The organism is Brevundimonas sp. 1080 (assembly GCF_040545985.1).
Classification (GTDB): Bacteria; Pseudomonadota; Alphaproteobacteria; order Caulobacterales; family Caulobacteraceae; genus Brevundimonas.
In genome coordinates, this window is sequence record NZ_JBEPMW010000004.1 from 110,818 (window position 1) to 223,458 (window position 112,641).

107 protein-coding genes and 1 tRNA gene (2 of these 108 cut by a window edge) are annotated in these 112,641 nt (G+C 67.1%); 68 read left to right on the plus strand and 40 right to left on the minus strand.

All coding sequences use genetic code 11. From position 1 onward, the window contains the following. The 9 genes from ABIC32_RS14565 to ABIC32_RS14605 all read left to right on the plus strand — a co-directional run. Positions 1–1,919, plus strand: the 3' portion of a protein-coding gene (locus tag ABIC32_RS14565) for a glycoside hydrolase family protein (protein WP_354074662.1). 790 nt of this gene lie to the left of the window's left edge; the window shows 1,919 of its 2,709 coding nt (coding positions 791–2,709); the start codon falls outside the window, past its left edge; its stop codon occupies positions 1,917–1,919. 81 nt (positions 1,920–2,000) lie between these two features. Further along, complete coding sequence (locus ABIC32_RS14570) at positions 2,001–2,672, plus strand: hypothetical protein (RefSeq protein WP_354074663.1); 672 nt, start codon at positions 2,001–2,003, stop codon at positions 2,670–2,672. After that, the gene (locus ABIC32_RS14575; RefSeq protein WP_354074664.1) at positions 2,672–3,094 is read left to right on the plus strand and encodes a PDC sensor domain-containing protein; all 423 of its coding nucleotides are present in this window, start codon (positions 2,672–2,674) and stop codon (positions 3,092–3,094) included. Before ABIC32_RS14570 ends, ABIC32_RS14575 begins: the two co-directional genes overlap by 1 nt. A gap of 168 nt (positions 3,095–3,262) precedes the next feature. Continuing rightward, positions 3,263–3,760 carry a single-stranded DNA-binding protein gene (gene ssb / locus ABIC32_RS14580; protein WP_066626160.1) on the plus strand — a complete coding sequence of 166 codons (498 nt, stop codon included), beginning with the start codon at positions 3,263–3,265 and terminating at the stop codon, positions 3,758–3,760. A 10-nt stretch (positions 3,761–3,770) separates the two neighbouring features. Then, positions 3,771–4,226: a thiol-disulfide oxidoreductase DCC family protein gene (locus ABIC32_RS14585; RefSeq protein ID WP_354074665.1), complete on the plus strand. Its 456-nt coding sequence runs from the start codon at positions 3,771–3,773 to the stop codon at positions 4,224–4,226. Beyond that, the gene (locus ABIC32_RS14590; RefSeq protein ID WP_354074666.1) at positions 4,223–5,524 is read left to right on the plus strand and encodes an SDR family oxidoreductase; all 1,302 of its coding nucleotides are present in this window, start codon (positions 4,223–4,225) and stop codon (positions 5,522–5,524) included. Before ABIC32_RS14585 ends, ABIC32_RS14590 begins: the two co-directional genes overlap by 4 nt. Next, a complete protein-coding gene (locus ABIC32_RS14595; RefSeq protein WP_354074667.1) occupies positions 5,521–5,991 on the plus strand; it encodes a DUF2269 family protein in 471 nt (156 codons plus the stop codon). Before ABIC32_RS14590 ends, ABIC32_RS14595 begins: the two co-directional genes overlap by 4 nt. A 63-nt stretch (positions 5,992–6,054) precedes the next feature. After that, positions 6,055–6,993, plus strand: coding sequence for a DMT family transporter (locus ABIC32_RS14600; RefSeq protein ID WP_354074668.1), 939 nt, complete (start codon positions 6,055–6,057; stop codon positions 6,991–6,993). 29 nt (positions 6,994–7,022) lie between these two features. Further along, on the plus strand, positions 7,023–7,556 hold the full coding sequence (locus ABIC32_RS14605) for a DUF1003 domain-containing protein (RefSeq protein ID WP_165117429.1): 534 nt from the start codon (positions 7,023–7,025) through the stop codon (positions 7,554–7,556). Between the two features lie 39 nt (positions 7,557–7,595). Here the strand turns inward: ABIC32_RS14605 and ABIC32_RS14610 are convergent, their stop codons facing one another. Beyond that, complete coding sequence (locus ABIC32_RS14610) at positions 7,596–8,171, minus strand: superoxide dismutase family protein (protein ID WP_045810201.1); 576 nt, start codon at positions 8,169–8,171, stop codon at positions 7,596–7,598. A gap of 122 nt (positions 8,172–8,293) precedes the next feature. Here ABIC32_RS14610 and gyrA point away from each other — a divergent pair, with 122 nt between their 5' ends. The 5 genes from gyrA to ABIC32_RS14635 are packed head-to-tail and all read left to right on the plus strand — an operon-like array spanning position 8,294 to position 14,263. Further along, complete coding sequence (gene gyrA / locus ABIC32_RS14615; RefSeq protein WP_354074669.1) at positions 8,294–11,071, plus strand: DNA gyrase subunit A; 2,778 nt, start codon at positions 8,294–8,296, stop codon at positions 11,069–11,071. Between the two features lie 34 nt (positions 11,072–11,105). Next, a complete protein-coding gene (locus ABIC32_RS14620; RefSeq protein WP_354074670.1) occupies positions 11,106–11,945 on the plus strand; it encodes an aminotransferase class IV in 840 nt (279 codons plus the stop codon). Between the two features lie 53 nt (positions 11,946–11,998). After that, on the plus strand, positions 11,999–12,484 hold the full coding sequence (gene coaD / locus ABIC32_RS14625; RefSeq protein ID WP_017504115.1) for a pantetheine-phosphate adenylyltransferase: 486 nt from the start codon (positions 11,999–12,001) through the stop codon (positions 12,482–12,484). A 13-nt stretch (positions 12,485–12,497) separates the two neighbouring features. After that, positions 12,498–13,361: a peptidylprolyl isomerase gene (locus ABIC32_RS14630; protein WP_354074672.1), complete on the plus strand. Its 864-nt coding sequence runs from the start codon at positions 12,498–12,500 to the stop codon at positions 13,359–13,361. A 26-nt stretch (positions 13,362–13,387) separates the two neighbouring features. After that, on the plus strand, positions 13,388–14,263 hold the full coding sequence (locus ABIC32_RS14635; protein WP_354074673.1) for a peptidylprolyl isomerase: 876 nt from the start codon (positions 13,388–13,390) through the stop codon (positions 14,261–14,263). Here the strand turns inward: ABIC32_RS14635 and ABIC32_RS14640 are convergent, their stop codons facing one another. Continuing rightward, on the minus strand, positions 14,264–15,364 hold the full coding sequence (locus ABIC32_RS14640; protein WP_295215985.1) for a Ppx/GppA phosphatase family protein: 1,101 nt from the start codon (positions 15,362–15,364) through the stop codon (positions 14,264–14,266). It lies immediately after the preceding gene. A gap of 145 nt (positions 15,365–15,509) precedes the next feature. Here ABIC32_RS14640 and hspQ point away from each other — a divergent pair, with 145 nt between their 5' ends. Both hspQ and phhA read left to right on the plus strand, forming a co-directional pair. Then, positions 15,510–15,818 carry a heat shock protein HspQ gene (gene hspQ / locus ABIC32_RS14645; protein ID WP_017504111.1) on the plus strand — a complete coding sequence of 103 codons (309 nt, stop codon included), beginning with the start codon at positions 15,510–15,512 and terminating at the stop codon, positions 15,816–15,818. Between the two features lie 55 nt (positions 15,819–15,873). Continuing rightward, positions 15,874–16,749 (plus strand): phenylalanine 4-monooxygenase, encoded by an 876-nt coding sequence (phhA, locus tag ABIC32_RS14650; protein ID WP_354074674.1) that lies wholly within the window; start codon positions 15,874–15,876, stop codon positions 16,747–16,749. Between the two features lie 541 nt (positions 16,750–17,290). On the opposite strand, the gene astB is transcribed toward phhA, so the two are convergent. Genes astB through ABIC32_RS14670 form a run of 4 tightly spaced genes read right to left on the minus strand, consistent with a single transcriptional unit; the run spans position 17,291 to position 22,296 of the window. Beyond that, a complete protein-coding gene (gene astB / locus ABIC32_RS14655; protein ID WP_354074675.1) occupies positions 17,291–18,628 on the minus strand; it encodes an N-succinylarginine dihydrolase in 1,338 nt (445 codons plus the stop codon). After that, a complete protein-coding gene (gene astD, locus ABIC32_RS14660; RefSeq protein WP_354074676.1) occupies positions 18,625–20,040 on the minus strand; it encodes a succinylglutamate-semialdehyde dehydrogenase in 1,416 nt (471 codons plus the stop codon). The genes astB and astD overlap by 4 nt, the downstream gene beginning before the upstream one ends. Continuing rightward, positions 20,037–21,044, minus strand: a complete 1,008-nt coding sequence (locus tag ABIC32_RS14665) for an arginine N-succinyltransferase (protein ID WP_055808094.1) — start codon at positions 21,042–21,044, stop codon at positions 20,037–20,039. Before ABIC32_RS14665 ends, astD begins: the two co-directional genes overlap by 4 nt. Position 21,045: 1 nt before the next feature. Next, positions 21,046–22,296, minus strand: a complete 1,251-nt coding sequence (locus tag ABIC32_RS14670) for a hydrolase (protein ID WP_199060337.1) — start codon at positions 22,294–22,296, stop codon at positions 21,046–21,048. Between the two features lie 97 nt (positions 22,297–22,393). Between ABIC32_RS14670 and ABIC32_RS14675 the strand changes: the two genes are divergently transcribed. Beyond that, positions 22,394–22,936 (plus strand): hypothetical protein, encoded by a 543-nt coding sequence (locus ABIC32_RS14675; RefSeq protein ID WP_354074677.1) that lies wholly within the window; start codon positions 22,394–22,396, stop codon positions 22,934–22,936. Beyond that, positions 22,936–23,277: an arsenate reductase (glutaredoxin) gene (gene arsC / locus ABIC32_RS14680; RefSeq protein WP_354074679.1), complete on the plus strand. Its 342-nt coding sequence runs from the start codon at positions 22,936–22,938 to the stop codon at positions 23,275–23,277. The genes ABIC32_RS14675 and arsC overlap by 1 nt, the downstream gene beginning before the upstream one ends. A gap of 21 nt (positions 23,278–23,298) precedes the next feature. On the opposite strand, the gene ABIC32_RS14685 is transcribed toward arsC, so the two are convergent. The 4 genes from ABIC32_RS14685 to ABIC32_RS14700 form a co-directional block, all read right to left on the minus strand. Next, positions 23,299–27,537 (minus strand): translocation/assembly module TamB domain-containing protein, encoded by a 4,239-nt coding sequence (locus ABIC32_RS14685; RefSeq protein WP_354074680.1) that lies wholly within the window; start codon positions 27,535–27,537, stop codon positions 23,299–23,301. Further along, on the minus strand, positions 27,534–29,324 hold the full coding sequence (locus tag ABIC32_RS14690; RefSeq protein ID WP_354074681.1) for an autotransporter assembly complex protein TamA: 1,791 nt from the start codon (positions 29,322–29,324) through the stop codon (positions 27,534–27,536). Before ABIC32_RS14690 ends, ABIC32_RS14685 begins: the two co-directional genes overlap by 4 nt. Before the next feature lie 44 nt (positions 29,325–29,368). Continuing rightward, positions 29,369–29,611 (minus strand): hypothetical protein, encoded by a 243-nt coding sequence (locus ABIC32_RS14695; RefSeq protein ID WP_254607404.1) that lies wholly within the window; start codon positions 29,609–29,611, stop codon positions 29,369–29,371. Positions 29,612–29,705: 94 nt separating this feature from the next. Then, a complete protein-coding gene (locus ABIC32_RS14700; protein WP_502909350.1) occupies positions 29,706–30,794 on the minus strand; it encodes a CaiB/BaiF CoA transferase family protein in 1,089 nt (362 codons plus the stop codon). Between the two features lie 88 nt (positions 30,795–30,882). On the opposite strand from ABIC32_RS14700, the gene ABIC32_RS14705 reads away from it, so the two are divergent. After that, a tRNA-Lys gene (locus ABIC32_RS14705) sits at positions 30,883–30,959 on the plus strand. Between the two features lie 45 nt (positions 30,960–31,004). Here ABIC32_RS14705 and ABIC32_RS14710 read toward each other — a convergent pair. After that, entirely contained in the window at positions 31,005–33,434 is a 2,430-nt protein-coding gene (locus ABIC32_RS14710) for a PAS domain-containing protein (protein WP_354074683.1), read from the minus strand. Between the two features lie 112 nt (positions 33,435–33,546). Between ABIC32_RS14710 and ABIC32_RS14715 the strand changes: the two genes are divergently transcribed. Further along, positions 33,547–34,086, plus strand: a complete 540-nt coding sequence (locus ABIC32_RS14715) for a hypothetical protein (protein ID WP_091745976.1) — start codon at positions 33,547–33,549, stop codon at positions 34,084–34,086. A gap of 3 nt (positions 34,087–34,089) precedes the next feature. On the opposite strand, the gene tgt is transcribed toward ABIC32_RS14715, so the two are convergent. The 3 genes from tgt to ABIC32_RS14730 form a co-directional block, all read right to left on the minus strand. Continuing rightward, positions 34,090–35,202: a tRNA guanosine(34) transglycosylase Tgt gene (gene tgt, locus ABIC32_RS14720; protein ID WP_354074684.1), complete on the minus strand. Its 1,113-nt coding sequence runs from the start codon at positions 35,200–35,202 to the stop codon at positions 34,090–34,092. Continuing rightward, complete coding sequence (locus ABIC32_RS14725; RefSeq protein WP_055808117.1) at positions 35,203–35,676, minus strand: hypothetical protein; 474 nt, start codon at positions 35,674–35,676, stop codon at positions 35,203–35,205. Between the two features lie 63 nt (positions 35,677–35,739). Beyond that, a complete protein-coding gene (locus tag ABIC32_RS14730; RefSeq protein ID WP_354074685.1) occupies positions 35,740–36,498 on the minus strand; it encodes a tRNA1(Val) (adenine(37)-N6)-methyltransferase in 759 nt (252 codons plus the stop codon). 198 nt (positions 36,499–36,696) lie between these two features. On the opposite strand from ABIC32_RS14730, the gene ABIC32_RS14735 reads away from it, so the two are divergent. Both ABIC32_RS14735 and ABIC32_RS14740 read left to right on the plus strand, forming a co-directional pair. Continuing rightward, positions 36,697–37,638, plus strand: coding sequence for a polyprenyl synthetase family protein (locus ABIC32_RS14735; protein WP_354074751.1), 942 nt, complete (start codon positions 36,697–36,699; stop codon positions 37,636–37,638). Then, positions 37,635–38,270: a squalene/phytoene synthase family protein gene (locus ABIC32_RS14740; RefSeq protein WP_354074686.1), complete on the plus strand. Its 636-nt coding sequence runs from the start codon at positions 37,635–37,637 to the stop codon at positions 38,268–38,270. Before ABIC32_RS14735 ends, ABIC32_RS14740 begins: the two co-directional genes overlap by 4 nt. A gap of 1 nt (position 38,271) precedes the next feature. On the opposite strand, the gene ABIC32_RS14745 is transcribed toward ABIC32_RS14740, so the two are convergent. Next, positions 38,272–38,763, minus strand: coding sequence for a MarR family winged helix-turn-helix transcriptional regulator (locus ABIC32_RS14745; RefSeq protein WP_354074687.1), 492 nt, complete (start codon positions 38,761–38,763; stop codon positions 38,272–38,274). A 66-nt stretch (positions 38,764–38,829) separates the two neighbouring features. Between ABIC32_RS14745 and ABIC32_RS14750 the strand changes: the two genes are divergently transcribed. Then, complete coding sequence (locus ABIC32_RS14750) at positions 38,830–40,035, plus strand: MFS transporter (RefSeq protein ID WP_354074688.1); 1,206 nt, start codon at positions 38,830–38,832, stop codon at positions 40,033–40,035. Between the two features lie 19 nt (positions 40,036–40,054). On the opposite strand, the gene trmFO is transcribed toward ABIC32_RS14750, so the two are convergent. After that, entirely contained in the window at positions 40,055–41,449 is a 1,395-nt protein-coding gene (trmFO, locus tag ABIC32_RS14755; protein WP_354074689.1) for a methylenetetrahydrofolate--tRNA-(uracil(54)-C(5))-methyltransferase (FADH(2)-oxidizing) TrmFO, read from the minus strand. A 76-nt stretch (positions 41,450–41,525) separates the two neighbouring features. Here trmFO and ABIC32_RS14760 point away from each other — a divergent pair, with 76 nt between their 5' ends. Together ABIC32_RS14760 and ABIC32_RS14765 are read left to right on the plus strand one after the other, a co-directional pair. After that, positions 41,526–42,293, plus strand: coding sequence for a hypothetical protein (locus ABIC32_RS14760; protein WP_354074690.1), 768 nt, complete (start codon positions 41,526–41,528; stop codon positions 42,291–42,293). Positions 42,294–42,354: 61 nt separating this feature from the next. Continuing rightward, on the plus strand, positions 42,355–42,975 hold the full coding sequence (locus ABIC32_RS14765; protein ID WP_354074691.1) for a hypothetical protein: 621 nt from the start codon (positions 42,355–42,357) through the stop codon (positions 42,973–42,975). Here the strand turns inward: ABIC32_RS14765 and ABIC32_RS14770 are convergent. Together ABIC32_RS14770 and ABIC32_RS14775 are read right to left on the minus strand one after the other, a co-directional pair. Next, complete coding sequence (locus tag ABIC32_RS14770) at positions 42,962–43,618, minus strand: 3-oxoacid CoA-transferase subunit B (RefSeq protein ID WP_199061076.1); 657 nt, start codon at positions 43,616–43,618, stop codon at positions 42,962–42,964. The two genes, ABIC32_RS14765 and ABIC32_RS14770, sit on opposite strands and share 14 nt — an antisense overlap. A 2-nt stretch (positions 43,619–43,620) precedes the next feature. Continuing rightward, entirely contained in the window at positions 43,621–44,346 is a 726-nt protein-coding gene (locus tag ABIC32_RS14775) for a CoA transferase subunit A (RefSeq protein ID WP_354074692.1), read from the minus strand. A gap of 333 nt (positions 44,347–44,679) precedes the next feature. Here ABIC32_RS14775 and ABIC32_RS14780 point away from each other — a divergent pair, with 333 nt between their 5' ends. From ABIC32_RS14780 to ABIC32_RS14810, 7 genes are all read left to right on the plus strand, one after another. Next, positions 44,680–45,705: an SAM-dependent methyltransferase gene (locus tag ABIC32_RS14780; RefSeq protein ID WP_354074693.1), complete on the plus strand. Its 1,026-nt coding sequence runs from the start codon at positions 44,680–44,682 to the stop codon at positions 45,703–45,705. Between the two features lie 11 nt (positions 45,706–45,716). After that, positions 45,717–46,130 (plus strand): DUF2177 family protein, encoded by a 414-nt coding sequence (locus ABIC32_RS14785; RefSeq protein ID WP_039245498.1) that lies wholly within the window; start codon positions 45,717–45,719, stop codon positions 46,128–46,130. A 104-nt stretch (positions 46,131–46,234) separates the two neighbouring features. Next, positions 46,235–47,485, plus strand: coding sequence for an oligosaccharide flippase family protein (locus ABIC32_RS14790; protein WP_354074694.1), 1,251 nt, complete (start codon positions 46,235–46,237; stop codon positions 47,483–47,485). Then, positions 47,469–48,617, plus strand: a complete 1,149-nt coding sequence (glf, locus tag ABIC32_RS14795; protein WP_354074695.1) for a UDP-galactopyranose mutase — start codon at positions 47,469–47,471, stop codon at positions 48,615–48,617. The genes ABIC32_RS14790 and glf overlap by 17 nt, the downstream gene beginning before the upstream one ends. Beyond that, the gene (locus tag ABIC32_RS14800; RefSeq protein ID WP_354074696.1) at positions 48,614–49,528 is read left to right on the plus strand and encodes a glycosyltransferase; all 915 of its coding nucleotides are present in this window, start codon (positions 48,614–48,616) and stop codon (positions 49,526–49,528) included. The genes glf and ABIC32_RS14800 overlap by 4 nt, the downstream gene beginning before the upstream one ends. A 62-nt stretch (positions 49,529–49,590) precedes the next feature. Beyond that, positions 49,591–50,751 (plus strand): O-antigen ligase family protein, encoded by a 1,161-nt coding sequence (locus ABIC32_RS14805; RefSeq protein ID WP_354074697.1) that lies wholly within the window; start codon positions 49,591–49,593, stop codon positions 50,749–50,751. Continuing rightward, positions 50,727–51,959, plus strand: coding sequence for a glycosyltransferase (locus ABIC32_RS14810; protein ID WP_354074698.1), 1,233 nt, complete (start codon positions 50,727–50,729; stop codon positions 51,957–51,959). The genes ABIC32_RS14805 and ABIC32_RS14810 overlap by 25 nt, the downstream gene beginning before the upstream one ends. Here the strand turns inward: ABIC32_RS14810 and ABIC32_RS14815 are convergent. The 3 genes from ABIC32_RS14815 to ABIC32_RS14825 form a co-directional block, all read right to left on the minus strand. After that, complete coding sequence (locus ABIC32_RS14815; protein WP_354074699.1) at positions 51,905–52,960, minus strand: glycosyltransferase family 4 protein; 1,056 nt, start codon at positions 52,958–52,960, stop codon at positions 51,905–51,907. The genes ABIC32_RS14810 and ABIC32_RS14815 overlap by 55 nt on opposite strands. Further along, on the minus strand, positions 52,953–54,050 hold the full coding sequence (locus tag ABIC32_RS14820) for a glycosyltransferase family 4 protein (protein WP_354074700.1): 1,098 nt from the start codon (positions 54,048–54,050) through the stop codon (positions 52,953–52,955). Before ABIC32_RS14820 ends, ABIC32_RS14815 begins: the two co-directional genes overlap by 8 nt. Positions 54,051–54,119: 69 nt before the next feature. After that, positions 54,120–54,581, minus strand: coding sequence for a peptidylprolyl isomerase (locus ABIC32_RS14825; RefSeq protein WP_017504078.1), 462 nt, complete (start codon positions 54,579–54,581; stop codon positions 54,120–54,122). 72 nt (positions 54,582–54,653) lie between these two features. On the opposite strand from ABIC32_RS14825, the gene ABIC32_RS14830 reads away from it, so the two are divergent. Next, the gene (locus ABIC32_RS14830; RefSeq protein ID WP_039245491.1) at positions 54,654–55,364 is read left to right on the plus strand and encodes an RlmE family RNA methyltransferase; all 711 of its coding nucleotides are present in this window, start codon (positions 54,654–54,656) and stop codon (positions 55,362–55,364) included. A gap of 4 nt (positions 55,365–55,368) precedes the next feature. Here ABIC32_RS14830 and ABIC32_RS14835 read toward each other — a convergent pair whose 3' ends face one another. Further along, positions 55,369–55,914: a DUF2061 domain-containing protein gene (locus ABIC32_RS14835; protein WP_354074701.1), complete on the minus strand. Its 546-nt coding sequence runs from the start codon at positions 55,912–55,914 to the stop codon at positions 55,369–55,371. A gap of 127 nt (positions 55,915–56,041) precedes the next feature. Between ABIC32_RS14835 and guaB the strand changes: the two genes are divergently transcribed. From guaB to guaA, 5 genes are read left to right on the plus strand one after another with little or no spacing between them, the layout of a single operon-like run. Beyond that, positions 56,042–57,499 carry an IMP dehydrogenase gene (guaB, locus tag ABIC32_RS14840; RefSeq protein ID WP_354074702.1) on the plus strand — a complete coding sequence of 486 codons (1,458 nt, stop codon included), beginning with the start codon at positions 56,042–56,044 and terminating at the stop codon, positions 57,497–57,499. A gap of 6 nt (positions 57,500–57,505) precedes the next feature. Continuing rightward, positions 57,506–57,901: an MAPEG family protein gene (locus tag ABIC32_RS14845; protein ID WP_185224661.1), complete on the plus strand. Its 396-nt coding sequence runs from the start codon at positions 57,506–57,508 to the stop codon at positions 57,899–57,901. A 9-nt stretch (positions 57,902–57,910) separates the two neighbouring features. Further along, positions 57,911–59,212, plus strand: coding sequence for an RsmB/NOP family class I SAM-dependent RNA methyltransferase (locus tag ABIC32_RS14850; protein ID WP_307510691.1), 1,302 nt, complete (start codon positions 57,911–57,913; stop codon positions 59,210–59,212). After that, entirely contained in the window at positions 59,209–59,922 is a 714-nt protein-coding gene (locus tag ABIC32_RS14855; protein ID WP_199060438.1) for a 5'-methylthioadenosine/S-adenosylhomocysteine nucleosidase, read from the plus strand. The genes ABIC32_RS14850 and ABIC32_RS14855 overlap by 4 nt, the downstream gene beginning before the upstream one ends. Next, a complete protein-coding gene (gene guaA, locus ABIC32_RS14860) occupies positions 59,919–61,481 on the plus strand; it encodes a glutamine-hydrolyzing GMP synthase (protein WP_354074703.1) in 1,563 nt (520 codons plus the stop codon). The genes ABIC32_RS14855 and guaA overlap by 4 nt, the downstream gene beginning before the upstream one ends. A gap of 114 nt (positions 61,482–61,595) precedes the next feature. Here guaA and ABIC32_RS14865 read toward each other — a convergent pair whose 3' ends face one another. Genes ABIC32_RS14865 through ABIC32_RS14890 form a run of 6 tightly spaced genes read right to left on the minus strand, consistent with a single transcriptional unit; the run spans position 61,596 to position 66,447 of the window. Further along, positions 61,596–62,225 carry a methyltransferase family protein gene (locus ABIC32_RS14865; RefSeq protein WP_354074704.1) on the minus strand — a complete coding sequence of 210 codons (630 nt, stop codon included), beginning with the start codon at positions 62,223–62,225 and terminating at the stop codon, positions 61,596–61,598. Between the two features lie 11 nt (positions 62,226–62,236). After that, positions 62,237–62,884 carry a tetratricopeptide repeat protein gene (locus ABIC32_RS14870; RefSeq protein WP_354074705.1) on the minus strand — a complete coding sequence of 216 codons (648 nt, stop codon included), beginning with the start codon at positions 62,882–62,884 and terminating at the stop codon, positions 62,237–62,239. A 27-nt stretch (positions 62,885–62,911) separates the two neighbouring features. Next, entirely contained in the window at positions 62,912–63,664 is a 753-nt protein-coding gene (locus tag ABIC32_RS14875) for an SDR family NAD(P)-dependent oxidoreductase (RefSeq protein ID WP_354074706.1), read from the minus strand. After that, positions 63,654–64,331 (minus strand): iron-containing redox enzyme family protein, encoded by a 678-nt coding sequence (locus tag ABIC32_RS14880; protein WP_307510701.1) that lies wholly within the window; start codon positions 64,329–64,331, stop codon positions 63,654–63,656. The genes ABIC32_RS14875 and ABIC32_RS14880 overlap by 11 nt, the downstream gene beginning before the upstream one ends. Before the next feature lie 8 nt (positions 64,332–64,339). Next, a complete protein-coding gene (locus tag ABIC32_RS14885) occupies positions 64,340–65,764 on the minus strand; it encodes an AMP-binding protein (RefSeq protein WP_307510703.1) in 1,425 nt (474 codons plus the stop codon). Further along, positions 65,761–66,447 (minus strand): thermostable hemolysin, encoded by a 687-nt coding sequence (locus ABIC32_RS14890; protein WP_199060430.1) that lies wholly within the window; start codon positions 66,445–66,447, stop codon positions 65,761–65,763. The genes ABIC32_RS14885 and ABIC32_RS14890 overlap by 4 nt, the downstream gene beginning before the upstream one ends. 121 nt (positions 66,448–66,568) lie before the next feature. Between ABIC32_RS14890 and ABIC32_RS14895 the strand changes: the two genes are divergently transcribed. The 3 genes from ABIC32_RS14895 (at position 66,569) to ABIC32_RS14905 (ending at position 70,586) form a co-directional block, all read left to right on the plus strand. Next, a complete protein-coding gene (locus tag ABIC32_RS14895) occupies positions 66,569–67,132 on the plus strand; it encodes an RNA polymerase sigma factor (RefSeq protein WP_354074707.1) in 564 nt (187 codons plus the stop codon). An 85-nt stretch (positions 67,133–67,217) separates the two neighbouring features. Next, positions 67,218–68,189, plus strand: a complete 972-nt coding sequence (locus ABIC32_RS14900; RefSeq protein WP_271042771.1) for a FecR family protein — start codon at positions 67,218–67,220, stop codon at positions 68,187–68,189. Positions 68,190–68,252: 63 nt separating this feature from the next. Continuing rightward, positions 68,253–70,586, plus strand: a complete 2,334-nt coding sequence (locus tag ABIC32_RS14905; protein WP_354074708.1) for a TonB-dependent receptor — start codon at positions 68,253–68,255, stop codon at positions 70,584–70,586. On the opposite strand, the gene ABIC32_RS14910 is transcribed toward ABIC32_RS14905, so the two are convergent. The 3 genes from ABIC32_RS14910 to ABIC32_RS14920 all read right to left on the minus strand — a co-directional run bounded on the left by ABIC32_RS14910 (position 70,587) and on the right by ABIC32_RS14920 (position 72,698). Further along, complete coding sequence (locus ABIC32_RS14910) at positions 70,587–71,279, minus strand: VIT1/CCC1 transporter family protein (protein ID WP_354074709.1); 693 nt, start codon at positions 71,277–71,279, stop codon at positions 70,587–70,589. It abuts the gene before it with no gap. A 91-nt stretch (positions 71,280–71,370) separates the two neighbouring features. After that, positions 71,371–71,712, minus strand: coding sequence for a TonB family protein (locus ABIC32_RS14915; RefSeq protein ID WP_091746061.1), 342 nt, complete (start codon positions 71,710–71,712; stop codon positions 71,371–71,373). A 110-nt stretch (positions 71,713–71,822) separates the two neighbouring features. After that, positions 71,823–72,698, minus strand: a complete 876-nt coding sequence (locus tag ABIC32_RS14920) for a LysR family transcriptional regulator (RefSeq protein WP_174086341.1) — start codon at positions 72,696–72,698, stop codon at positions 71,823–71,825. A gap of 117 nt (positions 72,699–72,815) precedes the next feature. Between ABIC32_RS14920 and ABIC32_RS14925 the strand changes: the two genes are divergently transcribed. The 11 genes from ABIC32_RS14925 to ABIC32_RS14975 all read left to right on the plus strand — a co-directional run bounded on the left by ABIC32_RS14925 (position 72,816) and on the right by ABIC32_RS14975 (position 89,752). Continuing rightward, a complete protein-coding gene (locus ABIC32_RS14925; protein ID WP_284878417.1) occupies positions 72,816–74,318 on the plus strand; it encodes a CoA-acylating methylmalonate-semialdehyde dehydrogenase in 1,503 nt (500 codons plus the stop codon). A gap of 7 nt (positions 74,319–74,325) precedes the next feature. After that, complete coding sequence (locus ABIC32_RS14930) at positions 74,326–75,462, plus strand: isobutyryl-CoA dehydrogenase (protein WP_354074710.1); 1,137 nt, start codon at positions 74,326–74,328, stop codon at positions 75,460–75,462. Then, entirely contained in the window at positions 75,459–76,508 is a 1,050-nt protein-coding gene (locus ABIC32_RS14935) for an enoyl-CoA hydratase/isomerase family protein (RefSeq protein WP_354074711.1), read from the plus strand. Before ABIC32_RS14930 ends, ABIC32_RS14935 begins: the two co-directional genes overlap by 4 nt. Positions 76,509–76,560: 52 nt before the next feature. Continuing rightward, entirely contained in the window at positions 76,561–77,463 is a 903-nt protein-coding gene (gene mmsB / locus ABIC32_RS14940; protein ID WP_354074712.1) for a 3-hydroxyisobutyrate dehydrogenase, read from the plus strand. A 354-nt stretch (positions 77,464–77,817) separates the two neighbouring features. Then, a complete protein-coding gene (locus ABIC32_RS14945) occupies positions 77,818–78,888 on the plus strand; it encodes a LacI family DNA-binding transcriptional regulator (protein ID WP_354074713.1) in 1,071 nt (356 codons plus the stop codon). Positions 78,889–78,937: 49 nt separating this feature from the next. Next, on the plus strand, positions 78,938–81,958 hold the full coding sequence (locus ABIC32_RS14950) for a TonB-dependent receptor (protein ID WP_354074714.1): 3,021 nt from the start codon (positions 78,938–78,940) through the stop codon (positions 81,956–81,958). Positions 81,959–82,033: 75 nt separating this feature from the next. Next, a complete protein-coding gene (locus ABIC32_RS14955; RefSeq protein WP_354074715.1) occupies positions 82,034–83,500 on the plus strand; it encodes a glucoamylase family protein in 1,467 nt (488 codons plus the stop codon). Beyond that, positions 83,497–84,765, plus strand: coding sequence for a sugar ABC transporter substrate-binding protein (locus ABIC32_RS14960; RefSeq protein WP_354074716.1), 1,269 nt, complete (start codon positions 83,497–83,499; stop codon positions 84,763–84,765). The genes ABIC32_RS14955 and ABIC32_RS14960 overlap by 4 nt, the downstream gene beginning before the upstream one ends. Beyond that, positions 84,762–85,706: a carbohydrate ABC transporter permease gene (locus ABIC32_RS14965; protein WP_354074717.1), complete on the plus strand. Its 945-nt coding sequence runs from the start codon at positions 84,762–84,764 to the stop codon at positions 85,704–85,706. Before ABIC32_RS14960 ends, ABIC32_RS14965 begins: the two co-directional genes overlap by 4 nt. Beyond that, on the plus strand, positions 85,703–86,518 hold the full coding sequence (locus ABIC32_RS14970) for a carbohydrate ABC transporter permease (RefSeq protein WP_354074718.1): 816 nt from the start codon (positions 85,703–85,705) through the stop codon (positions 86,516–86,518). The genes ABIC32_RS14965 and ABIC32_RS14970 overlap by 4 nt, the downstream gene beginning before the upstream one ends. A gap of 18 nt (positions 86,519–86,536) precedes the next feature. After that, the gene (locus ABIC32_RS14975) at positions 86,537–89,752 is read left to right on the plus strand and encodes a discoidin domain-containing protein (RefSeq protein ID WP_354074719.1); all 3,216 of its coding nucleotides are present in this window, start codon (positions 86,537–86,539) and stop codon (positions 89,750–89,752) included. A gap of 155 nt (positions 89,753–89,907) precedes the next feature. Here the strand turns inward: ABIC32_RS14975 and ABIC32_RS14980 are convergent, their stop codons facing one another. After that, complete coding sequence (locus tag ABIC32_RS14980; protein WP_354074721.1) at positions 89,908–90,996, minus strand: ABC transporter ATP-binding protein; 1,089 nt, start codon at positions 90,994–90,996, stop codon at positions 89,908–89,910. A 174-nt stretch (positions 90,997–91,170) separates the two neighbouring features. On the opposite strand from ABIC32_RS14980, the gene ABIC32_RS14985 reads away from it, so the two are divergent. The 5 genes from ABIC32_RS14985 (at position 91,171) to ABIC32_RS15005 (ending at position 97,379) form a co-directional block, all read left to right on the plus strand. After that, a complete protein-coding gene (locus tag ABIC32_RS14985) occupies positions 91,171–93,789 on the plus strand; it encodes a TonB-dependent receptor (protein ID WP_354074722.1) in 2,619 nt (872 codons plus the stop codon). 54 nt (positions 93,790–93,843) lie between these two features. Next, complete coding sequence (locus tag ABIC32_RS14990; RefSeq protein WP_354074723.1) at positions 93,844–94,560, plus strand: hypothetical protein; 717 nt, start codon at positions 93,844–93,846, stop codon at positions 94,558–94,560. A gap of 344 nt (positions 94,561–94,904) precedes the next feature. Continuing rightward, positions 94,905–95,870 carry a winged helix-turn-helix domain-containing protein gene (locus ABIC32_RS14995; protein WP_354074725.1) on the plus strand — a complete coding sequence of 322 codons (966 nt, stop codon included), beginning with the start codon at positions 94,905–94,907 and terminating at the stop codon, positions 95,868–95,870. A 91-nt stretch (positions 95,871–95,961) separates the two neighbouring features. Next, positions 95,962–96,969, plus strand: coding sequence for a sensor histidine kinase (locus ABIC32_RS15000; protein WP_354074726.1), 1,008 nt, complete (start codon positions 95,962–95,964; stop codon positions 96,967–96,969). 62 nt (positions 96,970–97,031) lie between these two features. After that, positions 97,032–97,379, plus strand: a complete 348-nt coding sequence (locus tag ABIC32_RS15005; RefSeq protein ID WP_354074727.1) for an ArsC family reductase — start codon at positions 97,032–97,034, stop codon at positions 97,377–97,379. Here the strand turns inward: ABIC32_RS15005 and ABIC32_RS15010 are convergent. Beyond that, on the minus strand, positions 97,372–98,181 hold the full coding sequence (locus tag ABIC32_RS15010; protein ID WP_354074728.1) for an endonuclease/exonuclease/phosphatase family protein: 810 nt from the start codon (positions 98,179–98,181) through the stop codon (positions 97,372–97,374). The two genes, ABIC32_RS15005 and ABIC32_RS15010, sit on opposite strands and share 8 nt — an antisense overlap. Before the next feature lie 7 nt (positions 98,182–98,188). After that, positions 98,189–98,428, minus strand: coding sequence for a DUF2188 domain-containing protein (locus ABIC32_RS15015; protein WP_055808379.1), 240 nt, complete (start codon positions 98,426–98,428; stop codon positions 98,189–98,191). Positions 98,429–98,604: 176 nt separating this feature from the next. Here ABIC32_RS15015 and ABIC32_RS15020 point away from each other — a divergent pair, with 176 nt between their 5' ends. The 8 genes from ABIC32_RS15020 (at position 98,605) to ABIC32_RS15055 (ending at position 105,357) form a co-directional block, all read left to right on the plus strand. Beyond that, complete coding sequence (locus ABIC32_RS15020) at positions 98,605–99,003, plus strand: DUF6249 domain-containing protein (RefSeq protein WP_055808381.1); 399 nt, start codon at positions 98,605–98,607, stop codon at positions 99,001–99,003. A gap of 24 nt (positions 99,004–99,027) precedes the next feature. Next, positions 99,028–99,585 (plus strand): RNA polymerase sigma factor, encoded by a 558-nt coding sequence (locus ABIC32_RS15025; protein WP_055808384.1) that lies wholly within the window; start codon positions 99,028–99,030, stop codon positions 99,583–99,585. Next, complete coding sequence (locus ABIC32_RS15030) at positions 99,575–99,991, plus strand: hypothetical protein (protein WP_017506107.1); 417 nt, start codon at positions 99,575–99,577, stop codon at positions 99,989–99,991. The genes ABIC32_RS15025 and ABIC32_RS15030 overlap by 11 nt, the downstream gene beginning before the upstream one ends. A gap of 69 nt (positions 99,992–100,060) precedes the next feature. Continuing rightward, positions 100,061–100,897 carry a 3-methyl-2-oxobutanoate hydroxymethyltransferase gene (gene panB, locus ABIC32_RS15035; protein ID WP_354074729.1) on the plus strand — a complete coding sequence of 279 codons (837 nt, stop codon included), beginning with the start codon at positions 100,061–100,063 and terminating at the stop codon, positions 100,895–100,897. A gap of 79 nt (positions 100,898–100,976) precedes the next feature. After that, positions 100,977–101,807 (plus strand): tetratricopeptide repeat protein, encoded by an 831-nt coding sequence (locus tag ABIC32_RS15040; RefSeq protein ID WP_354074731.1) that lies wholly within the window; start codon positions 100,977–100,979, stop codon positions 101,805–101,807. 26 nt (positions 101,808–101,833) lie between these two features. Next, positions 101,834–103,216, plus strand: a complete 1,383-nt coding sequence (locus tag ABIC32_RS15045) for a PQQ-binding-like beta-propeller repeat protein (RefSeq protein WP_088582173.1) — start codon at positions 101,834–101,836, stop codon at positions 103,214–103,216. Positions 103,217–103,247: 31 nt separating this feature from the next. Further along, complete coding sequence (gene der / locus ABIC32_RS15050) at positions 103,248–104,867, plus strand: ribosome biogenesis GTPase Der (protein ID WP_055754955.1); 1,620 nt, start codon at positions 103,248–103,250, stop codon at positions 104,865–104,867. A gap of 4 nt (positions 104,868–104,871) precedes the next feature. Further along, on the plus strand, positions 104,872–105,357 hold the full coding sequence (locus tag ABIC32_RS15055; protein WP_185224741.1) for an NUDIX hydrolase: 486 nt from the start codon (positions 104,872–104,874) through the stop codon (positions 105,355–105,357). On the opposite strand, the gene ABIC32_RS15060 is transcribed toward ABIC32_RS15055, so the two are convergent. Next, positions 105,354–106,109: an SDR family NAD(P)-dependent oxidoreductase gene (locus ABIC32_RS15060; RefSeq protein WP_354074732.1), complete on the minus strand. Its 756-nt coding sequence runs from the start codon at positions 106,107–106,109 to the stop codon at positions 105,354–105,356. The genes ABIC32_RS15055 and ABIC32_RS15060 overlap by 4 nt on opposite strands. 76 nt (positions 106,110–106,185) lie before the next feature. Between ABIC32_RS15060 and ABIC32_RS15065 the strand changes: the two genes are divergently transcribed. Then, positions 106,186–106,437 carry a CopG family ribbon-helix-helix protein gene (locus ABIC32_RS15065; protein ID WP_091746135.1) on the plus strand — a complete coding sequence of 84 codons (252 nt, stop codon included), beginning with the start codon at positions 106,186–106,188 and terminating at the stop codon, positions 106,435–106,437. After that, on the plus strand, positions 106,437–106,724 hold the full coding sequence (locus tag ABIC32_RS15070) for a type II toxin-antitoxin system RelE/ParE family toxin (RefSeq protein WP_091746138.1): 288 nt from the start codon (positions 106,437–106,439) through the stop codon (positions 106,722–106,724). Before ABIC32_RS15065 ends, ABIC32_RS15070 begins: the two co-directional genes overlap by 1 nt. Positions 106,725–106,730: 6 nt before the next feature. On the opposite strand, the gene purF is transcribed toward ABIC32_RS15070, so the two are convergent. Genes purF through radA form a run of 3 tightly spaced genes read right to left on the minus strand, consistent with a single transcriptional unit; the run spans position 106,731 to position 110,261 of the window. Then, positions 106,731–108,236, minus strand: coding sequence for an amidophosphoribosyltransferase (gene purF, locus ABIC32_RS15075; protein ID WP_045810557.1), 1,506 nt, complete (start codon positions 108,234–108,236; stop codon positions 106,731–106,733). Positions 108,237–108,262: 26 nt separating this feature from the next. After that, entirely contained in the window at positions 108,263–108,859 is a 597-nt protein-coding gene (locus ABIC32_RS15080; RefSeq protein ID WP_055808402.1) for a CvpA family protein, read from the minus strand. Positions 108,860–108,890: 31 nt separating this feature from the next. Further along, positions 108,891–110,261 (minus strand): DNA repair protein RadA, encoded by a 1,371-nt coding sequence (radA, locus tag ABIC32_RS15085; RefSeq protein WP_354074733.1) that lies wholly within the window; start codon positions 110,259–110,261, stop codon positions 108,891–108,893. Positions 110,262–110,433: 172 nt separating this feature from the next. Here radA and ABIC32_RS15090 point away from each other — a divergent pair, with 172 nt between their 5' ends. Continuing rightward, positions 110,434–111,081, plus strand: a complete 648-nt coding sequence (locus tag ABIC32_RS15090; protein WP_055808406.1) for a Yip1 family protein — start codon at positions 110,434–110,436, stop codon at positions 111,079–111,081. Here the strand turns inward: ABIC32_RS15090 and alr are convergent. Both alr and ABIC32_RS15100 read right to left on the minus strand, forming a co-directional pair. Beyond that, complete coding sequence (gene alr / locus ABIC32_RS15095; protein ID WP_354074734.1) at positions 111,075–112,121, minus strand: alanine racemase; 1,047 nt, start codon at positions 112,119–112,121, stop codon at positions 111,075–111,077. The two genes, ABIC32_RS15090 and alr, sit on opposite strands and share 7 nt — an antisense overlap. Before the next feature lie 38 nt (positions 112,122–112,159). Beyond that, positions 112,160–112,641 carry the 3' portion of a replicative DNA helicase gene (locus ABIC32_RS15100; RefSeq protein WP_354074735.1) on the minus strand. The gene runs 1,009 nt beyond the window's last position, so 482 of the gene's 1,491 nt are visible here — the last part of the coding sequence; its start codon lies off the right edge, out of view; the stop codon is at positions 112,160–112,162.

The following is a 112,641-nucleotide window of genomic DNA, read 5'->3' on the forward strand; positions in this document are numbered from 1 at the left end:
GCGGGACCGGCGAAGCCATCAGCTTCCAGGCCGTCGACACCTCCGACGCCGTCTATGTGACGCAAGGGGTCGGGAAGACGGGCACGGCAGCCCAACTGCTGAAGTTCCAGGCCGACGGCGGCGCGGCGCCGGCCGCCCAGCAGGGCGTCGACGATCCGTTCTGGGTCGAGGGCAGGGTGGGGCACGCCGACCTGCCCAATGGCGTGGCTGCGGTTAAGGCTAGCGCCGTGGCGCCGGATGGTTCCATCTGGGTCGTCGCCGAACTGACGGCGGGCGACGCCAGTCAACCGATCAAGGGCGCGCGCGATGTCGCCCTGATGAAATATGATTCCGCCGGCAATCTGATGCAGACGAAGCTGCTCGGCGCCGCCTCCAGCGCCAACGGCTTCTCCATCGCTATCGACGACGACGGCCGGGTCGCCCTGGCCGGATCGGTGACCGGGGCGCTGGAACCCGGCAAGAGCGGCGACAACGCGGCCGTGGCCGACAGTTTCGTCTCTGTGTTCGACAGTTCGGGCCAAGAGTTGTGGACCCAGCGGCGCGGGGCCAAGGCGGCCGACGAGGCGACCGAGGTTCGCTTCGGCGCCGACGGCATGGTCTATGTCGCCGGACGGTCGAAGTCGGCCATGCCTGGCAATGCGGCCCTGGGCGGCTGGGATTCCTATCTTCAGGCCTTCCAGGAAAAGCCGATCAAGATCAACGGTCCGGACGTGGGCGTGAACGTCGCGACCGTGCAGTTCGGCACCAGCGGCGACGACTCCGTTCAGGCCATGACGGTGTCGGGAAACGACCTCTACACGGCGGGCGTCGAAAACGGGAAGGCGGTCGTGCGCCGCTTCACCCTGGATGCCGAGGGCGTACCGAGCCTGGCTTCGACGCGTGACCTTGGCTACGCCAGCGGCGCGATCGCCGGCATATCGGTTGAGAACGGCAAGGTCGTGGTGACCGGCCATACTGAAAACACCGCCCTCGATATCTCTACCGTGACCAACGTCCATGCCGGCGGCAGCGACGTCTTCATCGCCACCTTGTCGACCGACCTTCAGGTCTCGGCCAGCGACCAACTGACCTATTTCGGCGGGGCGGGCGCGGACACCGCCGCCGACGTCGCCATCAAGGACGGCAAGGTCTGGATCACCGGCACGAACCGGGCGGAAGGCGCCGGCAAGGACGACCCCACATCCGGCTATCTCGCGCAGATCGATCTGGCCACGGGCCAGGTCCAATCGAACCGAACCTGGCGCGCGGACGGCGATCAGGCCAAGCCGACCAGCCTGAGCATCGCAGCGGGCGGGGCCAGCGTGCTCGACCGCCTCGGCCTTCCTCAAGGCCAGATCATGCAGGCGGATTCCAAGCTGCTGACCGTCGCCACCTCTGCCCGCGTCGGCGATCAGTTTTCGATCAGCCCCGCGGCCGGCGGCCGCGCCGTCACCGTGACCATCGACGCCAAAGACACGCTGGAAAGCCTGGCCAAGAAGATCAACGCCGCCTCTGGCCGCCAGTTGGAAGCCAAGGTCATCACCGATCTGAAGGCCAAACCCATCGTCCAGCGCCTGGAAATCAAGACGGCGGCCAACAAGGACGGCGCCGTCATGTCCGCTGGGGCGATCGGCAAGGACGCCCTGGGCGCGCTTGGCCTGACGCCCGGTTTCGTCGGTCCGGTGAAGCCGGACAAGGACGCGATCAAGACCTATGGGCTGAATCTGTCGAACAAGCTGAACCTGAACGATCCCGCCTCGATCAAGGCGGCCATCGAATCGCTGGCTCAGGCGATGACGGCGGTCCGGTCATCCTATCGCGCCCTCGCGCCATCGACCGGCGGCATAACCAACACACAGACCGGCAACGGCTCCTCGACGGCCTATCAGCAGACGCAGCTGGCCAACTATCAGGCTGCGCTGAGCCGCCTGACGGCTTGATCGGGGTCGTGACCGGTCAAGGCGGTTGACGCCCGAGGCCGGGTCGGAGTTATTGACCTCCTCATCCGCGAAAGCCCGTTCATGGCCCTTCCGAAAGACAACCGCGTCATCCTGTTGGTCGGCGCCGGCGTGGCGATCGTCATCGCCGTCGTTCTCGCCCTGATCTTCACGGGCGGCGGCGACAAGACGACGGAAGCGCCGCCGGCGTCCAAGGGCGGGCTGGTGGTCAACCTGGCCGAGGCGCCCACGCTGGAGCCGACGCGGGAACTGCGCTGCTTCGTCGATGGTCAGTTCGTCGGCATGGCGACCCTGGCGGTCTGCGCCCAGCGCAATGGGCTGGCGACAGACGCTCTGGACGTCGGGCTGGACGCGACGGGCGCCTTGGCCGCCGCCCCGACCGCCGCCTTCGCACCGCCGCCCGAACTGCCTACGGTCGAGATGGCCGAAACCCCGCCGCCGGCCTCCGTCGAACAGACGCCTGCGCCGCGCCCCACGCCCGTGGCCAGCGGCAGCCCCTGCCTGCGCCACACCGGCTCGGACTGGCGCACCCTGTCGCCAAGCATGAGCCTGAACGCCTGCGTTCAGGCGCTGTACGCCGGAACCTGCGTCGGGCCGGGCGACGCCCAATACGGCCGCTGGGGCGATACGACCCTGCGTCTGGTGCCGCGCCGGGTGGAACAGTCCAATGACAACAACCGTTTCAGGACCTTGGCCGAGCAGGATCGCGACTGCCAATTCACGGGAATGAACTGATGCGTTTCGTCGCCCTCGCCGCCATCGCTGGGACTGCTCTGCTGGGCGCCTGCTCAAACGAACCCAAATATGAGTTCGCCGAGGGCGCGTGCTACTTCGTGGCGACGCCGGACAATGCGCCGCCACGCCTGCAGAAAATCGCCGACGACCAGCCCCAGCTCGAACAATGCGCCGCGCGGCTGGAGGAGATGCGTCTTCGCTTCCTGCGCATGGGTGGATCGAACCAGGAAATCGCCGGCGCCTACCAAGGGCGGTTCATCTTCGTGGACCGCGAGGGGGTCAAGATCGGCAAGAGCCTGACCGGCAGCCGCTTCTTCGCCATGGCGCGCACCGGCGACGGTCGTCTTGCCATCCCCGGCGCCATCCAGCGCGACGAGACGGGCCGTCCGATCGCCATCGCCGAGGACCCTGCCGCCAAGTAGGGCTTGCGCGGTCAGAACGAAAGTGGAACATTCGGTTAATGCTTATCCACTGATTTAGCGGGTTTGCTGTCGAAAGGGCTGGCGATGAGCCGTCGCCCCGGTCAGACATCGGACTGAATTGACGGGGCGGGCGAAGTCGTCGCCGCCTCACACGAGAAGGAAGTTTCCATGGCGGGCAGCGTCAACAAGGTCATTCTGGTCGGCAATCTGGGTCGCGACCCAGAGATCCGCTCCATGCCCAACGGCGACCGCATCGCCAACCTGTCCATCGCCACCTCGGAAACCTGGCGCGACAAGTCCTCGGGCGAGCGCAAGGAAAAGACCGAGTGGCACCGGGTCGTCATCTTCAACGACAACATCGTCAAAGTGGTCGAAAACTATGTGAAGAAGGGCTCGACCGTCTACATCGAGGGCGCGCTCCAGACCCGCAAATGGACCGACCAGCAGGGCGTCGAAAAGTACTCGACCGAGATCGTCGTCAGCCGCTTCAAGGGTGAGCTGACCATGCTGGGCGGCCGTTCGGAAGGCGGCTCGTCGGGCGGTGGTTACGGCAGCGGCGGTGGTCGCGGCGATGACGACTATTCCTCGGGCTTCTCCACCGGCGGCGCCAACAAGCCGAGCGGCCCCAAGGAAAGCTACGACCTGAACGACGACATTCCGTTCTGAGGTCAGACCGTTGGGGCGGGGGCCTTACAGCTATCGTGAGGATCCCGCCGTTCCGGCCTTTCGGGACGACCGGCCCCTGATTCTGTTCGATGGCGACTGCGCGCTGTGCTCCGGTTCGGCGCGCAAGATCCTGAAGCATGACAGGGCAGCGAGGATCAGGCTCGCGCCGACGCAGTCGCCTCTGGGTCGGGCGCTTCTCGTCCACTACGGCGTCGATCCCGACCATCCCTATACGATGCTGCTGATCCAGGACGGCGTCGCGCGCGAGCGGTCCGACGGCGTTCTTGGCATCGCCGCCCTGCTGCCGCCGCCCTATCGACTGGCCGTCGTCGGGCGGATCGTACCGCGGATCCTCCGCGACACCCTCTATGACTTTATCGCGCGTCGCCGCCGCCGGTTTCCCGGCGCGGCCTGGTGCGCCATGCCGCCAGAAGGCGTCGATCTGACGGACCGGGTGCTGGGATGAGTGGACGCGTGCTGGTCCTGGGGGCCAACGGCTTCATCGGTTCGCACGTGGCGGCGGCCCTGTCGTCGGCTGGCTGGTCCGTTCGCGCCGGGACGCGCCGCATCATCGAACCTGCCCGTCGCGCGCCGACGTTCGACTGGGTCGTCGCCGACTTCGCCAAGCTGACGACACCCCAGGCCTGGGCGCCTCTGCTGGTCGGCGTGGAGGCGGTGGTGAACTGCGTCGGCGTGCTTCAGAATGGCGCGGGCGACAGCACGCGCGCCGCCCATGTCGACGGCCCGCGTGCCCTGATCGCGGCTTGCGAGGCGGCGGGCATGCGGCGGCTGGTGCATATCTCCGCCGTCGGCGCGGACGAGGGGGCCGGCACCGACTACGCCCGCACGAAGGCCGAGACCGAGCGGATGATCGAGGCCAGCGGCCTGGATTGGCTGATCCTTCGGCCGTCGCTGGTGGTGGATCGCGCCGCCTTCGGGGGCACCGGCCTGATCCGGGCGCTGGCGGCGTTTCCACTGTTCAGCCCGGTCGTGGGCGGTGACCAGATTTTCCGCCCGATCCCGCTGGGCGACCTGTCCGCCGCCGTCGTCGCGGCGTTGAAGCCCGCCGCGCCGTCGCATCGGACGCTGGACATACCGGGACCGGAGCCGGTGACGATGGTCGAGACGATGCGTCTTTATCGCGGCTGGATGGGGTTGCGCCCGGCACGGGTCATCCGCGTTCCGCGTGTCTTAGCTGCGCCCGTCTTGGCGATCGGCGACCTGCTGGGGCGGCTGGGCTGGTCCTCGCCGATCCGCACGACGGCGATCAAACAGATGGACCACGACGTGTCTGGCCGCGACAGCGGCTGGGCGCAGGCGCTTGGCGTGCCGTCGCGCGGATTCACACGCTTCCTTGCCGAGACCCCAGCCTCGGTTCAGGACGTCTGGCACGCGCGGCTCTGGTTCGTGCGGCCGATCTCCATCGTGACCCTGGGCCTGTTCTGGTTGATCACCGGCCTGATCAGCTTCGGCCCGGGTTGGGATCGCGCCGTCGCCATTTTGCATGAGGGCGGTTACGGCCGCGTGGCCGGCCCCATCGCCTGGTGGGGCGCGCTGCTGGACGTGGTGCTGGGGCTGATGCTGTTCGTGCGGCCGTGGACGGCGCGGGTGGCGATCTTCATGTGTCTAGCCACCGTCGGCTATCTGATCGCCGGCACTCTCAGCCTGCCGCACTTCTGGATCGATCCGTTGGGGCCATGGCTCAAGGTCCTGCCGATGATGGCCCTTTGCCTGTTCGTTGCGGCGACGGACGCGCGTCGATGACCGCCTATGTGCTGCTCAAGATCGTTCACATCCTGTCGGGCGCGGTGCTGTTCGGCACAGGCGCAGGCATCGCCTTCTTCATGCTGCGCGCCCACGCGACTAAGGACGCCAGGACCGTCGCCGAGGTCGGCCGCATCGTCGTTCTGGCTGATTTCGTCTTCACCGCGACCGCCGTGGTGATCCAGCCAATCAGCGGCCTGGGCCTGATCCATCTGCAGGGCTGGTCGCTGACCAGTCCATGGCTGCTGGCCGTCTACGGGCTTTATGTCCTGATCGGCGTCTGCTGGTTGCCGGTCGTGTGGATCCAGTACCGGATGATGAAGCTGGCCGAACGGGCGGCAGGGGAGGGCGCCGCCCTGCCGTCCGCCTATCATCGGCTGTTCCGCTGGTGGTTCGCCCTGGGCTGGCCCGCCTTCGCCGGAGTCCTGGCCATCTACTGGCTGATGGTCGCCAAGCCGGATTTCTGAGCGGAAACCTGAGGTCATCCAAAGTGAGCCGACGCGGCAGCCGCGCCGTGCCATAGGGCGGTCATGACCGACGTCCGTTCCGAAGTTGCGCCTACGCCCGCGCCCCTGCCCAAGAGGCCTCACGCCCTGACAGGGTTGGAGATCGCCGCCATCGTGGCGATCATCGTGGTGTGGGGCGTCAACAACGCCGGGGCCAAGCTGGCGACGCAGGAACTGTCGCCGCTGCTCGTCGGCGCCATCCGGTTCGGCATCGCCACCGCCTGTCTGATCGCCTTCGTGCGGCCGCCGTTTCCGGACTGGAAGAGCCTGATGCTGATCGTCATCATCGGCGGGCCGATCCAGTACGGCCTAGCCTACACGGCCTACTGGCTGGCGACGGATGTCAGTCCGGTGACGGTGGCCAACCAGTTGTGGATCCCCTTCACCACCCTGTTCGCCTTCCTGATCCTGGGCGAGCGGCTGTCCAAGGCGGCCTTGGTCGGCATGGGCGTGGCCTTCGTCGGCGTGGCGTGGATGACGCTGGACGCCCATGCGCTGCAGGACTGGAAGGCCATTCTGGTCGCCATCGCGGCCGGCGCCGCCTGGGGCGTGACCACGGTGGTGGCGCGTCGCACCACCTCCATCCCGCCGCTGAAGATGCAGGGTCTGCTGGCGCTGGGCGCCTTTCCCGTCATGGCCTTCGGCTCGGCGGTGTTCGAGCATGGCCAGTGGGAGGCGGTGAAAAGCGCCACGCCCATGGTCTGGGCCTCGTTGCTGTGGGCGGGCGTCGTGTCGTCGGTGCTGGCGACGACTCTGCTGTTCTGGCTGGTCCAGCGGCGCGAGGCGGGGCGGGTGACGCCCTATCTGCTGGTCACGCCGGTGGTGTCGATGTTCATCGGATGGAGCTTCATGGGCGACATCCTGACGCCGCAGATTCTGACGGGATCGGCCATCACCATGGGCGGGGTGGCCCTTGTGGCCCTGGCCGAACGGGGCTTGCGTGCGGGGGCCGCCAAGGCTTGATCTGTTCCTGATCGTTTCAGGAGCCCGCCATGCACCACGCCCCCCTCGACGCCGACCACGTCTCCCGCCGCTGGCTGGGCAAGGCGAAGCACGATCTTCCGGCGAACGAAGCCGTCGTCGTTCAGAGCACCGCCGATCGTCGCCCTGTTTCCGAAGACATCAACGAGACCTTCGACGACCGCCAAACCTTTGGAGAGCGGCTGGCCGATCGGGTGGCGGCCTTCGGCGGTTCGTGGCCGTTCATCATCGCGTTCGGCGTCTTCCTGGCGATCTGGACCGGGCTGAACCTGCTGCTGCGCAAGGAAGCCTTCGACCCCTATCCCTTCATCTTCCTGAACCTGGTCCTGTCGATGCTGGCGGCGATCCAGGCGCCGGTCATCATGATGAGCCAGAACCGGCAGGCGTCAAAGGATCGGCTGGATGCGGGCAATGACTATCAGGTCAATCTGAAGGCCGAGATCGAGATCATGGCCCTGCTGGAAAAGGTCGAACACCTGACCGCCCGACAGGAGGAGCAGACCGAGCTGATCCGCCGTCTGCTCGCGCAAAAAGAGACCCGCTGAACGCTGTCCAGCGGGCCATCTTCCGTATCGTAGAGAGAATTAGCTTGCGCTGAGCGCCGCGCAGGCCACCCGGTCGCCGGCGCCGCCGATGGGCTGGGTCGAATGGTCGTCGGGGTTGGCGTGGATGATGATGGCCGAGCCGTCGGCGTCCCACAGCCATTGGCCGGGCCCTTCGGACGAAATCCGCGCGCGGGTCGTGAACAGTTCGGCGTTCACCTTGCCGTCCGCACCGGCCCAGACGTTGGGAAGGTCGCCGTCGTCCGGCCCGGCGGCGTTCAACAGACCGTGCGGGGCCTTGGGCTCGCCGTGGTTAATGTGGGCCCCGGACGAGGTGAAGGGCGCGGCGCATTCGCCGGTCGCATGGATGTGAATGCCGTGCCAGCCGGGCGTCAGGCCCGAAGCCTCGATCTTCATCAGCAGGCCGGTCGGCCCCTGACGCAGGTCGACGCGGCCGATATTGGCGCCGGAGGCGTTGATCAGAACGGCCTGTCCCGTCGCGCCGACGGGTGCGCGTTCGACGGCCGCCTGGGGCGCGTTTCCGGTCGCGGCGCAGGCGGTTGTCAGGGCCAAGGGGGAGGCGAGGAGAAGGGCGGCGGCGAGGCGGGTGGCGCGCATGTCGAAAGTCCTTTCAGAGACGGGCTTTCACGGCGACGTCGCTTTGCCACCGAGGCCCTGGAATGCTAGAAATCGTCACAGCGGATCACGTTCCGATTCCGGCCGCATAAAGCCACGCTTCATTGACCGACGACAGCTACGAAAACGCCGCATCTCCGATCGTTCCGGGAGGCGGCGGCTCCGACATTTCCACGATCACGATCGAGGACGAACTGAAGCGTTCGTACCTCGACTACGCCATGAGCGTAATCGTCTCGCGCGCCCTGCCTGACGCCCGTGACGGGCTGAAGCCGGTTCACCGTCGCATCCTGTATTCGATGCACGATCTGAACATGACGCCCGAGCGCAGCTATTCGAAATGCGCCCGCGTTGTCGGCGACGTGCTGGGCCGGTTCCACCCCCACGGCGACGCCTCGGTCTATATGGCCCTGGTGCGGATGGCGCAGCCCTTCTCGATGGGGCTGATGCTGGTCGACGGCCAAGGCAACTTCGGCTCGGTCGACGGCGATATGCCCGCCTCGATGCGTTACACCGAGGCCCGGATGGCCCCGGCCGCCGTCGCCCTGATGGCCGACATCGACAAGGACACGGTCGATTTCCAGCCGAACTACGACGAGAAGGAGTTGGAGCCGGTCGTCCTGCCGAGCCGGATCCCGAACCTGCTGGTCAATGGCGCGGGCGGCATCGCCGTCGGCATGGCGACGAACATCCCGCCGCACAATCTGGGCGAGGTCGTGGACGCGGCCCTGGCCCTGCTGGATGATCCGAACGTCACCGACGACGCCCTGCTGGACATCGTGCCCGGCCCGGACTTCCCCACCGGCGGCGAGATCATGGGACGCACCGCCCCGCGCAACGCCCTGCGCGACGGTCGCGGCTCGGTCGTCGTGCGCGGCCGCGCCTCGGTGGAGGAGATCCGCAAGGACCGCGAGGCCATCGTCGTCACCGAGCTGCCCTATCAGGTCAACAAACAGACCCTGATCGAGCGCATCGCCGAAATGGTGCGCGAGAAAAGGCTGGAAGGCATCTCCGACGTTCGCGACGAATCCGACCGCCAGGGCATGCGGATCGTAATCGAGCTGAAGCGCGACGCGTCTGGCGACGTGATTCTGAACCAGCTGTGGCGTTATACCGCCATGCAGAGCTCGTTCGGCGTCAACATGCTGGCGCTGAACCACGGCCGGCCCGAGCAGATGGGCCTGCGCCAACTGCTGCAGATCTTTCTCGACTTCCGCGAGGAGGTGGTGGTCCGCCGCGTCAAGTTCGAGCTGAACAAGGCCCGTGATCGCGGCCACGTCCTGGTCGGTCTGGCCGTCGCCGTCGCCAATATCGACGAGGTGATCCACATCATCCGCTCGTCGGCCGATCCGACCGAGGCGCGCGAGCGCCTGCAGGCCAAGGCCTGGCCCGTCGGCGACATGATGGCCCTGGTCGAACTGATCGCCGATCCGCGCAGCGTCGTGATCAATGGCGACAGCCTGAAACTGACCGATGAACAGGCCCGCGCCATCCTGGCCCTGACCCTGTCGCGTCTGACCGGTCTGGGCCGCGACGACATCTTCGGCGAGGCGCACGGCCTGGCCGACACCATCCAGGGCCACCTGACCATCCTGTCGGACCGCAAGAACGTCTTGGCCATCATCCGCGATGACCTGATCGACGTGAAGGATCGGTTCGCGGTTCCGCGCCGCACCCTGATCGGGGAAGGCGACGGGGAGATGGAGGATGAAGACCTGATCCCGCGCGAGGACATGGTCGTCACCGTCACCCACGGCGGCTACGTCAAGCGTGTGGCCCTGAACGCCTATCGGACCCAGCATCGCGGCGGCAAGGGCCGCAGCGGCATGTCGATGAAGGACGAGGACGCCATTACCGGCGTGTTCAGCGCCTCGACCCACACCCCGGTCCTGTTCTTCGCCACCAACGGCAAGGCCTACAAGCTGAAGACCTGGCGTCTGCCGCTGGGCAATCCGCAATCGCGGGGCAAGGCCTTCGTCAACCTGCTGCCCATCGAGCCGGGCGACAGCATCATGAACGTCCTGCCTCTGCCCGAGGACGAGACGACCTGGGGCGACTACGACATCATGTTCGCCACCTCGAGCGGCGACGTGCGGCGCAACAAGCTGTCGGACTTCGCCACCGTGAACCGCGCCGGCAAGATCGCCATGAAGCTGGAAGGCTCTGACCGCATGGTCGGCGTCGGCCTGTGCACGGCGGACGACGACGTGCTGCTGACCACGGCGCAGGGCCGCGCGATCCGGTTCAAGGCCGACGACGTGCGCGTGTTCAAGGGCCGGGACTCCACCGGCGTCCGGGGCGTGCGGCTGCAGGATGGCGACGAGGTCATCTCCATGGCCATCCTGGGCCGTGTGGATGCGACGCCGGAAGAACGCGCCGCCTACGTCAAACACGCCAACGCGATGCGCAAGGCCCTGGCCGGCGCGGAAGCGGAAGAGGATGCCGCAGCCCCGGTCGAGGCCGAAGACGATGTCGCGGATGCGGCTCTGACCGTGGAGCGGATCGCCGAACTGGGCGCCGCCGAACAGTTCATCCTGACGGTCACTGAAACCGGCTTCGGCAAACGATCCTCGGCCTACGAATACCGCCGCACCGGTCGTGGCGGTCAGGGTCTGACGGCCCACGGCCTGGGCGGTCGCGCCGGCACGCGTCTGGCGGCGGCCTTCCCGGTCGAGGAGACGGACGACCTTCTGCTGGTCACCTCGGGCGGTCAGATGATCCGCACTCGCATCGATCAGGTCCGCATCGTCGGCCGCTCCAGCCAGGGCGTCACCATCTTCCGCACCGGCAAGGACGAGAAGGTCGTTTCGGTTGAACGTCTGCCGGAAAGCGGCGGCGCAGATGATGCCGATGTCGGCGGAGAAGACGGCGGCGAGGTCTGATCCGCCTCCGCCCAGCGGGCAATGGGAGGGTCGTTTGAGCGCGACGATTCTGATCGACGGCCTTCCCGCCACGCCTGACGACCTGGCGCACCAGGCGTTGGTCAACTACGGCGCCTACACCTCCTTCCGCGTCGAGGATGGCGCCGCGCGCGGCCTCGACCTCCACCTCGCGCGTCTGGAGCAGGCCGCCGTCGAACTGTTCGGCGAAAGCCCCGGCGAGTCGAAGTTCCGGCGTCTGATGGCGCTGGCCGTCGCCGGCCGAGACGCCTGCTGGCTACGCGTCAGCCTGTTCTCGCCCGAGATCGTCCATCGCAACCCGACCTACGTCGGCCGACCCAAGGTGATGACCAGTGTTTCCCATGCGCCGCCGCCGCTGGCGACCCAAGTGCGGGTCACCGCCATGCGCTATGAGCGCGAGGCGCCGCATCTGAAGCATCTCGCCACCTTCGGCCTGATCCGCGCGCGCCGCGCCGCGCGCGCCGCTGGGTTTGACGACGCCCTGTTTGTGGATGGTGAAGGGCGGGTCACAGAGGGCACGCTGTGGAACATCGGCTTCGTCCAAGGCGACCGGATCGTCTGGCCCCAGGCCCCGATGCTGGCGGGCGTGACCCAGGCCTTGATCGCGCGCGGGCTGCCCCAGGTCGGGCTGACCAGTGAAACGCGACCAATTCGTCTCGACGAGGTCGGCGCCTTCGACGGCGCCTTCCTGTGCAACAGCGCCACGCCCGTCTGTCCGATCACCGTCATCGACGATGTCGCCTTCGCCAATGACCCGGCCCTGCTCGCCAAGGTCGAAGCGGCTTGGAGCGTCCAGGCAGCCCAGCCCATCTTGGATCATGACGATGACGAAGGCGTCAGCCGGCTAGGCCGCTGATTTCGCACCTGCTAAACGACGCTGACGCCACGCGACAGGCCGGGGAGACACGCATGCGCATCGGACTTTATCCGGGCACCTTCGACCCGGTGACGAACGGGCATACCGACATCATCAAGCGTGCGCTGAAGCTAGTGGACCGACTGGTCATCGGCGTCGCCCAAAACGACGACAAGGGGCCGCTGTTCTCGACCGCCGAACGGGTCGAGATGCTGAAGGCCGAGATGGCGCCCCTCGGCGGCGACATCGTGGTCCAGCCGTTCTCTACCCTGCTGATGCATTTCGCCGAAGAGCTGGACGCCAGCGTCATCATCCGGGGGTTGCGCGCCGTCGCCGACTTTGAATACGAGTTCCAGATGACGGCCATGAACCAGCGCCTCAATCAGGACATCGAGACCGTATTCCTGATGGCCGATCCGCGCCATCAGGCGATCGCCTCGCGGCTCGTCAAGGAGATCGCCCGACTGGACGGCGCGATCGACAGTTTCGTCAGCCCCGCCATCGCCGAGCGCGTGCGGGCCAAGGTCAAGAACGGTTAGGGTAGACAAGACCATGCGTAAGGCCATCATCGCAGCGACCGTCGCCGCTCTTCTCGCGGCTGGCGCGGCCCAGGCTCCGGCTGTGGCGCAGACGGCGCCGGCGGCGTCCGGCTGGCGCGCCATTGCACCGGAAAACCTGCTTGTTATCGATACCTCCAAGGGCCGGGTGCTGGTCGAACTGATCCCCGTCGCCGCGCCCAACCATGCGGAACGCATCCGCACCCTGGCCAATCAAGGCTTCTATGACGGTCTGAAGTTCCACCGCGTCATCCCTGATTTCATGGCGCAAACCGGCGATCCGAAGGGGACGGGCGAGGGCGGCAGCGAGCTGCCGGACCTGAAGGCCGAGTTCAGCTTCCGTCGCGGTCGCGACGCCGGCTTTGTCGCCGTGCCGAGCGTGGGCGCGGGCGTGCGTGGCCTGGTCGGCGATCTGCCGGTCCAGACCCAGCCCGACGCCCAGATGATGGTCACCGCCGACTTCAAGGTCGACGCCCACGGCCTGTTCTGTCCCGGCGTGCTGGGCATGGCCCGCTCGGGTTCGCCCGACAGCGCCAACAGCCAGTTCTTCCTGATGATGGGCGCGCGCGAACAGCTGGATGGCATCTACACCGCCTTCGGACGCGTGGTGTCCGGCCTGGATGTGGTCGGCAAGCTGAAGAAGGGATCGGACGCCGAGGACGGCAAGGTGACCGATCCCGACACCATGACCCGCGTCCGCATGGCCTCGGCCTTGCCCGAAAGCGAGCGTCCGACGGTGCGCGTGCTGAACGCCGGCAGCGCCGCCTTCGCCGAACGGATCGCTACGGCGCGCGCCGCGCGAGGCACGGCCTTCAGCGTCTGCGACGTTCAGCCGGTCGCCGAAGTGACGGGCGGCTGACACATTCGCAAACGGGGCAAGGGCCGATGACGATCCGAACGATGGCGATGGCGGCGGCCGTGCTGGTCGCGACGGCGGGGGCCGCCCTGGCGCAAGACGCGACCGCCGTTCCCGCGCCTCCGCCGCCGCCCGGAGAATGGCGCACGATCGCGCCCGAGAACCTGCTGGTGATCGATACCAACAAGGGGCGGGTTCTGGTCGAACTGGCGCCCGAGATCGCGCCCGCCCATGTCGAACGCATCAAGCTGCTGGCGTCGCGCGGCTTCTTCGACAACCTGGTCTGGCACCGGGTGATCGACTGGTTCGTGGCCCAGACCGGCGATCCGCTGGGCACGGGCGAGGGGCAGAGCTGGTATCCCGACCTGAAGGCCGAGTTCACCTTCCGCCGTGGGGCGGACATGGATTTCACTCCGGTGGCGGCCCCGGTCGGCGCCTTGGTCGGCTTCGTCGATTCCATCCCGGTCCAGACCCAGCCCGACGCCCTGATGTCCGGCACCAGCGACAAAAAGGTCCACGGTTGGGCTCTGTATTGCCCGGGAGTCGCGGGCATGGCGCGTGACGAGGGCAACGACACCGCCAACAGCCAGTTCTTCCTGATGCGTCAGGCCTATCCGGCGCTGGACAAGCGCTACACCGTCTGGGGTCGGGTCGTGTCCGGTCTGGACGTCGTGCGATCCCTGAAGGCCAGCGACACGCCGGATGGTCTGGTTCAGGGACCGGATCAGATGACCCGCGTCCGCGTGGCGTCGGATCTGCCCGCCGCCGAACGTCCGACGGCGGCCGTCCTGAACACCAACTCCGCCACCTTCCAGACCCTGGCGCAGCAGGCGCGTCAGGCGCGCGGCGCGGATTTCTCGGTCTGCGACATCGAACTGCCGGTGCGCGTGACGCCCGCCGCCTGATCAGGCGGCGGGGGCCGGCCGCCCCCGACCGCGTCGCCGACGCCGTCCCCTCGGCGGTTTCTTGTCTTCGCGCATCCGTTGCAGCAGCAGGCCTTCGCGCAGGCCCCGGTCCGCGACCCGCACGCGTTCCGACGGCCAGGCGCGCTGCACCGCCTCCAGGATGGCGGCGCCCGCCAAAACGAGATCCGCCCGATCGGGACCGATGCAGGCCTCGCGCGCTCTCCCATCGGGCCCCAGCGCCTTCAGGCGATCCGCCGCCGCCTCGCAGTCGGCGCGCGTCATCCACAAGCCATCGACCCGGTCGCGATTGTAGCGCGGCAGATTCAGGTGGATGCCCGCCAGGCTGGTGATCGCGCCCGAGGTGCCGACCAGATGCGCCCGGTTCTGCCGGAACAGCTCGAGCATCGGTTCATCGACGATCCCGCCCGCTGCAATGGCCGCCCCCATGTCGGCGACCATGGCCTCGTACCAGGCCTCGCCGGAGTGCGGCGGCTCGGGATGCCGCTCGGCCAGGGTCACAACCCCCACCGGCGCCGACATCCAGGCGGTGGTCGTCCAGTCGGTTCCGCTGCGCTTCAGCCACGACATCTCGGTCGAGCCGCCACCAACATCGATGACCAGCACCGCCTCGGCCTTGGGGTCGATCAGATTCAGGCATCCCTCGACCGCCAGACGCGCTTCTTCGGCGGGATCGATGATCCGTAGGCGCAGGCCTGTGCCCTTGCGCACCCGGTCGATGAAGTCGGCGCCGTTCTCGGCCGCGCGGCAGGCCTGGGTGGCGACGGCGCTCAATCGCGCCGAATCGACGCCTTTGCGCACGATCCGCTCAGCGCACAGGGCCAGGGCGTCATAGGCCCGGTCCATGGCGCGCGGGTCCAGAAGGCCCGTCCGCGACAGCCCTTCGCCTAGCCGCACGATGCGGCTGAAGCTATCGACCACGCGAAAGCCTTCGCGTGACGGCCGCGCGATCAGCAGCCGGCAGTTGTTGGTCCCCAGATCGAGCGCGCCATACAGCGGCGCATCTCGACCCGACGCATCCCTCGAACGGGAAGGCTGGGACCGCTCGTCGCGCCGTCGAGGCGCGCCGTGGGTCTCCGGCATGGGCCGTCATCCGTTGTGGGCGGTCCAAAGCGGCGCCCGTCCTGGTCAGCCTAACCCGCCAGGATCGTCCGCGCCAAGCCATTCTGTCAGGAAGATGAACAGACCGGCAGGCATTGGGGTCATGCGTTGGATCGTATGAAGTGCGATGACCCGCATTCAGACCGCACGTTTCGCCATCGGCCAAATCGTACGCCACCGCGACGACGCCTTTCGCGGCGTCGTGATGGATGTGGATCACGCCTATGAGGGACCGGCCGGTGAAAGCGGCCTGGTCAGGCCGGACCAGCCCTTCTACCGCGTCTTCGCCCTGGGCGAGGACGGCGGGTTCGTCGCCTACGCCGCCGAAGGCGCTCTGGAAGACGGCGATTCCGTGCTGCTGCCCGACGACGCCGAGCGGTGGTTCACCACCGACGGCATGGGCCACCACGCCCCGCTGGACGAACGTCTGCACTGACGGTTGGAAGCCATGGCGGCTCCGGGCTAGGATGGCGGCAAAAGAGGAATACGCCATGTCCGACTTCGAACACGTCTTCGAAAAGCCGCCCGAGGGCGCGGCCGCCGACTGGACCATTCCCCAGAATTGGGCCGCTTACATCGAGGTCGAGCACCAGACCTGGGACACGCTCTACGCCCGGCAGATGAAGATCCTGCCCGGTCGCGCCTGCGACGCCTTCATGCGGGGACTGGACGCGCTGGACCTGAACGCCGGCGGCATTCCCGATTTCGACGTGATCAATCCCAAGCTTCAGGCCCTGACGGGCTGGACCGTCGTCTGTGTGCCGGGCCTGGTCCCGGACGAGGTCTTCTTCGATCACTTGGCCAATCGCCGCTTCGTCTCGGGCCAGTTCATCCGCAAGCCGGACCAGCTGGATTACCTGCAGGAACCCGACATCTTCCACGACGTCTTCGGCCACGTGCCGATGCTGACCGACCCCGATTTCGCCGCCTATATGGAGGCCTATGGCAAGGGCGGGCAGCGGGCGGCCAGCCTGGGCATGCTGCCGAACCTGGCGCGCCTGTACTGGTATACGGTCGAGTTCGGCCTGATGAAGGAGGCGGACGGCCTTCGCATCTACGGCGCCGGCATCGTTTCTTCGGCGACCGAGAGCGTCTTTGCTCTGGACAACCCGTCGCCCAACCGCCTGGGTTTCGACCTGGAGCGGGTGATGCGGACCCTCTACCGGATCGACGACTTCCAGCAGGTCTATTTCGTCATCGACAGCCTGGAAGCTCTGAAGGACGAGACGCTTAAGGACTTCGGCCCGGTCTATGCGGCGCTGAAAGGCAAGGACGACCTCGCCATCGAAACCGTCCTGCCGACCGATCAGGTCTTCACCCGCGGCACCCAGGCCTACGCCCAGCGCGGCGGGCGGTTCGCGGCCTGATCGGCGTCAGTTCTCGACGAAAGTTGCTGAAACTACTGTACCTTGCGCGGGCATAATCAGAACGCATTCCGCTCCGTTCGATGTCGCGTCACAGCCTTGCCACTCGACGCGCCAGCCTGTCGATCCAGGGTTTTCGGCCCTTAAGTGAATGCGTGTGCCAGCGGGCGTGCGAAGCCAACAGAGGCGTGGCGCCTCATACGGGTCGTACTGAAATCGAGTGGCGCCGCAACGCACGCCGACCGGTTCGCTGCGAACAATGGCGTTACGGGTGGCGCCGCCTGATGCCGTGATGCTCAGTAGCGGATCAATGCGGTGCGCCTCAACGACGATGTCGGTCAGAGTGGTTGCTTCCACTTGTTGTCCAAGGGCAACGGCGATCGTGGCTAGAAATATTAGCAAAGCTGAAGCTCAGAAAAGTCATGGTTGACCGAACCGTATGAACCTGGGTCCGCGCGCCTTCAAGTCGGCGATCAATTGTCGTGTTCAGCCTTTTACGCCGGGTATCGGGCGATATTAGCGACCGCCCCAGCGCCATTCTCATCTATATCCTTTGGAACGGATAGAAATCGGCACCCAATCCCAGCAGGCTCGTCAGTTCGTCCAGCGCGCTGCGGCTTTCCGTGAGCAGGTCAGGATCGGCCAGATCGCCGGGGCGCAGTTCGTCGCGGTACCAGCGCCCGGCCCAATCCGACAGACGCGCATGCAGATCGTCGGTCAGGCGCATGGCCGGGTTCGTCGCCGCCAACTCGGCCTCGGTCAGCACGACACGCAGGCGCAGGCAGGCCGGTCCGCCGCCGTTGCGCATCGACTGGCGCACGTCGACATATTGCACCCGACCGATCGGACCGTTGGAGGCGGCCAGCGCTTGCGCCACCGCATGGCTGCGCGGGTTGTCGCGGGTCTCGGTCGGACAGATCAGGGTCAGGCGATCCTCGCCCGGGACTTGGATCAGCATGGAGTTGAACAGATAGCTCGAAATCGCGTCGGCCAGCGGCAGGTCGGCGGACGAGACCTCGATGAAGATCGGCTCGAACAGGCCATCGGCCGCGCGGCGAATGGCGGCCTGGGTTGCGGCCGTGTCCTCGAACGCCAACTCGTGGAAGAACAGGGTGTCCAGCGCCCCGACGCAGACCACGTCGTTGTGGAAGGTGCCGCCCGCGATGGCGGCGCGGGATTGCTGGGCCAGGATCGGCCGTCCGGCTTCGTGGCGGCGCACGATGGCTTCCGACGCTTCGCGCGTCTGGCGGGCGGGGAAGGGGCCGTCCCACGGCTCGAACGCCTCGCGACCCCAGACCAGCAGATTGACGCCGCGACCACTATGTTGGGCGCACAGGCGAACGTGGTTTGCGGCGCCCTCGTCGGCCAGATGCGCGACCGCGGGCAGGGCGTCATGGACGGCGAACCGGCTGGCGTCGGGAAACAGGGCGTCCAAGGCGCGCTTCGTTTGCCGGTGCTCCAGGCTGCGGTGCAGATTGGTGTGCAGATTGGCCGGCGTGAAATGCACTCGGCCGTCGGCGGCGTCGGCGCTGGGCGTCACGGTTGCGGCGTTGGCGGCCCACATGGGCGAGGCCGAACAGGCGGCGGCGGCGAACGAGGTCGCGCTCCGCCAAGCCCGCTCCAGGACCTGGGCGTCCGAGCCGGCGAAGCCCAGGGTCCGTAGGAAGGGGATATTCGGTCGCTCATGCGGCGGCAGGACGAACTGGGGCAGGCCCAGGTCCGCCAAGGTCTTCATCTTGTCGAGGCCCTGAAGCACGGCCGCGCGGGGATTGGACGCCTCGCCCTTGTTCAGGCTGGACGCCAGATTGCCGGGCGACAGACCAGCGTAGGAATGGGTCGGCCCGATCAGACCGTCGGCGTTGGCCTCGACAGCGCTGATCATCGCAATCCCTTGATCTCGCCTTCGATGTTGGCGACGGCGTCAGCCTCGAAACTGGCGACCGGATAGGCGCAATAGTCGGCTGCGTAATAGGCGCTGGGCCGGTGGTTGCCGCTGGCCCCCAGGCCGCCGAACGGCATGTCGCCGGCGGCGCCGGTGGTCGGGCGGTTGAAGTTGACCACGCCGGCGCGGATGCGGCGGATGAAGTGGTCCCAGTTCTTCGGATCATCGCTGACCAGACCGGCGGACAGGCCGTAGCGGGTCGCATTCGCCGCCTGGATCGCCGCGTCGAATGAGGCGACGCGCGTTACCGACAAGAAGGGCGCGAACATCTCTTCGTCCGGCACGTCGACCCCCGTCACGTCGATGATGGCTGGTTTGACGAAGGTGCCGGGCAGATTGGCGACCGGCCCCGACGCGCGGATGACCTTGGCCCCCATGTCAATCCGGTCCTGCAACGCCTTCAGCGCCGCCTCGGCGGCACGCGCCGAGATCAACGGGCCGGCATAGGGTTCGGGATCGCTATCCCATGGGCCGAAGATCAGCCGGTCGGACAGGGCGGCGATGGCTTCGATGATCGCATCGCCTTGCGGTCCTTCAGGCACGATCAGGCGACGCGCGCACGAGCAACGCTGGCCGGTGGTGATGAAGGCGGATTGAACCGCGATGCCCGCGACGGCCTCTGCATCCGGTGCGTCCCACACGACCAGTGGGTTATTGCCGCCCAGTTCCAGCGCCAGGATGACATGCGGATCGTCGGCGAATTTTCTGCGGAAATGCGCGCCCGCCGCGCCCGAGCCGGTGAACATCAGGGCGTCGATGCCGGCGTCCAGCAGAGCCGCGCCCGTCTCGCGCCCCCCCTGGACCACATTGACCACGCCGGTGGGCAGATCGGCGGCGGCGAAGGCTTCGGCCATCACCTGACCGACCAGGGGCGTTTCTTCCGACGGCTTGAAGACGACCGTGTCGCCCGCCAGCAGGGCCGGGACGATATGGCCGTTCGGCAGATGGCCGGGGAAGTTGAACGGGCCAAGCACCGCCGCGACGCCGTGCGGACGGTGCCGCAGGGTCGCGCGGCCGAACGCCGTGTCGCTGGTCCGTTCGCCGGTGCGCTCGTCATAGGCGCGGATCGAGATGTCCACCTTGCCGATCATGGCGGCGGCCTCGGTCTTGGTTTCCCACAGCGGCTTGCCGGTCTCGCGCGCGATGGCCTCGGCGATCTGGGGCGCGCGATCTTTCAGGACGGCCTGATAGCGTTTGACGGCGTCGATCCGGTTGGCGCGCGGTGCATCGGCCCAGGCGGGGAAGGCGGTGCGGGCGGCGTCGACGGCGGCCTGAACCTGAGCCGGGCTGGCGGCCTCGCCTTCCCAGTTGGTCGCTTCAGTGGCGGGATCGGTGGAGGTGAAACGGGTCATGATTTTACTCGCACAGTGTCTCCGCTGCGCACCTTGAGCGCGGCGGCGGTTTCGGCGGTCAGGCGAACGGCGTCGCCATCGATGTCGGCCTTGGCGCGAACGGCGCGGAAGGCGGCGACGCTGTCGGTCGAGATCAGGGCCGGCAACTCGGCCTCAACCCCCTCGACGATCTGAACCGTCAGGCGCCGGGCGTCGCGCACGGTCCGGATATTGTCGCGCCCGCATGCGACGGTCGGACCGGCGTCGAAGATGTCGACCAGACCATTGGGCCGGAAGCCCTCGCTTTCCAGCAGGGCCATGGCCGGCACGCCTTGCGGATGGACCTTGCCGATCACCGCGCGGGCCGGTTCGGGCAGCAACTCGGTATAGATCGGGTGGCGCGGCGCCAGGTCGAGGATGAATTGCTTATCCGTCGAGCCGGTCATCCGGTCGGCGTGGTCGAACTCCATCGGGAAGAACTTGTGCGCCACATGGTCCCAGAAAGGGCAGGCCCCGTCGGGCGTGAAGACCCCGCGCAACTCCGCCAACACGTTGTCGGCGAACAGCTCGGGCTGGGCGCCGATCAGCATATATCGCGACTGGCTGAGCAGACGGCCCGCGCCGCCCTTTCTCCGATCCGCCTTCAGAAACAGCGAACCGACCTCGGTCCAACCCGTGCATTCATTGACCAGAACCAGCGTCTGATGATCCAGCTTCACCCCCAGCGAGGGCGACTGGACGGTGTTGTTGACGACGCGGAACGAGAAGAAGGGGCGTTTCAGCCCCACCGTCGCCTTGACCGAGCCGACGCCGTCGATGTCCCCCGTGTCGCCGTCTTCCAGCATCAGGGTGTACCAAGCCTCTTGCCAGGGCACGCGACCTTCGAAGCTTGCCTGGCTCAGCTCCAGCCGATCGGCCAGGGCGTCGGGATCTTCAGGCAGGCTGGTGAAGCCGGGGCCGGACAGGATGGCCAGTTCCAGCAGATGATCGAGATCGGCGGGGCCGGCGGGACGGACGACAAGCATTCTACAGGGTTTCCATCCGCAGGGATTTCAGTTTGGCCGCATCGATTTCACCCGATGCGATCTTGCACAGGATTAGAGCGCTGAGCTGCGCGCGTTCGACGAAGCTGTCGGGCCAAGCAAACTCCTGATCCGAATGGATGTCGCCGCCGCGCACCCCCAGGGTGTCGATATTGGGCAGGCCGGCGGCGTGCAGATTGTTGCCCTCGCACACTCCGCCCGACGGTTTCCAGGCGATGGGTTGGCCCAGCAGGGCGCCGGCTTCCTTGACCGCCTCGAATAGGGCGGTCTGGGCGGCGTCCATAGGTTTGGGCGCACGGGTGAAGCCACCGTGCAGATCCAGCGTCAGGCCCTCGAACGGCGGCGTCGCGGCGATGGCCCGCACGGATGCGTCGATCCAGTCGGCGGCGGCCTTGTCCGGCACCCGGACGTTGAACCGCACCACGGCGTTGTCGGCGACGACGTTCAACGCGCCCCCGCCCGAAATCTTGGCGACGTTGACGGTGACGCCCTCGTGCTGACCGTTCAGTCCATGCAGGGCGGCGGCGATGATGGCGGCGCCGGCGATCGCATTACGGCCTTCGTTGAAGGCGCGGCCGGCATGCGCGGCGCGACCCGTCACGATCAGATGATAGTTGCCGCTGCCCTTGCGCGCCCCCGCCAGCGTGCCGTCCGCGAGCGCCGGTTCGTAGGTCAGCCCGACATGGCCGCGCGCGCCTAGTTCGGCCAGCAGCGGCGCAGACGCCGGCGAGCCGATCTCTTCGTCGGGGCTCAGCAGCACGGTCCAGCCGACGCCGTGTTTGTCGGGATGGGTTTCGAACGCCTCCAGCGCGGCCAGCAGCACGCTGATCCCGCCCTTCATGTCGGCCACGCCCGGCCCGTTCAGGGCGCCGTCGGCCCGCGTGGTGACGGTCTGGAACCGGCTGTCGGCGGGGAAGACGGTGTCATAGTGGCCGGTCAGAACGACCTGGATCGGCGCATCCGGCCGGGCGGTGATCTTTAGCGCGTCAGCATGGGCCTCGGTGCGAACCGACCCGTCATCGGCGACGGTGGTCGAACCCTGCGTCGGGAGGCGTTCGACACTGGCGGGCAGGGCGCCCGCCGCCGCTTCCAGAACATCCAGCACAGCATTCAGCCCGGCGGCGTTGCGGCTGCCGGAGTTGATGTTCGCCCAGTCGATGGTGCGGCCGATGATCGTCTCGCGTCGCGCGGCGACGTGGTCGAGGACGGCCTGGTCCGAGGTCAGAATCCGCATCGGCCGGACCCTAGACGCCTCGACCCCAAAGGTGAAGGTCGGGGCCTGTAAGTCATCGCCGATCACCGCTAGGTTCCGGCGCGAACAGGGACGCAAAATGACACGCAAAACGATCGACCTCTGGCTCCGCGCCATGAACCCGCTGAAGCTGCCGCGCGGCATGGCCGAGGCCCAGCGTTCGGCGCGCGCCATGGTGATCGGCTTGGTCATCGCCCTGATCGTCGGCCTGATCCCGACCTGGTGGATGTTCACCTCGGGCTGGTTCGAGACAGCGATGAGCGCGGAGTACGCCAAAATGGGTCTGTCGGCGGATCAGTTGGCCATGCAGCAGGAGATGATGAAGGTCATGTGGCCGTTCGCTATCGCCTCTGGCGCGATCTTCTCCGTCCTATTCTATGCTGTCGTGGCGGTGGTTCAGTGGCGCATGATGACGCGCGCCATCCCGATCATCATGCTGGCGCTGATCGCCTACAGCGTAGTGGCCAATCTGGGGATGCGGCTGCTGGGGACCCTGCCATCGCCGGACCTTCCGCTGTGGATCAACCTGACGACCTGGCCGGCCATGCTCGTGTCGGGCGTGATCTATGTCGCGTCGCTGCAGGGCGCCATGCTGCTGCATCGCCTGAAGCAGGAGGCGTGATGTCGGTCATCCTCTACCACAATCCGAAATGCAGCACGTCGCGCAACGCCCTCGCCCTGCTGCGCGAGCAGGGCGTCGAGCCGACGGTGGTCGAATATCTGAAGACCGGATGGGATCGCGAGACGCTGGAGCGATTGGCGTCCAGAACCGGCCTCGGTTTGTCCGGCCTGCTCCGCAGGAAGGAGGCCGACGCCAAGGCTCTGCTGGACGCCGGCGCAGATGACGAAGCCATATTGGCTGCAGCGATCGCTCAGCCGATCCTGATCGAACGTCCGATCGTCGAGACCGACAAGAGCGCCGTCATTGGCCGCCCCGTGGAGCGGGTGCTGGAGGTTCTCTAGCGACCGATCCGACGGGGCGGCCTACCGGTTGCGGCCGCCCCGGTTCGGACGACGGTCGCCCGCCTCGCGGCTTTCGTGACGCCAGCGGATCGACAGGCTGGTCTGGCCCTGGCCGCCGAACTGCGAGGCGATGGCGACGTTGCGCCGAGGCTGCCATTCGACCTTGACCGCCGCACCATTCTGACCGCCGCCGATGACCTCCAGATAGACGTCGTCGGTGATGTAGCGACCGCCCGCAACCGTGACCGCAGACGCGTCGCCGCCGAACGACAGCCGGTCCAGACCCGCCAGTTCGCGCAGGTTGCCGATCACGTCGAACCCGCCGCCGCCCGCCAGGGCCGCGACCCCGGCCGCCAACTGCGCCGCCTCGAAGGCCGACAGCTGCGACGCCGACCGTCCGAACAGCACCTGCGACAGGATTTCGTCCTGGGGCAGGGACGGGGTGGAGGTCAGGGCGATCTTGGGTTCGGCGGCCGTTCCGGTGACGTTGATCGAGGCGGTCAGGGCCGCGTCCTCGCGCGTCGCCGCCAGGTTCAGACGGATCTGCTTGGGATCGGTCGACAGGGTGACGCGACCGGTGTCGTCGAACACGAACCGCTTGCCCGCAAACTCATAATCGCCGCGCACCACATTGGCCGTGCCGGTCAGTTGCGGCTGGGCGATGGTGCCGCGCACCCGGGCGTTCACGTCCAGAATCACGTTCAGGCCGCGACCGTTGACCCGCACCTTGCCGCCGCTGGAACGCAGGACGATGTCCATGCCGATCTGCGGGCCGCGCGCCTTCTGCTCCGTCTCCTCCGGATCGCCGCCGGGACGATTGATCTCGACCACATCCATCGAGACGATGCCGGTCGCGCCGGGCAGTTCCGGTTCGATCTTGGCCTCGTCGATGTCGATGCGGCCGCCCAGCTGGATATTGCCGTCGGCGCCGCGAACGATGGTGACCGGGCCAGAGGCGCGCGCTTCGGCGATATCGTTGTCGATGACCCGGAAGCGGTTCAGCATCAGTTGCGCATTCGATCCGGAGCCTTGGCGCAGACCGATGCGGCCCTGGCCGGACACCGTGCCGCCCTTGCCGTCATTGGCCGTGAAGGTCTCGATCTGGGCGGCTGTGTCGTCGAACCGGGTCCGCAGCGTCAGGTCGCTGAGCACCAGACCGACCGCATTCTCGCGATAGGAGCCTTGGCTCAGATCGAACCGGCCGTTCAGGCGCGGTGCGTTCAGCGTCCCGCCGATCGTCGCCTGACCCGCCACCTGGCCCGCCAGACTGCGGTCGCCGCCCAGGAACAGGTCCCAGATCGGCTGGATCTGACCGTTGATGGACACCCGGCCCGACATCTCGCGGGTCCGGGCGATGGCCAGGCGCAGCGGCGCGGCCGAGGCCTCGATCGGCAGGACGACGTCAGCCGAGGCCTGAACCGCGCCCTCGTCGACCGCCGTCGCCTTGATGCTCAGCCGGTCGCCCGCCAGGGTCGCGTCCACGCGTCCGTCGATGGCCAGGCCGCGCGGCGCGTCGATGCTGCGCACGTTCTGAAGCGCGATATTGGCCGTGCCCGACAGATCGCTGCCGGCGCCGCGCAGGGCGACCTGACCCGTCACGCTGCCGCGCAGTTCGGGCGAGATGGAGCCCAGATCGACCCGCGTCAGGTCGGCCTGGACCGCGGCGCCGCGCGCATCCTGACGCAGGTCGGCCAGCAGCACGCCTCCGCCCACGCCCAGATCCAGATGCGCCGTGCGGGTGGCCCCGTTCAGAGTGATCGAGGCCGGGCTGCGGGTCGTGAACGCCACCTCGCGCACCCGGCCGCCGCCGCGCAGCGTCAGACCGTGGGTGGTGTTCTGCCGCGAATAGACGCCCGTGCCGTTGAACTGCGCCGGGTTGGGGCCGCCCACGTCAAGCGCCAGGGTGAAGGGCAGGTTGTTCAGCGTGCCGCGCCCGTCCAGATCCAGCTTGCGAATGATCCAGCTCTGACCCGCCAGCCGGACATTGCGGCCGCTGACATCCAGAATGGCGCTGTCCGATCCGCCGCCGTCGGTCAGCCGCACCCGTCCGTTGGCTTCGCCCGAAGCCAGGAAGGCCCCGGCGCGCGCCGAGAAGGTCAGGTCTGCGCTGGAGGGAATGCTGTCGGACAGGGCTATGGCGCCCCGGGCCGTCACGCCGCCGGCGTCCACGTCCAGATCGCTGAGCCGAATGCGCTTGCCGCCTAGGAAGAAGTTGCCCGAGGCGCGCGCCGGTCCATAGTTCGAGCCGCTGACCACCGAAATCCGTCCGTCCGACGCATCCGCGCCCTTGCGGAAGCTGAGCGTTAGGTCGGCGTTGTTCAGCGTCAGAGCGCCGGCCGTGACCTGCTGGAAGCCGGCGGTCAGATCGACGCGCGGCTGGGCCAGTGTGCCGGTCAGGGCGCCACGTCCGTTCATGTCGCCGCCGATCTCGACCGGCCCGGCCGCGAACGGGCCGCGCGCGTTCCAGTCCAGCGCCAGCCTCAGCTTGCCGGCGGTTTCAATGATGCCCTTGGCCCCCGCGCGCCCGGCCGCGCCGGTCAGTTCGCCGCGCTCGACCTCGATGCGCCCGCCGTTCAGCTTGCCGGCCAGTTGCAGGCGCGGCGTCTTGCCGAGCAGGCGATCCAGTTCGTCCAGACCCACCGTCAGATTGCGGCCCCGTCCGTCGAAGTTCAGCACCCATGGCGCGCCGGCCCGCGCCGACGAGGCCCGGATCGGGCCGCCGAAGGCGCCGCGCGCATCGGGCAGCACGCGCCTGGCGTCGGTCAGTTGCGCCTCGCCGCGGAAGTTCATCCCGCCCAGCAGATTGCGCGAGCCCGAGCCGTTCAGCGTCAGGCCCTGGCCCTGAAGGTCGACCTTCGTCAGCAGGATGGCGCCGTCCTTCATCCGCGCCGCCTTCATCTGCACGCGCGGGGCCGGACCCAAGAGACCGCCGATGATGCCTTCGCCCGATCCGCCGTTCGCGCGAATGTCGCCGTCCAGATCAATCCGGCCGTTCTTGACCGCGACGTTCAACGGTCCGGCGATGCGCGTGGCGCGATAGCTGGCGACATTGGCGTTCAGCAGGGTGACCTGGCCATCGAGCGTCCAGGTCTGGGCGTCGCCCTTGAACAGGCCGGAATAGGCCGCTGGCCCCGCCACATCGGATCCGACCAGCCGGCTCAGCGAGGCTGTCTGAATGTTGAGGCTGATCCCGTCAGGCGAACTGCGGTCGGAGTTGCGGATCAGGCCGCGCGCCTCGGACTGGACATTGTCGGAAATCAGCTTCCACGCCACGCCCTGGCTGGCCTTGTCCGGCGTAGGAACCATGGCGAAGCCGAACCGCGCGGTGCGGCCGATTTTGGTGACGAAGGGCGCAAGCAGGTCCGAGTTGCTGAAGTCGGCGAAGCCCGCGACGCGAGAGCCCTTGTCGCCGAAATGGCCTTGGACGATCAGGGGGACGAACTGTCCCGTCTGAACCCGCGCATTGACGACATCGGCGTTCAGAACCGCGACCGCCGAGAACGGCTGATCCGGCGAATAGCCCAAGGCGCCGGCCAGCGGTCCGCCCTGAGCCTCATTGGCGCGAAGGTTCAGCCGCGTGTCTTCCAGCTTGCCGCCGATGGTCGCCGCCAGACGCAGGAAGTCGCCCGGTCGGTTCAGGCTGTCGGCGTTGACCGTCGCGCTCTTGGCGCCGGCGCGTGGCAGGCTGGCGTTCCCCGACAGGCTCCAACGGCCGTATTCCTTGGAGAAACCTTCCATCAGTTCGATGTTGGCCGCGAACTTGTCGATGCGGACAGAGATCGGCTGAGGGCTGGGCGGTTCGCCAGTGGGCGGCTCGACCACGGGCCGACGCAGGACGCGAATGGTCTCGGCCTTGATGTCGTTCGCATGGAAGCTGCGGCCCAGCAGGGCCAGATACGACCAGTCCATGCTGAGGTTGTTCGCCTCCAGCCAGATGCCCTGACTGTCGGCCAATGTGATGCGGTCGATGGTGAAGTCGCTGAGCAGATCGCCCTTCAGCCCATAGACCTTCAGCCGGCCGTAGCGGCTGATCTTCAGGTCCTGAAGCCTTTGCAGAACCATGTCGCGACCGCCGTCCGAGGCGATGTAGTAACGCCCTCCGACCAGGGCGGCGGCGATCAGCACCAGCAGTCCGGCCAGCACGACGCCGACGCCCAGGGCGATGCGTCTGATCAGCCCGCGACGCGGCTTTGCGGGCCGCGCGGCCTTGGCCGGCGTCTTCGCGTCTTCAGGCGTGGCTTCGGGCGGTGTATCGGTCAAAACGCCTGCCCGATGCTGATGTAGATTTGGAAGGCCGAGTCGCCCTCACGCTTGTTGAGCGGCATGGCGACATCGGCGCGGATCGGCCCGAACGGCAGCATGTAGCGCACGCCTACGCCCGCGCCATAGCGCATGTTGGTCAGGTTCGGCGTCTCCTGGAAGCCAACGGACCCAGCGTCGACGAAGGCGACGGCCTGGAAACTCTGACCGATCGACTGGCGCACCTCGAACGAGGATTCGAACAGCGACAGACCGCCCCGCGGCGTGCCGTCTGGCAGCTGCGGATTGACGTTCTGGTACGAATAGCCCCGCACCGAACCCCCGCCGCCGGAATAAAACAGACGGTCGGCCGGCACGTTCAGCTCGCTGCCGCCGACGATGGAGCCGATCTTCATGCGCCCGGCCAGGATGGTGCGATCACCCGCGACGGGAAAATAGGCGGTGCCTTGCGTTTCGGTGCGCAGGAACAGGATGTTGCTCTCGCCGGTCACCGCCGTCGGCTGAACCGCCAGATTCACCCGCCAGCCCTTGGTCGGGTTCAGCGGATCATTGGAGCGGTCGATATAGGCGCTGGTCCGCGCGGTGATGATCGCTAGATCGCGGTCGAAGGTCACGCGCTGCGGGGGCAGGGTGGTGAAGTCGTAGCGAGTCTCGCTGTAGCGCCCGGCGTCCAGCCCGATTCCGTAGTTGAAATAGGAGGTCTTGCCGATCCGCTGTTGCAGGTCGGCGTACAGAACCACGGCGGTGCGCAGATAGGCGTCGGTGTCTTCGTTGACCACCGCCGCGCCCAGCTTCAGCGTCCGGCCGGGCAGACGCCAGTGGGGCAGTGACAGGTCGGCGCCGATCCGGCTGTCGATGTCTGCCAGCCGCGCTTCCAGCCTCAGCGTGTCCGCGCGGCCGAAGCGGTTGTAGCGGGTCTGGATCACGTCCACGCCCGCGCCCTCCGCCGTCGACCAGGTGGCGCCGGCTTCCAGCACGCGACGGGGGCGGTCTTGCAGGCTGACCACCACGGGGCGATGACCGTCGGCGGTAATCTGGTCCAGTGGCGACAACGCGACGCTGACGCCGTCATAGACGCCGGTGTCCAGCAGCCGGCGTTCCATCTCCGCGACCATCTCGGGATCGTAGCGATCGCCCTCGTTCCAGGGCGCCAGGCCCGCCACCCAGGCGGGATTGGTGCGGCCCTGGCTTGTCAGACGCACGCCGTCCAGACGCACCAGCGCGCCGGAGGCGATGCGATACTCGGGCGCGACGGTGAAGGCCGCGTGATCCACCACGACACGGCGCGGATTGGCCTTGGCGTCGGCATAGCCGTCACGCACCAACGCCGCCACGGCCCGACCTTCGCCGGATATGACGTCTGCCGCTCTACCTGGATCGCCCGCCTTCAGCGCGATCGCAGTCTTGGCCTTGTCCGCCGCCTCGGCCTCAGGCGCGGGGTCGGCCCACTGGATCGTCGGATCGGTCAGCAGGAAACGGCGCCCCGGTTCGACCGAGACCACCGCGATCGGCGTCTCCTCGCCCTCGACGATGTCTTCGACGACCGGTTGATAGTAGCCTTCGGACCGCAGCAGGGCGGTCGCCGAGGTCACGGCGCTCTCGGCGCGACGACGGGCCTCGAAGCGGCTGGCCGGCGCGCCGTCAACCTCGCCCACGGCCCGCTCCAGCGCCCGCCGCAGATCGCCGTCCATGTCGCCCCGGATCTGCGCGCGGGGTTCCGCCGCCGCTGCATGGGCGCAGGCCGAAAACGCCGCGAGGGCGACCAGCAGGGTAGGCCTGAACGTCAAACTCGATCTTTCGTCAAAAGGACGCCCCCCGGCATACCTGTTCGTCAGTAGAACAGCGTCTCGCTCTCGGGCTGGACCGACTGTTCCGACGTGCGTTCCTCAGGCGGAAGCGTCGTCGACGGCGGGGGAGTGGGCGTCGGATCCTGAACCTCTGGCGCAGGCGGGGGAGCTTCTTCCTTGACCGGCGGAGGCGCCGGCTCGACCGACATCTCGCGATAGTCGTCATCCGAGCGCGAAGGACGGTCGTCGCAGGCCGACAGCGCGAGCACGCTAGCGGCGGCGGCCAAGACAAAAATCGAGCGTGTCATGAAAGTCCCCGGTCTCCGCCGACCAAACGCCTGTCGCGCTAAGCTGTTCCCTTAGCGCCGAAATCTGCGTCGGTCATCCTGCGTGATCGGACCATTTTGTGACCATTTGATCCAAGGTCAGTTCGGACTTGGGGGAGGGCGCAGCAACTACGCCGTCGAAACGGGGCGCGGGTTGCGGCAGGCCGCTGTGGAATGTTCCTCGCGCCTGATTGTGCGGATGATCCGGCGCCTCGGCCAGGCTAAGCACGGGCGTGACACAGGCTTCCGTCCCGGCAAAATGGGCGCTCCAGTCGTCACGGTTTCTGCTCGCAAACAAGGCCGCAAGCCGCGCTTGCAGGGCCGGCCAGGCGGCGATGTCGTATTGAACCGCATCAGCCGGATCGATCTCCAAGCCGGCCAGCAGCGCAGCGTAGAAACGCGGCTCCAGAGCCGCCACCGCCACGAACCTGCCGTCGCGACAGGCGTAGCAGCGATAGAAGGGCGCGCCCCCGTCCAGCAGGTTGGATCCGCGCTGGTCGCTCCACAGTCCGCGACCCCGCAAGGCCTGAAACAGACCGCCCAGCAGAGCCGCCCCGTCCGTCATGGCTGCGTCGACCACGCGTCCCTGGCCCGTCGTCCTGGCCTCCACCAGCGCGGCCAGCACCCCCACCACCAACAGCATGGCCCCGCCGCCGTAATCTCCGACCAGGTTCAACGGTGGGGAAGGCGGACGATCCGCCTCGCCCATGGCGTGCAGCACGCCCGACAGGCCGATGTAGTTAAGATCATGCCCGACCGCGTTCGCCAGCGGCCCCGTCTGGCCCCATCCCGTCACACGCCCGAACACCAGCGCGGGCTTTCGCGCCCGGAGGGCATCGGGACCATAGCCCAGCCGTTCCATGACGCCGGGCCGAAAGCCTTCGATCACCGCGTCGGCCCCATCGATCAACTGTAGGATGCGCTCGCGATCAGCCGGTGATTTCAGATCGACCGGAACGGCCGCTCGTCCCCGATGCAGGACCTCGCTTCCGACCTCGTCGAAGATCGCCGGTCCGGCCGAGGCGTCGCGCGTCAGCCGCACCACCTCCCCTCCCAGGTCCGCCAGCATCATTCCGGCGAAGGTGACCGGCCCCAAGCCGTCGAATTCGATGATGCGGACGCCATTTAACGGTTTCATGCCCAATGAGTAGCAGACCGGGTCTTGACCGGAAGGCCGGATTACAACAGAAGGCGCCCTTCGACGGTTCGGGCCAGCCTGGACGTCGCGCGGTGCGTCCTTAGCTCAGTTGGTTAGAGCATCTGACTTTTAATCAGAGGGTCCTCGGTTCGAGCCCGAGAGGACGTACCATTTAAAGCCCGCTTCGGCGGGCTTTTTGCTGTCTGGGCCTTGCCTTCAGTGCGTCGCGAAACGACCGGGCGCAGTCGTATCTGACGCGATCGGAGCGTTCGATTTGTCGAGATACTTCGATAGGGTGGCGACCAGGGCGGGCAACTGCAGCGGCTTGGCCAGGTGGTCGTCCATGCCGGCGTCGCGACACAGCTGGATCTGGTCCGGCTGAACATTGGCGGACAGGGCGATGATCGGCAGTCGGCGTCCTCCGCCCTGCTCAATCCGGCGAATCTCGCGCGTGGCTGTCAGGCCGTCCATGACCGGCATCTGCATATCCATCAGGACGAGATCGTAGACTTCGGACTGCACCGCATGCACCGCCTCGGCTCCATCGCTGGCGGTAGCGACCTCCAGTCCCATGCCGACAAGGATGACGCTGATCAGTTCGCGGTTGGCCGGGGCGTCGTCGGCGATCAGCACGCGGCCCTCGGGCATGACGCTGAGGCGCGGCCCTTCGGCCTCCAATCCGCCCTCGGCGATGTGCAGCGGGACGGTCACCTTGAACGTCGATCCCAGGCCGGGCTGACTCGTGACCACGATATCGCCGTCCATCGCCCGCGCCAGCCGCCGCGAGATCGCCAGCCCCAGGCCGGTGCCCCCGTAGAGCCGGGTCGTCGACCGATCCGCCTGCGAGAAACGTTCGAACAGATGGGCCTGGGTCTGAGGGCTCATGCCGATGCCGGTATCGGTCACCTCGGCGGTCAGACGCCATGCGCCGTTCGCCTCCAAGGCCCCGCCGACTGACAGGCTGACCGAGCCCTGGCTGGTGAACTTCACCGCATTGCCCAGCAGGTTCAGCAGAATCTGTCGAAGACGGGCCTGGTCGCCCATCAGGCGATCCGGCATGTCCGGCGACAAGTTGACGTGCAGAGCCAGACCCTTGGCCAGACACTGGGCCTCCATCATCTGGACTGTCTCGTGCGCCAGGGCGGCCGGGTCGAACCGCTGCGGCTCCAGCTCGATCATACCGGCTTCAAGCTTGGAATAGTCCAACACGTCGTTGATGACCGACAGCAGGGCTTCGCTGGCCGTGGCGATGCGCGCGACATAACCCTTCTCGGCCTCAGGCAAGGCCTCGCTGGCCTTCAGCAGGTTCGAAAAGCCGATGACGCTGGTCAGAGGCGTGCGCAGTTCATGGCTCATGTTCGCCAGGAACTCGCTCTTGGCGGCCGCCGCCGCCTCGGCCCGGTCACGCGCGGTGACCAGTTCGTCCGCCAGGATCTTGCGATCCGTCATGTCACGGATGACCACCACCACCTCCGACGGCTTGCCCGTTTCGGCAGCAAGGGCGCGGAAGGTGCATTCGACCCAGACGATCGAACCGTCGCGATGAAGGGCTCGGTGCTCCAGCCGGCACGGCTCCTTGGTGTGGATGGTTCCCAGCACGGCCCGGGTCACCATTTCCCGATCATCAGGATGGACATAGTCCATGGGCCGGCCGTTCATCTCTTCGGTGGTCCAGCCGAGCAGGCTTTCGATCGCCGGCGAGATGTATTTGCTGGTGCCGTCTGGGCGAACGCGGGTGATCACGTCGCCCACGTTTTCAGCCAATAGCCGATAGCGCGCCTCGTCACGCTGAGCGCGGGCGATCTGGGCCTGCTGGTCTGTGATGTCCTGAAACACGCCGTAAAGGACCTTCACGACCCCGGCGTCGTCACGTTCGGCGCGCGCCTGGGTCAGAACCGCACGCTCCTCGCCATCGGCGCGGATCAGCCGAAGACGCATTTTGTAGCCATCGCCGGTTTCGGCCGAGTGTGCGATCGCCGCCAACAATCCGGGCCTGTCGTCGGGGTGATAGCGATCGATGGCCGAATCGACCTGCGGATCGAAGGTTTTGCGATCCAGACCGTGGATGCGGAACACCTCGTCGGACCAGTGGACCTTGCCGCTGGCCAGTTCCAACCGCCAATGACCGACCCCGGCCATGTTTTCGATCAACTCCAGCGTGCCGTGGCGCTCATCGCTGACGCGACCGACTTCCAGCGACGCGATGATGTCTTCGGCCATGGCGCCCAGCGTGCGCAGCGTCGCGATCTGAGCGTCGGAGGGCTGAGGGCGGGGTTTGCGATCCATGACGCCAAACGCGCCCAGCGGCCGACCGTCTGGGCCGCAGATCGTCACGCCGGCGTAGAAACGCAGATTATAGGGGGGCGCAACCAGGAAATGATTGCGCGCTGCGGGGTCCGCCAGGCCGTCTTCGACCACCAGGACGGCGCCCTTGCCCTGGCGCAGCAGACGGTCGCCGAGGGTGCGTTCGCGCGGCAGGCTTCGAACCAGTTCACGATCGCTGCACCACAGTACGGCGTTGTCGCCGCTGACCAGGGTGACGACGGCGGCGGGCGCATCGAAAACCGTGCAGGCCAGTTCCGTAAGACGTTGGAACGGACCAGCAGGGGCGTCCAGGGCTTCCAGGCTCTTGGCGATGTAAGGCACGACCGAACTCCAACGACCGGTCAAAGTGACCTAAAATCAGAGAATTCTTCGTTACCGACCGCTTCCGCCGCTACGCTTTAATCGCCAGCCGAGGCGTGGTCTAAGCCAACCCATGAAACGCCTTCTTCTCGCAGTCAGTCTTGTTGCGCTTTCCGGTTGCAATGCCGGTCGGTCGGCGATGGGCGGCGCCGAACAGGTCGGGGCGGGCTTCGCGGCGGCGGCGACGGCTCCGCTGGAAGACTTCAACCTGCGTCGTCAGATGATCCCCACGGTGCTCCTTCAGGCCGAAGCCAATCCCTACGACCTGCGCAATCTGAATCAGTGCACGACCATCGGCGCAGAGGTCGCAAGGCTCGACGAAGCGCTGGGACCCGATACGGACGAACCGCCGCGTCAGGATGGCTCTTATCTCAGTGAGCGGGCGGCGGATGCGGCGGCCAAGGCGGCGCTGAACGCCATTCGCGACACGACGACCGACTTTATTCCCGGCCGAAACTGGATTCGTCGATTGAGCGGCGCTGAACAGCACTCAAAGCACGTTCAATCGGCCATCCAGTCCGGCCGGATGCGCCGCGCCTTCCTGAAGGGCATGGGCATGCAGCGGAACTGCGCGCCGCCGGCGGCGCCCAGCTGGTTCAGACCGCACCCTTAGGCGTCAGCCGTTCGACGTGTGGCGGGCGTGGAAGTCGCGCCTGAACTGCTCGAACCGACCCTCGGAAATCGCCGCACGCATGGCCGCCGTCAACGCCTGATAAAAGGCGATGTTGTGCCAGCTCAGCAGCACCTTCCCGAGGATTTCGTCGGCGCGGATCAGGTGGTGCAGGTAGGCCTTCGAATACGACGATGATGGGCCATCAATGGTCGGGTCCAGCGGGTCCTGATCCTCGGCGAAGCGGGCGTTCTTCAGGTTCAGCGGGCCATCCCAGGTCCAGGCCTGACCGTGACGGCCCGCGCGGGTCGGCAGAACGCAGTCGAACATGTCTACGCCGCGATACACCGCCTCGACCAAGTCGACCGGCTTGCCCACGCCCATCAGATATCGCGGACGATCGAACGGCAGCATTTCGGGCGCATAGTCCAGCACCTCGCACATGGCGTGGTGGCCTTCGCCGACCGCCAGACCGCCGATGGCGTAGCCGTCGAAGCCGATCTCTTGCAGTTGCTCTGACGATTGGCGGCGCAAGTCCTCGAAGGTCGACCCCTGCTGGATGCCGAACAGGGCTTGGTTTTCACGCTCGCCGAAACGGGTCTTGGACCGCGCGCCCCAGCGGATCGACAGCTCCATCGCCTTTCTGGCTGCATCCTTCTCGGCCGGATAGGCGACGCACTGGTCCAACTGCATCGAGATGTCGGCGCCGATCCGGTCGGCCTGGATTTCGATCGACCGCTCGGGCGTCAGAACGTGTTTGGAGCCGTCGATGTGGCTGGAGAAGGTCACGGCCTCCTCCTTTACCTTGGATATGCCGGCCAGGGACATGACCTGGAACCCGCCGCTGTCGGTCAGAATCGGCTTGTCCCAGCCCATGAACTTGTGAAGCCCGCCCAGACGCTCCATCCGCTCGGGCCCAGGGCGCAGCATCAGGTGATAGGTGTTGCCCAGCAGGATGTCGGCGCCGGTCGCCTTGACCTGATCCACCGTCATCGCCTTGACCGTGGCGGCGGTGCCGACCGGCATGAAGGCGGGGGTGCGGATGTCGCCGCGCGCGGTCTTCAGCACCCCGGTGCGGGCGCGGCCCTCGGAGGCGGAAATCTGGAAGGGGAAAGGCATTCAGGCGATCAGTCGTTCAAGCTGTTCGACGCGCGCCAGATCCTTGGGGCGGCCGAACAGGCGATACAGGGCGATGTGGTCCCGGATGTCCGGGACGAACAGGGGCGTGTCCTCAACGAAAACGCGGCGGCGCGAGCCGAAGGCGACCGGGGTCCAGTCGCCGCCGTCGCGGGTCTCCAGATCGGCCATGACCTCGACCAGGATCGGCTGATCCGGCGCGCGCCCGAAGACGGCGGAGCGGAACAGACCTTCGCCCGGATCGGGTATCACCACGCCGCCCAGCGCGCCCAGCAGGTTGCGCGCATCGCGCGGCGCGCACAGCACGTCGATGTCGGGCACATGGATGTCGGTCAGGCCATAGAGCGCCATCGCCGCTCCGCCGAAGATCCACCACGGCTCGCGCAGGTCGCGCGCGGCCTCGCCGACGGCGATCAGGCCGTCTTGAAGATCATGCGGAAGGTCATCGGGTGACACGGGGCGGGCTCGATTTCGTCAGGAGGCGGCATTTAGGCGTTCCGGTCGCGATTGACCACCCGATCACCATCCCAGCGACGCCTCGCCGCGCAGGATGGCTTCGGCCTGGGCGGTGTGCTTGCCGCCCTCGCGGTCGTGCAGGATCAGCGGCGGCAGCAGACGCAGCGGCGCGCGCCCGGTCTTGATGGCGTGCACCAGCACCCGCTTGGCCGGCTCGTCCGCGAAGGGATGGATGGGCCGCACGGCGAAGGAACCCGCCTTTCCGCCCAGTAAAGCCAGCAGATCGGCCAGTCGGTCGGCGCGGTGAACGACCACGACGCGCCCGCCTTCCTTCACGGCCTTCAACAGGAAATCGGTCCACGCCTTCAGCCCGTCGTCGGCCATCCAGGCGCCCCGCTTGCCTTCGGCCGGGGCGCGCAACGCTGTGGCGTCATCGAAGAAGGGCGGATTGGATATGGCCCAGTCGGCCGGCGCTACGCCCAGGGCCCGAAACCCCGCCGCCACGTCGCCGTGACGAATCACGGCGGATACGGCTGCTCCGTTCAGCGCCGCGTTCTCGGTCGCCAGCGCCGCCGTCGCCGGATCGCGCTCCACGCCCGTCAGGGTCACGCCCGGTCGTCGCGCCGCGATCTGCATCAGGACCGCGCCCGCCCCGCAGCCCGCCTCGATCACGCTCTGACCTGCCTCGGCCGGGACCGCCGCCGCCAGCAAAGCCGCATCCATCCCGGCGCGATAGCCGCGCGCGGGTTGACGCAAGCGCACCCGGCCGTTCAACAGGCCGTTCTCGACGATCGTCGTCGGCAGGGTTTCGACCGGCGCCAAGCCTCAATCTCCTTGACCCTCAAGGGGTCGAACATCATTGTGCGCCGCAACTCGCGGGGGCAAGCCGGCCCGGCCGCAAAAAGCCATTCCCGCGGCCCGCCGCGCCAGTGAAAGAGTATTCGTTTGGACGTCGCCATCGCCGCCGCTCACCGCCCGAAGGGGGACGTCAACGCCCTTGTCCGGCTGGCTGAGGTCGATATGGCGGCCGTGGACGCCCTGATCCTGGATCGGATGCAGTCGGACGTGCCGATCATTCCGAAACTGGCCGAACATCTGGTGTCGGCGGGCGGAAAGCGTCTGCGTCCCCTGATGACCGTCGCCGCCGCGCGCGCCGTGGGCGCGACGGACGACATCGTGGCACCGCGCAAGCTGGCCGCTGCGGTCGAGTTCATTCACACCGCCACTCTCCTGCACGACGACATCGTCGATGCGTCCGAACTGCGTCGGGGCAAGGTCGCGGCCCATCTGATCTGGGGCGCCCCGACCAGCGTCCTCGTTGGCGACTTCCTGTTCGCCCGCGCCTTCGAACTGATGGTCGAGACGGATTCGATGCGCGCCCTGGGCATTCTGGCCGAGGCTTCGCGCGTGATCTCCGAAGGCGAGGTGCTGCAGCTGACGCGCGCCCACGACCTCAATCTGGACCAGGCCACCTATCTGCAGATCATCTCGGCCAAGACCGCCGAACTGTTCGCCGCCGCCGCCGAGGCGGGCGCGGTGGGCGCCGGCACCGATCCGGCCGCGATCAAGGCTCTGCGCGATTACGGCATGGCGCTCGGCATCGCCTTCCAGTTGGCCGACGACGCCCTGGACTACGGCGCGACGGCCGAGGCGCTGGGCAAGAACGCCGGCGACGATTTCAACGAGGGCAAGGCGACCCTGCCGCTGCTTCTGGCGGTCGCTCGCACACGCGGCCGCGAGGAAGCCTTCTGGGAGCGAACCGTGACCAAGGGCGAGCGGACGCCCGAAGATTTCACCCGCGCGCGCGAACTCATCATCGGCTCGGGCGCCATCGGCGCGACTTTGGACTTGGCCGGCGACTATGCCGATCAGGCCAAGGCGGCCCTGTCGATCCTGCCGCCCAGCGACTGGCGCGCCGCGCTGGAAGACTTGGCCGATTTCGCGGTGTCGCGCGCCGCTTGACCGAGACTGCGGATACGCTCGACCAACAGGTCCGCACCGCCGACCTCGACCGCTGGCTGTCCAGTCGCCTGGTCGCGGACGACCGCGCGCGCGCCGACCTGATCACACTCTACGCCTTCGAAGCCGAGCTGATGACCATCCCCGCGCGCGTGACCCAACCGCTGCTGGCCGAGATGCGCTACACCTGGTGGGCGGAACAGATGGACGGCGTCTTCGCCGGCGTGCCGCGCAAGGGCCATCCGGTGCTGGAAGCGCTGACCGATCTTGTCGCGCGCCACGACCTGGACCGCGCGCCGTTCGATGCCTTGATCGACGCCCACATCGGCCGGGTGCGCGAACAGCCGCACGACCTCGACGCCTTCTACGTCGGCCCGATGCAGGTCGCGACGCGTGTGCTGGCAGGGCAGGGGCATGACGCCGCCGTGGCCGATGCGGCCCGCGTCTGGGGGCTGACGCAGACCGGCCGGCGCCAGGAGGCGGCGTCCCTGAAATCCGCCGCCAATGGGGCGCTGAAACGCCTTCCGCCCGAAGGATTCGCGGCCGTGGCTCACGCGACCCTTACCGATCCGGACCAGCCGGAGCCGCTGAAGCGGCTGCGCCTGCTCTGGGCCGTGCTGCGCGGCCGGATCTGACCTAGCCGTTCAGGCCGGCGATCAAGCGGGTCAGCAGGACGTTCAGCGTTTTCTGATCCTCTCGCGACAGGCCGCTTAAAGCCTCTTTGGCCGTCTCCTGATGGCTGGGCATGATCTTCTCGATCAGGTCGAAACCCTTGTCCGTCAGGCGGACCAGGGTCGCCCGTCGGTCGCTGGGATGCGGGCGCCGCTCGACCCAGCCCGCCTTTTCCAGCCGGTCGATCCGCGCGGTCATGCCGCCGGACGACATCATCGCCGCCTCGAACAGCGCGGTCGGCGTCAGGCCCTCGCGTTCGCCGGATCGGCGCAGCGTCGCCAGCACGTCGAATTCGCCGTGCTGCAAACCATAGCGCGCGAACAGCGGCGTCTGGCGCTCGCGGATCACCAGTTGCGACGCTTCGTTCAGGCGTCCCAGCACCTCCATCGGCAGCATGTCCAAGTCGGGGCGTTGCACGGCCCATTGGGCGGCGGCGCGAGAAGCTCTATCGGGCATGGTTATCTTGACATCGAGATACTTGAGGTCGAGAGACTAGCGCGATTTTCAGTCGGAGTCCCCACCATGACCGCACGATCTGACGCCACGCCCGCGCGCGGCGCTTCGCTGCTGTTGCTGGCGGCCATCGTCGCCCTGGCGCTGAATCTGCGGCCGGCGATGGCGGCGGTGGGGCCGCTGCTGGATTTGATCGAGGGTGCGACGGGCATGGGTTCGACCGCCGCCAGTCTCCTGACAACCCTGCCCGTGCTGATGATCGGTCTGGGCGCCCTGTCGATCCGGCCGTTGCGTCGGCGACTGGGCGAGCGGCGCGGGATCTTGCTGGGCGCGCTGCTGATCGGCGGGGCCTGTCTCGTGCGGGGGGTGTTGACCGGCGCGACCGGCCTGATCGCCAGCGCCGTAGTCGTCGGTGTGGGCGTCGCCTTGATCCAGGCCTTGGCGCCGGTCGTCATCAAACGGGCCTTTCCGGCGCAGTTCGGCACGGTCATGGCGCTCTACACCACCGGCATCATGGGCGGCGCCGCCGTCGCGGCGGCCACGGCGGCCGGTCTGGCCGAAACGATCGGCTGGGCCGGGACGCTGGCCTTATGGAGCGCGCCGGCCTTTGTCGCTGCATCGGTCTGGCTGGCGGCGTCGCGCGACCCCGCAGCCGAAGAGCCGAATCGTGCCGCGGTGGTCGAGGCGACGGACCCCGAGCTGCCCGTCTGGCGTCAGGGGCGGGCGTGGCGGCTGATCCTGATCATGGGCCTGGGGACTTCGGCCTATACATTGATGCTGGCCTGGCTACCGCCCTTCTACATCGACCTGGGCGAGCCGAGGGCCACCGCCGGCAATCTGCTTAGCGGCATGACGGCGGCGGAGGTGACGGCCGGCCTGCTGGTGTCGCTGACCATCGGGCGCTTTGCGGATCGGCGCGGACCGATCCTGACGGCGCTTGCGCTCGCCCTGGCGGGCCTGGCTGGTCTCGTGGTCGCGCCCCTCAGCATGGCGGCGCCGATCGTGATCGTGCTGGGCCTCGGCATCGGCGCGATCTTCCCGCTCAGCCTGATCCTGGCGATGGACCAGATCGACGATCCCGCCCGTTCCGGCGATCTGCTCGCCTTCGTTCAGGGCGGCGGCTACATCATCGCCAGCCTGTCGCCGCTGGGCGCAGGCCTGCTGCGCGACCACTTGGCCGACCTGACCCAGGCCTGGGTGCTGATGGGCGTCGGCGTCATCCTGCTGGGCGCAATGACGCTGGAGTTCCGGCCGGGCCTGCCCAAGCTGCGCTGAGCGACCCGGCCCTCATAGATCAGCCCGCGTCGCGCCAGGCTTTCAGGCTCTCCATCGCCCGGAGGCTCATCAGGCGCTTCTTGGCCCGGCCGCGTTCCTTCAGCGGGATCTTGACGCCCGCCTCATCGACCTTGGGCGCCTCGAGCGGCGGCAGCAGGCCATAGTTGATGTTCATCGGCTGGAACTTCGATCCTGCCAGATGCCCGCCGGTGATGTGCTCGACCAGGGCGCCCATGGCGGTCTCGGGCGGCGGCGGGGCCAGGTCGCGACCCAGCGCTTGCGCAGCGGCGAGACGGCCGGTCAGCAGGCCCATGGCCGCGCTCTCGACATAGCCCTCGACGCCCGTCACCTGACCCGCGAAACGCAGGCGAGGCATGGCTTTCAGCCGTAACTGCTTGTCCAGCAGCTGGGGGCTGTTCAGATAGGTGTTGCGGTGCAGGCCGCCGAGGCGCGCGAACTGGGCGTTCTGGAGGCCGGGAATCATGCGAAAGACCTCGGCCTGCGCCCCGTGCTTCAGCTTGGTCTGGAAGCCGACCATGTTGAACAGGGTGCCCAACGCATTGTCCTGGCGCAGCTGGACGATGGCGTAGGCCTTGACCAGCGGATCGCGCGGATTGGTCAGGCCGACGGGCTTCATCGGGCCGTGACGCAGGGTCTCGCGCCCACGCTCGGCCATGACCTCGATGGGCAGGCAGCCGTCGAAATAGGGGACGTGCTCCCAGTTCTTGAACTCGGCCTTGGGACCGCTCAGCAGGGCGTCGATGAAGGCCTCGTACTGGGCCTTGTCCATCGGGCAGTTGACGTAGGCGGCGGCGTCGCCGCCCGGCCCTTCCTTGTCATAGCGCGACTGACGCCAGGCGATGTCGAAGTCGATCGAATCGGCGTGAACGATGGGGGCGATGGCGTCGAAGAAGCTCAAGGACTCCTCGCCTGTCGCCTTCAGGATGGCGTCGGCCAGGGCAGGGGAGGTCAGGGGGCCGGTGGCGACGATGACATTGTCCCATTCCTGCGGCGGCAGGCCGGCGATCTCTTCGCGCACGATCGTGACCAGGGGGTGGGCGGTCAGTCTGGCGGTCACCGCCTGGGAGAAGGCGTCGCGGTCCACGGCCAGGGCGCCGCCGGCCGGCACCTGATTGATGTCGCCGCAGGCCATGATGATCGAATCCAGCGCCCGCATCTCGGCGTGCAGCAGGCCGACCGCATTGAACTGCCAGTCGTCCGAGCGGAAGGAGTTGGAGCAGACCAGCTCGGCCAGGCCATCGGTGTGGTGGGCGTCGGTCTTGACGCCGGGCACGCCGCGCATCTCGTGCAGGATGACGGGCACGCCAGCCTGGGCGATCTGCCAGGCGGCCTCAGAGCCGGCCAGGCCGCCGCCGATGACGTGGATGGGGGAAGGAGAGGGGGAAGCGCTCATCGCGGCCTTCTAGCGGGCGGGTGGCGCGGTGTCATGGCCCCCTGCTATATCCGCCGCCGGTCATCGGGGGCGTAGAGTGAGCGAGCATCGGATTTTGCGACTGGGCGAGACGCTGTCGGCGGCGGCCCGCGCCCTGCCTCGCCTGTGGCGCGGAGCTTGCGGCGCAATCGTGCTGGCGGCCGTGGTCTGGAGCCTCAAGCCGCTGGCGGCGGGCCCAGCGGGCCTGATCTGGGCGGCGTGCGCTCTCACCTCGACCCTGGTGCTGGCGGGCGCGCTGGCGCGGATCGCCATCACCGACGATCTAGCCGGGGCGCGGCGGCTGGGCCTTGGGCCGGTTGGGTTGCAGTTCGGACGACCGGAGGGGCGGCTGCTGGGCGCGGGCCTGCTGTGCGTAATCTTTCTCGCCATGATCCTGTCGGTCGTGGCCCTGGTCCTGTTGGCCGTGTTCGGCATGGCCGAGTTGAACGCACAGGCCATCGAGATGCGCCAGTGGAGCGCGGTGGGGCCGGCGTGGAAGCTGATCCTGCTGGCGGTCGTCACGGCCTTCGCCCTGTTCGCCGTCATCGCCTTCGCCGTGCGCCTGTGTCTGTTCGCGCCGGCGACGATCGGGCGCGGGCAGATGGTGTCGTTGCAGAGCATGAGCATCGCGCGCGGCGGCTTCTGGCCCCTGCTGGTTGGGCTTGTCCTTACGGCGGCGCCGAAGATCGCGCTGGTGTTGCTGTGGGGTGCGGGGCTGCTGTCGGGTACGGCGGGCTGGATCGTCTTCGCCGTCGTGCTGACAGGCTTGCAGGCTCCGCTGACGATGGCTTTTGTGGGCGCCGCCTATCGCCGATTAGACGCTTAGGCTCATTGGCGCTGCCCAATCGACCTTCGGCCATTGGCGCGATCTTCTCAATCATTGCCCCTTGACGGGTCTGAGGCGATGCAGGCTATCTGGCTTGCAACTGGAGATCATCATGCTATTGGCCGCCTTGATGGCCGGGTTCCTCATGCAGGACGCCCAGCCGGCATATCCCGCCACACCTCAACAGTTCGAAGGTCGGCGGTCCGGCTTCGTGCAAGGCACGCTCAATGTCGCCATAGGTGAGCGGGCGACGCTGCGTCGCAACGCAAATGGAACCTACGACCTGATCAAGGTCGACCGCATCGATATTGGCGATGTCCTGCCGCCCGCCGAGGGTTCACGCGGGCCGCTGAATGAGGCGGCGCCCGGAACGATCAGGTTTGGACTGCATGCGCGTCGGGATGTGGGTTCGGTGCTGAAGGTCGAGAACAGTCAGGGCGAGGGCCTGAAGTATTCCGGCTTCATCGTCAGATATGTGGGCGGGCAGGCACGGGGGCCTGCCGAAACCTCAGTCTGCACTGTGCCCGCGGGGATGGTCAGCTACGAACGCTGGAATGAGCCCGTCATCCAATTCGTGGTCGGCGGATTGCAGACTTCGGCAGACGCCGTGCCGACGTGCCCTCGTCACGTCGAGCAATCATCGGGCACGTCGTCATCGCCGCCATCGGTCAGGCCTTCGTGAGCTCCTCAGAAACCGAATAGGCCGCCTCGGTCTTGGCGGCGACTTCGTCGAGGGTGACGCCGTCGGCCAGTTCGATCAGCTCGAGGCCCGCGCCGTCCGGCTTGACGTCGAAGGTGGCCAGGTCGGTGATGATGCGGCTGACGACGCCGGTGCCGGTCAGGGGCAGACTACATTCCTTCAGGACCTTGGACTGGCCGTGCTTGTTGGCGTGCTCCATGACGACGACCACGCGCTTGACGCCCGCGACCAGGTCCATGGCGCCGCCCATGCCCTTCACCAGCTTGCCGGGGATCATCCAGTTGGCGATGTCACCGTTCTGGGCCACTTCCATCGCGCCCAGGATCGACAGGTTGATATGGCCGCCGCGGATCATGGCGAAGCTGTCGGCGCTGGAGAAGTAGGACGACTCGGGGATCTCGGTGATCGTCTGCTTGCCGGCGTTGATCAGGTCGGGGTCCTCGTCGCCCTCATAGGGGAAGGGCCCCATGCCCAGCATGCCGTTTTCGGACTGAAGGGTTACGGTCATGCCGGCGGGGATGTAGTTGGCCACTAGGGTCGGGATGCCGATGCCCAGGTTCACGTAGAAGCCGTCCTGCAGTTCCTGAGCGGCGCGTTCGGCGAGTTGTTCGCGGGTGCGGGGCATGATCAGACCTCCGATCCGGCGGCGGCGCCGACGGCACGTTGACGGACGGTGCGCTGTTCGATGCGCTTTTCGGACACGGTCTGGACCAGGCGGTCGACATAGACGCCGGGCGTGTGGATGTGGTCGGGATCCAGCGAGCCGACGGGGACGATCTCTTCGACCTCGACAACCGTGACCTTGCCGGCTGTGGCCATCATCGGGTTGAAGTTGCGGGCGGTCTTGCGGAACACCAGGTTGCCGCGCTCGTCGGCCTTCCAGGCCTTGACGATGGACAGGTCGGCCACGAGGCCCGTTTCCATGACGTAGTCGCGGCCGTTGAAGTTGCGGACCTCCTTGCCCTCGGCGACCAGTGTGCCGACGCCGGTGGCGGTGAAGAAGGCGGGGATGCCCGCGCCGCCTGCCCGGATTCGCTCGGCCAGAGTGCCTTGCGGGTTGAACTCAAGCTCAAGCTCGCCGGCGAGATACTGGCGCTCGAACTCCTTGTTCTCACCGACGTAAGAACTGATCATCTTGGCGATCTGGCGGGTGCCCAGCAGTTGGCCCAGGCCGAAGCCGTCGACGCCGGCGTTGTTGGAGATGACCGTCAGGCCCTTGACGCCGCTGTCGCGCAGGGCGGCGATCAGGTTCTCAGGGATGCCGCACAGGCCGAAGCCGCCGGACATGACCGTCATGCCGTCGAAGGTCAGGCCCTCCAGCGCGGACGTGACGTCAGCGTAGATCTTTCCCATCGCTCTCCCTTTTTTCACTGCCTGATGAATATCGGCTTTTGACCACGCCTAACGCGGGGGCGGGCGGGGGGCAAGACGCGGCGTCGATCCGACGCGGCGATTTCAGACGGTGAAGGCGAAAAACAGAGTCTAATTTGTCTAATTCGTCTGAACCGACGGCGAAACGGGTTCAAAAATGAGGGTGCAATTGGTGCACTTTCTACGGAATCGGTCGGCGCGGACGACCGATGTCGGCATCCTTGGGGTTGCGTTCAAGAGGGCGAGGCATCCATCGGGGGCGAGGCGTCGTATTGCAGTTAAGCCTGCAGCAAGATCCGACGATCGAGGACGCCGATGAACCTGACCAATGTCGCCATTCGCCAGCTTCAGGACGCGCCGTTCCCGGACTTCGTGACGCGCCCGGCGATCGACAGCCTAGTGACGGAGGCCAGAAAGCGTCTGGATCGCGACGGGCCGCATGACGAGGCGGCCTTTGCGCGCGAAATGGCCCAGCGCGCTATCGCCGAACATACCGACGCGGCGAACCAGCAGCATTACGAACTGCCGCCCGAGTTCTTCCAGCTGTGCCTGGGCAAGCGGCTGAAATACTCCTGCTGCCTCTATCCCACGGGCCGCGAGACGCTGGATCAGGCGGAGGAGGCGGCGCTGGCCGAGACCTGCGCCCATGCCGATCTGAACGACGGTCAGGAGATCCTGGAGATGGGCTGCGGCTGGGGTTCACTGTCGCTGTGGATGGCCGAGAAATATCCGAATTCGAAGATCACGGCCGTGTCGAACAGCCACGGCCAACGCGGCCATATCGAAGCGCAGGCGGCGGCGCGGGGCCTGACCAATCTGACGGTCATCACCCAGGACATGAACGCCTTCGACACCGAGCAGCGGTTCGACCGCATCGTCTCGGTGGAGATGTTCGAGCATATGGCCAACTGGCGCGCCCTGCTGACCAAGGCGAGACGCTGGCTGGCGCCGGACGGGCGGATGTTCATCCACGTCTTCACGCACCGCAACGCGCCCTATCGGTTTGACCATACCGACAGCGGCGACTTCATCGCCCAGCATTTCTTCACCGGCGGCGTCATGCCCAGCCACGGGCTGATCCGGCAGTTTCCCGACCTGTTCGCGGTCGAGCAGGAATGGACCTGGAACGGTGGTCACTATGCGAAGACCGCCAACGACTGGCTGGCGAACATGGACCGGAACGCCCCGCGGATCGCGGTGTTGATGCGTGAGACCTATGGCGACGAAGCCAAACTTTGGACCCGTCGCTGGCGGCGCTTCTATCTGGCGACGGCGGGTCTGTTCGGAAACGATGAGGGCCGCACCTGGGCGGTCAGCCACTATCGACTGAAGCCGGCTTAAGGGAGACGAGGATGATCAAATATGTCGCGGCCTATCTCGGGGCCGGCCTGACCTTTGCAGCCATCGATTTCGTCTGGCTGACCACCATGACGAACCGGCTGTACAAGCCCGTCATCGGGCCGATTATGGCCGACAAGCCGGACATGAAGGCGGCGGTGGCCTTCTATCTGATCTCCATCGCCGGGACCGTGTTTCTGGCGATTGCGCCGGCCCTCAAGGAAGGGAACTGGACGCGGGCGGCGATCAACGGGGCGGTGCTGGGCTTCGTCGCCTACGCCACCTACGACCTGACCAATCAGGCGACGCTGGCGGTGTGGCAGACCAAGCTGACCATCATCGACCTGATCTGGGGCACGACCCTGACGATGCTGTCGGCGACCGGCGGCTATTTCGCCGCGCGCTGGGCCGAGGGCCGTTTCGGCTAAGCCGCCCGGCTGAGCCCGCGCTTGCGATTGCGACCTTGCGTGTCTAAAGCTCGCGCCAGGGTTGATCGCGGGGGCGACAGTTGGGGGATGGCAGGCACCGATTGATGTCGGCGCGCGGCGCGGCCGATGCGGGCTGGGTCTATGGCGCACATGTCGCCCGCTATGTCTCGCCGCTGCTGCTCTATCCGGTTCTGACGCGACGACTGGGGCTGGAAGGGTTCGGGGTGTTCGCCTCGGCCATCGCCCTGGCCTTGGTCGTGTCGGTGGTGGTCGATTACGGGCAGTCGCTTTCGGGGCCGCGCGACATCGCTGGAGCCGTCGAAGGACGCGGCATTCTGGTCGGTCAGGCCCTGGCGATGCGCGGTTTTCTGATCCTGCCCGCCGTTGCGGTCGGCGTCGGTCTGGCGGCCTTCAATCCGGTTCTGGAAGGCGCCAGCGGCGTCGTGGCCATGGCGGTCGCGCTGGGCATCGGGCAGGGGGCCAGCCTGCTGTGGTTCTTTCAGGGTGTTCGCAATCCCGGTCCGGCGGCGATGCTGGAGGTCGGCTGCGCCCTGGCAGCGACGGGGGTCGTTCTGGCGCTGCGCGACTTAAGCGTCGGCGGCGTGATGGCCGTCCAGGCGGGCAGCGTCTGGGCCGGCTTCGTCGCGACCGGCGCCCTGTTGCTGCGACAGCAGAAGATTCAGGCGCCGGAGCGGGGCTTTGTGAGGCGCGTCCTGATCCAGGGCGGTCCGCTGTTCGCCGGTCGGGCGGTCATCGTCGCCTATACGGGGGCGGGCGTTCTGGTCGTCGCGGCGCTGGCCGGGCCGGCGCAGGCGGCGCTTTACGGGGCGGCGGACCGGCTGGTCGCGGCGTCCGGATCGCTGATGCGGCCGCTGGCCGGTCTGATTGCGCCCCGGATCGCCGGACTGCTGGGACAGGATCCGGCGGCGGCGTTTCGCACGGCGCGGTGGACGCTGGCCGCCTCGACGGGCGCGTTCGTGCTGCTGGCGGCGGCGCTGTCGCTGGCGGCGCCGCTGCTGATCCGTCTGTTGTTCGGGCCGGGGTTTGCGGGCGCCGTCGAGCTGCTGCGCCTTCTGGCCTGGGTGCTGCCGCTGGTGGCCGTCAGCCAGGTGCTGGGGCTGCATCTGATGAACCCGCTGCGGATGGATGGACGGTTCGCGCTGATCGTGGCGCTGGGGTGTTTCGCAACCCTGGGGCCGGCGGTGATGCTGGCGCCCGGCCTTGGCGCGGTCGGGATGGCGGGGGCGCGGATCATTGGCGAGGCGGCGGTGGTCGTGGCGTGTCTGATCGGATTGAGGGCGCATTGGAGCGCGCTGTTCCAGACCGGCGGGAGGCGCGATGTCCCGGCGATATGACTGGTTGATCGTCGGCGCCGGTTTCACCGGGGCGGTGGTCGCCGAACGGCTGGCGCGCGGGCTGGACCAGCGCGTGCTGGTGATCGACCGGCGCGACCATGTCGGCGGCAATGCGCACGACCGGCGCGATGCGGGCGGGCAGCTGATCCATCCCTATGGCCCGCACGTGTTTCACACCAACAGCGCGCGCATCTTCGACTATCTGAGCCAGTTTACGGCCTGGCGGCCATACGCCCATCGGGTCCTGGGGCAGGTTGACGGGCGACAGGTGCCGCTGCCGTTCAATCTGGATTCGATCGACACGCTGTTTTCCACAGCAACGGCCGAGCGGATGAGACAGGCCCTGGTCCAGCGGTTCGGTTTCGGGACGCGGCCCAGCATCCATGACCTGCGACAGGCGGGGGACGATCCGGATCTGAGGCGGCTGGGGGACTATGTCTTCGACAAGGTGTTCGCCGGATACACCGCCAAACAGTGGGGTCTGCCGGTCGAGGCGCTGGACGCCTCGGTCACCGCACGGGTGCCGATCGCGGTCAGCCGGGATGACCGCTATTTCGTCGATCGCTATCAGGCCATGCCGCGCGACGGCTATGGGGCGCTGTTTGAGCGGATGCTGGACCATCCGAACATCACCGTGTCGCTGAACACGCCGATGGAGCAGGTCGGGGCGGGGTCGTGGGACCGGATGGTCTATTGCGGCGCGCTGGACGACTATTTCGGGCAGTCGGTCGGGGCCTTGCCCTATCGCAGCGTGCGGTTCGACCATCGGGTCGTGAATGCCGATGAGGGGCTGCCGGTCGGGACGGTCAACTATCCCAATGACTTCGACTTCACGCGCATCACCGATTTCCGCCACCTGACCGGCGAGCGTGGGCCGACGACGGCGACGGTGACCGAATATCCGATGGCTTATGAGGCGGGCGTGAACGAACCCTATTATCCAATACTGACGGAGGCGTCGCGAGCATTGGCGGGAGAGTATCGCGCGATGGCGGCGACGCTGGCGGGCAAGGTCTGGTTCGCCGGGCGGCTGGCCGATTTTCAGTACTATAACATGGACCAGGCGGTCGGCCGGGCGCTGAGCCTGGTCGAGAAATCGCTGGCGCCGGCCATCGCCCGGATGGCGGCATGAGGGCGTCGGTTTGGGCGGTGGTGGTGACGTGGAATCGGCGCGCCCTGCTTGAGCAATGTCTGGCGCATCTGATCGCCCAGACGCGGCATTGCGACGGGGTGGTAGTGGTCGACAACGCCAGCGACGACGGCACCGCCGAGATGCTGGCCGACGCCTGGGCGGGTCAGGCGATGGTGGTGCGAATGCCGGTGAACACGGGCGGGGCGGGAGGCTTCAACGCCGGCATCCGCGCGGCGATCGAGGCGGGGGCCGACCGGGTCTGGCTGATGGACGACGACGTGCTGGCGGAGCCGGATGCGCTGGAGGCCTTGTTGGCGGCGGAAGCGGGGCTGGCGGACGAGGGCGTCGTTCCGGCCTTCCTGTGTTCCAGCGTCAGGTCGCCTGAGGGGCATCTGACCAATACGCCCGAGATCGACCGACGCGAGAACGTTTTGGGCTATCCGGCCTGGGGCGAGCGGCTGGCGCAGGGGATGGCGCCGGTGCGGCAGGCGACGTTCGTGTCGGTCCTGGTCAGCCGGGCGGCGGTGATGCGGCACGGCCTGCCGCTGGCGCCCATGTTCATCTGGGGCGACGATACGGAATATACGCTGCGGCTGTCGCGCGACGAGCCGGGTTATCTGGTTGCGGCCAGCCGCGCCGAGCATGTGCGCGCGACGCCGGGACGGCTGACCATCGAGACTGAGCCGGATGCGCGGCGCGAGCGGCTGCATCGCTATCTGACGCGCAACGTCATCCTGGCCAAGCGGCGGCACGAGGGACGGCGCTCTGCGCTGCGCTATGCCGCGTCGCGGCTGAGGCTGGCGGGTCGGCTGGCGCTTGGCGGACGCTGGCGCAAGGCCGGGGTGCTGGTCGCCGGCGTGGTGGACGGGGCGCGGTTTGATCCCGAGGTTGAGCATTGCAGGCCGTCCTGAGCGCATCGCGGCGCGGAACACTGCGGTGGTCGCAGCTGAGGGCGGCGTATGAGTGGCTGGCATTGGGACTGCTGGGCCTGGGCGTGACCTTGCCGCTGTTTCTGACGCCGGGGCAGGTCAGCGGGCCGCGGCTGGGGGATCTGGCGCTGATCGTCGCCTTGCCGCTGGTAGGTGTGAGGTGGCGAGGCATGGCGCCGGTTCTGAGGGCTGCGAGCGTGGTCGCGGCGGGCTTTCTGGCGATGACGCTGCTGGTTCAGGTCGCGCCGGTCGGCGATCGGCTGAACGTCGGGGATGCGGCCTTCTGGTTTCGGTGGATTGCCTCGGCGCTGTCGGCGCCGGCTGTTGCGAGCCTGATCCTGAGGGATGAAGGACGGCGGCGGCTGTTCCTCTGGGCCGTGCTGGCGGGCGCGGCGTGTCATCTAGCGACCTATGGGCTGGCGATGCTGGTCGGGCTTGAGCCTTTGCAGGCCGTGGGGCTGGCGTCGCCGCGCGCGATGGTGACCACGACGGCCGCCCAGGTGCGATTGACGACCCTGGCCGAACATCCGAATGCGGCGATGGCGATGATCGGATTGGCGGTCCCGGCAGGCGTGATATTGGCGAGGCGGCATTGGGCGCGGCGCGCGACGACCTGGGGCGGCGTCGGCGTGGCGGTTCTGGGGTTCGTCAGCACCCTGTCGCGGAGCGGCATGATGGCGGCGATGCTGGCGGGGCTGGCGAGAATAGTCGTCGGTTGGCGCTGGCGCGAGCAGGTTCGGCCGCTGGGGGTGGTGCTGACGGTCTGTGTGCTGGCGGCGGGCGCGATGGCTTTGCAGGCGGGGCGGTTCGAACTCGACGGCGGCCGGTTCGCGGGACGGTTCGACAGAGGGGCGCTGCAAGACAATCTGGCCGGACGGATGCTGACCTGGCGGCGGACGGTCGATCTGGTCGTGGAGCGGCCCATGGGGGCGGGGTGGTCGTCGGCGGACGAGATGGGGGCGTTCCGGGCGCTGTCGGTCAGCCACAACGGCTATCTGTTCACGGCGCGGACGGCGGGGGTGGTGAGCGCGCTGGTGCTGCTGGGGCTGCATCTGGCGTCGGCGGCGCGGCTGGACGCGCTGACGCCGCTGTCGATCTATGTGCTGGCGGCGATGTTCGGAGAGGATCTGACGCAAGGGGCGGGGATGGTCTTCCTGTGCTGTCTGGTGGGCGCCCTGGCGTGGCGAAGGCCGCTGGCGCCGTGAGGGTGCTGATCGTCAACACCCTGTATCCGCGGGCGCAGGTCGGCGGGGCGGAACGCAGCGTGGCGCAGTTGGCCCGAGGGCTGAGGCGGGCGGGCGTGGAGGCGTCCGTGCTGACGCTGACGCCGAGGCGCGAGACGGTGAACGAACGGATCGACGGCGTGCCCGTGCAGCGCCTGCCGTTGCGAAACCTGTACTGGCCATATAACGGCGCGCGGCGATCGGCGGTTCGGCGAGCGGTCTGGCATGGGCTGGAGGCGGCCAATCCGCTGATGGATCAGGCGGTGGATCGGGCGGTCGCGCGGGTGCGGCCGGATCTGATCCATCTGCACCTGACGACGGGGTTTTCACTGTCAGTCTATCGCGCGGCGGCGCTGTGGGATCTGCCGTTGGTGCAGACGCTGAGGGATTGGTCGATGCTGTGCGCGCGGGCGTCGCTGTTTCGACGCGGACGGCGTTGCGAGCGGCGGTGTGGGTCGTGCGTGTTGCTGACGGCGGGCAAGCGGGTGCGGTCGCAAGCGGTGGATCATGTCATCGGCCTGAGCGGGGCTGTGCTGGAGACACATCGGGCGGCGGGCTATTTTCGGCGGACGCCAGGGTCGGTGATCGGCAATGCAGCGGGCGCGGCGGCGATCGCGCCAAGACCATCGTTGGCCGAGGCGCCGACGATGCGATTCGGGTTTCTGGGGCGGGTCGAGCCGGAAAAGGGGATCGAGGTTCTGCTGGCGGCGACGAGAGGGTTGGCTGGCGACTGGAGGCTGATGATCGGCGGTCGGGGCGAGGCGGATTACGTGCAGGCGTTGAGGCGGGCTTACGATGACCCGCGCATCGTCTGGCTGGGGCAGGTGGAGGCGGGGGCGTTCTGGCCCAAGGTGGATGTGCTGGTTGCGCCGGCGGTGTGGGCCGAGCCGTTCGGACGCAGCGTCGTGGAGGCGGTTCAGCAGGGACGGGGCGTGATCGCCTCGCGCATCGGGGGATTGCCGGAGGCGGCGCAGGGGGCGGGCATGTCGGCCCTGGTCAAGGCGAAGGATACGGGCGCGCTGACCGCGGCGATGCAGGCGGCTGTGGACCAGCCGGAACGCTGGCGTTTTGCGGCCGTCGGTGCGCCGGCGTGGACCGAGGCGTCGATCGTCGAGGCGCACAGGGCCGTCTATCGTCAGGTGCTGAGCAGGAGATCTTCGATGACTTCGGCCGAGCGGGACCAGGCGTAACCGTCAGCGCGGCGAAGGCCGGTGTCGCGACGGGCGACATCCGGTCGGCTAAGCAACTCCGCCATATGGGCGGCCAGGACTGCGTCGTCGGCAGGGTCGAAATAGAGGGCGGCGTCGGCGCAGACCTTGCGCGTGGCGGGGATGTCGGAAGCGATGACCGGACAGCCGAGTGTCATCGCCTCCAGCGGCGGGATGCCGAAGCCTTCATAGAGGCTGGAAAAGACGAGCGCCTGCGCGCCGCTGAGCAGGGCGGCGATCTCGGCGTCCGAGCGACGGCCGGCGAAGATCACGCGCGGGTCGGCCGGAAAGGCGGAACGGTCGAACACGGCGCCGGGCCGGTCGCCGATGAGGACCAGCCGAACGGCGGGATCTGCAAGGCGGGAAAGGGCGCGAATGGCGACGGCGAGGTTCTTGTTCGGCGTCAGGTTACCCAGGGCCACGAAATAGGGGCGGGTCGTCAGGCCGAGGCGTTCGATGACGGCCGGGTCCGGGGTGATGTTGCGAAGATGGTCGGCGCTGTTCGGGGCGACGGCGATGCTGGCGGGCGACAGGTTCAGGACCGAGGCCAACTCGCGCCGGGAGAACTCAGAGACGGTCGCCAGCCGCGCCCGGCGCGCCAGGATCCTGTTCAGGGCGCGGTGAAAGGCGGCGTAGCCTGTCCTGAAATGCTCAGGATGACGAAAGACGGCGGCGTCGTGGATGACGACGATCTGCCGCCGGTGCAGCACCGGACCCGAACCGCCTAACGACAGCAGCCGGCCGTGGCGCGCGGTCCAGGCCAGGGCATTCTGTTCCCACAGATGGCCGCCGGCGCGCCCGATCGTGCGGATCGGGATGTGGAGCAGGTTTAGGTTCTCGGCGCCCGGGGGCGTCAGCAGGACGTACCGGTCGGCGGCGCCGGGGCGCTGGTCCAAGGCACGGACGATCTGACGCGCATAGCGCTGAACCCCGCTCATCGGCTGGGTCAGGAAGCGGCCATTGATGAAGACGGGGTCAGCCACCTAGGCGTCGGCGAGCGAAGGCGTCGCGGTAGATCCGGACCGTCTGGTCGGCCATGCGTGAGGCGGACAGCAGGCCCGGCGCGATCGGCAGGGGCACGACACGGCTGGCCAGCGCGGCGTGCATCGCCTCGGCCAGATGATCGGGCGAGGCGTCGACGGGCAGGCGGTCGATGCGCGCGCCGGCCTGGATCAGACGCCCGATCCCGCCGACGTCGGTGCAGACGATCGGCAGGCCCAAGGCGGCCGCCTCGATCATGGCGTAGGAATCGGCCTCGTAACGGCTGGTCATGGCGAACAGATCGAAGCCCGCCATCAGCGGCCCGGCGTCGCGTGAACCCAGCAGACATAGGGCGTCGCCGCCGGCGGTCCTGACCGCCGAGGCCAGATCGCCATCGCCGATCATCACGCCGGTGATACGCGGATCGATGGCGTTCGCCCGGCGGACGGCGTGGGCGAACCGGATCGGGTCTTTCTGAGCGCAAAGCCGGCCGACGAAGCCGATGACCAGAGCGTCCTCGGGAACGCCAAGGGCCTGGCGGGCGGCGAGACGATCGTTGGCGGGCGGCGCGGCCAGGCCGTTGGGGACGACGTGCAAGCGGTGTCCGCCGAGCCCCCAACGACGGGCGACGACGGCCTCTTCCTCAGAGACGGCGATGACGGCGTCGCCGGACCGGGCCAAAAGCGCCTCGGCCGCGCCTGCAACGATCGTCGTCAGGTTGGCCGGGTCCATCATCGGCAGAGCGTGAGGGGTGTAGATTTTGGCGGCGCCGGGCGCGTGGGCGAGGCGGACCAGGGCGCCGGCCTTGGCGCTGTGGCCGTGAACGATCTCGAACGGGCCGAGGCGGGCGATCAGGCGATTCAGGGTGTGAAGGGCGGCGACGTCCCACGGTCCGACGCTGCGTCGCATCGGCACACGTTCATCGGCGTGGAGGGGAAGGGCCGCGACCGCGGCCTCGAACCAGGACTCGGCGCGGCGCGGCGACCAGATCAGGGACACCTGATGGCCGCTTCCGATCAGGGCGCGGGCCAGATCGACCACGTGACGCCCCGAGCCGCCGCCGGACGGCTCGATGACCAGAAGAATGCGCAATGTCGTCCCCCGACGATGGCTCAGCGTTGCAACTGAAAGCCATCATCGAGAAACGTCAAGATTGTGTGCTTAGTTCACCGTAGCCTTGACGATCTTGCCGGGGCTGCGCGGCGGCTCGCCCTTGGGCAGGGCGTCAACGTGTTCCATGCCCGATTCGACCTGGCCCCAGACGGTGTACTGGCGGTCCAGGAAGGTGGCGTCGTCGAAGACGATGAAGAACTGCGAGTTGGCGCTGTTGGGGTCCGAGGTGCGGGCCATCGAGCAGACGCCGCGCACGTGCGGCTCGGCCGAGAACTCGGCCTTCAGGTTCGGCTTCTTGGAGCCCGAGGTGCCGGTGCCGGTCGGATCGCCGCCCTGGGCCATGAAGCCCGGGATCACGCGGTGGAAGACCACGCCGTCGTAGAAGCCTTCCTTGGCCAGTTCGGTGATGCGTTCGACGTGGCCTGGGGCGAGGTCGGGGCGCAGCTTGATGACCACGTCGCGGGCTTCGCCGTCGCCGGTGTCCAGGGTGAAGGTCAGGGTGTCGGCCATGTCGGTCGTCCTCTTTGGGTTGATTTGAGGCGGGACATAGCCCGCAACGCCGGTCGGGGCTATGTGGGAACGATGAGCGAAGACGAAAAGCCCCAGGAACGCCGCCGGATGGTCAGACCGCCCACCGGCGGGACCGCCGCCGGACGCGGCATGGGCACGAAGATGAAGACGGCCGACACCAAGTCGATGTCGAGCCAGCAATGGATCAAACGCCAACTGTCGGACAAATGGTCCGAAAAGGCGCGGGCCGAGGGCTGGCGCTCGCGCGCGGCCTTCAAGCTGATCGAGATCGACGACAGGTTCCGTCTGATCAAGCGCGGGTCAAAGGTCATCGACCTGGGCGCGGCGCCGGGCGGCTGGGTTCAGGTGGCCTTGAACCGGGGTGCGGGCGCGGTGGCGGGCGTGGACCTGCTGATGATCGCGCCGATCCCGGGCGCGACCCTGCTTCAGGCCGATTTCACCCATCCGGGCGTGGATCAGCAGTTGATCGACGCCATCGGCGGGGCGCCGGACCTGGTGCTGTCGGACATGGCGCACAATACGGTCGGGCATCGCCAGACGGACCATTTGAAGATCATCGCCCTGATCGAGATCGCCGCCGACTTCGCCATCCGCACGCTGCGGCCCGGCGGAAACTTCGTCTCCAAGAACTTCCAGGGCGGAGACGCCGGCGGGGTTCTGGCGCGGCTGCGCGAGGAGTTCGAGACGGTGAAATACGTCAAGCCGGCGTCGAGCCGGAAAGACAGCGCCGAGGTGTTTCTGGTGGCGCTGAACAAGCGCTGACGCGTCAGGCGGCGGCTGCGCTCGCGCGGGCTCGACGGTCCTCCATGCGGGACCAGATGCGGTCGTGCAGGGTGAAGAAGAGCGTCTGCACTAGAGGCTCGACCATGCCGATGGTCAGCGCCGTCCGGATGTCGTTGGTCAGGGCGTAGGCGACGGCGACCGCCACGGCGAAGTGCATAACGCCATAGGTGACGGTCTTCAGCGCGATCTGTTTGAACGACCGGGGCAGGGCGTGGCTGTGGCCGCGATGGGCGTCATGCGAGCGGCGCTGTTCCTCGGGCGACATGATGTCGAGGCGGGCGGTGAAGGCCTCTGTCGCCTCTTCGATATTGGAGGCCATGCGACGGCGCTCGACCTTGTGCCAGACGCGGTCGTGGACGGTGTAGGCGATGGTCTGAAAGATCGGCTCGACCATGCCGACGGCCAGGGCGACGCGCCAGTCGCGGGTGATGGCGAGGGCGACCAGGATGGCGACGATCAGGTGCATGACGCCATAGCTGGCGATCTTCAGAGCCAGTTTGCGCGCGGTGCTGAGGATGACGCCGACCATGCGGAGAGAATGGTGAGCGGCCCTGCGGGTTGCAAAGCAATAAAATCTATCGGGCCTATAACCGCAATCGGCCTTGCCCCCGACCCCCGCATCCCGTTATACGCGGCCCGCAAAACGGAGACTCCCTATGGAGATACGCGAAGGACTGACCTTCGACGATGTTTTGCTGGAACCCGGCGCATCCGAGTTCATGCCGGCGATGGTCGATGTCTCGACCCAGCTGACGCGCGACATCAAACTGAACATCCCGCTGCTGTCGTCCGCCATGGACACGGTGACGGAAAGCCGCCTGGCGATCGCCATGGCCCAGTCCGGCGGTCTGGGCGTTCTGCACCGCAATATGACCATCGAGGAGCAGGCCGACGAGGTCCGCGCCGTCAAACGCTATGAGAGCGGGATGGTGGTCAATCCGGTGACGGTCGGCCCGCAGACGACTCTGGGCGAAGTGCGCGAGATCGTGGCGCGCAAGAAGATCACCGGCTTCCCCGTCGTGGACCCGGCGACGGGCAGGCTGGTCGGCATGCTGACCCACCGCGACATGCGCTTCGAGAGCGACCTGAACGTCACCGCCGCCGCGCTGATGACCACGGGCGACCTGATCACGGTGCGCGAAGGCGCCAGCCGCGACGAGGCGCGTGAGTTGCTGAAGACCCGCAAGATCGAACGCGTCATCGTGGTGGACGAGGATTATCGGGCCGTCGGCCTGATCACCATGAAGGACATCGAGAAGGCCCAGGCCTTCCCCAACGCCGCCAAGGACGAGCAGGGCCGCCTGCTGGTCGGCGCAGCCTCCACCGTCGGCGACGCCGGATACGAACGCGCGATGGCGCTGGCCGAAGCGGGTTGCGACGTGGTGGTGATCGACACCGCGCACGGTCACTCGGCCTCGGTCGCCCAGGTGGTCGAGCGGATCAAGCGCGAGAACAACCGTCTGCAGATCATCGCCGGCAATGTCGCCACCTATGATGCGACGCGGGCCCTGATCGACGCAGGCGCGGATGCGGTGAAGGTGGGCATCGGTCCCGGCTCTATCTGCACCACGCGCATCGTCGCCGGCGTTGGCGTGCCGCAGCTGACGGCGGTGATGGACTCCGCGCGGGCGGCCAAGGGCACGGGCGCCTCGGTCATCGCCGACGGCGGCATCAAATATTCGGGCGACCTGGCCAAGGCCATCGCGGCGGGCGCCAACGTGGCCATGATGGGTTCGATGTTCGCCGGCACCGACGAAAGCCCCGGCGAGGTCTTCCTGTACCAGGGCCGCAGCTACAAGTCGTATCGCGGCATGGGCTCGGTCGGGGCCATGGCGCGCGGCTCGGCGGATCGGTATTTCCAAAAGGAAGTCTCGTCCGAGAAGCTGGTGCCCGAGGGCATCGAGGGCCAGACGCCGTACAAGGGGCCGATCAGCCCGGTCCTGCACCAGATGGTCGGCGGGCTTCGCGCCTCCATGGGCTATGTCGGCGCCGGCACGATCCCGGAGTTCCAGGAACGCGCCCGCTTCGTGCGCATCACCGGCGCGGGTCTGCGTGAAAGCCACGTCCACGACGTGATGATCACGCGTGAAGCGCCCAACTATCGGCAGGGGTAGGCGACCATGACGACCGAACTCACCTATCTGGCGCTGACGCTGATCCTGGCCTTGGTTCAGATCTTCCTGCCCGCCGGGGCGCGGACGGCCGAGTTCGGCTCGAAATGGAATGCGGGTCCGCGCGACGAGACGCCGGAGGCGAAGAAGCCGCTGACCGGCCGTCTCGAACGCGCCCAGGCCAATCTGTACGAAACCCTGCCGCTGTTCATCGGCGCGGTGCTGATCGCCCATGTCATCGGCGCGTCCAGCGCCCTGACGGTGTGGGGCGCGGCGCTCTATTTCTGGGGGCGGGTGGTCTATGTGCCGCTCTACGCCTTCGGCGTTCCCTATATCCGGTCGCTGGTCTGGGTGGTCTCGCTTGCGGGACTGGTCATGGTCCTGGCGTCCCTGTTCTTCGTTTGAAAGCCTGAATTGACCCCAGCCGCTCGCCTCGCCGCCGCCGCCTCCGTCCTGGACTCCATCGCCCAGGGCCGCCAACCGGCCGAGGCCGTCATGAAGGCTTGGGGCACGGCCAACCGCTACGCCGGGTCCAAGGACCGGCGCGCCATCGCCGACCGGGTCTATAAGGTGCTGCGCGCGCGCGGCCGCCTGTCGTGGATCATGGGCGGGCGGGAAGACGGTCGGGCCCTGGTCATCGGTTCGCTGCACGCCATCGACGGGCTTTCGTTGGAAGAGATCGAGGCCCTGCATTCGGGCGACGGCTATGGTCCGCGCCCGCTGTCGAAACAGGAGCGCAGCCGCATCACGGCGGGGCAGGGCGAACTGCCGGGCTGGGTCGCCGCCGGCCTGCCTGAGTTCGTGGTCGAGGATTTCAAGGCGACCTTCGGCGATCGTTGGGCCGAGGAAGCCCACGCCCTGATGGCGCCGCGCGCGCCGATCGACCTGCGCGTCAATGATACAGCCGCCACGGTCGATGAGGTCGAGGCCGAACTGAAAGTTGCCGGTCTTGATGTTTCGCGGACGCCCTGGTCGGCCGTCGGCCTGCGCATGCCGTCGGAACCGCCGCCCAACATCCAGGCGCTGGAAGGCTTCAAGGCCGGCCGGTTCGAAATCCAGGACGAAGGCAGCCAAGTCGTTTGCTGGCTGGCGGGCGCCGCACCCGGCATGACGGTGGTGGATTACTGCGCCGGCGGCGGCGGCAAAACGCTGGGTCTGGCCCAGGCGATGAAGGGGCAGGGTAAGCTGGTCGCCTCGGACGTCGTCAACAAGCGGCTGGAGAACATTCGTCCTCGCCTGCAGCGCGCGGGCGTCGAGGCGGAGCTGGTCCTGATCGGTCAGAACGGCGGCGGCCTGGAAGACCTGAACGGCCAGGCCGATCTGGTCTTCGTCGATGCGCCCTGTTCGGGGTCCGGCACCTGGCGTCGTCGTCCCGAGGACGCTTGGCGTCTGACCGCCGAAGAGGTCGAAAAGCTGCACGGCCTTCAGGTGCGTATTTTGAGCCAGGCGACCAAGCTGGTGAAGCCGGGCGGCCGTCTGGTCTATGTCACCTGTTCGATGCTGGCGCGCGAAAACGAGGCCAGCGTGGACGCCTTCGAGGCCGCCAATCCGGACTTCCGCCCCGTCGCCGTCGCCGATGTCCTGTCGGCGCCGCAACTGAGCCAGGCGGCGCAGGCGAAGTTCGCCGAGCTGGCGTCCGGGGCGCGCCTGCGCCTGTCGCCGGCGTCGGCCGACACCGACGGCTTCTTCGCCGCCGTCTACGAGCGCGCGGCATGAAGCTGGCGCGGCATGGCGAGGTCTCGCTGCTCTATGTCATGGCCGCGCCTGCTGAATACGGCCCGCACCTTCAGGCCCGGATCGCGCCGCTGATGACCGGCGTCGGTCCGGTCGAGGCCGCTGTGAGCCTGAGCGCAGCCCTGGCGCGGCTGGAGGCGGCGGGCGATCGGCCGGATCTGATCGTATCGCTGGGCTCGTGCGGATCGCAGGTGCTGGATCATGCGGCGGTCTATCAGGCCTCGTCTGTCGCCTATCGCGACATGGACGCCAGCCCGCTTGGTTTTCCGAAGGGCGTGACCCCCTTGCTGGACCAGCCCGCCGTCCTGCCTTTGCCGTGCCCGATCCCCGGTGTGCCGACGGCGACCCTGTCGACCGGAGCGAACGTCGTGTCCGGAGCCGCCTATGACGCCATCGACGCCGAGATGGTGGACATGGAGACCTGGGCCCTGGTCCGCGCCGCCCAGACCTTCGGTGTGCCTCTGATCGCCTTACGCGGCGTGTCGGACGGTCGCGCCGAGTTAAAGGCTTTGGAGGACTGGACCTCGACCCTGCATCATGTGGACGAGAACCTGGCCGCCGCCCTGGATCGCTTGATCGCCGTGCTGGAGGCCGACGGACCCGCCGCTCTTGAGCTTCCCGCCCTTGAAATATCGGCCCCGCCCGGCCAAGACCCCGCCCAACTTCCTGCCCCGGATTCCATCACGCCATGACCACGCCGCAAGACCACCAAAAGGTCCTCATCGTCGACTTCGGAAGCCAGGTGACGCAGCTGATCGCGCGCCGCCTTCGCGAGGCCAGCGTCTATTGCGAGATCCATCCGTTCCAGAAGGCGGAAGGCGCTCTGACGGCCATGAACCCGGCGGCCATCATCCTGTCGGGCGGTCCGGAGAGTGTGCATGAAGAGGGCAGTCCCCGCGCGCCGCAGGGCGTGTTCGAGGCCGGCGTGCCGGTGCTGGGCATCTGTTACGGCGAGATGACGATGTGCGAGCAGCTGGGCGGCAAGGTCGAGGGCGGCCACACGCGCGAGTTCGGCCGCGCCGAGATCACGGTTCAGAAGACGTCGCCCCTGCTGGCCGACCTGGCCCCTGTCGGCGAGAACGAAGAGGTCTGGATGAGCCACGGCGACAAGATCGTGGCCATCCCCCAAGGCTTTGACGTGGTTGCCTCGTCCGAGGGGTCACCCTATGCGGTGATCGCCGACGAGGCCCGTCGCTTCTACGGTGTGCAGTTCCACCCCGAGGTGATGCACACCCCGCGCGGCCATCAGATGCTGAAGAACTTCACCCACGGGATCGCGGGCTTGAAGGGCGACTGGACCATGGCCGCTTATCGCGACGAGAAGATCGCCCAGATCCGCGAACAGGTCGGTGACGCCAAGGTGATCTGCGGCCTGTCCGGCGGCGTCGACTCCTCGGTCGCCGCCGTTCTGATCCATGAGGCTATCGGGGATCAGCTGACCTGCGTCTTCGTCGATACCGGCCTGTTGAGGAAGGACGAAGCGAAACAGGTCACGACCCTGTTCCGCGAGCACTACAATATCCCTCTGGTGCACGTTGATGCATCGAAGGAATTCCTGGGCGAACTGGCCGGGATTTCCGACCCCGAAACCAAGCGCAAGACCATCGGCCGTCTGTTCATCGAGGTGTTCGATCGCGAATCCGCCAAGATCGAGGGCGCCGAATTCCTGGCCCAGGGCACCCTCTATCCGGACGTGATCGAGAGCGTCTCCTCGTCCAGCGGCAAGGCCCATGTCATCAAGAGCCATCACAATGTCGGCGGCCTGCCCGACTATATGAAGTTGAAACTGGTCGAGCCTCTGCGCGAGCTGTTCAAGGACGAGGTCCGGGCGCTGGGCCGCGAACTGGGGCTCAGCGACGCCTTCGTCGGGCGCCACCCGTTCCCCGGACCGGGCCTGGCCATCCGCATCCCCGGCGAGATTACGCCGGACGCCGTCGAGACCCTGCAACAAGCCGACGCCATCTATCTGGACGAGATCCGCAAGGCGGGTCTCTACGACAAGATCTGGCAGGCCTTCGCCGTCCTGCTGCCGGTCAAGACCGTCGGCGTCATGGGCGACGCCCGCACCTATGAAAAGGTCCTGGCCCTGCGCGCCGTCTCCTCCACCGATGGCATGACCGCCGACTTCTACCAGTTCCCCTGGGACGTCCTCTCCAAGACCGCCACCCGCATCATCAACGAGGTCCGCGGCGTCAACCGCGTCGTCTACGACGTGACATCGAAGCCGCCCGGGACGATCGAGTGGGAATAAGCATTCTTGAAGACCTCTGCCTTGGCTGCCTAGGCGGGGCTGTTCGATGATCGGTTTTGAGTTTCGCTATTTAACTGTGGCAGCGCTCGCCCGATTTGTTGATCGGGCAGGCCGTCAGAACAGACTGACCGGAAAACCGATCAACCCTGATGACTGCAGGTGCTCGATGCCTTCCATAACGGGGATGGCGGCGAGGAAGACCAGGCCGTCGCGCAGGGTGCGGACGAAGAAGGCGGGACGGATGGTCAGTTCCTCGGCGTCGCGCCAGCGGGCGGGATTGGGCAGGAAGCGCGGCGTGCGGGCGCAGTAGGCGGCATAGGGCGCGCCGAAATGTTCGGCCAGCCAAGCCTCTTCGCGACCGACCGTGCGCAGAAAGACCAGGAAGGTCGCCACGGCGAAGATCGCGCCGATGGTCACGCTGCCGGTCTGGGCGCCGACGCCGAAGGCGCCGATGAAGCTGAAGACATAGAGCGGGTTGCGCGTCATGGAATAGGGGCCGCGATCAACGATCTCGGCCTTCTTGCGTCCGCCGATATAGAGCGAGCACCAGGCGCGGCCGACGATGGCGACGATGATCGCGGCCAGGCCCAAGCCCTCGACGCCTTCATGCCATTCGCCGTCGAGGGCGGCGACCGAGCGAACGCTGGCGGTCAGGACGATGAGGGCTAGCAGAACCAGGCCGGCGAACCATTTGCGACGGCGTTGAACGACGTCGAGCGACAGGGCGGGGGGAACAGGGCTCATGATGGATCTGTTCAGTGATGCTGCTGGGCGCGGACGAGCAGGGCGCGGGCCTCGGCCTTGCGACCACGGTCGGCGACGGCGCGGCCTGGGCGGGCAGGGGCGTCGATGGCCTTTTGCAGATAACGGGCGGCGCCATTCCAGTCGTGTTCGCGCACCAGCAGATCGCCCATGAAGAAGTTGGCGTCGACGTCGTTGGGCGCCATGGCCAGACCGCGCTGGAGGTAGTCGCGGGCGCGCTGGCGGTTGCCGAAACCGATCGGGGCGCCCGGGACCTGGGCGTAGAGCGAACCGAGGCTGACATAGATCGAGCCGTTCAGCGCGCGCGGATTGATCCGCTCGGCCTGTTCCAGTTCGGTGCGCGCCTCACGCACCAGACCCAGCGCGCCGATGCCGCCCTTCAATCCCGCTTCCGAAGCGGTGATGATGGCGTCCCAGACCAGAGGTTCGGCGCGGTTGGGGCATTGGGTTACGACGGCGTCGGCCTGGGTGTTCAGCCGCGCCATTTCCGCCATTCTAACGCCTTGCGGGACCTCGAAATTCACATGGTCCCACGACTGCTGGAGACCGCGCGCGCGGTCGTCGCAGGCGTCGGCGTGGGCGACGGAGGCGACCGTCAGGGGGGCGGCCATCAGGGCCAGGGCGAACAGGGCGGTCTTCATGGCGTGTCTCTCCTTTTGTTCTGTGGTTCAGCCGGCGAACAGGGCGCGGGCCTTCAGGTCGTTTGATTTCAGGGCGCCGTCGATCAGGCCGGGCGCCAGGGCGTTAAGGCGGACGAACAGGCTTTCGGGGAAGCCGAGATAGACGTCGCGGCGATCGTTGCGGATGGCGGCGACGATGCGGTCGGCGATCGGGTCGGGATCGTCGACAGCCATGCCGGTCAGGCGCGCATACTCGTCGACCTTGGCGGAGTTGAACGGCGTTGCGACCGCGCGGGGCGCGACATAGGTGACACCGACCCCCGTGCCGGCCAGTTCGCGGCGCAGCGATTGGCTGAGCGCCCGCATCCCGGCCTTGGCGCTGGAATAGCTGGCGAAGTGCGCGAAGTTGATCGAGCCGAAAATGGAGCCGACGTAGGCGATCTGGCCGTGTTTGCGCGCCTTCATGCCGGGCAGGACGGCTTGGGCCAGACGCGCCGGCGCGACCAGATTGACCATATAGGTCGCGAGCAGGTGCTCGGGCGTCTGCTGTTCCAGCGGGCCGAAATGCTGGATGCCAGCGATATTGATCAGAATGTCCCAGGCGCGGCCGCCGGCCTGTTCAGCGACCCGGTCGAGGCCCTGCGGGGTCGATAGATCGCCCACCAGGGTGTGATGGCCCGTCACCGGCGCACGGGCGACGATCGTGACCCGACCGCCCTCGCTCTCAATCCGCTCGACCACACGGCGCCCCAAGGCGCCGGAGCCGCCGGTGACCAGGATGTTGCGATCCTCAAACTGCATCGACCGTCTCCCGCGCTGCGATGTGGGGGATGGAGGCGAAGACCCCGCCGAACAGGCCGAACATCACCTTGGCCATGTGGACGATGGCGGCGCGGTCGTCGGCGTCCGACACCCCGTCCAGCAGTTGCTTGAGGAACAGGATATGATCCTGATCCAGAGCCCCGTGGGAAATCAGATAGGTGAAGGCGGCGGGCGGCAGGCCCAGGCTTTGCTGCACGGCCTCGGCGCCGACGCTGGCCAGTTGGATGCTGGTGCCTTCCAGCACATAGACCATGCCGAAGAAGGCCATCGGATTGACGCGCTGGATGGTATCATAGGCATAGGCCACCATCAGTTCGGTCGCGACGTTCGGGCCGTCCTGCACGGTCTGATCGGGGTCGCCGCCGGCGGCGCGGATGTCGTTAAGGATCCACTGCTCATGGCCGGTTTCCTCGGCGATATAGTCGTCGAGCGCGGCCTTGAAGACGGCGTGGTCATTGTCCAGCCGCGACCGGGCGGCCTGCATCAACGGCACGGTGTGGCGGACGTGGTGATAGGCCTGGGCCAGATAGGCGACGTAGGTTTCGCGGCTGATGCGGCCGGCCAGACCGTCCCTGATCTGGGGGATGGCGGCGAAGGCGGCCCGCTCGGTTGCGGTCGCGGCGACCAGGGTTTCAAAAAATGACATGCGAACTCTCAGGCGGCTTGCGAGGGGGAGGGGGCGTAGGTGCGCAGCAGGGTCTCGCGACGGGGACGACCGTTGGCCGTGACCTGACCGGCGGCGGGATCGAAGGGCGGCACCAGACGCCAGTCGCCGATGCGGGCGTAGTCGGGCAGGCGGGCGTTGGCGCGCGCGACGGCGGCCTCGATCTGGGCCGGTTCGGCGCCGGGCATCGCCACGATCAGGGCCGACAACGCCGCCTGCCCCTCGCCCATCGCCATGGCCTGAAGGATCTGGGGCTCGGCCAGAAGCTCGCTCTCGACCCATTCAGGCGCGACGTTGCGCCCGAAGGCGGTGATCAGGGTGTTGGCCTTGCGGCCTTCGATGCTGAGCCGTCCGTCGGCGTCGAAGCGGCCGATATCGCCTGTGTGCAGACGCTCCGGCGCGGGCGCCTGGCCGACGTAGCCAAGGAAGGGATGGGGCGAGACCAGGATTTCGCCGTCGTCGGCCAGATGGACTTCAAGGTGAGGCAGGGGCCGGCCGACCGTGCCGGGGCGGGCGTCGTCCGGACTGTTGAGCGCCACGACCGAGGCGCATTCACTGAGGCCATAGCCCTCGACCACGGGCAGGCCGGCGTTGGCGGCGGCCTCCAGCAGGACCGGGGAGACGCGTGCGCCGCCGACCGCGATCATCTCCAGCCGATGATCCAGCCGCATCGCGCCCTGGGCGGCGATCAGGCCGCGCAGCAGTTCGGGAACCAGGATCAGGGTCGTGGCGCCGGTCTGGACAACGGTGGTCAGCAGGCGCGCAAAGTCGGGGCGGAAGGCCTGGCCCATCCCGGCCTCGGCTAGGCTGGCGGCGTGATAGCGGCCGCCGGCCAGAAGCGTCGCATAGAGGCCGGCGACATTCTCCAGCAGCACCGCCAGCGGCAGCACCGGCAGATGCAGCCCGGCGCGATCCCGGCCCAGGACCTGAACCAGAGAGGCGGCGACCGCCTCCATCTGATCCTGCGATAGGCAGACGCCCTTGGGCGCGCCGGTCGAGCCGGAGGTGTAGGTGATCTTGGCCGTGCCGGGATGCAGATCGCGCACCGGCAGCCCTGTCGGCGTCAGCCGGATGGGCGCGCCGCCCGCCGTCATTTCGCCCGGTGCGCCCGGCACGATCAGCAGCCCCGCGCCGGCATCGGCCAGGGCGTGATCGCGTTGTGCGGTCGTGAAGAAGGGCGGGATCGGCACGCTCGGCCGCTGGGCGAGGATCAACGCCAGATCGACGACGACCCAGGCCGGCCCATTATCGAGCAGGACCCCGACGGGAGACCGGTCGTCGGCCAGGACGGCCGCCAGTTGCCCGACCTGCGCCAGAAGTTCGGCCGCGGTCAGCGAACCTTCGGCCCATTGGATCACTACATCATCGGGCGTGGTGCGGGCGCGACGCGACAGGGCGTCCAGAACGGCGCTCATGAGCGATCCTCGTAGTGCAGGCGGGTGCGGACGGCCCGTCCGACCGGCGCCGTTTCGGAGAAGTGATCCAGCGGCGCGGTCGCCGCGTCGATCGAGCCGGCCAGCACCACCGGATCGGTCTGATAGTAGGCGCCCCAGCTGCCGCCGCCGTCGTCCAGGCGGCGCGGATCGGCGCGCGCGAGCTGGAGCGCGCCCAGGCCGGCTTTGTGGAAGATGCGGCGCAGTTCGTCGGTCGCGGTGGCGACGGCGAACCTCAGACCTTCGGACTGCAGATGATGGGCCATGGCGGCGAACAGGAAGACGGTCGCGCCCTGTCCGCTGGAGGCCAGGCTGCCGATCTCGACCACCTGCGCGCGGTCGATGACGGCGCCGATGGCCTGGCTCAGCACAGTCTCGACGGAGCCGTCCAGATACTGCTCCAGATACAGAGGCGCCTCGGCGGCGTGTCGGAAGCCGACGGCGGCGTAGATGACGCCCGCCTCGTCCTGAACACTCATCAGAGTCGGGAAATGGGCCTGGATCTGGCCGCCATAGGCTTCGGCATAGGCCGCCTCGATGAACTGCTCCACGCGGCGACGTTCGCCTCGGCACGGATCGTCGAACCGAATGATGCGCGACGACAGCGTGCGGCGGGCGCGCGGCCGAACCGGATCGGCGTCGTCGGGCAGGCGGAGTGGAAACATGCGGGCCTCGGACCTGGGGACTTCGGGCCAGAGACGACGCGGTGCGGCGACCCCCACAAAAAAATCTTTCGCCGTCGCAATCGCGGTTGCCGCAAAGGGCGCAGCAACCCACGATGGGGTGGTGAACGCCTCTCCCGGTCCCCCTCAGCACGACCCGAGCCGACCGGCGCGGCAAGCCCTGGCGGACGCGTGGCTGGACAGCCGCCCGGCCCTGGTGCGCTTTCTGACGGCGCGCACGGGATCGTCGGCTGCGGCCGAAGATCTGGCGCAGGATGTCTGGGTGCGGCTGCAATCCATGACCGAGGAGGCCGCCGCCGAGGTTCGCCACCCGCAGGCCTTCCTCTATCGCATCGCCGCCAATCTGGCCCTGGATGCGTCCAAGGCGCAGCGTCGTGCGGGCGCGCGCGATCTGGAATGGCGGCGCGCTTCCGCTATCGATGACGTGGCCGAAGCTCAGGATGCGCCGTCGGCCGAGGATGCCGTCTGGGCGCGGCTGAAGCTGGAAAAGGTGGTCGCCGCGATCGACCGGATGCCGCCCAAGGCCGCCGAGGCCTTCCGTCTGCACAAGATGGCCGGGCTCAGCCAGGCCGAGGTCGCCGAACGGATGGGCGTCTCGCGCAGCGCGGTCGAAAAATACGTTTCCGCCTCGCTGAAGGAACTGCTGCTGCGGGTCGGTTGGCCATGACGACCGGATTTCGCCATTTTTCATTGAGGATGCGGCGCGACCGCGTCGTCTCTCCCCCAAAGCCCGCTCGGGCCCGGACCGGATCATGACCCAGGACGACGTCATCAAGGACGAGGAGATCGCCGCCCAGGCCGCCGCCTGGGTCGTGCGTCTGCGCGCCGATGACGTGACGATCGTGGACATCGACGCGGCCACGGCCTGGCTCGATCAAGACCCGGCTCATCGGCGCGCCTTCGACGAGGCCGAGGGGCTGTGGACCGCTTCGGACGACCTGTCCGACGTTCAGCCGGGGCCGGTCATCGACCTGTCGGCGCACCGCGAGCGGCGCAAGGGCTTGGGGCGGCGATGGATGGTGGCGGCCCCGGCGATGGCTGCGGCCGTCGCCGCGGCGATCTTCCTGGGTCCACTGCTGCAAACCGAGCCGACCGTGGTCTACAGCACCGCACCCGGCGAAACGCGGACGGTGACGCTGGACGACGGATCACGGCTTCAGATCAACGGCGGCTCGACACTGTCGGTGAAGATGGAGCGGGGACGGCGTCTGGTGCATATGGATCAGGCCGAGGCGACCTTCGACGTCGCGCATGACGCCGGCCGACCCTTCCTGATCAATGTCGGCGAAAGCCAGGTGCGCGTGGTCGGCACGGCCTTCAACATCCGCCGATCCGCCGATGACACCCAGGTGGCGGTGCTGCGGGGCGTCGTCGAGGTCAGCGACCTGAAACAGCCCGCGCGGCGGGTGCGTCTGACGGTCGGTCAGTCGGTGCAGCGCGACGACGCCGACGACCGGATGACCTTGGCCCCGGTCGATGTCCGCACCGCGGCCGCCTGGACCCAAGGGCGACGGGCCTATGACGATCGGCCTCTGCGAGAGATCGCCGCCGACCTCAGCCGCGCCTTCGCCACGCCGGTTTCTGTGGCGCCGAACGCGGCGAACCTGCGCTTCTCCGGCACGCTGGTGCTTGATGACGAAGCGGCGGTGATCGGCCGGCTGGAACGGTTCCTGCCGATCAAGGCCACTCGCGGGCCGCAAGGGGTTCGTCTAGAACGGCGCTGAACCTGCTTCGGACGTCGCCTTTTGGTACGAGCCTTCCTCTGCGCCCTGGTCGTCGTTTGCGGTGTGACCACGCCGTCGATCGGCATGGCCCAAGGGCGATCCTCGCTTCAGGTGTCGGTTTCGCCTCAGCCGTTGCGGACCGCCGTCCTCGACTTCGGTCTCCAGGCGGGCGTCAGCATCGACGCCGCCGGAAGCGAGCGGTGCGGCCCCACGCGCGGGGTGAGAGGCCGACTTTCCGTCGATGCGGCCTTGTCCAGATTGATGCTGGGCACACACTGCGTCGCGACACGCGTCGGCGACGGCGCCTACAGGATCGTGCGGGTCGCCGCTGCGCCGCCTGCCGTGGCGCGGACGATCTCGGCACCGCCCGCGCCCGTGACCCCGACGACGCTGGATGAAGTCGTGGTGACGGCGTCACGCACGGACAATCTGCTGCTGTCGCGCGCCCCCTACGGCCTGTCGTCGCTGGATGGGGTGACGCTGGAACGGGCCGGGGTCAGCGACCTTGACGGCGTCGCCGCGCGCGTCTCCGGCCTGACGGTCACCAATCTGGGGCCGGGGCGTGACAAGCTCTTCATTCGCGGCCTGGCGGACGGACCCGTTGCGGGACAGGCGCAAAGCCTGATCGGGCTCTATCTCGACGATGTGCGCCTGACCTATGACGCGCCCGACCCGGCGTTGCGTCTGGCCGACATCGAACGGGTCGAGGTTCTGCGCGGGCCGCAGGGGGCGTTGTACGGCGCCGGTTCGATGGGCGGCGTCGTCCAGATGGTCAGCCGCGCGCCGGACTTGGACGGCGTCTATGGGCGGGTGACGGCGGAGGGGGCGGTGACGGCCGGCGGCGCGCCGGGCGACGCCGTCGAGCTGATGATCAACGCCCCTATCCTGCGTGATCGCCTGGCGGTCCGGGTCGTCGGCTATGACGAGACGGTCGGGGGCTACGTCGATGATCAGGCCCTCGGACTGAGCAATACCGGCGGTATGCACCGGCAGGGGCTGAGGGCGGCGGCGTTGCTGCGTCTGACGCCCGGCTGGACCTTGAAGACGGGCTTCCTGGCCCAGACCATCGACGTCGACGACAGCCAGTACGCCAACCTGGGCGCCGACCAACCCTATGCGCGTCGTCGCAGCCTGACGGAGCCCAGCCGCAACGATTTCGACGGCGTCTGGGCCTCGGTGGACGGAGATTTCGGTTGGGCGCGGCTTCGGGCCTCGTCCAGCGTTCAGTCGCACGGCCTCGATGCGCGCTACGATGCGACGCCTGCGTCCGGACTGTTCGGACTGACGGGCGCAGCAGCGCTGGACCAGGCCGACGACCTGTCGGCTGCGGTGCATGAGGTGCGGTTGAACGGCGACTTCGGCGCACGGCTGAAGTGGAGCGCCGGGCTGTTCTTCTCGGAATACACCCACACCCGCACCGTTGCGATCTTGGACGGGCAAGGCGGGCCGGGGGTCTATCGACAACGCAGGCGCGACCATGTGGACGAGGCGGCTCTGTTCGGCGACGCCGCCTATGCGCTAAACGACAGCCTGAAGATCACGGCCGGCGCGCGCCTGTTCCGCATCGGGGTCGAGCATCGCAGCGAAACCGACGGCGATCCGACGCAGGTGTCTGGAGAAGACGCGCTGGTCGATATCACCCCGCGTCTGGTGATCGAATACGATCGCGGTCCTTTCGTCTTCTACGCCCTGGCGACCGAGGGCTATCGCGGGCCAGGCTTCAACGCCGGCGCCGTGCCAAATGGCGATCAGCAGCCCGCGCGACGCGTGAAGCCCGACGAGATCGTCGCCGGCGAGGCGGGCGCGCGCTTCACCCTGTTCGAAGGGCGACTGCGCGGGCGAAGCGCGATCTTCGTCGCCGATTGGCGCAACATCCAGTCGGACCGGTTCGACGCCCGGGGCCTGCCATTCACCGCCAATCTGGGCGACGGCCGCAATCGCGGCATCGAGGGCGAGGTCGAATGGCGCGACGGGCCGTGGACGCTGAACGCGCACGCCGTCGTCAATGATCCCGAGTTGACCCGACCCGATCCCGGTTTCGCGCTGGGGACCGACACGCGCCTGCCGGCGGTCGCCGATTTCAGCGTGCAGGGCGGCGTCGTGCATGAGGCGCATCTGGCGCATGCGACGGTGCGATCCGAGCTTCGTCTGGGCTATGTCGGCCCGACCGATATCGCCCTGTCGCCGACCTCCACCGGCGCGTCGGCCGGCTATCTGACCAGTTCGCTGGGCGTCGGCGTCGAGATCGATCGCTGGGCGATCAGGGCGTCGGCGGACAATCTGTTCAACCGCAGCGACGACACCTTCACCTTCGGCAATCCCTTCTACGCCTCGGGCGACATCAGCACGCCGCAACGACCGCTCACCGCCCGCCTGGCCCTGACCGCGCGGTTCTGATCAGGCGGCGATGTGGAACAGGCGGCCGACGCCTGCGGTGATGGCCATGGCGAGCGCGCCCCAGAAAACCACGCGAAGAACCGATCGCCCGATCGGCGCGCCGCCTGCGCGGGCGCCCAGGGCGCCCAGCACGGCCAGACCCGCCAGGGCGGAAGCCGCGACCCAAATCGCCAGCGTGCTCAATGGCGCGACGGCGGCGACGACCAGAGGGAGGGCGGCTCCGGCCGAGAAGGTGATCGCCGAGGTCAGCGCCGCCTGGATCGGCCGCGCGGTGGTGATCTCCGAAATACCCAACTCGTCGCGCGCGTGGGCGCCTAGCGCGTCATGCGCCATCATCTGGCGCGCCACCTCGGTCGCCAGATCCGGCGCGACGCCTCGCCCGACATAGATGCCGGCCAGTTCGCGCGTCTCGGCCTCGTGATCGCCGGCCAGTTCGACCGCCTCGCGCGCCAGATCGGCCTTTTCGGTGTCGGACTGCGAACTAACCGAGACATATTCGCCCGCCGCCATCGACATGGCGCCCGCCGCCAGTCCGGCGACGCCCGCGATCAGAATGCCGCCATGACCGGTCGCCGCCGCCGCGACGCCCACCACCAGACTGGCCGTCGACACCAGCCCGTCATTGGCCCCCAACACCGCCGCCCTGAGCCAGCCGATCCGATCGACCCGATGGGTTTCACTGTGAGCCACCATCTGTCCATTACCGTACCAACTGAGTTGCAACGCTCCACAAAGGCAGGAGATGAATCGGTTGCTTTAGGAGTAAATGGCCTCTGCCATATCCTTAAGGCGTGAAGTCGATGGTGCGTTCGAAGGGCGCATCGACCGGACGGCCGCGATCCATTATCGGCGTGACCTCGGCGCCGTTCATCAGGGCCAGGGCCGCTTCGCCAAAGCCCATGCCCGGACGGCTTTCCTCCAGCACGACACAATCGGTGACGTGACCCGACGCCAGGGCGGTGCAACGTAGCCGCACGCTGAAACGGTCGGTGCTCTCTGCCTTCGGCGCGACGGCCCGTTCGATGGCGGGTTGAGGCGCAGTGTAAAGAGCCGCGTCCTTGAGCAACGGTCCAGTCGGGGCACCCAACAGGGCCGTCATCAATGTCAGGCTGAAAGTCAGTGTCATGGCAGGCCTCGTTCGTCTTCTATTAAGATTTGAACGAGACCTCCGTTCCCCGAACTTTCAAAAACGCGCGGGTGTGTGCGGCGCACCACACTTCGATTTCTCTGCCGAAGTCAGAATGGCCTCAAGCTGGACTGTTGTTCTTGGCACAGGGTCTTCAGCCACGAACGCACGGTGCGCAGACGCGCGGTGTCGTGGACATCGCGGTGGGTGGCTAGCCAGAAGCGACGCTCGATCAGGATCGACGGCAGCACTCGCACCAGACCCTCGGCCAGGAAGCACGGCAGGACGCCGACGCCGCCCCCGGCGGCGATGATCTCCCGCTGCGCCCGGATCGAAGACGAGGCGACGTGGGGCGCGAGCCCCGGCTGGACCTCGTCAAGATAGCGCAACTCGGGTGCATAGATCAGATCGTCGATATAGCCGACGATGTCGAAGCGGCTCAGGTCGTCGACAGTCTTTGGAACGCCGTTGCGGTGAAGGTGATCGGGCGCGGCGTAGAGGGCCAGCTGATACGGCGTCAGCGGCTCGACGATCAGGCGTGCGGCGTGCGGCGCCGCCAAGGTGATCGCCATGTCGACCTCTCGGCGCGTCGGCGACAAGAAGCCGGAGGTGGCCGCCAATTCGATCCTTAGACCCGGATGGGCCAGACGCAGCGCGGGCAGGGCGGGGGCCATCAGCGTGACGCCAAACCCTTCGGACGCGCTGACGCGCACCACACCGGCGGGCGCGTCGGGCTGGGTCACGCGGCCGGCGGCCTCCATCGCGCTTTCGGCCTCCAGACCGATATCGAGCAGTTGGGCGCCGGCGGCGGTCAGCTGAAGCCCGGTGGTCGAGCGGACAACCAAGGTGGATTTCAGCGCGCTTTCCAGCCGGGCGACCCGACGCCCGACCGTAGCGGCGTCGACGCCCAACCGCTGCGCCGCGCCGCCCAGCGATCCCGCGCGCGCGGCCGCGATGAAGATGCGCAGATCGTCCCAGTCATACATGGTCGTCTAACTGTCTTGCAAAAACGCAGAATGCTGCCTGCAACTTTGCATTATCGACCGGCGCGCAGGGGTGATAGCCATAGCCGCAACAAAAGAACCAACAGGGACACCCAGGCCATGCGCGACATTCGCCACTTCATCGACGGTGCGGCTTTCGATGGCGCGTCCGGACGCTTCAGCGACGTGTTCAATCCCAACACCGGGGATGTGCAGGCCCGCGTCCAACTGGCGACGACCGGCGAGGTCGATCGTGCGGTCCAGGCGGCGCAGAACGCCTTTGACGGTTGGGCCTCGACCAATCCTCAACGTCGCGCCCGCGTCATGTTCGACTTCAAACGCCTGGTCGAGGCGCGGATGGACGAACTGGCCGAACTGCTGTCCAGCGAGCACGGCAAGGTCATCGCCGACTCCAAGGGCGACATTCAACGCGGCCTGGAAGTGATCGAGTTCGCCTGCGGCATCCCGCACGCGCTGAAGGGTGAATACACCCAAGGCGCCGGCCCCGGCATCGACGTCTATTCGATGCGCCAGCCGCTGGGCGTGGTGGCGGGCATCACCCCGTTCAACTTCCCGGCCATGATCCCGATGTGGATGTTCGGCGTCGCCATTGCGGTGGGCAACACCTTTGTGCTGAAGCCGTCCGAGCGCGATCCGTCGGTGCCGGTGCGTCTGGCCGAACTGATGCTGGAAGCCGGAGCGCCGAACGGCGTGCTGAACGTGGTGCACGGCGACAAGACGGCGGTGGACGCCATCCTGACCCATCCGTTGGTTCACGCCGTCAGCTTCGTCGGCTCATCCGACATCGCCCACTATGTCTATCAGACGGGCGCCGCCAACCATAAGCGCGTCCAAGCGATGGGCGGCGCCAAGAACCACGGCATCGTCCTGCCCGATGCCGACATGGATCAGGTAATCAAGGACCTGTCGGGCGCGGCCTACGGCTCGGCGGGCGAACGCTGCATGGCGCTGCCGGTCGTGGTGCCGGTCGGCAAGAAGACCGCCGACGAACTGCGCGAGCGGATGGTCGCCGAGATCCCCTCGATGCGGGTCGGCGTCTCGACCGACGCGGGCGCCCACTATGGTCCGGTCGTCACGGCTCAGCACCGCGAGCGTGTCGCGGGCTGGATCGAAAAGGGCGTGCAGGAAGGCGCCGAACTGGTCGTCGACGGCCGCGACTTCAGCCTGCAAGGTCACGAGAAGGGCTATTTCATCGGCCCGTCGCTGTTCGACCATGTGAAGCCCGAGATGTCGTCCTACCAGGAGGAAATCTTCGGTCCGGTGCTGCAGATCGTCCGCGCCGAGACGTTCGAGGAGGCGCTGTCCCTGCCGTCGAACCACCAATATGGCAACGGCGTCGCCATCTTTACCCAGAACGGCCGCGCGGCGCGGGATTTCGCCGCCCGGGTCAATGTCGGCATGGTTGGGATCAATGTGCCGATCCCGGTGCCGGTCGCCTACCATACCTTCGGCGGCTGGAAGCGTTCGGCCTTTGGCGACATCAACCAGCACGGCATGGAGGGCGTCCGCTTCTGGACCAAGACCAAGACCGTGACGGCCCGCTGGCCGGACTCGGCGCTGGAGCATTCGGACAGCTCGTTCGTCATCCCAACGATGCGCTGAGGCCGTGATGGATTTCGCTCTCAACGACGATCAGCGCGCCATTCAGGACGCCGCCCGCGCCTTCGCCGAGGCCGAGCTGGCGCCGCATTCGGCGCGCTGGGACGAGGACAAGCATTTCCCCGTCGCTGTGATGAAACAGGCTGCCGAAATGGGCTTCTGCGGCATCTATACGGCTGAGGAGCACGGCGGCATGGCCCTGGGCCGGGTCGAGGCGGCCGTGATTTTCGAAGAGCTGTCGCGCGGCGACGTGGCGACGGCGGCCTTCATCTCGATCCACAATATGGCGACGTGGATGATCGATCGGTTCGGGTCGGACGATCTGCGCGGCCGGTTCGTGCCGTCGCTGGTCGGGATGGAGAAGATCGCCTCCTACTGCCTGACCGAGCCGGGCTCGGGGTCGGATGCGGCGGCGCTGCGGACCACGGCCGTGCGCGACGGCGACCACTATGTGCTGAACGGCTCCAAGGCCTTCATCTCCGGCGCTGGCACGTCGGACGTCTATGTCGTCATGGTCCGTACGGGCGGCGAGGGTCCGAAGGGCGTCAGCGCGATCGTGGTCGAGGCGGGCACGCCCGGCCTGTCGTTCGGCGCGCAGGAAAAGAAGATGGGCTGGAACGCCCAGCCGACCGCCATTGTCCAGTTCGACGACTGTCGCGTGCCGGTCGCCAACCTGCTGGGCGAAGAGGGGGCGGGGTTCCGCTACGCCATGGCGGGTCTGGACGGCGGGCGCCTGAACATAGCCGCCTGTTCGCTGGGCGGGGCGCGGCTGGCGCTGGAGACGGCGCAGGATTACGTCGCCACCCGCAAACAGTTCGGCCGCCCGATCGGCGCGTTCCAGGCGCTGCAGTTCCGGCTGGCGGACATGGCCACGGACCTGGAGGCGGCGCGTCTGATGGTGCTGCGCGGCGCCTGGGCCATCGACACCGATCATCCCGAAAAGACCAAATGGTGCGCCATGGCCAAGCGTCTGGCCACGGACGCCTGTTTCCAGATCGCCGACGAGGCCCTGCAACTGCACGGCGGCTATGGCTATCTGAAGGACTATCCGCTGGAACGGATCGTGCGCGACCTGCGGGTCCACCGCATCCTTGAAGGCACCAACGAGATCATGCGGGTGATCATCGCGCGGGAGATGACCAAGTGAGCGACGCCGAGGTCGTCACCCGGATTGAAAATGGCGTCGGTCGCATCACTCTGAACCGACCCAAGGCGATCCATGCGCTGAACCGGGCGATGTGCGAGGCGATGACGGAGGCGCTGCTGGCCTGGCGTTCGAATCCCTCCGTCTCCTCCATACTTATAGACCACGCCGGCGAGCGGGGTTTTTGCGCGGGCGGCGACATTCGCATGATCGCCGAAAGCGGTGCGGGCGATGCGTCGGAGGCCAAGGCCTTCTTCCTGGCCGAGTACCGGTTGAACCACCTGATGTTCGACTATCCGAAGCCGATCATCGCCATCGTGGACGGCATCGTCATGGGCGGCGGGGTCGGCATTTCCGAGCCGGCCGACATTCGTGTGGCGACCGAGCGCACCACCTACGCCATGCCCGAGACCGGGATCGGCCTGTTCCCCGACGTTGGCGGCGGCTGGTTCCTGCCGCGCCTGCCGGGCCAGACCGGCGTCTGGCTGGCGCTGACAGGCGCGCGGCTGAAGGCGGCGGATACGGTGGCCCTGGGCATCCACACGCACTTCGTGCCCGCGGATCGCGTCTCCGCGCTGAAGGCCGATCTGATGGGCGAGGCCGCCGATCCGTCGTCGGTGGTGGCGCGCCACGCCGGGGACGCGGGGCCTGCGCCGCTGTCGGCCCACCGCGAGGCCATCGACCGGCTGTTCGCCTTCGACACGGTTGAGAAGATTTTCCAGGCGCTTGAGGCGGACGGCTCGGACTGGGCGCTGCAGCAGCTGGAAACCCTGAAGACCAAGTCGCCACAGTCGCTGAAGGTCTCGCTGCGCCAGATCCGCATGGGCGAAACGCTGAACAGCTTCGCCGACAATATGGCGATGGAATACGCCCTGGGCGGCCGCGTCGTGCGCACCCACGACTTCCAGGAAGGCGTGCGGGCCGTGATCGTGGACAAGGACAATGCGCCGAAATGGTCCCCGGCGGACCTGTCGGGCGTTACCGACGAGACGCTGGATGCGTTGTTCGCGCCGCTGCCGGACAATGAAAAATGGACGCCGCTGGCCTGATCACGTCCCCGCTTTCGCGGGGATGAGCGGACGATAAAAAGGGAGAGACACCATGACCAAGATCGCCTTCATCGGCCTGGGTAATATGGGCGGCGGCATGGCCGCGAACCAGGCCAAGGCGGGCCATGCGGTCGCCGCCTTCGACCTGTCGGCGCAGGCGCTGGAGCGGGCCGCGTCGGCGGGATGCGTTGCGGCCGGATCGGTCGCCGAGGCGGTCAAGGACGCCGAGGTGGTCATCACCATGCTGCCGGCCGGGCCGCATGTGCATAAGGTCTATTCCGAACAGATCATCGGCGCGGCGCCATCGACCGCCCTGCTGCTCGACTGTTCGACCATCGATGTGGAGACCGCGCGCAAGGTCGCCGGTCTTGCCAAATCGGCCGGCTACGCTTTTGCCGACGCGCCCGTGTCAGGCGGCACAGCGGCGGCGGATGCGGGCACGCTGGCCTTCATGGTCGGCTGCGACGAGGGCGACTTCGCCCGCGTCGAGGCGGCGCTGGAACCCATGAGCCGCATCACCATCCGCGCCGGCGATCATGGGGCGGGGCAGGCGGCCAAGATCTGCAACAACATGCTGCTCGGCATCTCCATGCTGGGCACCTGCGAAGCCATCGCCTTGGCGGAAAAGCTGGGTCTGGATCCCGAACGGTTCTTCGAGATCGCGTCCAAGTCGTCGGGTCAGTGCTGGAGCGTGACCAGCTACTATCCCTGGCCGGGTCCGGTGCCGACCGCGCCGTCCAACCGCGACTATCAGGGCGGGTTCGCCACGGCCATGATGTTGAAGGACCTCAAGCTGGCCCAGGACGCAGCGGCGAAATCCGGCGCCTCGACGCCGTTGGGCGCACAGGCCGAGGCGCTTTACGCCCTGTTCGACGGGATCGGGCACGGCGGCCGCGATTTCTCCGCCATGCTGCAGATGCTGCGCGGCAAGCTGGAAGAGCTTAACGCGGCATAGATTCGTCTTTCGCATTGTGATTGCGGCCCGTGCAGCTTCGGCGGTGCGGGCCTTTTCTTATGAGGCCACAGCCGCGACGCGGATCGTCGGCTGTTGGTGCGACCAAGGCGCGCGCCTGCCGCGTTCGCCTTGTTTCCTCCACCGATGAGCCTGTGAATAGCGCAGTCAAAGCAGCGACTTAGCTCATGTTGCCCGTTGGCACGGCTCTAGCAGAGATCGAAAATCGCCTGAAATGCGGCTGAACGGTGCTTGCGGCGCACATTGCTCCTGTGTCATGTAACCGCTTACATCGCTTATCGACGGATCTTCGAAAAGGGGCCGGGACGATAGGGAGCAGGGAGAGTTCGATTGGACATGGCCGCGCCTAGCGCTGCGTCTGCACGGCAGGAGGGCCAGCCCTTCGCCAAGGCCGCCACCATGCGCGACGTGGCTGAACGCGCCAATGTGTCGGTGGCTTCTGTCTCTCGTGTGTTGAACGGCTTGGCCGTGACCTCGGACGCGACGCGCCAGCGGGTGCTCGATGCGGTCGAGGACCTTCGCTATGTCCCGCACTTCGGCGCCCGCAGCCTGTCGACCAGCAAGAACGACACGATCGGCGTCATCCTGCCCGACCTGTTCGGCGAGTTCTTCTCCGAGCTGATACGGGGCATGGACCTGGCCGCCCGCGCCCACGGCAAGCATCTGATCGTCTCCAGTTCGCATGACGGCGCGGAGGACACCTTGGCGGCCGTGCGTTCGATGCGCGGGCGCGTGGACGGCATGATCGTGCTGTCGCCTCACCTGGGCGCGGCGAACCTGTCGTCAGAGTTCGCCGGTCGGATGCCAGTCCTTCTGATGAACGGCGGCGCGGCCGAGCCGGGCCGGGCGTCCATCATGATCGACAACCATGGCGGCGCCGTCGGCGCGGTCCAGCATCTGCGGTCCACCGGCCGCAAGCGCATCGCTCACATTCGCGGCGCCGCCGGCAACATCGAGGCGGACACGCGTGCGGCCGGATACACGGCGGCGCTCGAGGGCCATGACCCGATCGTCGTCGAGGGCGACTTCTCTCAGGCCTCGGGCCATCGCGCGGCGACCCAGCTTCTGGCCATGACAGAGCGGCCCGACGCCGTTTTCGCCGCCAATGACATGATGGCCGTCGGCGCCCTGTTGGCCTTCCAGGAGGCTGGCGTGCGCTGTCCTGAAGACATCGCCGTCGTCGGCTTCGATGACGTGCCTATCGCCGCCCTGATGCGGCCTGCGCTGACCACCATGCGCGTCAACATCGCGGAAATCGGCCGAAGGGGCGTCGAACGCCTGATCGGCCTGGTCCAGGCCGGCGCGACCGCCGACGCCACGGACACCGCTTGCGAAATCGTTCGGCCGATCCTGGTCGAACGCCAGTCCACCGCGGCGGCCTCGTCCGCCAGGTTCAACAAAGGGTAGGCCAGCCATGTTGCTGAAAACCGATCCCATCAGGAGGGGAGAGCTCAGGATGACCCAGTTCAATACGCGTAAGGCCGCTTTGGCCGCCGCATCGGCGCTTGCCATCAGCATGGCGGTGGTGGGCGGCGCGCAGGCGCAGGTCGCGACCTCGACGATCCGAGGCAGTGTGACGGATGGCGCGACGGTCGAGGCCGGCGCCACCATCGTCGCCCGCAACGTCGCCTCCGGCTTCACCAGCCGCACCACAGCGAACGCGCAGGGTGGCTATACGCTGTCGGGCCTGCGTCCCGGCACCTATGAGATCACGGCGACGACGGCCGAAAATGAGACGGCGTCGGACACGGTCTCCATCGGCGTCGGCCAGGTCGGCAACCTGGATCTGGCCGTGGCAGGCGCAGCGGCCGGCGCGGCTGACGCCAATGCGGCCAACCTGGGCGACATCGTCGTGACCGGGCGTCGCTTGGTCGAGGTGCGCACGCCTGAGAACGCCACCAACGTCACGACCCAGCAAATCCAAACCCTGCCACAGATCAACCGCAACTTCCTAAACTTCGCGGCTCTGGCGCCGGGCGTACGGGTCGGAACCAACGAGTCCGAAGTTCAGATCACCGCCGGTGGTCAGCGGGCGGAATCCGTCAACGCCTTCATCGACGGCGCCAGCCTGAAGTCGAACATTATCGCCGGGGGCATCGTCGGTCAGGACGACAGCCGCGGCAATCCGTTCCCGCAGGCGGCCGTCCAGGAATTCCGCGTTGTCAGCCAGAACTTCAAGGCTGAATACGAGCAGGCCTCGTCAGCCATCATCACGGCCGTGACGCGCTCCGGCACCAACGAGTTCCACGGCGAAATCTTCGGCACTTATCGGGACCAAGATTTCATCAAGCAAGACGAGTTTTCGCGTGCGGCAGGCCGTGAAAAGCCCGCGCTCGAAGTTCAGCAATACGGCGCCGCTCTGGGCGGGCCGATCATTCAAGACAAGCTGCACTTCTTCGGCAGCTATGAGCACAAGCAAGAAAATCGCGCAGCTGCCGTGACGCTAGGCCGTCAGAACCCGGCCTATGTCGGTCAGTTCGGTCAATATATCGGCACCTTCGCCACGCCGTTCGAGGAAGACCTTTACTTCGGCAAACTGAGCTTCCAGCCGGCAGAGGGGCATCTCATTGATCTGAGCGTCACCTATCGAGACGAAGCAGATGTGACGGGCGTCGGCGGCGCAAACTCCATCGAACGCGCAAGCGGTCTGCAGCAGACGACCAAGAGCGCCAATTTGCGTTATCAATGGCAGGGCGACGGCTTCCTGAACGAGTTGGCAGTCGATTACCGCAATTATAATTACAACCCGACCGCTGTGAACTTCGACCAGATCGGCCGGAGCTATCGCATCTTCGAAAACGGCTATGATCCGTTCGGCGGCGTCTCCATCTTGAACATTGGTGGATCCGGCAGCCGTCAGGACATCAGCGACAACGCGCTGACCATCCGCAACGATCTGACGTTCAACGACATCCAGTTCAACGGTAATCACACGATCAAGCTGGGCGCCAAGGTCAGCCGCCAAGACTATGAGGTCGTCAAGGAGTTCGGCCGTAATCCCGAGTTCTTCTATGACCTAAACGGCACAGCCAGCGGCAATGCCGCCGTCCCGTATCGTGTTCAACTGGGCAACGAATTCCCTACGGTTGACCTGACCAACACCGTCATCGGCCTGTACGCGCAGGACGACTGGCAGATCACGGACAAGCTTGAACTGAATTTGGGTCTGCGCTGGGACTACGAGACCAACGCCGATAACAAGAAGTATGTCACGCCCGCTTCGGTGGTCGCAGGGCTCAACCAGTGGATCGCTTCCAACGATGGCGGCAAGCCTGCCGGCTATGCGCCGAGCTGGTTCAACATCAACGACTATATCTCGACCGGCGACAATCGTGACCCGTTCAAAAAGGCCTTCCAGCCTCGCATTGGCTTCTCGTATGATGTCTTCGGCGATCGCAGCACAGTTCTGTTCGGCGGCGCCGGTCGTTATTATGATCGCGTGCAGTTCAACTTCGCCTTCGACGAACTGGCCAAGCCTTTCGACTTCACGCAAAACGTCTTCTTCTCCACTACAGGGCGCCCGGCCGGCGTGGCGGACGGAAGCTCGGCGGATCCGATCCTGTGGAATGCGTCCTACGAGACCACGGCTGGACTTGACGCCATCCTGGCCAACATCCCGGCCAAAGGTGAAGCCTTCCTGCTCAAGAACGACTTCGAACCGCCCCGCACGGATCAGTTCAATCTGGGTGTACGTCAAAGGGTCGGCGATTGGCAGACCGAGTTCACCCTCGCTTACGGCAAGACCGAAAACGAGTTCACCTGGCAGTATTTGAACCGCTGCCGCGAACCAACGCGCGGCAATGACGGCAATGGTTTCGGCGACAACGGCGGCTTCTGCGGCCCGGGCGGCACGAACCCCTACCGCTCATATCTGGTGTCCGATCACAACAAGGAGCGGACGTTCAAGGCGCTCTACGTCAAGCTGGACAAGGGCTACACGCGTGAATCCGGTTGGGGCGTGAACATCGCCTATACGCTGTCCAAGGCGGAACAGAACGGCGGCAATGACAACTTCTGCTTCGACTGCTTCTCGGTGGCAAGCTCGCCGATGCGTTCGTCGGCAAACGACGAACGTCATCGTATCGTGGCCAACGGCATCGTTGATCTGCCGCTCGATTTCCAGCTGTCCGGCATTCTGACCTTGGGTTCCGGCACGCCCTTTGATGTGTTTGACGGACGGGGCGCCAACTTCGTTTATCGCCCTTATGGCGCCTATCCGGAGAAGGAGCAGTTCTTCCTGCCGAACGCCTTCGCCTATCGGAACCTCGATCTCCGTTTGACGAAGAACTTCGACGTGCCGGGCGCTGGTGAGCTGTCGGTCTATGTGGACGCCATCAACGTGTTCAACTTTAAGAACTACAATGGCTTTGACGGCGGCACGGGTTCGGCGACGAACCCGAACCCGAACTTTGGCCGCCCGAGTTCAGTGCTGTTCCCCACGCGGACGTTCCAGATCGGCGCCCGTTACTCCTTCTAAATCCTGAGCCTGGGCCGCCTCGTGCTTGTCGCGAGGCGGCCTTTCTTTTTCGATTGAGACCCAGTGAGCGTGCCCATGAATCGTCGAAACTTCCTGATGCGGACCACCACAGGCGCGGCGGCTCTGGCCGTTGGAATTCCGGTGATGGCGGCGGCGCAGCAGGCGGCGGCGACGGGGGCGATCAATGGGACGCAGAGACGGCCGATGCGGCTGGATCAGGAGATCGAGGAGCTTCAGGAGCGGACCTTCCGGTGGTTCGAGAAGGTCACGGATCGCAAGACCGGTCTGACGCCGGATCGCTGGCCGACGCCGTCCTTCTGTTCGGTGGCGGCGGTCGGCTTCGCCCTGACCTGCTGGCCGGTGGGCGTCGAGCGCGGCTGGATGAGCCGTGCCGAGGCGCGTGAGCGGACGCTGACGACTCTGCGCTTCTTCCATGACCTGCCGCAAGGCCCGGAGGCCAGCGGCACAGCGGGGTACAAGGGCTTCTTCTACCACTTCCTGGATATGGAGACGGGGCTTCGTTACCGGACCAACGAACTGTCCACGGTCGACACGGCGCTGTTGATCGGCGGCATGTTGTTCGCCGCCCGCTACTTCGACGGCCGTCATGCCGACGAGGCGGAAATCCGTCAGAAGGCCCAGGCCATCTATGAACGGATCGAATGGCCGTGGGCCGTGATCCGCGACAACCGGATCACCATGGGCTGGCACCCCGAGAGCGGCTTCATTCCCTCCGACTGGCACGTCTATAACGAGGGCATGCTGGTGCTGCTGCTGGCCATCGGCAGCCCGACCCATCCGGTGTCGGTCAATGTCTGGCACGAATGGGCGGCCAGCTACGACGAAAGCTGGACCGATCGCTGGGGCAGCTGGCACCTGAATTTCGCGCCCATCTTCGGGCACCAGTACAGCCATATGTTCATCGACTTCCGCGGCATTCAGGACGCCTGGATGCGCGGGCAGTCTGCCCAACTGGGCGAATACCTCGACTATTTCGAAAACAGCCGCCGCGCCGTCTACGCGCAGCAGAAATACGCCCATGACAATCCGGGCGGCTGGGCGGGCTATTCGTCCGAGGTCTGGGGCCTGACGGCCTGTGACGGGCCGGGCGACTTCAAACAGATCATCGACGGCAAGGAACGCGAGTTCTTCAGCTATTGCGCGCGCGGGCCCGGCGAGCGTGACGACGGCACCATCGCGCCGACCGCGGCGGCCAGCTCCATCGCCTTCGCACCCGAAATCGTCGTGCCCTGCGTCAAGGCGATGAAGGCGCGCTATGGCTCGGGCGTCTATACCGAGTGGGGGTTCCTCGACAGCTTCAACCCGACCCTGACGGCGCGCGACGGGCCGCTGCAGCACGGCAAGATCGTGGACGGCGTGGGCTGGGTGGACGGCGACTATCTGGGCATCGACCAGGGGCCGATCGTCATTATGACCGAGAACCACAGGTCCGAGTTCATCTGGCGCTACATGCGCGGCGAGCCCAATATCCGCCGGGCGCTCGACATCGCGGGCTTCACCGGCGGCTGGATGAACGGATGAGTTTGACGGCCCATAGACGCGGCGCTCTGGCCCTGATGGCGGGAGGGGTGGCTGCGGCCTGCACCCCGCGTCGCGACGGTGAGACCGTGCTGCGCTTCTGGGCCATGGGCAACGAAGGCGGGACCGTCGGGCAGTTGATGCCCGAGTTCGAGCGCCGCAATCCGGGCGTCCGCGTCTCGGTCCAGCCGCTGCCGTGGACGGCGGCGCACGAAAAGCTGCTGACGGCCTATGCCGGGGCCTCGCTGCCGGACGTCAGCCAGATCGGCAACACCTGGGTGGCGGAGCTTACCGCCATCGGCGCCCTGTCCCCGACCCCGACCGAAGCCGCCAACCTGCTGACCGACCAGTTTCCGGCGGTGCTGGAGACCAACGAGATCGCCGACCGCGCCATGACCACGCCCTGGTATGTCGACACGCGGCTGTTGTTCTATCGCAAGGACTTACTGGCGCGGGCAGGGTTCGACGCCCCGCCCGAAAACTGGGCCGAATGGAAGCGGGCCATGCATGCGATCAAGCGTGTGGCGGGCGGCGACAACTACGCCATTCTGCTGCCGTTGAACGAGTTCGAGCAGCTTCTGACCTTCGGGCTTCAGATCGATGAGCCGCTGCTGCGGGATCGGGATACGCGCGGAAACTTCTCCAACCCCGGCTTCGTCTCGGCCCTGGCCTTCTACCGCAGCCTGTTCGACGAGCAGTTGGCGCCGCTGGCCTCGTCGACGCAGATTTCCAACGTCTGGACCGAGTTCGCGAGGGGCTATTTCAGCTTCTACTTCTCCGGCCCGTGGAGTGTGGGCGATTTCCGCAGCAAGCTGCCCGCGTCGTTCCAGCCGAACTGGGCCACGGCGGGCGTGCCGGGACCGAACGGCCTGGGCGCCTCGGCGCCGGGCGGGTCCAGTCTGGCGGTCTTCAAATCCTCCCCGCATCAGGACGCGGCCTGGGCCCTGGTTCGCTATCTGTCGGAGCCGGCGGTGCAGGCCAGATTCAACACCATTGTCGGCGACCTGCCCGCACGCCAGAGCGCCTGGGACATCGCGGGCGTGGAGCGCGACCCGATGCTGGCGCCGTTCCGAGGGCAACTGGCGCGCGCCAAGGCCGTGCCCAAGGTGCCGGAATGGGAGCGGATCGTCACGGAGATGCAGATCGTCGCCGAACGGATGGTGCGCGGCGAATACACGCCAGAGGCCGCCGCCGCCGAGATCGACCGCCGCGCCGATCGCCTGCTGGAAAAACGCCGCTGGATGATGGAACAGGGCAGGGCCGTATGACCGTCGCCGATCCGACATTGTCCAAGGCGGGGTCCAGCATTGAGCCGTCACGCGGCCGCGGCGCGCGCGAGCGAGCGGCCTGGGCCTTCGTCGCCCCGGCCATGCTCGCCATCGGCCTGTTCTTCGCCATTCCGGTGATCGCGGCCCTGCTGCTCAGCCTGACCGACTTCGACATCTACGCCCTGGCGAACCTGGACAATCTGCGTTTCGTCGGCCTGCAGAACTATGAGCGGCTGCTGACCAACCCGCTGTTCTGGGGGGCGATGAAGAACACCCTAACCTTCGCGGTCCTCGGCGTGCCCCTGTCCATCGCCGCGTCCCTGGCGGCGGCGGTGATCCTGAATGCGCGGGTCGTGAAGTGGCGGCCGATCTGGCGGGTGATGTTCTTCGCCCCCTATGTCACGACCCTGGTCGCGACGGCGGTGGTGTGGCGCTATCTGCTGCACACGCGGTACGGCGTCATCAACTGGGGGTTGGAGAGTATCGGCCTGCCCGCCGTGGACTGGCTGGGCGACCCGTCGACCTCGATCCCCGCCATCCTGATGTTCGTGGTCTGGAAGATCTTCGGCTACAATATGCTGATCTTCCTGGCGGTGCTTCAGACCGTGCCGGACGACCTTTATGAAGCCGCGCGCATCGACGGCGCCGGGCCGTGGAAGCAGTTCCGCCATGTGACCCTGCCGGCCATCGCGCCGACCATGCTGCTGGTTTCGATCATCTCGGTCGCCAGCTTCTTCCAGCTGTTCGCAGAACCCTATGTGATGACCCAAGGCGGACCGGCCCAGAGCACGGTGACGGTGCTCTACTTCATGTACGAAGAGGGCTTCAAATGGTGGAATCTGGGCTCCGCCAGCGCCGTCGCCTTCGTCCTGTTCCTTTGCATCCTGGCGATCACCCTGGTCCAGCTGGCGGTCGCCAAGCGGGTGGGGGCGTATCAATGAAAATTCGCGCCATCCTGCTCAACCTGGCCGTCGGCCTCATCGCTCTGATCGTTCTGTTCCCGCTGGTCTGGATGGTGTCGGTCAGCTTCATGGCGACGGGCGAGGCGGCGGTCTTCCCGCCGCCGCTGCTGCCCTCGCACTGGACGCTGGAGCATTACCGCGATCTGTTCCTGAACCAGGGCATGGGGCGGTATCTGTGGAACAGCTTCGCCTTGGCGACCTTGGCGACCATCCTCGCGCTCGGTTTCACCGTCCCGGCAGGCTACGCCTTCGCCAAGCTGAAATTTGCCGGGCGCGAGCGGCTGTTCCAGTTGCTGGTCGCCGCCCTGGTGGTGCCGGCCCAGATCGGCACTCTGCCGCTGTTCCTGATGCTGAAATCGATGGGGCTGGTGAACACCTATGCCGGGGCGCTGGTGCCGTGGCTGGCGTCCATCTTCGGCCTGTTCCTGGTGCGCCAGTATGCGCTGAGCATTCCAGACGAGATGCTGGAAGCTGCCCGGATCGACGGGGCTAGCGAGGGCCAGATCTTCCGCCGCGTGGTCCTGCCGACCTTGCAGCCGATCATCGTGACCCTGGGCCTGTTCGTCTTCCTGGGCAGTTGGAACGACTTCCTGTGGCCCCTGATCATCCTGACGGACCAGTCGAACTACACCCTGCCGGTGGCGCTCGCGGCCCTGTCGCGCGAGCATGTGCAGGACATCGAACTGATGATGGCCGGCGCCGTCGTCACGGTCGCGCCCGTGCTGATCCTCTTCCTCGCCCTGCAACGCTACTACATCCGCGGCATGCTCGCGGGCAGCGTGAAGGGCTGACCAGAACTGCGAGCGTCGATGCGTAATCTCCTGCTGGCCGCCGCCTCGGTCCTGACCCTCGCTCTGGCCGCGCCCGCCCTCGCCCAGGAGACGCGCGTTCTCGACAGCATGGACGACGCGACGCGGTGGGAGGCCAGCGCCTCGACCGACGTTCACGCCGCCGTCTCCGCCGTCGCCGGCCATGACGGGAAAGCGGTGCGCCTCGACTACGATTTCGACGGCAAGGCGGGCTACGCGGTGCTTAGCCGGCCGCTGCCGTTTGATTTGCCCGAGAACTACGAGATCAGCTTCTGGGTGCGGGGCGCCGGGCCGACCAACACATTCGAGGTCAAGCTGACCGACGCTTCGGCCGACAATGTCTGGTGGAAGCAGACGGCGCGCTACGACTTCCCCGACGGCTGGACCAGGTTTGTCATCAAACGCCGTCAGGTTTCCAAAGCCTGGGGGCCAAGCCCTGAAACCACCCTGCGTCGCGCCGAACGGGTGGAGTTCGTCGTGGTCGCGGCGGAGGGCGGCAAGGGCTCGGTCGAGATCGACCAACTGACCCTGCGCGCCCTGCCGGTCGATCCGCCTGTCCCGCCCCAGCCGATCGCCAGCGATGGACGAACGGCGTCGACCGCCGCCAACGCCGTCGATCTGGACCCAAAAACCGCCTGGACCCCGCCGGTGGGCCAAGACTCGGCCCTGACATTGGACCTGGGCTACGAGCGCGAGTTCGGCGGGCTGACCCTGCGCTGGGACGAGCGGGGCGCGGCCAGCGATTATCGGGTTTCGGCCTCGATCGACGGGCGCGACTGGCGCGAACTGGCGACGGTCACGAGCGGCAACGGTGGCGTCGACTGGCTGAGGACGCCCGAGGCGACGGCGCGCTGGCTGAGACTTGAGCCCCTGAAACCCGTTCCAGCCTCCGATGTGGTCGGCTCGTCCGGCGCGGGTCAGCGGCTGGGCGCGGCCCAGGCGACGACCTATGCTCTAAACGAGATCGAGGTCGAACCGCTGACCTTCGGCGCGGACCCCACGGTGTTTCTGGAAGCCGTGGCCAAGGAAAACCGGCGCGGCCTTTACCCGCGCGGCTTCTCCGGCGAGCAGTCCTACTGGACCCTGGTCGGGGTCGACGGGGGCGGGGAGAGCGGCCTGATCGGCGAGGACGGCGCCATCGAACTGCGTCGCGCCGGGCCCAGTATCGAACCCTTCGTCGTCGACAACGGGCGGCTGATCACCTGGGCCGACGTCAGTATCGAACAGGGGCTTAAGGGCGGCGACCTGCCGATCCCGTCGGTGACCTGGACCGCCGACGACTGGACGCTGAAGATCACCAGCTTCGCCGACGGGCAGGCCGATCAGGCGCAGCTCTGGGGCCGTTACGACCTGACCAACACCTCCAGCCGGCCGCGCACCCTGACCCTGGCCCTGGCGGCGCGCCCGATGCAAGTGAATGCGCCGCGTCAGTTCCTGGCGATTCCCGGCGGCGTCAGCCCGGTGGAGACGATCGGCTGGGACGGCGCGCAGTTGAGCCTGAACGGCGCGGTGCCGGTGCAGCCGTTGGCGGCCCCGGATCAGGTCGCGCTGGCGACCTTCGACGCCGGCAGCGATCCGCAGTCTTTGATGCTGCCGTCCGCGCGGCGATCGGCCGCCGAGGACATGACGACGACCGACGCCACGGGTCTGGCCGCCGGCGCCCTGACCTACGAAGTGACGCTGCAACCGGGCGAGACGCGCACGGTCGGCTGGGTGTCGCAGCTATCCGGCGACGCGCTGGCGCCCGAACCGGTGGGGCAGGCGGCGGCTGTGCTGGACGCGGTCGAGAGCCGGTTGGCGGCCGAATGGCGCGAGAAGCTGGACCGGGTCGAACTGACCCTGCCACCCGCCGCCCAGCGGATCGAGGACGCGCTGAAATCGTCGCTGGCCCATATGCTGATGTCGCGTCAGGGGCCGATCCTTCAGCCGGGCACACGCAGCTACAACCGCTCCTGGATTCGCGACGGGGCCATGATGGCCGAGGGGTTGAACCGGTTGGGCATGGCCGAGCATTCCGCCGACTATCTGCGCTGGTACGCCCCCTATGTGTTCGAGAACGGCAAGGTGCCGTGCTGCGTCGATGCGCGCGGCGCCGATCCGGTGCCCGAGAACGACAGCCACGGCGAGTTCGTCTTCCTGGCCGCCGAAACCTATCGCTACACCAGGGACGAAGCCCTGCTGCGCCAGGTCTGGCCGCAGGTGCAAAAGGCGATCGCCTATATGGACGAACTGCGCGCCTCGACCCGGACGACGGCCTTCCAAACGCCGAACCAGCGTCACCTATATGGCCTGCTGCCGCCGACGATCAGCCACGAGGGCTATTCGGACAAGGCGGCCTATTCCTACTGGGACGATTTCTGGGGCCTGCTGGGCTACAAGGACGCGGTCTTCATCGCCGAAACCCTGGGCGATGCGGAGGCCGCGGCTCGCTATGCGGCGGCGCGGGATCAGTTCGCCGCCGACATCCGGGCGTCGATCACCGCGACGGCGGCCCATCATGGCATCGACTGGATCGCCGGCGCTGCGGACCGGGGCGACTTCGACGCCACCTCGACGACCATCGCCCTGTCGCCGGCGGGCGAACAGGATCATCTGCCGCCCGAGCTTCTGGCGCGGACCTTCGATCGCTACTGGGAAAACTTCCAGAACCGCCTGACCAACCGCACGGCGTGGAAGGACTACACCCCCTACGAGTGGCGGCTGGTCGGCGCCCTTGTGCGGCTGGGTCAAAAGGGCCGGGCGCTGGAGGTGCTGGACTTCCTGATGGGCGACCGTCGGCCCGAGGCCTGGAACGGCTGGGCCGAGGTGGTCGGCCGCGAGAAGCGCGAGCTGCGCTTCATCGGCGACATGCCGCACGCCTGGATCAGCTCGGACTATATCCGCTCGGCGCTGGATCTGTTCGCTTACGAGCGGGACCGCGATCACGCCCTGGTGCTGGCCGCGGGCGTGCCGGAGGCGTGGCTGGATACGGAAGAAGGCGTCGGAGTGCGGAATCTGCGCACCGCCTATGGGCCGCTGACCTACGCCTATCGCAAGGAAAGGCGCGGCTATGTGCTCACCCTGGGCGACGACGCGACGCCGCCGGGCGGCTTCGTGCTGCAATGGCCGGCGGGGCCGGGGCGGCCAGAGCGCGTTCGGATCGACGGCCGCTCAGCGACGTGGTCGGGCGACGAACTGGTCATTACGGCAGGGGCGCGGCGGGTCGAATTGCGCTGATGAAAGCCTTTTCCTTCTCCCAGTGGGAGAAGGTGGCCCGAAGGGCCGGATGAGTGTGGGCCGGTGGCCATGTCGATTCAGCGACCCTCACCCTTTCGCGCAGGACCGATCGCTACGCTCTCGGGCGCTCAAGCCCTCTCCTAATGGGAGAGGGGTCAGAGGCGCCTGAACGCCTTCCCGTCCGCGTCGAACAGGTGCGCCTGTTTTGCGGGCACGTGCAGCGTCAGTCGCTCGCCCGCCTTGGCCCGCAGTTCGCCCGCCAGCTGAACCGTCAGCGTGTCTGGCGTCGCCGGATGTTTCAGGTGCGCCATGGTCGTGGCGCCCAGGGTCTCGACGAACATGACCTCGGCGCTCAGGGCGTCGCCGGCGTCGTTGAGGGTCAGATGCTCGGGGCGGACGCCCAGGGTGACGGCGTCGCCGGGCTTGGCCGAAGCGGCGTTCACGGCGATCCGGATCGTCTCGCCGGCCGTCGTCTTCACCGTCGCGCCGGTCGCCGACGCCTCAACGATTTCGGCGGTCAGCAGGTTCATCTTGGGACTGCCGATGAAGCCGGCGACGAACAGGTTGGCGGGGTTTTCGTACAGGTCCATGGGCGCGCCGACCTGTTCGATCCGACCGGCGTTCAGCACCACGATCCGGTCGGCCAGGGTCATGGCCTCGACCTGGTCGTGGGTGACATAGATCATCGTGGTCTTCAGCTCGGCGTGCAGGCGCGCGAACTCGTAGCGCATCCGCACCCGCAGGGCGGCGTCCAGGTTGGACAGGGGTTCGTCGAACAGGAAGACCTCGGGCTCGCGCACGATGGCGCGGCCGATGGCGACGCGCTGGCGCTGACCGCCCGACATGGCCTTGGGCTTGCGATCCAGATAGTCGGTGATGCTGAGCGCCTCGGCGGCGGCGCGGACGCGTCGGTCGATCTCGCCCTTGTCCGTCTTGGCCAGCTTCAGGCCGAAGGCCATGTTCTCATAGGCCGTCATGTGCGGGTAGAGGGCATAGGACTGGAACACCATGGCGATGCCGCGGTCGGAGGGCGACAGATCGTTGACCACGCGGGCGCCGATCAGAACCTGGCCTGTCGTCGCCTCTTCCAGACCGGCGATGGTGCGCAACAGGGTGGACTTGCCGCAGCCCGAGGGACCGACGAAGACCACGAACTCGCCGGCGGCGATCTCCAGATCGACACCCTTCAGCACCTCGACGGCGCCGAACGCCTTCTTCACGTCGACCAGACGGACGTTCGCCATGCTTCCTGCTTCCCTGAGCCGTTTCTGTTTTGCTGCACCGTAACCGGTTACATGGCGGGATCAATGGCGGAGGATGTCTCGCGCCCAACTGAAATTGCAAAACTGCAAAATTAAGCTTTCGCAAAATCGAAGCGATGGATAGAAGCCCGCTGCCAATCGCGGGGGAGTATCCGAATGACGCAACGCAACTTCTTGATGGCGACAGCCTCGATCGCTTGGCTGGCGACGGCTGCGGCCGCCCAGGCCCAGCAGGCGTCGCGCGTGGACGATGTGGTCGTCACCGGCTCCCGGATTGCGGGCGGCGAGCGGATCGCCCCGGTAGAGACCGTGGCCCGCGAAACGGTGGCCGCCGCCGGGATCGCCGATGCCTCTCAACTTGTCCGGCTGGTCACGGCCAATTCGGGATCGGAGGCCCAGGTCGATCAGCTGAACCAGCCGCAGAGTTCGGGCACCGCCCAGTTCAACCTGCGCAATCTCGGCCTCGGCTCGACCCTGGTTCTGGTGGACGGCCAGCGCTGGACCAACAGCGCCGTGGTGGCGACAGACGGCTCGGGCTTCGTCGACATCAACTCGCTGGTTCCGATGATCGCGCTTCAGCGGGTCGAGGTGGTCAAGGACGGCGCCTCGGCGGTCTATGGCTCGGACGCGGTGGCGGGCGTGGTCAACTTCATCACTCGGCGGGGCGTGGACCGTCCCGAGGTCAGCGCCAAATACGCCGTCGCCGACGGGTCGGAAGAGAGCGTGATCGAGGCCATTGGCGAGGTTCGCCTGCTGGGCGGAGACCTGACGCTGGCGGCCTCGCATTTCCATCGTTCGGCCTTGGGCTCGGAAGAGCGGGACTTCACCCAGGCCGAACGCTATGGCCGCGCCGCCTGGACGGCCGTGACCAGCTATGGCCAGCCGGGCTCCTATTTCCGACCCAGCCGCAATGGGTTTTCGCCCGATCCGGCGTGCGGCAATCCGGCGTTCGGTAGCGCCTATCTGAACACGCCGACCGACAGCTTCTGTCGGCTGGACTATTCCGACTTCTTCGATCTGGCGCCGGAGGAGACGCGCACGCAGCTGTTCGCGGACTACCAGCGGCCTGTGGGCGACATGACCTTGTCGCTGCAAGGGGCGTGGTCGGCGACGAAGACCATCGCGCGCCAGTCGCCGTCGCTGCCGATCCTGGCGCGGTCGCTGACCGTGCCGGCGAGCCATCCCGACAATCCTTTCGGCGAGGCGGTGCTGTTCCGGGGGCGGCTGCTGGGGGCGGAGGCCGGCGCGTCGCAGGCCGAGTTCGACTATCGCACCTGGCGTCTTGCGGCCGGGCTGGATGGGCGCTTCGGCAATGGCTGGACCTGGAACCTGTCGGCGACCAGCAGCCGTCAGCACGTCGCCTACGACAAGCCCGACACCATCGGCAGCGCCTTGCAGAATGCGCTGAACGGCCTGGGCGGGGCGGGCTGCAATGCCGCGACGGGCACGCCCGGCGTCGGCGCCTGCCAGTATTTCAACCCGTTCGGCAGCGCCTATCTGGGGAGCGGAACGGCGAACAGCGCCGCGCTGATCGACAGCCTGATCGGCTCGACCGGCCTGCGGGGCGCGGCGACCCTGACGACGGCGGACGCCTCGACCAGCGGCGAGGCCCTGGCCTGGGCCGGCGGGTCGGTCGATGTGGCCGTCGGCGCCCAGTATCGCCGCAGCGGCTTCCGTCACGACTGGAGCGATCTGGTGAACCGGGGCGATCTGCTGACGGCGGGCGTGTCGCCGGATTTCGAGGGCGATCAGGAAGCCTTGGCCGCCTTTGCCGAAGCCCGCCTCCATCTGGGCGACCGGATCGAGGCGCAGCTGGCCGGGCGCTACGAATCCTACGACGGCGACGAGGGCCGGTTCAGCCCCAAGGCCGCGATCCGGTGGGACGTGACCGACGCCCTGGCCCTGCGCGCGTCGTGGGGGCAGGGGTTCCGGGCGCCGTCGGTCTATGCCCAGTCGGGGGCGCAGGCGTCGCAGCCGTCGGTGTTCGACCGAGGGGCGTTCGTTTTCGTCAACACCCTGACCTCGGGCCGGGCCGACCTGAAGCCCGAAAAGTCCGAGAGCCTGAACCTGGGCGCAGTCTGGACGCCGATCGACGGGCTGGAGCTGGGCGTGGACGCCTGGCGGTTCGAATATGCCGATCAGGTGGTCAAGGAGTCGGCGCAAGGCATCATCAACCAGGCGGCGGCCGATACGGCGGCGGGGCGGACCGGCACGCAGGCCCAAAGCCGGATCACCCGCTCGCCCAGCGGCGCCCTGACCTTCGTGCAGCTGTATTTCGTCAACGCCTCGTCCATCGAGACCCAAGGGATCGACCTGTCGGCCCGCTATCGGCGCGGCCTGTGGGGCGGGGAGGCGACGGCCTCGGCGACCTGGACCTATGTGGACGCCTATGACATCCGGCTGGACGCGTCGGCTGCGAAGGTGTCGGGCGTCGGTTCGACCAACCTGAATAACATCGGCCGGTCCCTGCCACGCAATCGCGGGGAGTTCGCCCTGGGCTGGAGCGGCGGGGCGAACGCGTTGACGGCGCTGGTCCACTATACCGACGGCTACGCCAATGATCGCAGCGGCATCACCGACGCCAGCATCGCCAGCCAGACGACGCTCGATCTGCTCTACAGCCGCATGATCGGCGCCGACCTGGATCTGTCGGTCGGGGTGGTCAATGTCGCGGACAAGGCGCCGCCGCTGGCGCAGTTCGCCCTGGGCTATGACCCGGTCGTAGCCGATCCGCGCGGGCGGGTGGTCAGCATCGGCCTGAGCAAGCGGTTCTGATCGGCGGTTGCGCGGTCAACCGGGCGGTGTATGCATCCCCCAGGGGAGAATCCGATGACCGACGGCGAGACGACGCGCAAGCAGGCGTTCAAGGACCTGTCCGAGGACGCGCTGGGCTTTGGCGGCGCAGAGGTGCGGACCGTGCGCGACCTGCTGGTGCGGCCCCGACTTGTGCTTCAGGCCTGGATGATCGAGGGGCCGACGGGGGGCGGGCGTTACGCCAAGCCGTTGAAGCTGTATCTGGCGCTGAACGCGATCCTGATGCTGATCGTCTTTCTGCGCGGGGGCTTGAGCCTCTATCTGGAAGGCATGCCGGCCGATGTTCTGAACCCTTTGCTTCAGGAAGCGGGCAAGTCGCGCGACGCCTTCATGTCGGACGCGGACGGCTGGATGTCGCTGGTGGCCGTGCCGATCATGGCGCCCCTCTATGCCCTGGCGGCCATGCCGCTGTTTCGCCTGTGGGACGCCGAGGACCTGGGCGTGAGATGCGGGTTTCGCGCGGCCTTCGCCTATCTGAACGCCTGGACCGTGCCGTTGCTGCCGCTGGCCTGGTTCATGTTCAGCCCCGGCCCGCTGGCCGCGGCGTGCAGCCTTTTGATGCTGGCGCTGGGCATCGTGGCCTTCATGCGGATGGGGCGGGGACGGTGGTATCGGGGCGTGGTCCCCGGCCTAGCCAAGGGCCTGATCGTGATGACGGCCATCGGTCTGTCCAGCGTCGTTGCGACCTTCATCGTGATGGTCATCGGCGTCTTCGCCGGGTTCGCGGCCTAGACGGTCGCCTGACAAGAACACCGTCTAATTCGTCTAATTCGTCTGAAATCAGTGACAGAACGAAATTGCACGACGCCGAAAAAGGGCGTGCAAAGTGCAAGGTGGTGCAATTCGTGAGCGCTGCTGTTTTCAAAGACCCGTCGACATCATAGTCCCGTTCGGGGATGCGTCAGGTCGATTGACGAAGGCCGTCTCTAAGCGCCCGACACTAAAGGGGATTTGTCGGCGAACAATGACGGCAAGGGTGGGCGCCTCTGAGCGTGGATCGGTCGTCGCTCCGCATCTGTCCCGAAACCTCATTTTCGGTAGTTGCTTTGTCGACAGGGGCGCGAGCGAGGGCGACAGTGTTCGTCGAAGCCTCAAACGGTCCGCCAATGTCTCTGCGTTTACAGGCCGCTCAGGTCGCTTGGCTGAATACGAAGCTGACCCTCGATTTCATCGCCGCATCCCGCACCTGGATCGACGAGGATCTGATATCAGCCCTGCTGACGGCGGGCGTCGTGGATGCAAACGTCAGAGGCGCCGACGACGAAGGTGCGGCACGCGACTCTTCCATTGGAGCCGGCATTTTGCCGAACGCCCTGCGGCGGCCTGTGAATGCAATCAGCATCGCCATGTCCCTGGGCGTGCCGCGCGAGAGCGCACGCACCAAACTGGCGGGATTGGTGGAGCGGGGCGTGCTGGTGCGGACCGACGGCGGCTTCGTCTTGCGCGCCGAGGTGTCGCAGTCGAAACCGTTCAAGTCCGCGATGGAAGCCTTCCTTCTGGCCACGGTGGAATTCGTCTATGGGTTGGCGATGCTGAATGCATGCGGCGCCCGCGACGGCGACCGGGTCGTCACGCCAGCCTGGCCAGTCGCAGGCTTGGCGACGCGGCTGATGACGGCGCACGTCCTGAAAGGCATCCAGCACGCCCGATCGCTGAAGCCCGAAATCAGCCTGACGACGCACTACGTCCTGCTCTGGCTGTCGCATCTCACCGGAAGCGCCTTGCGGGTTGTTCAGGAGCCGGACGCCGGCCGTCTTGGCCCCCTAAACCCGCCGTTCGGGCCGGTGAGCGTGATCGAGGTCGCCAAGGCCGCCAGAATGGACGACGAAACGGTTCGCAGGCACCTGGGTCAGCTTGAAAGGGCAGGCTTGGTCATCCGGGTCGCGGGCAAGAGAGACATCAATCTGCCGGATCAGACCCTGGTCGCGAACTGGCTCGATTTTCAAAGCCGGACGATTCTCGGCACGCAGCAACTGGTGCGCAAACTCTATGTCGCGGGCGTGATCGTCGATCGGCCAAGCGAAACCATTCGATTATTCTGAACGAAGATGATGAGGTTCGCATCACAGATCGATGCTGGAGCTGCATTCGTCGGTTGCGCGTCGAATGCCGTCGTCAACAGGGGCCGCGCCGATGCCAGCCCTTATTGATGCGTTCGACTGGGCGACGACGCCCCTGGGGCCAAGGCGCGATTGGTCGCCCGCGCTGAGCATTATCTATGACATGATGATGGGAATGGGTTTCGCGGCCAGCGTCATGTGGGGCCCGGAGCGCACCTTGCTTTATAACGGCGCCTATATTCCGCTGCTCGGACAAAAGCATCCGAGCGCCCTGGGTCGTCCGCTGGACCAGGTCTGGCATGAGGTGTGGGACGATTTGCGCCCGCTGACGGAGCGCGCGCTGGCAGGCGAAACCGTTTTTCTGGAAGACCTGCCGCTGACGATGGTTCGAAACGGCTATTCGGAAGACACCTGCTGGGTGCTGTCCTACAGCCCCGTGCGGGACGGCGACGCGATCGTCGGCATTCTCAATATCGCCAACGAAACGACCGAGCGGGTGCGGGGCGAGCAACACCGGCAGATGTTGGTCGACGAATGCGGTCACCGGGTGAAGAACACCCTCGCCCTGGTTCAAGCGGTCGCCCGCAGCACCTTGTCGGGCGTCGATCGCGATGTGCTGGAGCGTTTTGACGAGCGATTGAACGCCATCGCCCAGACCCAGCAGACGCTGGATGAGAAGGCTTGGAATGGCGGCGACCTCGGTGAGATCGTCCGCGAAGCGGTGGGTAATCTGGTGCGCAGGCCGGTTTCCATCTCGGGGCCCTCGGTGCACCTGTCGCCGCGTGTGGCGCAGACGGTCGCCTTGATCATCCACGAACTGACGACGAACGCGTTCAAGCATGGCGCCCTCGCCAAGCCCGGCGGCCGCGTCTCGGTCGATTGGCGGCTGGATGAGGGTGAACTCGTTCTGACGTGGATCGAAGGCGGGGGCGCGCCGGCCCATCCGCCGCTCAAGACCGGCTTTGGCGTCAAACTGCTCGCGAGAGGCCTGCTGGGGTGCGGCGGCGCGGATCTTCGTTACGGCGTGGAGGGGTTCTCGGCGACGTTCACAGCACCGGCGTCGCGTCTGACCGACAGTTGACGATGCTCGGCGAGGGGGCGAAAGCGGCTGGATCCGCTTGATCCACGACCTCCGAGAAACCCATGACCTACACCCTCTACGGCATTCCCAACTGCGACACGGTGAAGAAGGCCCGGGTCTGGCTGGAGCAGCAGGGGGTCGACTATGTCTTCCACGACTACAAGAAGGCCGGAGTGGATGCGAGGCGGCTGGGGCAGTGGATCGACGAGCACGGTTGGGAGCCGGTGCTGAACCGGGCCGGGACGACGTTCAAGAAGCTGCCGGATGCCGACAAGGCGGACATCGACAAGGCGAAAGCGATCGCGCTGATGACGGCCCAGCCGTCGATGATCAAACGGCCGGTGCTGGATCTGGGGAATCGGCGGCTGGTGGGATTCAAGCCCGAGACCTACGCCTCAGCGCTTACCTGAGCCGGACGGTCGCGACGACGCCGAAGTGGTCGGACGGGTATTCGCCGTTTGTGGGCGTATCGCCGAAGCGGCGGGCCTCGCCGGGCATGAAGGCGGCCTGTTCGACGAAGATGTGGTCGATGACGCGCTCAGGGTGACCCTTGGCCGGGTTCAGGGTGGTCGTGACCGAGCCGCGAGGCAGGGCGCTGAAGAAGCGGGGGCCGGTCAGGGTCGCCAGGCCGGAGTCTTCCTGGGTCGCATTGAAGTCGCCCATGACGATCAGGGGCGTGCTGTCCTGCGGCAGCCAGCCGAGCAGCGACGCGATCTGGCGGGCGCGGACCGGGCCGGCGTCCTGTTGCCACGCCAGATGGGTGACGACGACATCGACCGGGCGACCCTGGACCGCGACGCGAAGGCGAAGCGCGGTGCGGAAATCGTCGAGCGGCTCAAGCCTGGTTGAGGCCTCGGCCAGAACCGGCAGGCGGGTCAGCAGGGCGTTGCCATAGCGGCGCGGGGCGCCCTCGGCGTCGGTCGAGACGAAGGCGACATGATAGCCGCCCAGTTCGCGCGCCAGCATCCGGGCCTGGTTCTCCAGCCCGACATTGGCGTCCTCCAGGACCTCCTGAAGGGCGATGACGTCGGCGTCCTGGGCCTTCAGCGCGGCGACCAGCAACGGACGACGGCCGGCCCAGTCGCCCATGTTGTGCCAGATGTTGAAGGTGACGAGCTTCAGCTCGGTGGGCGTCTTAGCCTTTGGGGCCGTGGCGCAGCCTGCCAGCAGCGCGAGGGCGGCGGCGGCCAGCAGGGTGCGACGGTGGATCATCTCGGCCTCAGCCCTCGACGTCCGTGGAGGGGCGGTCGTGGCCGTCGGCGCTTTCGGTGACCCATTCGCCGGCGGCGGTCTCGTATTCGATCGCTGCGGTCTGGTCCGGCACGCGCTGCTCGCGCGCGACGCGCACGGCGGCGGCCTTGGCGTCGTCGTGGGTGGCGAAGGTCTCGGAATAGGTGTCGCCGGACTTGTAGGCCCAGCCGCCGTCGTGTTCGACGATGCGATAGGTGACATGGGCCATGAGGATGCGCTCCTGAGATTGATGAAACCGGACCCTAGACCGAACCGACGGCGGCCGAAACGGCGACCTTACGAAGATTTCACGTAACGCCGCGCATCCGTTGAGGCGTCGGCCAGCCTCTTGTGATCAGAAGGCCGCCGCATCAGGCTGCTGCAACGGTTCAAGGGATACTCGACATGGAAGACTTCATTCCGATCTTCGCCATCTTCGCCGTCTTCGGCACGATTACGGCCATTGTCTTCGGCCCCACCTTCCTGAAATACCGCGAAAAGCGCGACATGCAGGAGACCGTGCGTCTCGCCGTCGACAAGGGTCAGGAACTGCCGCCCGAACTGCTCGATGTGATGACCAAGGATGTGCAGAAGGGGCTGCCGTCGCGCAGCAAGGACATTCGCAAGGGCGTGCTCAGCCTGGCGAGCGGCATCGGCATCGCCGGGTTCGGCATCGTCGTTCAGGGCACGACCCACGTCTGGGGCGGCAATGGCCAGGGCGCGTTGCTGGGCATCGCCTGTATTCCCGCAGCCATCGGCGTCGCCTTCATCATCCTGGGCTTCTTCAACCCGAACAAAGACTGACGTCCGCCGGAAGGGGGAAACGTCATGGTCAAATCATTGAGAGACTTCCACGATGTGGAGCTGGCCGCCCAGGCGGCGGCCGGCGGTCGGCGGGAGTATGGCGAGCTGGTGCGTCGGCACGGGTCGGCGGTGCGGGGGCTGCTGCGCCGGATGGGGGCGACGCCGTCCCTGTCCGACGACGTGGCGCAGGACGCCTTTCTGCAAGGGTTCCAGCGGTGCGCGGAGTTTCGCGGGCAGGGAACGTTTGCAGGCTGGATCAAGAAGATCGCCGCGCGGCTCTATCTGAAGCGGGTGGCCAAGGAGGCGCGCTACGTCGCCGAGATCGAGGCTGATCAGGCGGATGTGGTCGTCGATCGCGGCGGTCTGATGGACCTGGACGAGGCGTTGAAGACGCTCAGCGAAACAGAGCGTGTCTGCGTCTCCCTGTGCCACGGCGCGGGGATGTCGCATCCGGAAATCGCGGCAGCCATGAATTTGCCGCTTGGCACGGTGAAATCGCATGTCAAACGTGGTCTGGATAAACTCCGTGCGCGGCTTCAACCGGCGCACGGCTCAGGCGGGAGGTCGGTCCATGTCGGCTGACGAATTCGATCCGATGATCGAAAGGCTGTTCGCCCAGGCGCCGAGCCTGCCGGACGAGGCTCTGTTCCTGGCGACGGTGCAAGCGCGCATGGAGACGCGGTCGCGCTGGCGCGCCCTGACCCTGACGGCGGCCGGACTGATCGGCGGCGTGCTGGCGGTGCGTGAGGGGGTGAACATCAACTTCACCGCCGACGGCGATACGACCTTGGCGCAAGGTCTCAGGGCCGCAGCCGCCACGGCGCAGGGGGCGGCGCAATCAGGCCTGGACGGATTGGGCCTTCAAGGTCTCGGTGTCGGGTCTCTGGATGTGATGAACGGCTCGGGCATGATGGCCTTTTGGATCGTCGCCGGGGCCCTGGTCGCCCTGATGGCGGCGGGCGTGGCGAAGCTGTCGCAGGACGTGTGAGCGCGGCAGCGAGGGTGACACCGGCGGGGCAGGGGCCTATCTGACCCCTTCACGTCAGGAGGCCCGGCGATGTCTATCCACACCCAAGAGAGCGTCAAACGCATCACCGTGCCCGATATCGCGGGGCGCAAGGGCGGCGAGCCCATCGTCTGCCTGACGGCCTATGACGCGCCGATGGCGGCCCTGCTGGATCCGCACTGCGATGTGCTGCTGGTCGGCGACAGCCTGGGGATGGCGGTTCACGGCCTGCCCAATACCGTGGGCGTGACGCTGGAGATGATGATCCTGCACGGGCAGGCCGTCATGCGCGGCGCCAGGCGGGCCATGGTGGTCGTGGACATGCCGTTCGGCTCCTACGAGGGCGGCAAGGAGGTCGCCTACGCCAACTGCGTGCGGGTGATGAAGGAGACGGGCGCCCAGGCGGTGAAGCTGGAAACCAGCATCGAAATGGCCGAGATCGTCGCCTTCCTGGTCAAGCGCGGCATTCCGGTCATGGGCCATGTCGGCCTGCGCCCCCAGGCGATCCTGGCCGAAGGCGGGTTCAAGGCCAAGGGCCGGACCGAGAGCGAGCGCGACCGGGTGCTGGCCGAGGCCAAGGCCGTCGCCGATGCCGGCGCCTTCTGCATCGTCATTGAGGGCGTCGCCGAATCGCTGGCGCGCGAGATCACCGAGACGATCGACGCGCCCACCATCGGCATCGGCGCCTCGGCCGCCTGCGACGGTCAGGTGCTGGTTGTCAACGACATGCTGGGCATGTTCGACTGGACCCCGAAGTTCGTGCGCAAATACGCCGATCTGCGCACCGAGATCGACCGCGCGGCGGCCGCTTTCGCCAGCGATGTGAAAACCCGCCGTTTTCCTGCCGAAGTCGAGACCTACTTCTCGAAAAAGCCGGCTTCGCAGTAACGGACGACGTTGCGGGCGGGGAGCCGACCTTCTAGGGTCCGCGCCGGTTTGCATTTCGCGATTTTGGGGCGACGTTTCAGTGGTTGATGTCTTCGAGCAGGTCGAGGAGGAGCTTCGCTCCGACAAGTTGAAGCGCCTGGCCAAGACCTGGCTGCCCGTTTTCGGCGTGGTGCTGGTCGTCGCCCTGATCGGCGCCCTGGGTTGGTGGGGCTGGGACAGCCTGAACTCCAACAAGGCCGCCAAGGCCGCCGAGGCCTATGATCGCGGCATGGAGGCCCTGCGCGCCGACAAGCCGATGGACGCTCGGGCCGCCTTCGAGGAAGCGATCAAGGAAGGCAATGGCGCCTATAAGGTCCTGGCTTTGCAACAGCAGGCCGGCCTGGCCGTCAGCGCCAACAAGTTCCAGGACGCGGTTCGCCTGTTCGACGAGGCCGCCAAGGCGTCCAGCGATCCGATCCTGTCCGACCCGCCCGCCCTGAAGGCCGCCTTCCTGATCATGGACACCGCGCCGCTGGCCGAGATCGAAAAGCGCCTGACGCCGCTGGCCGAAGACAAGCGCCCGCTGCACGCCTTCGCCCAGGAAGCCCTGGCCCTGGCGCGCCTGCAACACGGCAAGACCAAGGAAGCGCGTGAGGCCTTCGTGCTGCTGCAACTGGGTCAGGACGTGCCGGACTCGATCCGTCAGCGCGCCCAGATCGCCGTGGAATCCATCGACGCCGGCACCGCAGCCGCCATCAAGCCCATCATCGACGCCGCCGCCAAGGCGACGCCTCCGGCCGCCGGCGCTGCGAACGCGATGACGCCCTCGGCCGCCCAGGCTGCTCCGGCTCAGGCTGCTCCGGCCCAAGCTGCCCCGGCTCAGGCCGCACCCGCTCAGGCGGCTCCCGCCGCCGCGCCGGCCGCCCAATAGTGACGACCCCTTACAGGACGCCCCCGATGAACCGAGTTCTGAAAGTCGCGCTGATCTGCGGCGTCGCCGCAACGATGGCGTCCTGCGGCACCGTGCGCCGCAACCTGCCGTTCGGTCTGGGCGGCGGCAAGGAAGACGCCGGCGCGACCGCCTCGGCCGGGCAACGAATTTCGGTGCTTGAGTTCGAACAGAGCCTGTCGCCGTCGGCCGCCCTGTCGGGCCGCGACTTCTTCCTGCCGGGTCCGCAGGCCGTGACGGCCTGGACGCAGCCGGGCGGCACGTCCGAGAACCTGGTCGAGCACGTCATTGCGGCGCCGAACTTCCAGATCGCGTGGAAGCGGGGCGTCGGCTCAGGATCGGCTCACGTCGGCAACGTCATGGCCCCGATCGTGGCCGCCGACGGCAAGATCTTCGTGCTGGACGGCGAATCGACCGTTTCGGCGGTTTCGGCCGACACCGGCGCGATCCTGTGGAAGGCCAACGTCAAGAACGCCGATCGTGACCGCAACGGCGGCTTCGGCGGCGGCGTCGCCGTCGGCGGCGGCAAGGTCTTCGTCTCGTCCGGCTATCGCTCGATGACGGCGCTGGACGCCAACACCGGCGCGGTGGTCTGGACCCAGCAGGTGGACGCCCCGATCCACGGCGCCCCGACCGTCTCGGGCAACCGGGTCTTCGTCGTGGACGTGGACAGCCAGCTGTTCGCCTTTGACGCCAACACCGGCGCCCAGGACTGGACCTATCGCGGCATCGCCGAGCCGGCGCGCGTCATGCGCGCCTCCAGCCCCGCCGTCAGCGGCACGACCGTCGTCGCCCCGTTCGCCTCGGGCCAGCTGGTCGCGCTGAGCGCCCTGAACGGCCAGGCGGTGTGGGAAGAGACCCTGTCGCGCACCAGCCGCACCAGCGCCCTGTCTGAGGTTCGCGACGTGGCGGGCCGTCCGGTCATCAGCCGTGGCATGGTCTATGGCGTCAGCCACTCGGGCGTGATGTCGGCGCTGGATCTGCGTTCGGGTCAGCCGAAGTGGCAACTGCCGGTGACGGGCGTGAACGCGCCGCTGCCGGTCGGCGACGCCGTCTTCGTGGTGTCCAAGTCGGGGCAGTTGATCACGGCCAACCGTGACACGGGCCAGATCTACTGGACGCGCGAGCTGAACGAGGGCCGCGAGCGCCGCGAGGGCGGTTTCCTGACCTTCGGCCGTCGCACCATCCGCCCGCAATGGTCGGGACCGCTGCTGGCCTCCAACCGTCTGGTGATGGTCAATTCGTTCGGCGAGGCCGTCGCCTTCGATCCGAAGACTGGCGTGGCGCAGACGACGCTGAAGCTGGGCGCGCCAGCCTATATCGCGCCGGCCGCCTATAACGGCGCGCTCTATGTGCTGACCGACAACGGCCAACTGATCTGCATCCGCTGATTTTCAGCCCAAACTAAGCTAGAAGGCCGACATGGCTCTGAAGGTCGCCATCGTCGGCCGCCCCAATGTGGGCAAATCGACACTGTTCAACCGCCTCGTCGGCAAGCGCCTGGCGCTCGTCGACGATCGCCCCGGCGTGACCCGCGACCGGCGATACGCCGACGGCAACATCGGCGACATGGACCTGACGCTCATCGACACGGCGGGATACGAGGACGTCACCGACGACAGCCTGGAAGCCCGGATGCGCGAGCAGACCGAGGCCGCGCTGGACGACGCCGAATTGGTCATGTTCATGATGGACGCCCGCGAGGGCGTGACGTCGCTGGACCGGATCTTCGCCGAGCGCCTGCGCCGGGTGCACAAGCCGATCATCCTGTTGGCCAACAAGTCCGAGAGCCGCGAAAGCGGCGGCGGCGTCGGCGAGGCGCACGCCCTGGGCTTCGGCGAACCCGTCGCCATCTCGGCCGAGCACGGCGAGGGGATGGCCGATCTGTACGCCGCCATCGTCGCGGCCTCGCAGGACATCTTCGTCGAGGAGATCGACGAGCCGGACAAGCCGATCCGCATCGCCGTCATCGGCCGGCCCAATGCGGGCAAGTCCACGCTGATCAACCGCCTGATCGGCGACGACCGGCTGCTGACCGGGCCGGAAGCTGGGATCACCCGCGATTCCATCTCGGTCGACTGGCAGTTCGAGGGCAAGAACATCCGTCTGGTCGATACGGCCGGCATGCGTCGCAAGGCGCGGGTGCAGGAGAAGCTGGAGAAGCTGTCGGTCGCCGACACCATCCGGGCCATCACATTCGCCGAAGTCGTCATCCTGATGATGGACAAGGACGACGCCTTCGACACCCAGGACCTGCAACTGGCCGATTTGGTCGAGCGCGAGGGCCGCGCCCTGGTCTATGTCGCGTCGAAGTGGGACCTGGAGGACGAGCCCCAGTCCCGTATGGCCAAGCTGAAGGGCATGGCCGAGGACAAGCTGCCGCAACTGAAGGGTTCGCCCTTCGTGGCCCTGTCGTCGCACAGCGGGCGCGGAGTCGAACGGCTGATGCCGGCGGTGCTTCAGGCCTATGACACCTGGTCGGTCAAGGTGAAGACCAAGGACCTGAACACCTGGCTGTCCATGGCGACCCAGCGGCACCCGCCCCCCGCCGTGGACGGCAAGCGGATCAAGCCGAAATACATCGCCCAGACCAAGGCCCGCCCGCCGACCTTCGTGCTGATGGCCAACCGCGCCGAGTCGATGCCGGAGCATTACAAGCGCTATCTGGTCAACTCGATCCGCGAGAGCTTCGACCTGCCGGGCACGCCGATCCGTCTGAACGTCAAGTCCAGCGGTGTGAACCCCTATGCCGAAGGCGGCGCCAAGTCCGGGCCGGAACGCTACAAGGGCGACGCCAAGACCGCGCCGCGCCGCGTCAAGAAGGCCGAGAAGGAAGAGGCCCTGTCCAAACTGCCCGGCAAGGCGCTGGAGCAGAAGAAGACCCGCAAGGCCCAGCCCAAGATTCTGGGCGGGTTGAAGTCCAGCGCGTCGAAGAAGGCCGGTTCGTCCGTGGCGGTTCAGAAGGGCGCGCGCGGCGGCGCTCGCCAGGTGTCGCGTTCGGGCCGGATCCGCACAGGCCAAAAGGGCGGCGCCAAGAAGTGACGGCGTGAGCGAGGCCGAGAGCGCGCTTCCCGCCCGGCCCACCTCGCGTTGGCTGATCCTGGACGGGCAGGGGCGGGTGCTGCTGTTCCACTTCGTGTTTTCCGAAGGACCGCTTGCCGGCACGGCCTTCTGGGCGACGCCCGGCGGCGGGTGCGAGGCCGGCGAAACCTTTGAAGACGCCGCGCGCCGCGAACTGTTTGAAGAGACGGGCCTGGTCGTCGAAGACCCCGGCCCGCAGGTCGCCCAGGTCCGCGTCAGCTTCCGCCTGCCTGACGGTCGAATGGCGGATGTGGATCAGAGATTCTTCCTGCTGCGCACCGACGACTTCGTCCTGTCGCCCAAGGGCTGGACGGACGAGGAGCAGCGGGTTCTGACCGAACACCGCTGGTGGAGCCTCGACGACATCCGCCAATCCAAGGAGACGATCTGGCCGGCGGAACTAGCGGAAATTCTGACTTCGCTCCGCCTGCCGCTGATCGGCGATCGTTAGATCAAGGCGTCGACCGAGGGGCCGGTGGTCCAGTCGCGGAACTTGATGGTCAACGGGGGCGTGGCGGCGGCGTTCGACAGTTCGACGACTAGCGGGCCGATTTCGGAGGGGTGGGGCAGGACGGAGGGGTCCTCGCCCGGATAGGCCTGGGCGCGCATGGCGGTGCGCATGCGGCCGGGATCGACGATGCTGACGCGGACGGGCGTGCTCTCGATCTCATCGGCCCAAGCCTTCACCAAGGCCTCGGCGCCGGCCTTGGTCGCGGCGTACATACCCCAGAAGGCCTTGGGCGCGCTGGCGACGCTGGTGGTGAAGTGGATGGCGCGGCCGGCGTCGGAGGCGCGCAACAGAGGCTCGAGCGAGCGGATCAGACGATAGACGGCGGTGAAGTTGGTCTTTTCGACCTTGGCGAACTCGCGCGGGTCGGCGTGCGACACCGGCGTCAGGCCCGAAGGGCCCATGGTGGCGGCGCAGTGGACCCAGATGTCCAGCTTCTTGAACCGTTCGAAAATGGCGCCGCCCAGCCGGTCGATGGCCCCGCCGTCCACCAGATCGAACGGAATCAGGGTCGCATGGCGGCCGGTGGCGGCGAAGATGGCGTCGTCCAGCTCTTCCAGACCGCCCTGGGTGCGAGCCGTCGCAATGACGTGGGCGCCGGCCTTGGCCAGGGCCAGGGCGCTCTCGTAACCGATGCCGCGCGAGGCGCCGACGACGAGGGCGATACGGTCGTTCAGGGGGAGGGCGTCGGTCATGTTCGGGTGGTAGGAGTGGCGACGCGACGGGTCAATGTGTTAAGCTGTAAGCAGATGTGTACAGGAGCACTCTGTCATGGCTGCCAGCACGACCGTTACTGTCCGCATGAGTGAGACACTCAAAGAGCGGCTGGGGCTGCTTGCCGAGAAAACCCAGCGCACCCAGTCTTTTCTCGCTGAACGTGCCATCGCCGGCTACGTTGAACGAGAACTGGAAATGATGACGGCCGTCGAGGAAGGCTTGGAAGATTTTCGCACCGGCAATGTCGTCACGCATGACGAAGCCATGCGGCAGATCCGCGAGACCATCGCCAAATACGAGTCCTGATGCGCTCCGTCGTCTGGTCACGGCGTGCGCTGCTGGAACTGACCCACGCCATCGACTATCTGGCCCAGCGCAATCTGCCCGCCGCGCAGAAGATCGAAGCTCTCATCATCGAGACGACCGAGAAGTTGGCGCGACGGCCGATCGGTCGGCCGGGCAAACAGCCGGACACCTACGAAAAGCTCGTGGCCGGCGCGCCGTATCTGATCGTCTATGCCCTAGCGGACGACGCCGAAGGCGGCCAGGTCCAGATCATACGCCTGTTCCACACAGCGCAGGACCGCGAGTGACGGCCGTCAGGCGCTGACCAGCAAGGACAGCTGTTTGGCCCCGAACTCGCGGCCGCCTTCCTCGATCTCGCGATCCAAGAGGCGAGTGGGATAGTCGCCGGTGAAATAGTGGTCGGTGAACTGCGGGGCGGCGGCGTTGCGGCCGGTCTCGCCCATCGCGCGATACAGGCCGTCGATGGACAGGAAGCCGAGCGAATCGACCTCCAGCATGTCGCGCATCTCTTCCAGCGTCTTGTTGGCGGCCAGCAGCTGCGCGCGCTCGGGCATGTCGATGCCGTAGAAGTCGGGGAACAGGATTTGCGGGCTGGCCGAGCGCAGGTGGACCTCGGTGGCACCGGCAGCGCGCACGGCGCGGACCAGTTTCAGCGAGGTCGTGCCGCGCACGATGGAATCGTCGATCAGCACGACGCGTTTGCCGGCCAGGGCCGACTTGTTGGGGCTGTGCTTCATGCGCACGCCCTTCTGGCGGGCGCCCTGGCTGGGCTGGATGAAGGTGCGGCCCAGATAGTGGCTGCGGATGATGCCCATTTCGTAGGGGATGCCGCTTTCCTGGGCGTAGCCGAGGGCGGCGGGGACGCCGGAATCGGGCACCGGCACGACGATGTCGGCCTCGACACCCAGTTCGCGGGCGAGGCCGCGACCCATTTCCTTGCGGACCTCATAGACGGAGCGGCCATTCACGACCGAATCCGGGCGCGAAAAATAGACGTATTCGAACAGGCACGGACGCGCCGCGCGGGCGGGGAAGGGCTTGAGCGAGCGCAGGCCGCTGTCGTCGATGACGACGATCTCGCCGTGTTCGACATCGCGCACGAAGGTGGCGCCCATCATGTCCAGGGCGCAGGTCTCGGACGCCAGAACCCAACCGTCGCCCAACTGGCCCAGGACCAGCGGGCGGATGCCCAGCGGGTCGCGGGCGCCGATCATCTTAGTGCGGGTCTGAGCCACCAGGGCGTAACCGCCCTCGATCCGCGCCAGGGCGTCGGTGAAGCGATCGACGATCTTGGCTTTGCGGCTGCGCGCGATCAGGTGGAGGATGACTTCGGAATCCGAGGTCGACTGGAAGATGGCGCCCTCGCTGACCAGCTGGGCGTGCAGGAATTTAAAGTTGGTCAGGTTGCCGTTGTGGGCGATGGCGATGCCGCCCTGGTCCAGATCGGCGAACATCGGCTGAATGTTGCGCAGGAAGCTGCCGCCGGCGGTGGAGTAGCGGGTGTGGCCCACGGCCGCGCGGCCGGGCATCCGCGTCATCAGGTCGGCGCCGCCGAAGGCCTCGCCAACCAGGCCCTGGTGACGTTCGGTGTAGAAGCGCTCGTCCTTGACGCTGGCGATGCCGCAGGCTTCCTGGCCACGATGCTGAAGGGCGTGAAGACCCAGCGCGACGACGGAAGAGCCTTCGTCCTCGTCCGCGCCCCAGACGCCGCAGACGCCGCATTCCAGACGGAGCTGGTCATCCTCCGGCTCGCGCCAGTGCTCGCGGTGAACGACGGGATCGGCGATATGGTGGCGCATCGTGGGGCTCCGATGACCGGGGAAACTTAAGGGGCGGCTTCGCGGCGCGAGTTAGGCTCTGATTGCGTCGGGGGCAAGGCTTCGTCGTCCGAAAACCCCCGGCGTACGGACGAATCCACGACGGGCGTGATGGCGTCGGCGCCGCGTCCGATGCTGGGCAGGACGATCTGGATCATCCGCGCGCCCATGGCGCTGACCGGATAGAGTGCCGCCTTCCCAAGCCACAGCGGCGTGCGCTCGCCCGGCAGGGCTGCGACGATGACCAGATGCACCGCGCCGATCAGGACCAGCGCACGGATGCCGCCGATGAACAGGCCGAAGATGCGGTCGATGACGCCGAGATGCGGATGGTCCTTGGCGCTCTTGGACATCATCGAGCCGACCAGGCGCAGGCCGAAGTAGACGACGAAGAAGGTCAGGACGGCGGCCAGGATCGACCCGGCCCACTCGGGATCGACGAAGGCGCGCGTGACGCCGGCCGTCCAGGGCAGGGCGATCAGGGCGACCAGGGCCGCCAAGGTCGCGCTGAGCAGCGTAATGACCTCGCGCACCCCGCCGCGCACCCAGCCGGCGGCGACGGAAAACAGGATCACCACGATGGCGAAGACGTCGTATCCGGTCACGCGTGCGGGATCCTGCGGCTGCTACGAGGGTCTAATAGCGGTTCTGCGAGATTCGTTCGACCACATCCGTCAGGCGCGTGACGGATGTCACCTTCACCCCCTTGGTCTTGGCGGTCAAAGTCGGGCCGAGCACCTGATCGAAGCCCAGTTTTTGCGCTTCGCGCAGGCGGGCCTCGGCGCGGCCGACGCTGCGGACCTCGCCCGACAGACCGATTTCGCCGAAGACGACGCAGCCCTGGGGCAGGGACACGCCGGTCGCCGAGCTGATCAGGGCCGCCGCCGCCGCGAGATCGGCCGCCGGTTCATTGATGCGCAATCCGCCCGCGACATTCAGATAGACGTCCTGATCGCCAAAGCCGAAGCCGCAGCGGGCCTCCAGCACGGCCAGCACCATGGCCAGACGTCCCGTCTCCCAGCCGATCACGGCGCGGCGCGGGGTGCCATAGGCGGACTTGGACACCAGGGCCTGCATTTCGACGAGGACGGGACGCGAACCTTCGATCCCGGCGAAGACGGCGGCGCCCGGCGCGCGCTCCTTGCCCTCGCCGAGGAAAAGAGCGGAGGGATTGGCGACCTCGCGCAGACCGGCGTCGCCCATTTCGAACACGCCGATCTCGTCGGTGGCGCCGAAGCGGTTTTTGCCGGCGCGCAGGATGCGGAACGGATAGCCGCGCTCGCCCTCGAAGGTCATGACGGCGTCGACAAGGTGTTCGACCACGCGAGGGCCGGCGACCTGGCCGTCCTTGGTGACGTGGCCGACAAGGACCACCGCGACGCCCTGCGACTTGGCCAGACGCACCATCTCGCCGGCGCAGGCCCGGACCTGGGTGATCGAGCCGGGGCCGCTCTCGTGCACGTCGGACCACAGGGTCTGGATCGAATCGACGATGACGATGTCGAACTGTTCGCGCTTCAGCGTGCCCAGAATTTCACGCAGCGCCGTCGCCGCCGCCAGATTGACCGGCGCGTCCGCTAGACCCATCCGCTTGGCCCGCGCGCGGATCTGCTCGACGGCTTCTTCGCCCGAGATATAGGCCACGCGCGATCCGCGCAGCGCCGCCTTGGCTGCGACCTCCAGCAACAAGGTGGACTTGCCGACGCCGGGATCGCCGCTGAGCAGGATGGCCGAGCCGGGCACGACGCCGCCGCCGCAGACCCGGTCGAACTCGGCCACGCCCGTCGTGATGCGCGGCGGCTCTGGCGTGTCGGACTGAAGCGTTTCGAACTGAATGCCGCGCGTGCGGGCCGAAGCCGCAGCTGACGGCTTGATCGCACCCGGCGGAGCCGAGCGGCTTTCCTCGCTCAAGGTGTTCCACTGGCCGCAGGAGCCGCACTGGCCCGACCACTTGCTGTGGACCGAGCCGCAGGACTGACAGACGTAGAGGGCGGAATCGCGAGCCATGGGCTTCCTTAGCAGATCGAACGGTCGCGCCGGACATGGCCTCGGCTCACGACAGTTTCGGTCGCAGGCGCAACCTTTGCCATACTGAAGGATTGAGAATGTGTCGCACACCCTTGCTTCTTGAAGCGACGCAACGTCAACATCCGCCCATCTTCTCTCGCCGAGGCCTGTCATGACCGATCCGACGACCCACTCCCAACCCGCTGTCGATCCGGCCCTGGTCGCGCGGGTCAAGGGCATACTGCTGCAACCCAAGTCCGAATGGCTGAAGATCGACGGCGAGTTCGCCACGACCAAAAGCCTGTTCACCCGCTATGCGATGATCCTGGCGGCGATCGGCCCGGTCTGTTCGCTGCTCGGCGGTCAGTTGATGCCGATCATGGGCGTGAAGCTGTCGATCGTGGGCGCGATCGTCGTGGCGCTCGTCAGCTACGGCATGTCCTTGCTGGGGGTCTTCCTCCTGGGACTGATCATCAATGCGCTGGCGCCGAACTTCGGCGGCACGGCCAACAAGGTTCAGGCCATGAAGCTGGCCGTCTATTCCTGGACCGCCGCTTGGCTGGCGGGCGTCTTCGGCCTGATCCCGATGCTGGGCATCCTGGCCATCCTGGGCCTCTACAGCTTCTATCTGCTGTTCGTCGGCCTGCCGATCCTGATGAAGGTGCCGGAAGACAAGAAGGTCGGCTATTTCATCGTGACGGTGATCGCCGGCGTCGTGATGTATTTCATCATCTCGGCGATCGTCGGAGCCATTTCGATGAGCTTCGTCGCCGCGTCGGTCGGCATGGCCGGGCTCGCTGGAATGGGCGCCGGCTACTGAGAATAGACGCGCGGCACGCGGGGAGTGATCGAAGTCAGCAGCTCGTAGCTGATGGTCCCCGCCGCGGCCGCGGCGTCGTCCAACAGGCGGTGCGGGCCGAATAGTTCGACCGGATCGCCGACCGCGACATCCAGGCCGGTGATGTCCACCGCGCAGACATCCATCGAGACCCGACCCAGCAGCGGGCGGGTCTCGTTGGCGATCCAGACCGCGCCCTTGGGCGAATAGGATCGCAGCAATCCATCCGCATAGCCGGCCGCCACGGTCGCGACCTTGATCGGGCGTTCGGCGATGTAGCCACGCGTATAGCCGACGCTCTCGCCGGCGGGCACGTCGCGGACTTGAAGCACCTCGGCCGTCAAGGTGGCCACGGGTGCAATCCGGGAATCGGGACGCCCTTCTGGACCGCCGCCGTAAAGACAGATGCCCGGCCGAACGGTGTCGAAGGCGAAGTCCGGGCCCAGGAAACAGCCGCTGGAGTTGGCGAACGACCGGACTACGCCCGGATAGCGATCCAGCACGCCCGCAAAGGCGTCACGCTGGCGCCGGTTCATCGGATTGGCCGGTTCGTCGGCGCAGGCGAGGTGGGTCAGGACCAGGGCCAGGCCGTCGAAAGCGTCAGGCGCGTCCTCGGGCCGAATACCCAACCGGTTCATGCCAGTGTCAATCTGCAGGCCGCAGGTCCCGCCGCCCGCCGCCTTCCAGGCCTGGATCTGCGCGGGATGGTTCAGCACGGGCCGCAGGTCAGCCGCCTTCAGCATCGCCGCATCGTCGCCGTGGCATCCGTCGAGCACATAGATGACGGGACCGTCGGCGCCCAAGGCCGCCCGCAGCCGCACGCCCTCCGCCGCCCGCGCCACGAAGAAGGTCCGCGCCCCCTCGGCCATCAGCCGCGTCGCCACAGCTTGTGCGCCCATTCCATAGCCATCCGCCTTGACCACCGGATGCACCGGCTGGCCGCTGACGGCCTCCAGCGTGTGATAGTTGCGCGCCAGGGCGTTCAGATCGACGGAGAGGACGGCGGGGGTCGATGCGGTCATGGCGTCCTTATGCGCCAACACCGCGCCGATGGAAGAGGCTACTCGTAGCTGACTTCCTCATAGCCGTGCGCCAGGTTGCCGAAGCGGACGGTGTCGGCGTCGAAGGCCAGTTTGACGATGCCGATCGGGCCGTGGCGCTGCTTGCCGATGACGACCTCGGCCTGGCCTTGCAGGCGGTCCATGTCCTGCTGCCATTGCAGGTGTTCCTCGGTGCCCTCGCGCGGCTCGGCGCGGCCCAGGTAGTAGCTTTCGCGATAGACGAACATCACGCAGTCGGCGTCCTGCTCGATCGAGCCGGATTCGCGAAGGTCGGACAGTTGCGGGCGTTTGTCGTCGCGCTGCTCGACCTGACGCGACAGCTGCGACAGGGCGATGATCGGCACCGACAGTTCCTTGGCCAGGGCCTTCAGCCCGCCGGTGATTTCGGACACCTCCTGCACGCGGTTCTTCTGGCCGCCGCTGTTGCCGGTCGTGACCAGTTGCAGATAGTCGACGATGATCAGGTCCAGCCCATGTTCCA

Coding starts and splice junctions, on each gene's coding strand:
- ABIC32_RS14590 (WP_354074666.1), top strand. CDS start 4,223: ATGAGTGGACGCGTGCTGGTCCTGGGGGCCAACGGCTTCATCGGTTCG.
- mmsB (WP_354074712.1), top strand. CDS start 76,561: ATGACCAAGATCGCCTTCATCGGCCTGGGTAATATGGGCGGCGGCATG.
- ABIC32_RS14575 (WP_354074664.1), top strand. CDS start 2,672: ATGCGTTTCGTCGCCCTCGCCGCCATCGCTGGGACTGCTCTGCTGGGC.
- ABIC32_RS14915 (WP_091746061.1), bottom strand. CDS start 71,712: ATGACACTGACTTTCAGCCTGACATTGATGACGGCCCTGTTGGGTGCC.
- ABIC32_RS14780 (WP_354074693.1), top strand. CDS start 44,680: ATGAACCTGACCAATGTCGCCATTCGCCAGCTTCAGGACGCGCCGTTC.
- ABIC32_RS15025 (WP_055808384.1), top strand. CDS start 99,028: ATGGTCAAATCATTGAGAGACTTCCACGATGTGGAGCTGGCCGCCCAG.
- ABIC32_RS14875 (WP_354074706.1), bottom strand. CDS start 63,664: ATGCAGTTTGAGGATCGCAACATCCTGGTCACCGGCGGCTCCGGCGCC.
- alr (WP_354074734.1), bottom strand. CDS start 112,121: ATGACCGCATCGACCCCCGCCGTCCTCTCCGTCGATCTGAACGCCCTG.
- ABIC32_RS14880 (WP_307510701.1), bottom strand. CDS start 64,331: ATGTCATTTTTTGAAACCCTGGTCGCCGCGACCGCAACCGAGCGGGCC.
- ABIC32_RS14945 (WP_354074713.1), top strand. CDS start 77,818: ATGGCCGCGCCTAGCGCTGCGTCTGCACGGCAGGAGGGCCAGCCCTTC.
- ABIC32_RS14595 (WP_354074667.1), top strand. CDS start 5,521: ATGACCGCCTATGTGCTGCTCAAGATCGTTCACATCCTGTCGGGCGCG.
- ABIC32_RS14985 (WP_354074722.1), top strand. CDS start 91,171: ATGACGCAACGCAACTTCTTGATGGCGACAGCCTCGATCGCTTGGCTG.
- astB (WP_354074675.1), bottom strand. CDS start 18,628: ATGATCAGCGCTGTCGAGGCCAACGCCGACGGTCTGATCGGGCCGACC.
- glf (WP_354074695.1), top strand. CDS start 47,469: ATGTCCCGGCGATATGACTGGTTGATCGTCGGCGCCGGTTTCACCGGG.
- ABIC32_RS14785 (WP_039245498.1), top strand. CDS start 45,717: ATGATCAAATATGTCGCGGCCTATCTCGGGGCCGGCCTGACCTTTGCA.
- ABIC32_RS14630 (WP_354074672.1), top strand. CDS start 12,498: ATGCGTAAGGCCATCATCGCAGCGACCGTCGCCGCTCTTCTCGCGGCT.
- ABIC32_RS14930 (WP_354074710.1), top strand. CDS start 74,326: ATGGATTTCGCTCTCAACGACGATCAGCGCGCCATTCAGGACGCCGCC.
- radA (WP_354074733.1), bottom strand. CDS start 110,261: ATGGCTCGCGATTCCGCCCTCTACGTCTGTCAGTCCTGCGGCTCGGTC.
- ABIC32_RS14570 (WP_354074663.1), top strand. CDS start 2,001: ATGGCCCTTCCGAAAGACAACCGCGTCATCCTGTTGGTCGGCGCCGGC.
- ABIC32_RS14745 (WP_354074687.1), bottom strand. CDS start 38,763: ATGCCCGATAGAGCTTCTCGCGCCGCCGCCCAATGGGCCGTGCAACGC.
- panB (WP_354074729.1), top strand. CDS start 100,061: ATGTCTATCCACACCCAAGAGAGCGTCAAACGCATCACCGTGCCCGAT.
- ABIC32_RS14800 (WP_354074696.1), top strand. CDS start 48,614: ATGAGGGCGTCGGTTTGGGCGGTGGTGGTGACGTGGAATCGGCGCGCC.
- ABIC32_RS14735 (WP_354074751.1), top strand. CDS start 36,697: ATGGCGGCCGTGGACGCCCTGATCCTGGATCGGATGCAGTCGGACGTG.
- ABIC32_RS14830 (WP_039245491.1), top strand. CDS start 54,654: ATGAGCGAAGACGAAAAGCCCCAGGAACGCCGCCGGATGGTCAGACCG.
- ABIC32_RS14635 (WP_354074673.1), top strand. CDS start 13,388: ATGACGATCCGAACGATGGCGATGGCGGCGGCCGTGCTGGTCGCGACG.
- ABIC32_RS14855 (WP_199060438.1), top strand. CDS start 59,209: ATGAAGCTGGCGCGGCATGGCGAGGTCTCGCTGCTCTATGTCATGGCC.
- ABIC32_RS14770 (WP_199061076.1), bottom strand. CDS start 43,618: ATGCCCCGCACCCGCGAACAACTCGCCGAACGCGCCGCTCAGGAACTG.
- ABIC32_RS14980 (WP_354074721.1), bottom strand. CDS start 90,996: ATGGCGAACGTCCGTCTGGTCGACGTGAAGAAGGCGTTCGGCGCCGTC.
- guaB (WP_354074702.1), top strand. CDS start 56,042: ATGGAGATACGCGAAGGACTGACCTTCGACGATGTTTTGCTGGAACCC.
- ABIC32_RS15030 (WP_017506107.1), top strand. CDS start 99,575: ATGTCGGCTGACGAATTCGATCCGATGATCGAAAGGCTGTTCGCCCAG.
- ABIC32_RS14665 (WP_055808094.1), bottom strand. CDS start 21,044: ATGCTTGTCGTCCGTCCCGCCGGCCCCGCCGATCTCGATCATCTGCTG.
- ABIC32_RS14965 (WP_354074717.1), top strand. CDS start 84,762: ATGACCGTCGCCGATCCGACATTGTCCAAGGCGGGGTCCAGCATTGAG.
- ABIC32_RS15000 (WP_354074726.1), top strand. CDS start 95,962: ATGCCAGCCCTTATTGATGCGTTCGACTGGGCGACGACGCCCCTGGGG.
- ABIC32_RS14600 (WP_354074668.1), top strand. CDS start 6,055: ATGACCGACGTCCGTTCCGAAGTTGCGCCTACGCCCGCGCCCCTGCCC.
- ABIC32_RS14865 (WP_354074704.1), bottom strand. CDS start 62,225: ATGAGCCCTGTTCCCCCCGCCCTGTCGCTCGACGTCGTTCAACGCCGT.
- ABIC32_RS14790 (WP_354074694.1), top strand. CDS start 46,235: ATGTCGGCGCGCGGCGCGGCCGATGCGGGCTGGGTCTATGGCGCACAT.
- ABIC32_RS15005 (WP_354074727.1), top strand. CDS start 97,032: ATGACCTACACCCTCTACGGCATTCCCAACTGCGACACGGTGAAGAAG.
- ABIC32_RS15090 (WP_055808406.1), top strand. CDS start 110,434: ATGACCGATCCGACGACCCACTCCCAACCCGCTGTCGATCCGGCCCTG.
- der (WP_055754955.1), top strand. CDS start 103,248: ATGGCTCTGAAGGTCGCCATCGTCGGCCGCCCCAATGTGGGCAAATCG.
- ABIC32_RS14605 (WP_165117429.1), top strand. CDS start 7,023: ATGCACCACGCCCCCCTCGACGCCGACCACGTCTCCCGCCGCTGGCTG.
- ABIC32_RS14640 (WP_295215985.1), bottom strand. CDS start 15,364: ATGCCGGAGACCCACGGCGCGCCTCGACGGCGCGACGAGCGGTCCCAG.
- ABIC32_RS14670 (WP_199060337.1), bottom strand. CDS start 22,296: ATGCGGATTCTGACCTCGGACCAGGCCGTCCTCGACCACGTCGCCGCG.
- guaA (WP_354074703.1), top strand. CDS start 59,919: ATGACCACGCCGCAAGACCACCAAAAGGTCCTCATCGTCGACTTCGGA.
- ABIC32_RS14970 (WP_354074718.1), top strand. CDS start 85,703: ATGAAAATTCGCGCCATCCTGCTCAACCTGGCCGTCGGCCTCATCGCT.
- trmFO (WP_354074689.1), bottom strand. CDS start 41,449: ATGAGCGCTTCCCCCTCTCCTTCCCCCATCCACGTCATCGGCGGCGGC.
- ABIC32_RS14870 (WP_354074705.1), bottom strand. CDS start 62,884: ATGAAGACCGCCCTGTTCGCCCTGGCCCTGATGGCCGCCCCCCTGACG.
- ABIC32_RS14845 (WP_185224661.1), top strand. CDS start 57,506: ATGACGACCGAACTCACCTATCTGGCGCTGACGCTGATCCTGGCCTTG.
- ABIC32_RS14890 (WP_199060430.1), bottom strand. CDS start 66,447: ATGTTTCCACTCCGCCTGCCCGACGACGCCGATCCGGTTCGGCCGCGC.
- ABIC32_RS14925 (WP_284878417.1), top strand. CDS start 72,816: ATGCGCGACATTCGCCACTTCATCGACGGTGCGGCTTTCGATGGCGCG.
- ABIC32_RS15070 (WP_091746138.1), top strand. CDS start 106,437: ATGCGCTCCGTCGTCTGGTCACGGCGTGCGCTGCTGGAACTGACCCAC.
- ABIC32_RS14675 (WP_354074677.1), top strand. CDS start 22,394: ATGACACGCAAAACGATCGACCTCTGGCTCCGCGCCATGAACCCGCTG.
- ABIC32_RS14955 (WP_354074715.1), top strand. CDS start 82,034: ATGAATCGTCGAAACTTCCTGATGCGGACCACCACAGGCGCGGCGGCT.
- ABIC32_RS15020 (WP_055808381.1), top strand. CDS start 98,605: ATGGAAGACTTCATTCCGATCTTCGCCATCTTCGCCGTCTTCGGCACG.
- ABIC32_RS14920 (WP_174086341.1), bottom strand. CDS start 72,698: ATGTATGACTGGGACGATCTGCGCATCTTCATCGCGGCCGCGCGCGCG.
- ABIC32_RS14750 (WP_354074688.1), top strand. CDS start 38,830: ATGACCGCACGATCTGACGCCACGCCCGCGCGCGGCGCTTCGCTGCTG.
- arsC (WP_354074679.1), top strand. CDS start 22,936: ATGTCGGTCATCCTCTACCACAATCCGAAATGCAGCACGTCGCGCAAC.
- phhA (WP_354074674.1), top strand. CDS start 15,874: ATGTCCGACTTCGAACACGTCTTCGAAAAGCCGCCCGAGGGCGCGGCC.
- ABIC32_RS14825 (WP_017504078.1), bottom strand. CDS start 54,581: ATGGCCGACACCCTGACCTTCACCCTGGACACCGGCGACGGCGAAGCC.
- purF (WP_045810557.1), bottom strand. CDS start 108,236: ATGCGCCACCATATCGCCGATCCCGTCGTTCACCGCGAGCACTGGCGC.
- hspQ (WP_017504111.1), top strand. CDS start 15,510: ATGACCCGCATTCAGACCGCACGTTTCGCCATCGGCCAAATCGTACGC.
- ABIC32_RS14885 (WP_307510703.1), bottom strand. CDS start 65,764: ATGAGCGCCGTTCTGGACGCCCTGTCGCGTCGCGCCCGCACCACGCCC.
- ABIC32_RS15010 (WP_354074728.1), bottom strand. CDS start 98,181: ATGATCCACCGTCGCACCCTGCTGGCCGCCGCCGCCCTCGCGCTGCTG.
- ABIC32_RS14775 (WP_354074692.1), bottom strand. CDS start 44,346: ATGGGAAAGATCTACGCTGACGTCACGTCCGCGCTGGAGGGCCTGACC.
- ssb (WP_066626160.1), top strand. CDS start 3,263: ATGGCGGGCAGCGTCAACAAGGTCATTCTGGTCGGCAATCTGGGTCGC.
- ABIC32_RS14900 (WP_271042771.1), top strand. CDS start 67,218: ATGACCCAGGACGACGTCATCAAGGACGAGGAGATCGCCGCCCAGGCC.
- tgt (WP_354074684.1), bottom strand. CDS start 35,202: ATGCCTTTCCCCTTCCAGATTTCCGCCTCCGAGGGCCGCGCCCGCACC.
- ABIC32_RS14990 (WP_354074723.1), top strand. CDS start 93,844: ATGACCGACGGCGAGACGACGCGCAAGCAGGCGTTCAAGGACCTGTCC.
- ABIC32_RS14960 (WP_354074716.1), top strand. CDS start 83,497: ATGAGTTTGACGGCCCATAGACGCGGCGCTCTGGCCCTGATGGCGGGA.
- astD (WP_354074676.1), bottom strand. CDS start 20,040: ATGACCCGTTTCACCTCCACCGATCCCGCCACTGAAGCGACCAACTGG.
- ABIC32_RS14835 (WP_354074701.1), bottom strand. CDS start 55,914: ATGGTCGGCGTCATCCTCAGCACCGCGCGCAAACTGGCTCTGAAGATC.
- ABIC32_RS14950 (WP_354074714.1), top strand. CDS start 78,938: ATGACCCAGTTCAATACGCGTAAGGCCGCTTTGGCCGCCGCATCGGCG.
- ABIC32_RS14975 (WP_354074719.1), top strand. CDS start 86,537: ATGCGTAATCTCCTGCTGGCCGCCGCCTCGGTCCTGACCCTCGCTCTG.
- ABIC32_RS15045 (WP_088582173.1), top strand. CDS start 101,834: ATGAACCGAGTTCTGAAAGTCGCGCTGATCTGCGGCGTCGCCGCAACG.
- ABIC32_RS15015 (WP_055808379.1), bottom strand. CDS start 98,428: ATGGCCCATGTCACCTATCGCATCGTCGAACACGACGGCGGCTGGGCC.
- ABIC32_RS14715 (WP_091745976.1), top strand. CDS start 33,547: ATGAAACGCCTTCTTCTCGCAGTCAGTCTTGTTGCGCTTTCCGGTTGC.
- ABIC32_RS15060 (WP_354074732.1), bottom strand. CDS start 106,109: ATGACCGACGCCCTCCCCCTGAACGACCGTATCGCCCTCGTCGTCGGC.
- ABIC32_RS14910 (WP_354074709.1), bottom strand. CDS start 71,279: ATGGTGGCTCACAGTGAAACCCATCGGGTCGATCGGATCGGCTGGCTC.
- ABIC32_RS15065 (WP_091746135.1), top strand. CDS start 106,186: ATGGCTGCCAGCACGACCGTTACTGTCCGCATGAGTGAGACACTCAAA.
- ABIC32_RS14610 (WP_045810201.1), bottom strand. CDS start 8,171: ATGCGCGCCACCCGCCTCGCCGCCGCCCTTCTCCTCGCCTCCCCCTTG.
- coaD (WP_017504115.1), top strand. CDS start 11,999: ATGCGCATCGGACTTTATCCGGGCACCTTCGACCCGGTGACGAACGGG.